The sequence below is a fragment of the Actinoplanes solisilvae genome (genome assembly GCF_003999975.1).
GTDB classification, from domain to species: Bacteria; Actinomycetota; Actinomycetes; order Mycobacteriales; family Micromonosporaceae; genus Actinoplanes; species Actinoplanes solisilvae.
On record NZ_RJAC01000003.1, the window covers coordinates 402,694 to 518,036 of the forward strand.

84 protein-coding genes, 1 pseudogene, 3 CRISPR repeat arrays and 1 riboswitch (2 of these 89 only partly in view) are annotated in these 115,343 nt (G+C 69.6%); of the genes and pseudogenes, 41 read left to right on the plus strand and 44 right to left on the minus strand.

The window, feature by feature from the left end; translation table 11 throughout:
• The 5 genes from EER30_RS12520 to EER30_RS12540 all read left to right on the plus strand — a co-directional run.
• A protein-coding gene (locus EER30_RS12520) for an acyl-CoA dehydrogenase family protein (RefSeq protein WP_127500559.1) crosses the window boundary here: on the plus strand, nucleotides 1-288 show its final stretch. Its footprint begins 771 nt before the window's first position; 288 of the gene's 1,059 nt are visible here — the last part of the coding sequence; its start codon lies beyond the left edge, outside the window; its stop codon occupies nucleotides 286-288.
• A gap of 69 nt (nucleotides 289-357) precedes the next feature.
• Nucleotides 358-1,176: a basic amino acid ABC transporter substrate-binding protein gene (locus EER30_RS12525; protein WP_127500560.1), complete on the plus strand. Its 819-nt coding sequence runs from the start codon at nucleotides 358-360 to the stop codon at nucleotides 1,174-1,176.
• Between the two features lie 5 nt (nucleotides 1,177-1,181).
• A complete protein-coding gene (locus EER30_RS12530; protein ID WP_127500561.1) occupies nucleotides 1,182-1,976 on the plus strand; it encodes an amino acid ABC transporter permease in 795 nt (264 codons plus the stop codon).
• A 5-nt stretch (nucleotides 1,977-1,981) separates the two neighbouring features.
• Nucleotides 1,982-2,758, plus strand: coding sequence for an amino acid ABC transporter ATP-binding protein (locus tag EER30_RS12535; protein WP_127500562.1), 777 nt, complete (start codon nucleotides 1,982-1,984; stop codon nucleotides 2,756-2,758).
• 145 nt (nucleotides 2,759-2,903) lie between these two features.
• The gene (locus EER30_RS12540; RefSeq protein ID WP_127500563.1) at nucleotides 2,904-6,239 is read left to right on the plus strand and encodes a 3-keto-alpha-glucoside-1,2-lyase-like domain-containing protein; all 3,336 of its coding nucleotides are present in this window, start codon (nucleotides 2,904-2,906) and stop codon (nucleotides 6,237-6,239) included.
• Between the two features lie 360 nt (nucleotides 6,240-6,599).
• On the opposite strand, the gene EER30_RS12550 is transcribed toward EER30_RS12540, so the two are convergent.
• Nucleotides 6,600-7,841 carry a hypothetical protein gene (locus EER30_RS12550; protein ID WP_127500565.1) on the minus strand — a complete coding sequence of 414 codons (1,242 nt, stop codon included), beginning with the start codon at nucleotides 7,839-7,841 and terminating at the stop codon, nucleotides 6,600-6,602.
• Nucleotides 7,838-8,350, minus strand: coding sequence for a SigE family RNA polymerase sigma factor (locus EER30_RS12555; protein WP_127500566.1), 513 nt, complete (start codon nucleotides 8,348-8,350; stop codon nucleotides 7,838-7,840). The genes EER30_RS12550 and EER30_RS12555 overlap by 4 nt, the downstream gene beginning before the upstream one ends.
• Before the next feature lie 343 nt (nucleotides 8,351-8,693).
• Between EER30_RS12555 and EER30_RS12560 the strand changes: the two genes are divergently transcribed.
• The 4 genes from EER30_RS12560 to EER30_RS12575 all read left to right on the plus strand — a co-directional run bounded on the left by EER30_RS12560 (nucleotide 8,694) and on the right by EER30_RS12575 (nucleotide 13,400).
• On the plus strand, nucleotides 8,694-9,371 hold the full coding sequence (locus EER30_RS12560; RefSeq protein ID WP_127500567.1) for a Crp/Fnr family transcriptional regulator: 678 nt from the start codon (nucleotides 8,694-8,696) through the stop codon (nucleotides 9,369-9,371).
• 64 nt (nucleotides 9,372-9,435) lie between these two features.
• Nucleotides 9,436-10,182 (plus strand): hypothetical protein, encoded by a 747-nt coding sequence (locus tag EER30_RS12565; RefSeq protein ID WP_127500568.1) that lies wholly within the window; start codon nucleotides 9,436-9,438, stop codon nucleotides 10,180-10,182.
• Complete coding sequence (locus EER30_RS12570; protein WP_127500569.1) at nucleotides 10,182-12,329, plus strand: hypothetical protein; 2,148 nt, start codon at nucleotides 10,182-10,184, stop codon at nucleotides 12,327-12,329. Before EER30_RS12565 ends, EER30_RS12570 begins: the two co-directional genes overlap by 1 nt.
• A gap of 3 nt (nucleotides 12,330-12,332) precedes the next feature.
• Nucleotides 12,333-13,400: a hypothetical protein gene (locus EER30_RS12575; protein ID WP_127500570.1), complete on the plus strand. Its 1,068-nt coding sequence runs from the start codon at nucleotides 12,333-12,335 to the stop codon at nucleotides 13,398-13,400.
• On the opposite strand, the gene EER30_RS12580 is transcribed toward EER30_RS12575, so the two are convergent.
• The 7 genes from EER30_RS12580 to EER30_RS48585 are packed head-to-tail and all read right to left on the minus strand — an operon-like array spanning nucleotide 13,393 to nucleotide 19,083.
• A complete protein-coding gene (locus tag EER30_RS12580) occupies nucleotides 13,393-13,899 on the minus strand; it encodes a Pycsar system effector family protein (RefSeq protein WP_127500571.1) in 507 nt (168 codons plus the stop codon). The two genes, EER30_RS12575 and EER30_RS12580, sit on opposite strands and share 8 nt — an antisense overlap.
• Before the next feature lie 42 nt (nucleotides 13,900-13,941).
• A complete protein-coding gene (locus tag EER30_RS12585; protein ID WP_127500572.1) occupies nucleotides 13,942-15,114 on the minus strand; it encodes a cysteine desulfurase-like protein in 1,173 nt (390 codons plus the stop codon).
• A gap of 12 nt (nucleotides 15,115-15,126) precedes the next feature.
• Nucleotides 15,127-16,122, minus strand: coding sequence for a dihydroxyacetone kinase subunit DhaK (gene dhaK / locus EER30_RS12590; RefSeq protein WP_127500573.1), 996 nt, complete (start codon nucleotides 16,120-16,122; stop codon nucleotides 15,127-15,129).
• The gene (gene dhaL / locus EER30_RS12595) at nucleotides 16,119-16,754 is read right to left on the minus strand and encodes a dihydroxyacetone kinase subunit DhaL (protein ID WP_127500574.1); all 636 of its coding nucleotides are present in this window, start codon (nucleotides 16,752-16,754) and stop codon (nucleotides 16,119-16,121) included. The genes dhaK and dhaL overlap by 4 nt, the downstream gene beginning before the upstream one ends.
• Nucleotides 16,751-17,506, minus strand: a complete 756-nt coding sequence (locus tag EER30_RS12600) for an HAD-IA family hydrolase (protein ID WP_127500575.1) — start codon at nucleotides 17,504-17,506, stop codon at nucleotides 16,751-16,753. Before EER30_RS12600 ends, dhaL begins: the two co-directional genes overlap by 4 nt.
• Nucleotides 17,503-18,363, minus strand: coding sequence for a class II fructose-bisphosphate aldolase (locus EER30_RS12605; protein ID WP_127500576.1), 861 nt, complete (start codon nucleotides 18,361-18,363; stop codon nucleotides 17,503-17,505). Before EER30_RS12605 ends, EER30_RS12600 begins: the two co-directional genes overlap by 4 nt.
• A gap of 27 nt (nucleotides 18,364-18,390) precedes the next feature.
• Nucleotides 18,391-19,083 carry a helix-turn-helix transcriptional regulator gene (locus EER30_RS48585; protein ID WP_240669976.1) on the minus strand — a complete coding sequence of 231 codons (693 nt, stop codon included), beginning with the start codon at nucleotides 19,081-19,083 and terminating at the stop codon, nucleotides 18,391-18,393.
• Between the two features lie 295 nt (nucleotides 19,084-19,378).
• On the opposite strand from EER30_RS48585, the gene EER30_RS12615 reads away from it, so the two are divergent.
• Nucleotides 19,379-20,617 carry a PP2C family protein-serine/threonine phosphatase gene (locus tag EER30_RS12615; RefSeq protein WP_127500577.1) on the plus strand — a complete coding sequence of 413 codons (1,239 nt, stop codon included), beginning with the start codon at nucleotides 19,379-19,381 and terminating at the stop codon, nucleotides 20,615-20,617.
• A 30-nt stretch (nucleotides 20,618-20,647) separates the two neighbouring features.
• Here the strand turns inward: EER30_RS12615 and EER30_RS12620 are convergent, their stop codons facing one another.
• Nucleotides 20,648-21,466: a hypothetical protein gene (locus EER30_RS12620; protein ID WP_127500578.1), complete on the minus strand. Its 819-nt coding sequence runs from the start codon at nucleotides 21,464-21,466 to the stop codon at nucleotides 20,648-20,650.
• 81 nt (nucleotides 21,467-21,547) lie between these two features.
• On the opposite strand from EER30_RS12620, the gene EER30_RS12625 reads away from it, so the two are divergent.
• Nucleotides 21,548-22,438, plus strand: a complete 891-nt coding sequence (locus EER30_RS12625) for a LysR family transcriptional regulator (protein WP_127500579.1) — start codon at nucleotides 21,548-21,550, stop codon at nucleotides 22,436-22,438.
• A 54-nt stretch (nucleotides 22,439-22,492) separates the two neighbouring features.
• Here the strand turns inward: EER30_RS12625 and EER30_RS12630 are convergent, their stop codons facing one another.
• The 3 genes from EER30_RS12630 to EER30_RS12640 form a co-directional block, all read right to left on the minus strand.
• The gene (locus EER30_RS12630; protein ID WP_127500580.1) at nucleotides 22,493-23,884 is read right to left on the minus strand and encodes a S28 family serine protease; all 1,392 of its coding nucleotides are present in this window, start codon (nucleotides 23,882-23,884) and stop codon (nucleotides 22,493-22,495) included.
• A gap of 9 nt (nucleotides 23,885-23,893) precedes the next feature.
• Nucleotides 23,894-24,256: a DUF488 domain-containing protein gene (locus tag EER30_RS12635; RefSeq protein ID WP_127500581.1), complete on the minus strand. Its 363-nt coding sequence runs from the start codon at nucleotides 24,254-24,256 to the stop codon at nucleotides 23,894-23,896.
• Nucleotides 24,257-24,410: 154 nt separating this feature from the next.
• Entirely contained in the window at nucleotides 24,411-24,614 is a 204-nt protein-coding gene (locus EER30_RS12640; protein ID WP_127500582.1) for a cold-shock protein, read from the minus strand.
• Between the two features lie 2,342 nt (nucleotides 24,615-26,956).
• Here EER30_RS12640 and EER30_RS12650 point away from each other — a divergent pair.
• The 5 genes from EER30_RS12650 (at nucleotide 26,957) to EER30_RS12670 (ending at nucleotide 35,171) form a co-directional block, all read left to right on the plus strand.
• Nucleotides 26,957-28,021, plus strand: coding sequence for a multicopper oxidase domain-containing protein (locus EER30_RS12650; RefSeq protein WP_127500584.1), 1,065 nt, complete (start codon nucleotides 26,957-26,959; stop codon nucleotides 28,019-28,021).
• Complete coding sequence (locus EER30_RS12655) at nucleotides 28,018-31,935, plus strand: ThuA domain-containing protein (RefSeq protein WP_127500585.1); 3,918 nt, start codon at nucleotides 28,018-28,020, stop codon at nucleotides 31,933-31,935. The genes EER30_RS12650 and EER30_RS12655 overlap by 4 nt, the downstream gene beginning before the upstream one ends.
• Nucleotides 31,932-33,470, plus strand: coding sequence for an OmpL47-type beta-barrel domain-containing protein (locus tag EER30_RS12660; RefSeq protein WP_240669977.1), 1,539 nt, complete (start codon nucleotides 31,932-31,934; stop codon nucleotides 33,468-33,470). Before EER30_RS12655 ends, EER30_RS12660 begins: the two co-directional genes overlap by 4 nt.
• A gap of 26 nt (nucleotides 33,471-33,496) precedes the next feature.
• A complete protein-coding gene (locus EER30_RS12665; RefSeq protein ID WP_127500586.1) occupies nucleotides 33,497-34,474 on the plus strand; it encodes a hypothetical protein in 978 nt (325 codons plus the stop codon).
• A gap of 259 nt (nucleotides 34,475-34,733) precedes the next feature.
• Nucleotides 34,734-35,171, plus strand: a complete 438-nt coding sequence (locus EER30_RS12670) for a winged helix-turn-helix domain-containing protein (protein WP_240669978.1) — start codon at nucleotides 34,734-34,736, stop codon at nucleotides 35,169-35,171.
• 88 nt (nucleotides 35,172-35,259) lie between these two features.
• On the opposite strand, the gene EER30_RS12675 is transcribed toward EER30_RS12670, so the two are convergent.
• Entirely contained in the window at nucleotides 35,260-39,591 is a 4,332-nt protein-coding gene (locus EER30_RS12675) for a S8 family serine peptidase (RefSeq protein ID WP_240669979.1), read from the minus strand.
• A gap of 327 nt (nucleotides 39,592-39,918) precedes the next feature.
• On the opposite strand from EER30_RS12675, the gene EER30_RS47025 reads away from it, so the two are divergent.
• The gene (locus EER30_RS47025) at nucleotides 39,919-40,578 is read left to right on the plus strand and encodes a DUF4232 domain-containing protein (RefSeq protein ID WP_164842302.1); all 660 of its coding nucleotides are present in this window, start codon (nucleotides 39,919-39,921) and stop codon (nucleotides 40,576-40,578) included.
• A 173-nt stretch (nucleotides 40,579-40,751) separates the two neighbouring features.
• Here EER30_RS47025 and EER30_RS12690 read toward each other — a convergent pair whose 3' ends face one another.
• A complete protein-coding gene (locus EER30_RS12690; RefSeq protein ID WP_127500591.1) occupies nucleotides 40,752-40,937 on the minus strand; it encodes a hypothetical protein in 186 nt (61 codons plus the stop codon).
• A gap of 75 nt (nucleotides 40,938-41,012) precedes the next feature.
• Entirely contained in the window at nucleotides 41,013-41,216 is a 204-nt protein-coding gene (locus tag EER30_RS12695) for a cold-shock protein (RefSeq protein WP_127500592.1), read from the minus strand.
• A gap of 609 nt (nucleotides 41,217-41,825) precedes the next feature.
• Between EER30_RS12695 and EER30_RS12700 the strand changes: the two genes are divergently transcribed.
• Nucleotides 41,826-42,464 carry a hypothetical protein gene (locus tag EER30_RS12700; RefSeq protein WP_127500593.1) on the plus strand — a complete coding sequence of 213 codons (639 nt, stop codon included), beginning with the start codon at nucleotides 41,826-41,828 and terminating at the stop codon, nucleotides 42,462-42,464.
• A gap of 203 nt (nucleotides 42,465-42,667) precedes the next feature.
• Nucleotides 42,668-43,219 carry a GNAT family N-acetyltransferase gene (locus EER30_RS12705; protein WP_205650207.1) on the plus strand — a complete coding sequence of 184 codons (552 nt, stop codon included), beginning with the start codon at nucleotides 42,668-42,670 and terminating at the stop codon, nucleotides 43,217-43,219.
• On the opposite strand, the gene EER30_RS12710 is transcribed toward EER30_RS12705, so the two are convergent.
• The 5 genes from EER30_RS12710 to EER30_RS12730 are packed head-to-tail and all read right to left on the minus strand — an operon-like array spanning nucleotide 43,216 to nucleotide 50,705.
• Nucleotides 43,216-43,551, minus strand: coding sequence for a hypothetical protein (locus EER30_RS12710; RefSeq protein WP_127500594.1), 336 nt, complete (start codon nucleotides 43,549-43,551; stop codon nucleotides 43,216-43,218). The two genes, EER30_RS12705 and EER30_RS12710, sit on opposite strands and share 4 nt — an antisense overlap.
• Entirely contained in the window at nucleotides 43,544-45,295 is a 1,752-nt protein-coding gene (locus tag EER30_RS12715) for an AbeC-like domain-containing protein (protein ID WP_127500595.1), read from the minus strand. The genes EER30_RS12710 and EER30_RS12715 overlap by 8 nt, the downstream gene beginning before the upstream one ends.
• Nucleotides 45,296-45,355: 60 nt before the next feature.
• The gene (locus tag EER30_RS12720) at nucleotides 45,356-48,064 is read right to left on the minus strand and encodes a DUF6493 family protein (protein WP_127500596.1); all 2,709 of its coding nucleotides are present in this window, start codon (nucleotides 48,062-48,064) and stop codon (nucleotides 45,356-45,358) included.
• Nucleotides 48,061-49,413, minus strand: a complete 1,353-nt coding sequence (locus tag EER30_RS12725) for an SWIM zinc finger family protein (protein WP_127500597.1) — start codon at nucleotides 49,411-49,413, stop codon at nucleotides 48,061-48,063. Before EER30_RS12725 ends, EER30_RS12720 begins: the two co-directional genes overlap by 4 nt.
• A 56-nt stretch (nucleotides 49,414-49,469) precedes the next feature.
• Nucleotides 49,470-50,705 (minus strand): serpin family protein, encoded by a 1,236-nt coding sequence (locus EER30_RS12730; RefSeq protein ID WP_164842303.1) that lies wholly within the window; start codon nucleotides 50,703-50,705, stop codon nucleotides 49,470-49,472.
• Between the two features lie 112 nt (nucleotides 50,706-50,817).
• A riboswitch (cyclic di-AMP (ydaO/yuaA leader) is annotated at nucleotides 50,818-50,993 on the plus strand.
• Between the two features lie 2 nt (nucleotides 50,994-50,995).
• Here EER30_RS12730 and EER30_RS12735 point away from each other — a divergent pair.
• A complete protein-coding gene (locus EER30_RS12735; RefSeq protein WP_127500599.1) occupies nucleotides 50,996-51,337 on the plus strand; it encodes a transglycosylase family protein in 342 nt (113 codons plus the stop codon).
• A 54-nt stretch (nucleotides 51,338-51,391) separates the two neighbouring features.
• Here the strand turns inward: EER30_RS12735 and EER30_RS12740 are convergent, their stop codons facing one another.
• Nucleotides 51,392-52,819: a WGR domain-containing protein gene (locus EER30_RS12740; protein WP_127500600.1), complete on the minus strand. Its 1,428-nt coding sequence runs from the start codon at nucleotides 52,817-52,819 to the stop codon at nucleotides 51,392-51,394.
• Between the two features lie 166 nt (nucleotides 52,820-52,985).
• Between EER30_RS12740 and EER30_RS12745 the strand changes: the two genes are divergently transcribed.
• From EER30_RS12745 to EER30_RS12755, 3 genes are read left to right on the plus strand one after another with little or no spacing between them, the layout of a single operon-like run.
• Entirely contained in the window at nucleotides 52,986-54,725 is a 1,740-nt protein-coding gene (locus EER30_RS12745; RefSeq protein WP_127500601.1) for a DUF4331 domain-containing protein, read from the plus strand.
• 44 nt (nucleotides 54,726-54,769) lie between these two features.
• Entirely contained in the window at nucleotides 54,770-56,071 is a 1,302-nt protein-coding gene (locus EER30_RS12750; RefSeq protein ID WP_127500602.1) for a tetratricopeptide repeat protein, read from the plus strand.
• Nucleotides 56,068-57,978: an urease accessory protein UreH domain-containing protein gene (locus EER30_RS12755; RefSeq protein WP_127500603.1), complete on the plus strand. Its 1,911-nt coding sequence runs from the start codon at nucleotides 56,068-56,070 to the stop codon at nucleotides 57,976-57,978. Before EER30_RS12750 ends, EER30_RS12755 begins: the two co-directional genes overlap by 4 nt.
• Nucleotides 57,979-58,079: 101 nt before the next feature.
• Here EER30_RS12755 and EER30_RS12760 read toward each other — a convergent pair whose 3' ends face one another.
• A complete protein-coding gene (locus tag EER30_RS12760; protein ID WP_127500604.1) occupies nucleotides 58,080-58,976 on the minus strand; it encodes a sulfotransferase domain-containing protein in 897 nt (298 codons plus the stop codon).
• 357 nt (nucleotides 58,977-59,333) lie between these two features.
• Here EER30_RS12760 and EER30_RS12765 point away from each other — a divergent pair, with 357 nt between their 5' ends.
• From EER30_RS12765 to EER30_RS12775, 3 genes are all read left to right on the plus strand, one after another.
• Nucleotides 59,334-60,365 (plus strand): flavin-containing monooxygenase, encoded by a 1,032-nt coding sequence (locus tag EER30_RS12765; RefSeq protein ID WP_127500605.1) that lies wholly within the window; start codon nucleotides 59,334-59,336, stop codon nucleotides 60,363-60,365.
• Between the two features lie 56 nt (nucleotides 60,366-60,421).
• On the plus strand, nucleotides 60,422-61,144 hold the full coding sequence (locus tag EER30_RS12770) for a TetR/AcrR family transcriptional regulator (RefSeq protein ID WP_240669980.1): 723 nt from the start codon (nucleotides 60,422-60,424) through the stop codon (nucleotides 61,142-61,144).
• A 183-nt stretch (nucleotides 61,145-61,327) separates the two neighbouring features.
• A complete protein-coding gene (locus tag EER30_RS12775) occupies nucleotides 61,328-62,836 on the plus strand; it encodes a GMC family oxidoreductase (RefSeq protein ID WP_127500607.1) in 1,509 nt (502 codons plus the stop codon).
• A 9-nt stretch (nucleotides 62,837-62,845) separates the two neighbouring features.
• On the opposite strand, the gene EER30_RS12780 is transcribed toward EER30_RS12775, so the two are convergent.
• Together EER30_RS12780 and pepN are read right to left on the minus strand one after the other, a co-directional pair.
• Nucleotides 62,846-63,493 (minus strand): DUF4232 domain-containing protein, encoded by a 648-nt coding sequence (locus tag EER30_RS12780; RefSeq protein ID WP_127500608.1) that lies wholly within the window; start codon nucleotides 63,491-63,493, stop codon nucleotides 62,846-62,848.
• A 16-nt stretch (nucleotides 63,494-63,509) separates the two neighbouring features.
• Nucleotides 63,510-65,933 carry an aminopeptidase N gene (pepN, locus tag EER30_RS12785; RefSeq protein ID WP_127500609.1) on the minus strand — a complete coding sequence of 808 codons (2,424 nt, stop codon included), beginning with the start codon at nucleotides 65,931-65,933 and terminating at the stop codon, nucleotides 63,510-63,512.
• Between the two features lie 134 nt (nucleotides 65,934-66,067).
• On the opposite strand from pepN, the gene EER30_RS12790 reads away from it, so the two are divergent.
• Together EER30_RS12790 and EER30_RS12795 are read left to right on the plus strand one after the other, a co-directional pair.
• Nucleotides 66,068-66,304: a ribbon-helix-helix protein, CopG family gene (locus tag EER30_RS12790; RefSeq protein WP_127500610.1), complete on the plus strand. Its 237-nt coding sequence runs from the start codon at nucleotides 66,068-66,070 to the stop codon at nucleotides 66,302-66,304.
• On the plus strand, nucleotides 66,301-66,717 hold the full coding sequence (locus tag EER30_RS12795; protein ID WP_127500611.1) for a type II toxin-antitoxin system VapC family toxin: 417 nt from the start codon (nucleotides 66,301-66,303) through the stop codon (nucleotides 66,715-66,717). Before EER30_RS12790 ends, EER30_RS12795 begins: the two co-directional genes overlap by 4 nt.
• Nucleotides 66,718-66,779: 62 nt before the next feature.
• Here EER30_RS12795 and EER30_RS12800 read toward each other — a convergent pair whose 3' ends face one another.
• Nucleotides 66,780-68,639 (minus strand): alpha-galactosidase D, encoded by a 1,860-nt coding sequence (locus tag EER30_RS12800; RefSeq protein ID WP_205650208.1) that lies wholly within the window; start codon nucleotides 68,637-68,639, stop codon nucleotides 66,780-66,782.
• 12 nt (nucleotides 68,640-68,651) lie between these two features.
• Nucleotides 68,652-69,806 (minus strand): ROK family transcriptional regulator, encoded by a 1,155-nt coding sequence (locus EER30_RS12805; RefSeq protein ID WP_240669981.1) that lies wholly within the window; start codon nucleotides 69,804-69,806, stop codon nucleotides 68,652-68,654.
• 121 nt (nucleotides 69,807-69,927) lie between these two features.
• Here EER30_RS12805 and EER30_RS12810 point away from each other — a divergent pair, with 121 nt between their 5' ends.
• From EER30_RS12810 to EER30_RS12845, 8 genes are all read left to right on the plus strand, one after another.
• Nucleotides 69,928-71,997 (plus strand): alpha-galactosidase, encoded by a 2,070-nt coding sequence (locus tag EER30_RS12810; protein ID WP_127500612.1) that lies wholly within the window; start codon nucleotides 69,928-69,930, stop codon nucleotides 71,995-71,997.
• Complete coding sequence (locus EER30_RS12815) at nucleotides 71,994-73,253, plus strand: ABC transporter substrate-binding protein (protein WP_127500613.1); 1,260 nt, start codon at nucleotides 71,994-71,996, stop codon at nucleotides 73,251-73,253. The genes EER30_RS12810 and EER30_RS12815 overlap by 4 nt, the downstream gene beginning before the upstream one ends.
• Before the next feature lie 2 nt (nucleotides 73,254-73,255).
• Complete coding sequence (locus EER30_RS12820; RefSeq protein ID WP_127500614.1) at nucleotides 73,256-74,143, plus strand: carbohydrate ABC transporter permease; 888 nt, start codon at nucleotides 73,256-73,258, stop codon at nucleotides 74,141-74,143.
• A 38-nt stretch (nucleotides 74,144-74,181) separates the two neighbouring features.
• The gene (locus EER30_RS12825) at nucleotides 74,182-74,991 is read left to right on the plus strand and encodes a carbohydrate ABC transporter permease (RefSeq protein WP_127500731.1); all 810 of its coding nucleotides are present in this window, start codon (nucleotides 74,182-74,184) and stop codon (nucleotides 74,989-74,991) included.
• A 31-nt stretch (nucleotides 74,992-75,022) separates the two neighbouring features.
• Nucleotides 75,023-75,976 carry an acetylxylan esterase gene (locus tag EER30_RS12830; protein WP_127500615.1) on the plus strand — a complete coding sequence of 318 codons (954 nt, stop codon included), beginning with the start codon at nucleotides 75,023-75,025 and terminating at the stop codon, nucleotides 75,974-75,976.
• A 246-nt stretch (nucleotides 75,977-76,222) separates the two neighbouring features.
• Nucleotides 76,223-76,816 (plus strand): GyrI-like domain-containing protein, encoded by a 594-nt coding sequence (locus EER30_RS12835; RefSeq protein WP_127500616.1) that lies wholly within the window; start codon nucleotides 76,223-76,225, stop codon nucleotides 76,814-76,816.
• A 7-nt stretch (nucleotides 76,817-76,823) separates the two neighbouring features.
• Nucleotides 76,824-77,906 (plus strand): hypothetical protein, encoded by a 1,083-nt coding sequence (locus EER30_RS12840; protein ID WP_127500617.1) that lies wholly within the window; start codon nucleotides 76,824-76,826, stop codon nucleotides 77,904-77,906.
• Between the two features lie 181 nt (nucleotides 77,907-78,087).
• The gene (locus EER30_RS12845; RefSeq protein WP_127500618.1) at nucleotides 78,088-78,489 is read left to right on the plus strand and encodes a hypothetical protein; all 402 of its coding nucleotides are present in this window, start codon (nucleotides 78,088-78,090) and stop codon (nucleotides 78,487-78,489) included.
• A gap of 111 nt (nucleotides 78,490-78,600) precedes the next feature.
• Here EER30_RS12845 and EER30_RS12850 read toward each other — a convergent pair whose 3' ends face one another.
• Nucleotides 78,601-80,838, minus strand: coding sequence for an ATP-binding protein (locus EER30_RS12850; protein WP_164842304.1), 2,238 nt, complete (start codon nucleotides 80,836-80,838; stop codon nucleotides 78,601-78,603).
• A gap of 100 nt (nucleotides 80,839-80,938) precedes the next feature.
• Here EER30_RS12850 and EER30_RS12855 point away from each other — a divergent pair, with 100 nt between their 5' ends.
• Nucleotides 80,939-82,717: an MDR family MFS transporter gene (locus tag EER30_RS12855; protein ID WP_127500620.1), complete on the plus strand. Its 1,779-nt coding sequence runs from the start codon at nucleotides 80,939-80,941 to the stop codon at nucleotides 82,715-82,717.
• A gap of 1,024 nt (nucleotides 82,718-83,741) precedes the next feature.
• A CRISPR array of direct repeats spans nucleotides 83,742-87,552; the repeat unit is 28 nt; unit sequence GGACCATCCCCGCGTGCGCGGGGAGCAG.
• A gap of 266 nt (nucleotides 87,553-87,818) precedes the next feature.
• Here EER30_RS12855 and cas2e read toward each other — a convergent pair.
• The 9 genes from cas2e to EER30_RS12900 are packed head-to-tail and all read right to left on the minus strand — an operon-like array spanning nucleotide 87,819 to nucleotide 98,957.
• Nucleotides 87,819-88,175, minus strand: coding sequence for a type I-E CRISPR-associated endoribonuclease Cas2e (gene cas2e, locus EER30_RS12860; RefSeq protein WP_127500621.1), 357 nt, complete (start codon nucleotides 88,173-88,175; stop codon nucleotides 87,819-87,821).
• On the minus strand, nucleotides 88,175-89,113 hold the full coding sequence (cas1e, locus tag EER30_RS12865; protein WP_127500622.1) for a type I-E CRISPR-associated endonuclease Cas1e: 939 nt from the start codon (nucleotides 89,111-89,113) through the stop codon (nucleotides 88,175-88,177). Before cas1e ends, cas2e begins: the two co-directional genes overlap by 1 nt.
• Nucleotides 89,110-89,793, minus strand: a complete 684-nt coding sequence (cas6e, locus tag EER30_RS12870) for a type I-E CRISPR-associated protein Cas6/Cse3/CasE (RefSeq protein ID WP_127500623.1) — start codon at nucleotides 89,791-89,793, stop codon at nucleotides 89,110-89,112. Before cas6e ends, cas1e begins: the two co-directional genes overlap by 4 nt.
• A gap of 2 nt (nucleotides 89,794-89,795) precedes the next feature.
• Nucleotides 89,796-90,506, minus strand: coding sequence for a type I-E CRISPR-associated protein Cas5/CasD (gene cas5e / locus EER30_RS12875; RefSeq protein WP_127500624.1), 711 nt, complete (start codon nucleotides 90,504-90,506; stop codon nucleotides 89,796-89,798).
• Complete coding sequence (cas7e, locus tag EER30_RS12880; RefSeq protein WP_127500625.1) at nucleotides 90,503-91,627, minus strand: type I-E CRISPR-associated protein Cas7/Cse4/CasC; 1,125 nt, start codon at nucleotides 91,625-91,627, stop codon at nucleotides 90,503-90,505. The genes cas5e and cas7e overlap by 4 nt, the downstream gene beginning before the upstream one ends.
• Nucleotides 91,624-92,286 (minus strand): type I-E CRISPR-associated protein Cse2/CasB, encoded by a 663-nt coding sequence (gene casB, locus EER30_RS12885; protein WP_127500626.1) that lies wholly within the window; start codon nucleotides 92,284-92,286, stop codon nucleotides 91,624-91,626. Before casB ends, cas7e begins: the two co-directional genes overlap by 4 nt.
• Complete coding sequence (gene casA, locus EER30_RS12890; protein ID WP_240669982.1) at nucleotides 92,283-94,124, minus strand: type I-E CRISPR-associated protein Cse1/CasA; 1,842 nt, start codon at nucleotides 94,122-94,124, stop codon at nucleotides 92,283-92,285. The genes casB and casA overlap by 4 nt, the downstream gene beginning before the upstream one ends.
• On the minus strand, nucleotides 94,093-96,933 hold the full coding sequence (cas3, locus tag EER30_RS12895) for a CRISPR-associated helicase Cas3' (protein ID WP_127500627.1): 2,841 nt from the start codon (nucleotides 96,931-96,933) through the stop codon (nucleotides 94,093-94,095). Before cas3 ends, casA begins: the two co-directional genes overlap by 32 nt.
• A complete protein-coding gene (locus tag EER30_RS12900; protein WP_164842305.1) occupies nucleotides 96,930-98,957 on the minus strand; it encodes a UvrD-helicase domain-containing protein in 2,028 nt (675 codons plus the stop codon). Before EER30_RS12900 ends, cas3 begins: the two co-directional genes overlap by 4 nt.
• Before the next feature lie 313 nt (nucleotides 98,958-99,270).
• On the opposite strand from EER30_RS12900, the gene EER30_RS12905 reads away from it, so the two are divergent.
• Complete coding sequence (locus EER30_RS12905) at nucleotides 99,271-100,521, plus strand: serine/threonine-protein kinase (protein WP_240669983.1); 1,251 nt, start codon at nucleotides 99,271-99,273, stop codon at nucleotides 100,519-100,521.
• Here the strand turns inward: EER30_RS12905 and EER30_RS12910 are convergent.
• Entirely contained in the window at nucleotides 100,487-101,032 is a 546-nt protein-coding gene (locus EER30_RS12910; protein ID WP_205650209.1) for a hypothetical protein, read from the minus strand. The two genes, EER30_RS12905 and EER30_RS12910, sit on opposite strands and share 35 nt — an antisense overlap.
• A gap of 217 nt (nucleotides 101,033-101,249) precedes the next feature.
• Entirely contained in the window at nucleotides 101,250-101,408 is a 159-nt protein-coding gene (locus EER30_RS47030; protein WP_164842306.1) for a hypothetical protein, read from the minus strand.
• A gap of 86 nt (nucleotides 101,409-101,494) precedes the next feature.
• On the opposite strand from EER30_RS47030, the gene EER30_RS12915 reads away from it, so the two are divergent.
• Entirely contained in the window at nucleotides 101,495-103,549 is a 2,055-nt protein-coding gene (locus tag EER30_RS12915) for an N-6 DNA methylase (RefSeq protein ID WP_127500629.1), read from the plus strand.
• Nucleotides 103,550-103,789: 240 nt separating this feature from the next.
• Nucleotides 103,790-104,611: direct repeats of the CRISPR family, unit length 28 nt; unit sequence CTGCTCCCCGCGCACGCGGGGCTGATCC.
• A gap of 83 nt (nucleotides 104,612-104,694) precedes the next feature.
• A CRISPR array of direct repeats spans nucleotides 104,695-105,638; the repeat unit is 28 nt; unit sequence CTGCTCCCCGCGCACGCGGGGCTGATCC.
• A gap of 949 nt (nucleotides 105,639-106,587) precedes the next feature.
• Here the strand turns inward: EER30_RS12915 and EER30_RS12920 are convergent.
• Both EER30_RS12920 and EER30_RS12925 read right to left on the minus strand, forming a co-directional pair.
• The gene (locus EER30_RS12920) at nucleotides 106,588-107,022 is read right to left on the minus strand and encodes a hypothetical protein (protein WP_127500630.1); all 435 of its coding nucleotides are present in this window, start codon (nucleotides 107,020-107,022) and stop codon (nucleotides 106,588-106,590) included.
• Nucleotides 107,023-107,105: 83 nt separating this feature from the next.
• On the minus strand, nucleotides 107,106-107,543 hold the full coding sequence (locus EER30_RS12925) for a VOC family protein (RefSeq protein ID WP_164842307.1): 438 nt from the start codon (nucleotides 107,541-107,543) through the stop codon (nucleotides 107,106-107,108).
• Nucleotides 107,544-107,679: 136 nt separating this feature from the next.
• Here EER30_RS12925 and EER30_RS12930 point away from each other — a divergent pair.
• Nucleotides 107,680-109,091: pseudogene (locus tag EER30_RS12930) on the plus strand (glycoside hydrolase family 15 protein).
• On the opposite strand, the gene EER30_RS12935 reads toward EER30_RS12930, so the two are convergent.
• From EER30_RS12935 to EER30_RS12945, 3 genes are all read right to left on the minus strand, one after another.
• Nucleotides 109,057-110,847, minus strand: a complete 1,791-nt coding sequence (locus tag EER30_RS12935; protein WP_127500631.1) for a sensor histidine kinase — start codon at nucleotides 110,845-110,847, stop codon at nucleotides 109,057-109,059. The pseudogene EER30_RS12930 and the gene EER30_RS12935 sit on opposite strands and share 35 nt — an antisense overlap.
• A 41-nt stretch (nucleotides 110,848-110,888) precedes the next feature.
• On the minus strand, nucleotides 110,889-111,512 hold the full coding sequence (locus EER30_RS12940) for a DUF1345 domain-containing protein (RefSeq protein ID WP_127500632.1): 624 nt from the start codon (nucleotides 111,510-111,512) through the stop codon (nucleotides 110,889-110,891).
• Nucleotides 111,513-111,617: 105 nt separating this feature from the next.
• Nucleotides 111,618-115,079, minus strand: a complete 3,462-nt coding sequence (locus EER30_RS12945; RefSeq protein ID WP_127500633.1) for a S8 family serine peptidase — start codon at nucleotides 115,077-115,079, stop codon at nucleotides 111,618-111,620.
• Nucleotides 115,080-115,185: 106 nt separating this feature from the next.
• Between EER30_RS12945 and ku the strand changes: the two genes are divergently transcribed.
• Nucleotides 115,186-115,343: the beginning of a non-homologous end joining protein Ku gene (gene ku / locus EER30_RS12950; protein ID WP_127500634.1), read on the plus strand. 790 nt of this gene lie beyond the right edge of the window; the window shows 158 of its 948 coding nt (coding positions 1-158); it begins with the start codon at nucleotides 115,186-115,188; the stop codon falls past the right edge of the window.

Here is a 115,343-nt window from a genome sequence, read left to right on the forward strand (position 1 = left end):
GTCTGGGGCGGCCGTGTCGACCTCCTCCGTGCGCAGGCCTATGCCCTGGCCGATGAGGTCGCCCGCCTCGGCGACGGCGCGCACCGGGTCGACGAGCGGCTCGCCCTGAAGGTCGCCGCCGGTGAGGCGCTCGCCACCCTGACCCGGGCCCTGGTGATCGCTCGTTCCGGCCGGGGCATCTCCGCCGGGGACACCGCCCAGTTCTACGCCCGGTCGGCCCTGTTCTTCATGGTGCAGGGTCAGTCGGTGGACGCCCGCGAGGCACAGCTGAACCGGCTCGCCAAATAATATAGAGCCGAGTGGATTAGCATGTGATCGCCGCGCTGCGGGCGCAGGCTGCGATCCGGGGAGAGACATATGAGAATGACGAATAGACTGGCCGTGCTGGCGGCCGTGACCACGCTGGCGATCGGCGGCGCCGCGGGCTGCGCCAAAGAGGACAAGGGCGGCACCACCGACACCGGCGTGGCCCTGATCAAGTCGGGCTCGCTGACCACCTGCACCCACCTGCCCTACGCGCCGTTCCAGTCGAAGGACTCGTCCGGCAAGGTCGTCGGCTTCGACGTCGCGCTCATCGACCTGGTCGCCACGAAGCTCAGCGTCAAGCAGGAGATCGTGGACACGCCGTTCGAGGGCATCAAGTCGGGCGCCGACCTGAACTCCGGCAAGTGTGACGTGGCCGCGGCCGGCATGACGATCACCGACGAGCGCAAGAAGGTGCTCGACTTCTCCGACCCCTACTTCGACGCCACCCAGGCCCTCGCCACGCAGACCGGCAAAGAGGTCAAGACCCTCGAGGAGCTGGCCGGCAAGCGTCTCGGCGTGCAGGGCGGCACCACCGGTGAGGACTACATCAACACGCAGGTCAAGGAGAAGAGCCTCAAGATCGAGGTGGTCTCCTACAAGGACCTCGCCGCGTTGCAGCAGGCCCTCGCGACCAACCAGGTCGTCGCGGCCGTCAACGACCTGCCGGTCTGGAACGAGTACATCAAGGCCAACCCGGGCAAGGTCGTCGTCGCGGCCGGCTTCGACACCGGTGAGCAGTACGGTTTCGCCGTGAAGAAGGGCAACGCCGAGCTGCTCAAGGCGGTCAACGAGGCCCTCGCGGCGGCCCGCACCGACGGCACGTACGACAAGATCTACGCGGAGTGGATCGGCGCCAAGCCGGCTGCGTGACAAGCGTGAAACTGACTCCTCGCCGCCGGCGACGCCTCGTCCGCGTCGCCGGCTACATCGTTTTCGCCGCGGCGATCCTCGCCGTGGTCGCCGCGGCCGACTGGGGCCGCCTGTCCGACGCGTTCTTCCGCTCCGACGTCGCCGCGAGCATGTTCCCCGAGGCGATCACGATCGCGCTGCGAAACACGATCGTCTACACGTTGCTGGCGTTCGTGTTCGGCCTGACGGTCGGGCTCGGCCTGGCCCTCATGCGGCTGTCGTCGATCCTGCCGTACCGCTGGTTCGCCACGGCGTACATCGAACTGTTCCGCGGCCTGCCCGCCCTGCTCGTGCTCTTCATGGTCGGCTACGGCGTACCGCTGGCCTTCCCCGACCGCGAGATCCCGGGCGGCGTCTACGGTTCGGTCACCGTCGGCCTCGGTCTCACGGCGGCCGCCTACATGGCCGAGACGCTGCGGGCGGGCATCCAGGCCGTCCCCAAGGGCCAGCTCGAAGCAGCCCGTACGCTCGGCATGTCCCACCCGCGGGCGATGGTCTCGATCGTGCTGCCGCAGGCGTTCCGCATCGTGATCCCGCCCCTGACCAACGAGATCATCCTGCTGACCAAGGACACCTCCCTGGTGTACGTCCTCGGCGTGACCACGACGACGATCGAGCTCACCAAGTTCGCCGGCGACACGCTGAACACGCGGGTCAACCCGACCCCGCTGGTGGTGGCCGGTCTGCTCTACCTCGTCATCACGTTGCCGCTGTCGCAGCTCGTACGCGGTCTGGAACGCCGGGCCGGGAGGGAGAAGTGACCGGGATGTCGACCATCGAGATCGGTGCCCTGCACAAGTCGTTCGGCCGGCTGGAGGTGCTGCGCGGCATCGACCTGACCGTCGAGGCGGGCGAGGTCGTCTGCGTCATCGGGCCGTCCGGTTCGGGCAAGTCCACATTGCTGCGTTGCGTGAACCTGCTCGAGGAGCCCAGCGCGGGCTCGATCAGGGTGGCCGGCGTCGAGGTCACCGACCCGGACTGCGACATCGACGCGGTCCGCCGTGGCGTCGGCATGGTGTTCCAGCAGTTCAACCTGTTCGGCCATCTGACCGTACGGGAGAACGTCACCATCGCTCAGCGCCGCGTCCTCAAGCGTGGCCGCGCCGAGGCGAACCGGATCGCGCAGGAGAACCTCGACCGGGTGGGGCTGGCCGACAAGGCCGATTCCTATCCGGCGCAGCTCTCCGGCGGTCAGCAGCAGCGTGTCGCCATCGCCCGCGCCCTCGCGATGGACCCGCAGCTGATGCTCTTCGACGAGCCGACCAGCGCGCTCGACCCCGAGCTGGTCGGCGAGGTCCTCGCGGTCATGCGGGGCCTGGCCGCCGAGGGCATGACGATGCTCGTGGTCACCCACGAGATGGCCTTCGCCCGCGAGGTCGCCTCACGGGTGGTCTTCATGGACGGTGGCGTGATCGTCGAGGCGGGACCGCCCGCGCAGGTCTTCGGCAGCCCGCGCGAGGAGCGTACGCGGGAATTCCTGCACCGCGTGCTGGAACCGACCCGGGTCAGCGAGACCGAGATCGGCGCGCACCTGACGGAGTGACCGCGTGTGCGCCGTCGAAACGGGCGGCGCACACGCGGTAACACAACGTTTACTTTACTTCCGATTGCCTCTAGCGTTTCTACGCATCCCCATGCGTCGATGCCACCCCCAATGCATCGGCGCGGAACCGCGTCTGGAGCGCCGTATGAAGAGATTGGTGCTGCTGTCCGCCGCCGCCCTGGTGGGCGCATTACTCCCCGTCCCCGCCCAAGCCGCCGTACCCCCGCAGATCGCCGGTGTCACGCTGCGCACGTACGACTTGCAGACGAACCGTGACACGATCTGCACGCTCAAGCCCGGCCAGACACCGAACGTCGACAAGCTCATGCCGGTCGTCAACTGGACGACAGCGGCCGACTTCGGCCAGGAGGACCGCTTCCAGTCCGAGGTGATCGGCAACATCAACATCACCACGGCAGGCACGTACGCGTTCCGCCTGACCAGCGATGACGGCTCGCGGCTGCGCATCGACAACAACCTGGTCGTCAACAACGACGGCCTGCACGGCGTCGTGGCCGTCGAGGGCAGCATCAACCTCACGGCCGGCTATCACGCGCTGCTCATCGAGTTCTTCGAGCAGGGCGGCGGCCAGCAGCTCACCCTCGAGTGGCGTCCCCCGGGCGCCTCGGCGTACGCGGTGGTCCCGAACTCGGCGCTGAGCACCGACGACGGCGTCGTGCGCGTGACCGCGCCGGGCCGCAAGGAGTGCGAGGGCGCGGCCGACAGCCCCGGCGACGGCCTGCCGCTGACCGGCGTGCACCCCGGCTACACGCTGACGAACCTGCGCCCGACCGGCTTCCAGCCGCAGGTGTCCGCGATGGACTGGTACCCCGACGGCCGCCTCGCGATCGCGACCTGGGGCGGCAGCGACACCAGCGTGGGCGAGGTCTACGTGCTCAGCGGGGTCACCGGCACCACGTCGCCCAGCCAGGTCACGTACAAGAAGATCGCGACCGGGCTGCGCGAGCCGATGGGTCTGAAGATCGTCGACGGGAAGATCTATGTCTCCCAGAAGCACGAGCTGACCGAGCTCAACGACACCAACGGCGACGGCACGATCGACCAGTACCGGCGGGTCGCCACCTGGCCCTTCGACGGTAACTTCCACGAGTTCGCGTTCGGCCTGCTCTACCAGGACGGCTTCTTCTACCTGAACCTGTCCGTGTCGATCAATCTCGGCGGCGCGACGACCGAACCGCAGGGCTCGCCGAACCGCGGCACCACCCTCAAGATCAACCGTACGACCGGCGCCGTGCAATACCTGGCCGGCGGGCTGCGCACCCCCAACGGCATCGGCTACGGCCCCGAGGGCACCATGTTCGTCACCGACAACCAGGGCGGCTGGCTGCCCGCGTCCAAACTGGTGCAGATCCAGCAGGACCGGTTCTTCGGCCACTACACCAACCCGGACGGCCCGTTCGACTCGCAGCCGGTCACCCAGCCCGTGCTGTGGCTGCCGCAGAACGAGATCGCCAACTCGCCGAGCACCCCGATCATGCTCAACAGCGGCCCGTACGCCGGTCAGATGCTCTTCGGCGACGTCACGTACGGCGGCATCCAGCGCGCGTACCTCGAAAAGATCAACGGCCAGTACCAGGGCGCGGTCTTCCGGCTCACCCAGGGCCTCGAGATGGGTGTGCTGCGGCTCAACCAGGGCCCGGACGGCGCGCTCTACGTCGGCGGGCTCGGCGCGGGCGGCAACTGGGGCCAGGAGGGCAAGCTCACCTACGGCCTGCAGAAGCTGACCCCCAACAGCACCAGCGTCTTCGACATCAAGGCCATGCGGGCGATCGCCGACGGGTTCGAGCTCGAATACACCCAGCCGGTGTCGGCCGCGACCGCCGCCAACTACAAGGCAACCCAGTGGCGGTACGTATCCACGCCGCAGTACGGCGGCCCGAAGGTCGACGAGGAGGCCCTGCAGGTCACGTCGGCCACGCTGTCGTCCGACCGGCTCAAGGTGACCCTCAAGCTGGCCGGGCTCAAGCCGGGACGGGTGGTCCACGTGCGGTCGGCCCGGCCCTTCACCTCGACCTCGGGCAGCTCGCTGTGGAGCACCGAGGCCTGGTACACGCTGAACAGCCTGGCCGACGGCACGACGCTGCGCAGCGACCGGGTCGAGGCCGAGAACTCGGGGCTCAGCGGCAGCGCGGGCGTGGCGACCGACCACACCGGCTACACCGGTTCCGGATTCGTGGCCGGCTACGGCTCGGTCGGTGCGGCGACCACCTTCACGGTGAACGTTCCGTCCGCGGGGTCGTACCCGGTCTCTCTGCGTTTCAGCAACGGGCCGAACCCGTCGGCGGGAGCGAAGACGGTCAGCCTCTATGTCAACGGGACCAAGCTGCGGCAGATCAGCCTGGCCGACACCGGCAACTGGGACACGTGGGCCGACAAGGTCGAGACGGTCACCCTGCGGGCCGGCGGCAACACCATCGCCTACAAAGTGGACACCGGTGACGTCGGGCACGTGAACCTCGACAGCCTGACGGTCGGCGGCACGGCGGCCCCGGTGGCGAAGACCGGCACGATCACCGGCCTCGGCGGCAAGTGCCTCGACGTCGACAATGCCAACACCGCCGACAAATCGAAGATTCAGCTCTGGACCTGCAACAACTCGACCGCGCAGAGCTGGACCCGCGACGGCAACACGCTGCGGGCCCTCGGCAAGTGCCTCGACATCGACAACGGGGGCACCACCGACGGTACGAAAGTGCAGCTTTACACCTGCAACAACAGCGCGGCCCAGGTGTGGCAACCCCAGGCCAACGGGTCGCTGCTGAACCCGCAGTCGGGCAAGGTGCTCGACGTCGCCGGCGGCGCGACCGCGGACGGCACACAGGTACAGATCTGGACGTGGTCCGATGTCGCGCAGCGACGCTGGACCCACAACGGCACCAGCCGAGTCAACCTGTTCAACGGCGGCACCCTGAACGCCTTCCAGAACGGCAGCGGGGGAGCGGTCACCTGGCCGGTCTCGGGCGGGTCGGCCGAGGTGCTCGGCGGCGACATCCGTACCAAGCAGACGTTCGGCGACTTCAAGCTGCACGTCGAGTTCCAGATCCCGACCCTGCCGGCCGACGTGACCGGGCAGCAGCGGGGCAACAGCGGGATCTACCTGCAGGACCGGTACGAACTGCAGGTGCTCGACTCGTTCGGCAAGGCGACCCCGGCCATGGACGACGCCGGCGCGATCTATCTGAAGCGGGCGCCGTCAGTGAACGCCGCGACCGCCCCCGAGACGTGGCAGACGTACGACGTCACGTTCCGGGCGGCCCGCTTCAGCGGCACCACGAAGACCGAGAACGCCCGCGTCACCGTCGTGTGGAACGGGCAGACCGTGCACAACAACATCGAGATCGATGGACCGACGGGTGCGGGCGCGGCTGAGTCGGCCGCCAACCTGCCGATCCGCCTGCAGGACCACGGCGACCCCGGCGCCAACGTCCGCTACCGCAACATTTGGATCGAACCGGCGTAAGCCGAGCGGTTGCCCTGCCCCCTCGTTGTGCGTTAGCGCGGGGCAGGGCAACTTCGCCTCGGCACCGACAAATACCCGCCGTTCAGTCTGGGCGAGGAGCCCGACCATCTCGCCCAGCTTCAGCCCGGACCGCTGGCTGCTGCGGGTCGCCCCCTACGCCGCCCTGATGACCGACGCCCACCCGCCGTTCCGTCTGGACACCGGCGGTGAGGATTCGTCCACGGCCATGATCGCCCACCCAAGCTGATCATGTCCCGGCCGGGGGTGCGGCACGGCGACCGGATCATCAGAGCCGCCCCACCCGGCTGGACCACGGCCGACACCGTAGGCCTGCGGGGTCTGCTCGACCGGACCCGCTGATCAGCTACACGTCCACCGCAGGGGACGGTTGGCGACCGGCTCGGCGTCCGTGGTGTCGGTGGTGTAACCGGCGCCCGACTTACCGTCGGCGCTGAAGGCCGACACCACGTACTCGGTCATGCCCTTGTATTTGGGCAGTTGGACGACCTCTTCGCCGCTGACGACGACGGGGGCGTACCCGTTGGTGGTCCCCAGCACCCACCCGTTGGCCGCGCCGATCGCCGGCGGGAAGAGCTCGATCGGGAGCCGCTCGTATTTCCCGGTGGCGATGCGGTAACGGAACGACTCGAACGAGCGCGAGCCGTCGCCGCCGTCGCGTATGCCGCGCCCGAGGACCACACCGTCGATGATCGACTCGGGCCAGAAGTGGGTGGCCTTCGAGCCGTCCTTGAAGGTGGGCGGCGGCATCAGGCGGCCCGAGCCGTCGGGCAGCCAGAGGTAGCCGGTGCCCTCCTTGCCTGTGCGCTGCACGGTGCCGGCGATCGTGCCGTCCTCGGCGATCGCTCCCGCGTCACCGCCTATGAAGCCCGCCGGGAGCGGCAGTTTGACCGGGGCGGCGGTGAGCGACGGCCAACGGGTGGGGACCCCGCCGAAATGCGGCTCGCCCAGGGTGCCGGCGATGACACCCTTGTCGTTGACGGCGGCCGCGACCGCCCGGCCGCCCTTGAGCCGCGTGGTCGTCTCGGCCGTGGAGGCGTACGCCTGCTGTCGGTCGCCGTCGAAGCTGGTGCCGACGGCGAGGCCGGCCGAGTTGATGTCCTCGAACGACGCGTCGGCGCCCGGCATCGCGGGGCGCGGCTGCAGGACGCCGTCCTTCCACAGCACCGTGTGCACCTTGCGGCCCGGCGGGTAGACGCGGCCGGCGAGGTAGCGGCCGGTCGGGTCGCCCGAGGTGACCAGGGCCTTCGTGATGTCCCCGGTCGGCAGCAGGGCGACCCGGCAGCCGGTGGGTGTCTTGACCGGCTCCGATGATCGACTCGCTACGGGGGTCGCGGCCGGAACCGGAACCGGGGCCGTCTCGCGCATGGCCGACACCGCCGCGGTGCCGCCGCCGGCCGCGATCGCGGTCACCGCGGCCAGCCCGACCCCGGCCGACCAGCGGCGGGCCCGGCGCCGGCGGCGTCCCTCGACCATGGTGCGCGCCACGTCGACGGTCGACGGAGCGGGGGGTTCATCGGGTAGCTGTCGCAGTATCCGCACGATGCGGTCCTCCTCGGTCATGTCGCGGTACTCCTGGGTCATGATCGGTCCGGGACGGTGAGGGCGGTCTGGTCGAACGTCTGACGCAGCCGGTCGAGGCCGTGGGAGCACTGGCTCTTCACGGTCCCCGGCGAGCAGCCGAGAATCTGGGCGACCTCGTTGACCGGCAGGTCGAATAGGTATCGCAGCACCACGACGGCCCGCTGCCGCGGCGGCAACGTCAACAGGGCCGTACGGATCACCGACCGATCCTCGGCCCGGTCGGTCGCGGGCCCGGCCGCCCGCTCGGGCAGCCAGTCGAGCAGCGCGACCTTCCACCAGCCGCGGCGGCGCTCGTCCAGGAAGACCCGGACCAGCATGGTGTGCACGTACGCGTCCAGGTTCTCCACCTGGGTGATCCCCGGCCACCGGCTGTAGAGCTTCGTCAGCGTCTCCTGCACGACGTCATCAGCCGCGTGCGAGTCACCGCAGAACAGATATGCCGCCCGCCGCAGCCCCGCGATCCGGCCCTCCACATAGGCCAGATACTCGCTGTCGGTCCTTCTCGGCATCCGCCGCCCGCCCCCTGTCACCGTCACTGCGTATCCGACGGTATTCCGGGGCGATCGGTTGGGTCGTCGCATACGACATTTCTGACGGACTTCGGGCCAGGTCGAGACCGTTTCCGAAGCGTCTCTGACGGTGCGTGGTCGAAGGCGCCTCTGTGCAGGCGTCCAGGTGATGCGTTGCCGTCCCTACCTGGACGTTTCTAGGTAGATGCTATCTACCTAGATGGAATCTACATAACTCAGAGTGTAGAATGACCGCTGTCGGAAGCGGATCTCCGCGGGTTCCTGCCGACGGGCGCCTGATGCGTCACGTAGTCATGTGGACACTCATCGCTATATTCGGAACGTGAAAGGCCTGACGCGATCGGTGTTCCCCGCCAATCTCCGGCACCGCATGACGGAACTACTGCCGGGAGGCCGAGTCGTTGCCTTCGAGCCGCGCGCCAAGATATTCGGCGAGGGGGATGCCTCCGATCACGTCGCGATTCTGCTCGGCGGCGTCGTCAAGATAACCGTTTCGTCATCGACCGGTCGTGAGGCGCTCCTCGGCCTGCGAGGCAAGGGCGAGATCGTCGGGGAGTTGGCCGCCCTCTACGGCAGCCCGCGATCGGCCACGGTCCGTGCGCTCAACACGGTGTCCGCCCGGCTGGTTCCCGCCTCGATGTTCCGGGAGCGGCTACGAGCCGATCCTGATGCGCTGTTCGCGGTGCTCGAAGCCGTCATCGGGCGACTGCGCGAGTCGGACCGGCGCCGGCTCGAATTCACCGGCTTTGACGTTCTGGAACGGGTTTCGATGCTGCTGGGAGAGCTCGCTTACACACACGGCGTTCCGGCGGACGGCACGACGGTCGCCATCGGCCTGCGCCTGTCGCAGGAGGAGATCGCGGGAGCCACCGGGGCCTCGCGCGAGGCCGTGGCCAAGGCGCTCAAGCTGCTGCGGGACCGGAAGCTGGTGGCCACAGCCCGGCAGCGCATCGTCGTTCTCAACAGGGACGCTTTGATGCCCGAGCCCAACCGGTATTAATCCACAGACGGGCCGACCGCTTCCAGGATAGACACACCTCAGTGTCCGTCCGAGGGGGTCTGCCATGGCTGAGCCGCATCACTTCTCCATCGTCGTGCTCGACATCGAAGGGTCCGGTGCCCTGTCGGGGCCGGAGAAGGAGAGAGCCCGGGCCGACCTCTACGCGATGATCGGTGAAGCCTTGCGCCGAGCTGGAATCGATGACGCCGCCGTGCGCCAAGAGGATCGGGGCGACGGCATTTATCTTCTTGTCGACTCCAGAGTCTCGAAGCGGCGGCTGCTCGACCCGCTCGTCCCGACCATCGATGACGCACTGCGCCAACGCACTATGGGTGACATTCCGCTCCGGTTGCGGTTAGTCCTCCACCATGGCGAAGCTGTCATCGACAAGCGCGGATCCAGCGGGCCGGCGGTGGACGAGGCCTTTGCCATGCTTGACGCCAACGAGGTCAAGGCAGCGCTCGCGTTTGCCCCGCGTGGTCGTATGGCCGTGATCGTGCCGGACGATCTCTACCGGGGCATTGTGATGGGCCACGAACAGCCGAATCCTGATTTGTTCCGCATGCGCCGGCTGGAGAACAAGCGCGGGCGGATCAAGGTATGGCTCACCGTGACCGGGGCGCCGGCACAGCCTGGAAGCGATCGCCGGGAGCCGGCTCCAGGGAAGCCGTCCGACGCCGTTCCGGTCATGAATGTGCACCAGGGCGACAACAACCGAGTCAGGAAGAACACCGGCGTTGTCGGCACGACCAACACGCAGGGTGGCAACTTCACCGTCGCCCGCAAGATCTCTGGACGAGGTGACGGCTGATGTCCGTGCAGGCCGAGGCGGCGCCCTCGGCCGAGGATGCGCCGCCCGTATCCACGGACGAAAAACCCCAGAGGGCGAAGCCGGAGCAAGGAACCCTGCAGCCGGGGACAGGGGCCGGCGAGACGGCGGAGGCCGACAAGCCCGCCGACGCCGAGCTGATCAAGACGGAGGCGGTCACCAACGCCGGCCGCACCGACGCGGAGCGACGGGCGCTGGAATCCGCCCTGATCACCTTCGGGCTGCCGACCAACCAGCAGATCAACATCTTGGGGCGCCAGGACGCGGTCGCCGCCCAGGACCGGCGGCCACAATCGGCGCACACACTTGCCAGGGTCCGTGCATCCTTCGTCTTTCCGGAGGACTACACCGCCGCTCGCGAAAGACTGCTCGACTCGCACCTCTTGTTCCTCAGCGGGCGTGCCGGCTCCGGTCGTGAACACCTGGCCCTGCATCTGCTCGACGCTCTCTGCGACGGCCAGGTCGATCACCTGGTAGGCGGCCGCGTCGACGATTGCGACCCGGAGTCCCTGGTCCAGGACGCTGGATACCTTTGGACGGGCCTCGGCACCTCCATCGAGCTGTCCCGGATCGAACAACTCGTCGAGGCATTGCGAACCACCGACGCAAAGATGATCGTCGTCTGGCCGCACCGAGGTGACCTGCCGTTCCAGCTCGAGGACCATCGTCTGACCATCGACAATCCGCCCGACCAGCGTGAGATTCTCAACCGTCATCTGCGGGGCGACGACGACGCCGATCACCCCGACGTGGCGAAGCTGTTCGCCGAGCCGGAGGTCCTCCGCGCGGTGGCACAGCTCGGAGGGGTGGGCGACGCGGCCGCGCTCGGCCGGGCATTGCGAGATTTCTTGGCTGGGCGATGTGCTCTGCCGGACGCGCTGAGCAAGGCGGCGTCGGAGACGGCGAGCTGGTTCGTTCAGCTTCCCGAGCGGGAGGACAAAGCGTTCGCCCTCGCCCTGTCCGCTCTCGACGGGATGTCGATGCCGGTGGTGGTGGCCGCTGCTCGTCGGATGGACGAGATCATCCAGGAGACCGAGGACCCGGAACACCGATCATCGATCCGAACCTGGGCGCGGCCGACGCGAAGGTTGCTGGCCGCCGTCGACGCCGAATGTCGTCGCGGCGAGGTTGTGAAGTCGTACGGCAAGATCCCGGCAACCGTGGTCGCGTCGAACCGGAACGAGTACCCCAGGTCGATGCTCTCGACGCTCTGGCACGAGTTTCCTTACTTCCAACAGGTCTACCTCGACTGGGTGGAAGAACTCGTTCGAGGCCCCGATCCCGATGTGCGGGAGCGAGCCGCCATCGCGACGAGCCTCTTGGCGGTCGACGATTTCGAGTTCATCCGCAGCCGAGTGCTCGACGGCTGGGCCGACGGCAAGCAGCGCGAGGTGCGTCGCGCGTCCGCTACCGCTCTGCGGGTTCCAGCGACGAACGAGTCGCTGAGAGAGGTGGTGTGGGGTCTGCTCGAGAACTGGGCGACCGTGAAAGAAGATGACCGCCGGGACAGGAGCAGGCTGCAGCTCACCGCCGCGGTCGCCCTGGGTGGTCCGGTCGGTGCCACGGACTGCGATCGTGCCCTCGACATCATCACCAGACGCTTTCTGGAGTACAAGCCCGGCCGCTATCCGCTGTGGGGTGCGGTTGTCGTCGCCGTCGTCGAACTCTTCGGTGACGGGAGTTCACAGCAGAGTGGCACGGTGCTCGACCGGCTGGTGGCCTGGGCCGTCGACGACCGGACCGGGCCCCGCGAGGTGGCCGTCGGTGCCATGCTCGCCATCGCCAGCCAGCCATCGACGGCCGGGCCGGCCGACGGCACTCGGTCGGTGCCGCTGCTGCGGGCTGTCGCAACCAATCCTGACAATCTCGAAGCAGCGGCTCTGCTTCTTCGGCTCGCCATCAACGACGGGATAAAGATCATCTCGGAGGAAGCCGTCGCGGTCCTGTCACGGATTGCCGACAACGTGCGGGGCGAGGACGAGGCCGTGCTTGAGCGCCTGGTCGAGGCCATCCCGCGAACCGCTCGTGATGTTCGCACCCTGCGCTACGAATTCCGCCTCCGGGCCAGGGAGGACTCGCACCTACCGATCTTCGATCGTCTGATCGCACTACTGCGAAGGCAGGCGTGACCCATGACCAGCACCGAGATCCTCAACCCCATTCGAGGCAGGCGCTCGCTGCCTGTCTTCGCGGGCTACACCCATCACCCGGTCGACGGTCATTCGGCCATGGTCTATCTGGCGGCCGAGGCGTTGGGGAGACCGATCGTGCAGCCCCCGTCGCTGAAGGAGAGATGGCGGCAGCGGTACTGGCAGTACGAGATCGACACGGCTCGCCACTGGACGGCCCTCAGTCTCGCACTGCCCGCTGAGGAAGAAGCCTTTCTCTTCAAGGTGTGGGTAAGCCTGACGTGGCAGGTCGTGGACCCGGTGGAGGTGGCGCGCGTCGGTCTGGACGACGCCCGGCCGATCATCTGGGGTCTGCTCGACCAGCAACTCCGGCTGATCAGCCGTCGGTACGGCATCGAGAAATCGGGTGAGGCCGAAGAAGAGATGGCCCACCTGCTCGACATGAAGCTCGGTGACATCGGGTACGGGCTCCGGCTGGGATTCGTCTCGGTCAACGTGCGCCTCGACGAGGCGGCCGAACGCTACATCGCCACGCGGGTCGAGTCCCGGCGCGCCCGGCTTCTCGCCGGCGACGACCACGACCTGGAGACGCTCCACAGGCAGTACACCGACAAGATCGCTCAGATGAAGGGCGCCACCGAGCGTGCGGAAATGGAACACACCGCCGAGATTCAGCGGATGCGCGACGAACAGGAGAAGAAGGCGGCCGCGATCGAGCTGGAACACAAGCGGCAGCGTCTGAGCTTCTACGAGGGCGCCCTGCACAACGGCGGGCACAGCCTCGTTCTGCTGCACCTGATCGAGCATCCCCACGACGTGCAGCCCGTCCTCAAGATGCTGGAGGACGGCCAGCGGGAGGTTTATGACCGCACCCGCGCCGTCCTACAGAGCATGTTCGACAACAACATGATGAACGCCGCCGACGCCGAGCCCATGGTCGAGATCGTCCTTGAACAATTGCGGTCGTTCTTCAATATGCGACCGCAGTCGATGACGGTGTCGAGAGAGAAGACGAGCGAGGTCTTGACGGCGAAAAAGGAAACCGACACGACCCGGATCGACGTCACCTGAGCCAGGTCGTCACGGCGAGCCAGATCAGCACGATCGCCTGGGTGCAGATCGTGCTGATCATGGCGCGGTGCAGCCACCGGAACTTGACCACGGCGATCGCGGCGAGGTCGCCGGCCTGCCGCCAGACGTCCTCACGCTGTGTCACCGGCTGCGGCAACGTCGACACCTCGGCCCAGTCCATCGCGGCCAGCGAGGGGAAAGCTATCCGGTTCGGTCTCCGCGCCGATCGGACGCCCCTCAGCCTCGGCGCCTGGCCCACGGCTAGGAGAGCGGCCGAGACCAGGGTCGCGCACAGGCAGACGCTGAGGAGAGCGTTCGGCAGCAGGCCCACCGCATCCCCGCGACGACCGGCCAGCACTGTCACTCCTAACGCGAGAACGGCCGCCAGGGCCGCTGCCTTGGTGTCGGCGTACCGGATCGCATGGTTGATCTCGGTGATCGCGTGCATGCCGACGGTGAGGTCCTGTCGTGCGGCCTCGACGTCCCGCTGTTTCCTCATGGATTCAGGGGATCAGTCGGCGCACGGGGCGTCTGTGTACTCCTACACGTTCCGATCGAGGGCTTCCAAGAGGCGCGTCACGTCGGCTTCGGTGTTGTAGTGGTAGAGGCTGGCCCGCACGGCGCCGCCGGTGGTGCGCAGGCCTGCGGCCTCGAAGAACTCGGCTGCGTAGTAGTCGCCGTGGGAGACGCAGATGCCCTGGGCGCCCAGCAGCTGGGCGGTCTCGGCGGGGGACTGGCCCGTGACGCGGAAGGAGACCGTGGGGCAGCTTCCGGCGGGAGCCGGAAGAACCGTCACCGTGCCGAGGGCGGCCAGGCCCTTCAGCAGCTGGTCGAGCAGGCGATCCTCGTGGGCGGCGGCCGCGGCCATGCCGGCCAGCAGACGAGTACAGCGGTCACCCTCGACCGGGCTCAAAGTCGCCAGGTAGTCGACCGCCGCCGTGATGCCGGCCAGGAGCTCGAAGCTCAGCGTGCCGTACTCGAAGCGGTCGGGAACGCCGGCCGGCGAGGGGATCAGCTTCGGCGGGTGCAGCGGTTCCAGTACCGTCGGCGACGCGATCAGGGCCGCGTAGTGCGGGCCCGACCACTTGTAGGCGCTGGTCACGTAGAAGTCGGCACCCAGGGCGGCCACGTCGACCGGCCGGTGGGCGGTGTAGTGCACGCCGTCGACGTAGACGAGCGCCCCCACCGCGTGCGCGAGGTCGGCGATCGCGCGGACGTCCGGCACCGTGCCGATGGCGTTGCTGGCCGCGGTCACCGCCACCACGCGGGTGCGGGGGCCGATGATCGAGGCGTACTGCGCCACGGGCAGCGCGCCGGTGGTCAGATCAACGTCGGCCCACCGTACGGTGGCGCCCGTCTGGACCCAGGGCCGGACGTTGGAGTCGTGGTCGAGCCGCGACACCACCACCTCGTCGTCCGGGGTCAGGGCCAGCGCCCGCGAGACGAGATAGGTCAGGGCGGTCGCGCTCGGCCCGAACACCACGCCGTCCGGATCGCCGCCCACCAGATCAGCGACCGCGGACCGGGCCGCCGCGACCAGAGCGCCCGAGCGCTGGGCCGGGACGTGCGCGGTGCCGCGGTTCGACACGGCGGTGCCCATCGCCCCGGCGATCGCGGCGATCACCGGGGCGGCGGGCTGGGTGCCTCCGGCCCCGTCGAGGTGGACGAACCCCTCAGCGAGGGCCGGGTAGTCGTTGCGAACATCGAGGATCATGCAGCAAGGGAATCAGAAGACGCGGACGGCCGCCTCGGCGGGCGCGTTGAGCAGGCCCTCGATCTCGTCGTCGAGCCGCACCAGGGTCAGCGACGCGCCGGCCATGTCGAGCGACGTGCAGTATTCGTTGACGTAGCTGCGCCCGACCGTGATCCCGCGATCGGCCAGCCGCTGATGGGCGCGCCGGTAGAGGATGTAGAGCTCGCTGATCGGTGTTCCGCCCAGCCCGTTGATCATGAGGGCGACCCGGTCACCGGACGAGTAGGGCAGATCAGTCACGACGGCGTCGAGCATGTCGTCGACGATCGCGTCGGCTTCCTTGAGCTTGCGCCGTTCGCGGCCGGGTTCGCCGTGGATGCCGACGCCGAACTCGATCTCGTCGCCGCCCAGCTCGAACAGCGGCGATCCTTTGGCGGGCGGCGTGCAGGCGGTCAGAGCGACCCCCATCGTACGGGTGACGTCGTTGACCTTCTTGCCGATGCGGATCACCTCGTCGAGCTCGGCGCCCTGCTCGGACGCGGCCCCGACCGCCTTGATGACGAAGAAGTTGCCCGCCACGCCGCGCCGCCCGACGGTGTAGGTCGAGTCCTGCACCGCGACGTCGTCGTTGATGGTCAAGATCTCAGCCCGTACGCCGTCCGCCTCGGCCATCTCCTTGCCCATGTCGAACGCCATGCGGTCACCGGTGTAGTTGTTCACCAGCAGCAGCACGCCCTTGGGTGAGGACAGCAGCTTCGCGGTCTCGTAGACGTAGTCCATCGGCGGTGCGGCGAACACGTCGCCGGGGCAGGCCGCGTCGAGCATGCCCTTGCCGACCGCCATCACGTGGGCCGGTTCGTGCCCGGAGCCGGAGCCCTGCACGATCGACACCTTGTTCTCGTTGGGTGCGTCGGCCCGCATGATCAGGTTGTAGGCGGGCACATATCGCAGCGAGTCGGGGTTGGCCAGCGCGACGCCTTCGAGCATCTCGGCCACGTAGTTCTTGGGGTCGTTGACGAACTTCTTCACGTCGGCTCTCCTTGCTTCTGCCAGGTCTCGCTGATCCGTTCGACGAGCACCGCCACCGCCATCGCGCCGGCGTCGACCGAGCCGCGGCTGCGCTCGCCCGTGTAGGCCGCCCGGCCCCGCTTGGCCACCATCGCGGCCGTCGCGTCGGCCGCTTCCCGCGTCGCGACCGCGGCCGCTCGCAACGCCTCGTCCGTGCCGTTCGTCAGGTTGGACTCGAGGGCGTCGGTCAGCGGCACCAACGCGTCGAGCAACGTCTTGTCCCCGACGTCCGACTGCCCGCGTGCTTTGATGCCCTCGACGGCCGCCCGCAGCATGGCGACCACCTGCTCGCCGTCGAGCGTCGTGGCCGAGCCGGCGGCGGCCCCGGCCCGCAGGAACGCGGTGCCCCAGATCGGCCCGGAGGTCCCGCCGATCCGCGACGCGATCGTCATGCCGCTGCGCTTGAGGAAGGTGCCCGGGTCGGTGCGGTCCAGGTCGTCCCAGCCCTCGAGGAGCTTCTCGAACCCGCGCGCCAGCGAATAGCCGAAGTCGCCGTCGCCGACCACGGAGTCGAGGTCGCCGAAGTATTTCTCGTTCTCGATGCACGTCTCGGCGATGGTGCGTACGACGAACTCGGTCTTCTGCATGCTCATGGGAGACAGGCCTCCAGGTCGTCGAGCGTCAGGTAGGCCCCGGGGTGCGCCCGCCCGCGGTTCGCCAGCACCTCGATGGGCGGCCGCCCGGGGTCGCCCAGCCCCGAGACGACCAGCACCGCCTCGCTGAAGTCCTCGCCCCGGGTGTAGCCGTTCACCGTCACCAGGCAGTTCAGCCCGGCGCTGGTCGCGGCGAGCAGCCCGTTGCGCGAGTCCTCGACGACCAGCGTCGTGGCCGGGTCGAGGCCCAGGGTCGAGACCGTGAGCTGATAGATGGCCGGGTCGGGTTTCTTGGCCGGCACCACGTCGCCGGCGAAGACCGGGATGTCGGCCGCCGCCGCTCCCACCGCGTTCTCGAGCACTGCCCGCACCGACGCCTCGGCCGACGTCGACGCGACCGCCACCGTCCACCCGTCGGCCAACGCGGCGTGGATGACCCGCGAGATGCCCGGCCGGGTCGGGATCTTCCCGTCGGCGACGAGCTGCTTGAAGGCCGCCGTCTTCGCCTTGTGCCAGGTCAGCAGCATTTCCGTACGATCCCCCGGCCCGGCCGCCGCGGCAAAGGCCGGATCGTCGAAAAGACTGGCCATCCGTTCCTTGCCACCGCCGATGGCGAGCTTCTTCCCGTACTCCTCCGCGCTCCAGTGCACCGGCAGCCCGAAGCGCTCGAACGTGGCGTTGAACGCGGGCAGGTGGCCGTACCGCTCGGTGTCGGCCAGCACGCCGTCGCAGTCGAAGACGAGCGCGCTCACCAGGCCCGTCCCGACCCGCCGAAGAGCCGGATGTGCCGCCGGGCCATCTCGAGCACGGCCGTGCGCTGGTGGCGGAAGAGCGACGGCGGATCCCACTTGCCGCGCTCGGCCGTCTCGCGCAGGAACTCGAGGCCCGACTGCATGAAGGTCTCCTTGAGCGCCGTCGAGATGTTGACCTTGGCGCAGCCGCGGGCGATGAGGTCGGTGAACTGCTCGTCGGAGAGCCCGGTGCCGCCGTGCAGCGCCATCGGGATCCCGGTCGCGGCGACCAGGTCGCTGATCCGCTGGGCGTCGAGCACGGGCGTCCGCTTGTACTGCCCGTGCGCGTTGCCGATGGCCGGGGCGAAACAGTCGACCCCCGTACGCTCGATGAAGTCGACGGCCACCTCGAGGCTCTGCACGGGGGCCGCCTCGTCCGAACCGAGATCGTCCTCGACGCCCTGAATGCCCTCGATCTCCCCCTCGACGTGCGCGCCGACCTTGCGCGCCTCGGCCACCACCTCGGTCGTCTGCCGCAGGTTCTCGGCCACGTCGAGCTCGTGCGCGTCGAACAGCACCGAGTTCCAGCCGCCGTCCAGGCAGTCGGCGATGACGCTCCGATCGGGACAGTGGTCGAGGTGCAGCGTGACCGGCACCGACGCGTCGTGGGCCAGGGCCTGCACGATCGCGAACAGCTGCGGGCGGCCGTACTGCTTGACGGTCTTGACGCTCGTCTGCAGGATGACCGGCGCCCGTTCCTCGGCGGCGGCCGCGACCACCGCCTCGATGGTCAGGTCATTGATGATGTTGAAGGCGGCGACCCCGTACCGGTCGGCGAGCGCGCGGTCGAGGAGCTCCTTCATGGCGACGATGGGCACGAGGGTCAGTCAAGTCGATACCCTCCGTCACCGGTATGGGGGAATCCACCCGTTGTCCAGGGCGGTCACCACAGCCGCGGTCCGCCGGGCGGTTCCGGTTTTCCGCAGGATCGCGGCGACATGCTTCTCGACCGTCTTCGGCGAAAGCACCAGCCGGGCGGCGATCTCCCGGTCGGTCAGCCCCTCGCGCAGCAGGGCCAGCACCTCTGCTTCCCGCGGCGAGAAAGGCACAGGCGCCGTCGCGTGCGGGAAATCGGGCCGGACAATCGCCACGGCGGCGGACTGGGCCAGCACCTCGAGCGCGTCGACCACCCGTTCCGAGAAGCCGTCGGCCGTCGGGGCGAAGACGACCGTCACCGCGATCACGTCACCGCGCCACCAGATCGGTACGGCCACGGCAGCACCCCGGCTCGCCGGATCGGCCCCCGACAGGTGCCCCGCGCGCAGCCGCCCGTAGTCGGGGATGACCACCGGCCGCCGCCGCCCGAACGCCCGTCCGGTCGCTCCCTCGTCGAGCGGGAACCGCTGCCCGAGCCGGCAGGACGCGCCGACCTCGGCCGCCTTCAGATAGTGCCCGCGGGCCGCGTCGACCAGCGAGATCGTGCCGGCGGTCGACCCGGCGAGCCGCCCGCTGTGCCGCAACAGCCGGCGCAGCACGGGCGCCAGCGGCGGTTCGCCGTGCACGTCGGCGACCGCCCGCCGGGGACCCTGACCGGGCATACCGCAAAATCTATGTTTGCCGACCGCGTGAATCAATAAGCCAGGCCAGGGCACCTTGGGCTGGAGTGGCCGGCCCCGGTCTTCGCCGAGGGCCGGCCGGGCCTCGGGGCCGAGACAGAACCACCGGACGTCCGGCGCGTCCCGATCGGTCGCGCCCGGCGGCAGGGCGTCGAGCGCGGCGAGCCTCGCAGCGGCCCGATCGAGAACGGGGCGGGTTTCTGTGATGCTCGCCCGGCGATGGTGTTCCCGGGGCTCTCGGGCCGCATGCTTGGTCGGTCGAGGGGAGGGGACCCGCATGAGCACTTCGGAAGCACTGCGGCAACTACTGCTTCAGTCGCACCACGCCCGTCCGGAGGACCTGCCCGAGATGGTCATGGCGGCCGCCGGCCTGATCGGCGCCGACACGATGATCATCTACCTGGTGGATCACCAGCAGCGGCAGTTGTTGCCTCTGCCCGGTGGCACGGCCCCGCACCGCGAGACGATCAGCGTCGAGGGGACTCTCGCCGGCCGCGCGTACACCCTGGTGACCCCCGTCTCGGGCGAGCCGGACGACGGCGTGCGGTGGTGGCTGCCTCTGCTCAACGGCAGCGAGCGCATGGGGGTGCTCGAGGTGGTCTCGTCCCGGCCGCTGGATGAGCAGGCCGTCGACCATTGCGTCTCGGTGTCGTCCCTGCTGGCCGAGCTGCTCGTCACCCGCAGCCTCTACAGCGACACGATCGAACTGGTCCGCCGCCGCGAGCCGATGCGGCTGGCCGCCGAGATGCTGCGCGCCCAGCTGCCCCCGCTGTCCTTCTCCACCGGGCACCTGATGATCAGCGGCATTCTGGAGCCGTGCTACGACGTCGGCGGCGACGCCTTCGACTATGCCGTCAACGGCGAGACAGCCCACCTGGCGCTCTTCGACGCCGCCGGGCACGGCTCCGCCGGCGGGATGCGCGCGGTCATGCTGGCCTCGCTCGCGCTGGCGTCGTACCGCAACGCCCGTCGTGGCCGGATGGACCTGGTCGACACCTATCACCACATCGACCAGGCAGTTCGCGCCCACGACCGCTACGGCATGATCACAGCGGTGCTGGCCGAGATCGACCAGCGCACCGGCGTTCTGCAGGTCATCTCCGCGGGCCACCCCAGCGGCATCGTGATCCGGCAGGGCCGGGTGGCCAAGGTGCTGCCCACCCCGACCGCGCTGCCGGTGACCCTGGGCGACACGCGTCCGCCGGTGGTCGTGGAGGAGGCCCTCGAACCGGGCGACCGGCTGCTGCTCTACACCGATGGGATCATCGAGGCCCGCTCGGCGCAAGGGGAGCAGTTCGGCATCGAGCGGCTGATCGACTTCGCCCTCAAGGCGGTGGCCGACCAGTTGCCGGCGCCCGAGACGGCCCGGCGGCTGGTGCACGCGATCCTCGACTATCAGGACGACCGGCTGCAGGACGACGCCACCATCCTGCTCGCCGACTGGCGCAGCCCCGCCCCGGCCCGCTCGGACACCGAACTGATCACGCCGCCCAGCGACCACCTGCTCGAACCGTGACCGGCACCGTGTGTTCCGTGCCGGCCCGGCTCACAGATCGAGGGCGTACGCCGCCATGTCCCGCAGCGCCCCGCCGGTGACCAGCGACCCGTCCCACACCGACGTGAGCCGGTCGATCGAACCGTTCGCGCCCAGCTCGAGCGCCGTCACGCCGCGCGCGGCCTCGGTGGTGGACTGCCACTCGTAGCCACCGCCGAGGTCACCGCCGACGATGTGCCTGACCTGGGCGGACGGGCCGTACGGCAGGGAGGCGGCGGCGCGGCCGAGGTAACGGCCGATCGCGGCCCGCCCGCGCACCGTCGTACGCAGGGTGAGGTCCTCGACGACGGCGTCGGGGGAGAAGAGCGTCTCCACCGGGTCTGCGTGCAGGTGGGCCACCACGTCGTCGACCCGCGTGGGACGGCGTACGGGCAGGTCGGCGTAGAGATCCGGGAACTGCGCTGAGGGCGTACGCATGGCATTGACCTTGTCGGCGCCGAAGTTGCGCCCGTCCCAATAGTCGATCCAGCGCACGATGCGGCCGTCGTCGGCGAAGTCGATCGGCGCGATCGCCCGGATCTCGCCGCCGAACAGCTCCGGCGTGTCGGTCATGAAGACGATCGCGCTGGTCGCGTCGCCGATCACCCGGGTCGGGTAGGACAGCGCCTCGGCCGGCCAGTTCGGCATGTACTCGTCCCACACGTCGTAGAGGGACTGGCTCGACGGCCAGCTCCACCCGAGCGTCGCGTCGGCGTAGAAGACCCGGTCGGGGTGGAAGAATGCGTGGGTCTCGGCGACCAGGTGGGCGCTCTTGGCGGTGAACAGGCGGCGGAAGAGGTCGTGGGTCTCCGCGGTGGCGTAGTCGGTCATGCCACCACTCTGGGCCGGCCAGAAGAGCTCCGATACAGCAGGAATTGCTCGACCCCATCTCCGCGAGAGATAGTTGTCGGCATGGAACTGCGTCAGCTCCGGCACTTCATCGCGCTCGCCGAGGAGCAGAGCTTCACCCGGGCCGCCACCCGCCTGCTGATCGTGCAGTCGGGCCTGTCGTCGTCGATCCGCGGGCTCGAGCGCGAGGTCGGGGCGCCGCTGGTCCGCCGGGGCAGCCGGCCGCTGGCGCTCACCGCGGAGGGCAAGGCTTTCCTGCCCGCGGCACGCCGGGCTGTCCACGCGGCCGAGGACGCGCTGAAGGCCGTACAGGATGTGTCGTCGGTCGTCTCGGGAACCCTGACCGTCGGCATGGCCCAGACGTCGGGCACGGGCTGCCCGTTCCTCGAGTGGCTGGGCGAGTTCGGGCGGGCCCACCCCGGGCTCGACATCACCGTCGAGCAGCTATCCGACGCGCAGATGCTCGACCGGCTGGCCGTGGCCGAGCTCGACTGCGCCCTGACGTCATCGCCGGTGCGGCCCGAGGCGTTCGACGCCTACCCGCTGGCCGAGACGTTGCTCGCCGTGGCCGTCCCGGCCGGTCATCGTCTCGCCGCTCAGGCCACGATCACGCCGGCCGACCTCGCGGGCGAACGCTTCGTCGAGATGCGCTCCGGCGCGGGCACGCGAATCCAGACGGACGCCCTCTTCGCCGAACACCACGTCGACCGTCACATCGCCGGCACCGCCAACGAGTGGTCGGTGCTCGTCGACCTGGTCGCCGCCGGTGTGGGCCTGGGTCTGGTGCCCGAGGGCCTGACCAGCGACGCCGTGGTCTTCCGCCCGCTGGCCGGCGCGAGCGTCACCCAGCAGTGGAACCTGGTTCTGCCGTCGCCGGACGACCAGACCCCCGCCGCCCGCAAACTGGCCCAGCACATGCTGTCCCGCCAGATCTCGCACGAGCGGGCCGCCTGACCGGCGCCGGGGGCGGCCGATCTGCCCTGCGCACGGGCCGCCCCCGGCCAAACGTCACCGGTGGTGGCGGTTCTCCAGCATGTCGTCGAAGGGCAGGGGAGCGGTGCGCAGCGCGTCGGCGGCCGGGGCGGTCGCCGAGAGTCCGGCCCAGCGACGCAGCGTGGCCGTCGCCTCGGCCGACTCGGTCGGAGTCAGACGCGCGATGTTCGCGCCGTGGTTGGCGCCCGGCGCCACGTAGAGGTGCGAGTCGCGGCGGCTAGGGGCGAACCGTTCGGCGCCCCACGGGTCGTTCTCGCCGTAGATGAACAGCATTCGCTCGGCGGCCGTGCGCACCCACAGGTCGACGTCGATCATCGGGATCGGGTTGTGCCGGACGCGCAGCTCCTTCGGCAACGCCGACAGGGCCGTGTAAAGCCCCGGGTGTTTGCGCAGCCCGCGCAGGTGCTCGAACTTCAGGCTGGGCCAGCCGAGCTGAGCGGCGGCCTGGTAGTAGTACGGCCAGTAGTATTCGAGCCCCTGGTCGGTGTAGAACGACCACGAGGCGACCGCGTCGATCCAGTCGTAGAGCTGCTCGTCGGTGGCGTCGGCCGCGGGCACTCCGGCGCAGTCGGCGGTCGACAGGTACTGCCAGAACGCCCACACGGTGTCGAGCACGGTCATTTCGAACGCCCGGTCGGCGGTCCCGAGCGTACGGCCGAAGGTCCACCCGTTCTCGGCCGCGTCCGCCTGCAGCAGAGGCACCAGCCGGTCCCGCCGCTTCAGAGCCTCTTTCTGTACGCCGTCCAGCGCGCGCCGGCAGGCCGCGTCACCCACGGTCACGAAGAACCGGTCGTACGCCTGATCCAGGTCGTTGATCTTGTCGTTGGGCGCCACGTAGGCCACGACCCCGTCGACGTCGCGCGGATAGAACCGGCGGTGATAGACCGACGTCATGCCGCCCTTGCTGCCACCCGTCTGGATCCACTTCGCCGAGTAGATCGACTTGAGCGCCCGTACGATCCGGTGCTCGTCGGTCGCCTCCTGCCAGATGGTCAGGTCCGACCAGTCCGCGGGACTCGGCCGCGACGGCGTGAAGAATCGATGCTCAACCGACACCTGATTTCCGTCGAGCAGCCGGGTGGGTTCAGTGCGCGACGGCCCGGGGTTGGCCGGCAGGCCGTACCCACTGGTCGACAGCACCACGGGAGCGTTCACGTCCCGGTGCAGCAGGGTGAGACGCTGCTCGTAGGAGCCGCCGCCAGGATGCCGGTGATCGGCCGGTTGACGGTAGGTGAGCACGAAGAACCGGTAACCGGCGGGTTCGCTCTGCGAGACGATGGTCAGCCCGGGGATGGCCCGGAGCCGATCGGCCAGGTCGACGGCCGCTTGCTGGCGCGCGGACGCCACGGTGGGAAAGGCCAGCAGGGCCAGTACGGACACGAGTACGGTCAGGACGCGACTTCGCATTGACCGATGCTAATGGTTTGCGGCCAGTTTTTCGGCCAGCACCTTCGCCTCGCTGATGGCGGGATCCTTGCTGGCCGTCAACAGCAGCAGCGGCCGCTCGCGACCGAGTTCCCTCAGATGCGCGTACGCCTCGGCCTGCTCGCCGGCGGCCAGCTCGGCCAGATAGCGCCGCCGGAACTCGGGGAACCGCTCCGGCACATGGTCGTACCATTTGCGCAGTTCAGGGGTGGGGGCGACCTGCTTGCACCACTCGTCGAGCGCGGCCCGCTCCTTGCTGACCCCGCGCGGCCACAGGCGGTCGACCAGCACACGGGCAGCGCCGGCGTCTTCCTCGGCCGGCTCGTCGTAGATGCGGGCGATGCGAACGTCCATCACCCCATCATGCAGCGACGACCCGCCGCCCGGGCACCGTGTGAAAAGGAGACGGCCGGTCACCCCGGGAGATCACGCTGATGTGCGGATCTCAACCATGGGCGAACCGGCCGCCACCAAGCCCGGCCACCTGACGGCGGCCGGGCAGTTCGGGTCAGAGCGGGCGGATGTTCTCCGCCTGCGGGCCCTTGGCGCCCTGGGCCACGTCGAACTCGACACGCTGGTTCTCGTCGAGGCTGCGGTAGCCCGACGTCGCGATCGCCGAGAAGTGGGCGAACACGTCAGCGCCGCCGTCGTCCGGCGTGATGAACCCAAAACCCTTGTCGCTGTTGAACCACTTGACGACACCGGTAGTCACGATTTTTCTCCTTGCCGACTGTGAACCGCCGCACCGTGCGACGGCTCATGTCGCCGTGTTGATCCCCGGTGTGAAAAACCGAAACTGCCGACGAAAACAAAAAACGCCTGCCGGGCCGAGATGCCCGTCAGGCGTCGAAACGTCTCAGGAAATCAAAACTGCAACGGGGCTAGCCTAGCACGGTGAGTGCGCCCACAGTCACGACCCTCCCGCCCCTCGGCGCGCCGATCCAACTCCCGCCGCCATGACCTGCTGAAGCGGCCGTTCGGCAGGTGCTCACTCCGGCGTGTCGGCCCCCAGCCGACCAGACCGCACACGGCTCACGACGAACTGCCGCCCCGCGTCGGCGGTCGCCAGTCGTCGTGGTCGACCCGATCGCGCCGCTCGTGGCGATCTGTTGACGCGGGGCGGCGGTCGCCAGTCGTCGGTGGTCGGCCTGATCGCGTTGCTCGTGGCGATCTATTGATGCGCGTCGGCGATGAACCATCTGCCCGCGGGTCGACCTGCGTGGCGAGCGAAGCCACGCCGGCCGCCCCTCCCCGAGGAATCTTCGTTTCTGTTCGTCTCTACGGGACACGCCGTTTCTGCCAACCGGCCGACCTACCTCTGCTCGACGTATCGACTTTGCCGGACATATCGGGCTGAGGCGTCGGGCGGGCGACGGCGCCGTTCTTGTTGATCGCATGTCGGCTTTCCTATTTCCAGGGATTCGGGCCCTTGTCTGCTTGGGCGACCAGCTCATCCTGGCTGTAGGGGTCTCAATCGGCTTCCATGTGCCTGTATCCAGGATCTCGCATTGATCATGGATGGGAGGGGCCTGATTTCCTGACGTTGAGGCCTGAGCCTGCGTGGCCATCCCGCAACCGCTCTCCCGAAGCCGAGCCCTCTCCAGGGGCCGCCGACGATCTCTCGGTCTCGTCGAGCCGCAACGCGCGGGCTCGGCATCCGCGGCGAACGTTGCTCCGGTCAGCGGCGCGGGAGTGAACGATGCCCAAGCTTGACTCGCATGTCCGGCATGGACAGTTGGATGGGACCGCGAGGCAAGAGTCCAAACCGATTCAGCAATTCATGCACTCGCCTGCGATGCACTGGCCTGCGATGCACTGGCCTGCGATGCACTGGCCTGCGATGCACTGGCCTGCGATGCACTGGCCTGCGGTGCACTGGCCTGCGGTGCACTGGCCTGCGGTGCACTGGCCTGCGATGCACTGGAAGGCAGCCCCGGGCAGGGGAGCTCGGCGAGGGCCTGCGCGTTCGGGTCCGCCGCGTTCGGGTCCGCCGCGTCCGGGTCCACCGTGTCTGGGCCTATCGCGTCTGGGCCTATCGCGCGCCGGGCCTATCGCGCGCCGGGCCTATCGCGCGCCGGCACACCCGTGCCCCGCGCGCCGCTTGGCTCGCCCGTCGGCCGCCTGGCCCAATCGCCGCGCCTGTTCTGCCTTGACGCTCGACGGCCCGCTCTTGATTGCACGGCCCCGGCAAGCAAGCCATCGAGTTTTGTATATATAGAAGTAAGACAGTGGACTCTGCCTCGGGCCGGGAGGAGACTGCGGGGGTCGCCTGGTGTGGGGAGCTCTCATGGCGCGGGTGCGCGGCGTTGCGCAGCGGCTCAAACGTGAGCCGGCGCTGCATGCCGCGCCGCGCCCGCTGCTCCCGTCGGCAGGGGATGTTTCCCGCTGTCGGGCTCGGCGCCCGGTTGGCGACTTCGAGCCGAGCGTGCGTCGGCCGGCCAGGGCGCTCGGCCCGCAGTGCTCGACCCTGGTCGTTCTGTCCGTGGGGCTCGGCTCGCCTTGTTCGGCCCGGGTTGTTCTGGCTGTGGGGCTCGGTTCGCCGTGTTCAGCCCCGGTTGTTCCGCCTGTTGGGCTCGGTTCGCCGTGTTCGGTCCGGGTTGTTCTGGCCGTGGGGCTCGGTTCGCCGCGTTCGACTCGCGGCCCTTCGCGCCAGGGTCACCGCTCACGGCGCAGCAACCCGCGTGCCGAGCCGCGTTCGCGAGCGCGGACCTCAGGGCCATATTCCTACCGGCTCAAGCCCCGCAGGGGCCCCTCGCGCGACCGAGCGGCAGTCATCATTGTCGATACTTCCCGGTAACACCAGGGCCTTCCGCAGACCGTCCACTTTCTTCTGGAGGACCTTTACTTTCGTCGATGTGAGTCATAAGTTGCTCACATCAGACCGAAGTTTTGATTTCTCTGAGAAAAGTTCGTAACACACGCACCCGCCGACGGGCGGAGGCGTGGCAGCGCTGTGGCCGACGGGCCCGCGCTCGGGCGGACTCCCGCAACGCACAACCCTGCTCCCGACTCGATGGCGTCTCCGGTTCGCTCCGGTGGCGCCGGAGGACGCGCATGACAGACGACAACGTTGTCAACGGGGAACGGCAAGCCCACCTTCCCCGCCGGAACCTGCTCGCCGCGGCCGGGGTCCTCGGCCTGACCGCCGGCGCGGTCACCGTGGCGACCACGACCAGGTCCGAGCCCGCCCGCGCCGCCGCGGGGGTGACCAAGAAGATCACGATCTACGCCGAGGCGTTGCCGAACAACCAGGTCGGCTACGGCCTGACCCCGGGCGGAGCGACGGTCCCCGGCCCGGTGCTGGAGATGTACGAGGGTGACACGCTCGAGATCACCCTGGTCAACACGACGAACCAGCGGCTCTCCATCCACCCCCACGGTGTCGACTACAGCACCGACTCGGACGGGGCGCCGTTCAACGGCTCGTTCAACAACCCGGGCGAGACCCGCAAGTACATCTGGCGTTCGCACGAGATGACCGCCACGACCGGCCGCCGGTTCACGCCGGGCAGCGCCGGCTACTGGCACTACCACGACCACGCGTTGGGCGGCGACCACGGCACCGGCGGCCTGATCAGGGGCCTGTACGGGGCGCTGATCGTGCGGCGGCGCGGCGACATCCTGCCCGACAAGCAGTTCACCGTGGTCTTCAACGACATGACGATCAACAACAAGGTCGCGCCGAACACGCCCATGTTCGAGGCCAACCTCGGCGAGAAGGTCGAGTGGATCGCGATCGGCCACGGCAACTTCTTCCACACGTTCCACCTGCACGCGCACCGCTGGGCCGACAACCGCACCGGCTATCTCGAGAGCCTGACCGACCCCAGCCAGGTGATCGACAACAAGGACCTGAACCCGGGCAACGCGTTCGGCTTCCAGGTCATCGCCGGTGAGGCCGTCGGTCCGGGCGCGTGGATGTACCACTGCCACGTCCAGGGCCACTCCGACGGCGGGATGGCCGGCGTCTTCCTCGTACGCAACGCCGACGGCACCATGCCGCCCGGCGCCCAGGAGGCGATCGACCGCTTCCAGGGCCACCAGCACGCAGCCGCTCAAAAAGCAGCCCAGAACGCCCAGAACGCGGAGACCCACGCACACGGAGGGACTGGCTCATGAGGCTAAGAAGAGCCGCGGCCATCGCCATGGCCGCGGTACTCGTCACCGGCGCCGCGCCGCCACGGGAGGCGACAGCCGCCCAGCAGGCGGCCGCGCCCGCAGCCCCGGGGGTGCTCGTCTTCTCGGGCGCCGCCGCCGCGCAGCAGGACCCGGTGACCAGGGCGACCCAGACCATCAAGGAACTCGGTACGGCTCAGGGGCTCACCGTCACGGCCAGTTCCGATCCGGCCGTGTTCAGCGCGAGCAGCCTGGCCTCGTACCGTGCCGTGGTCTTTCTCTCGGCCGAGGGCATCACGCTGAGCAGTGCCCAGGAGGCGGCCCTGCAGGCGTACGTGAAGGCCGGCAACGGCTTCCTCGGCATCGGTGACGCGGCCAAGGCGCAGATCGACTCGAACTGGTTCACCGGTCTGATCGGCGCGCGCCCGGCCGGGGCGATCCCGGTCTCCGAGCCGGTGCAGACGGTCACCGCGAACGGCGACAACCCACCGAGCGAGACCAAGGAGAAGCTGACCGACGGCGACTCCAACACCAAGTGGCTGGTGCGCACCAACACCGGCTGGGTGGCCTACCAGCTGGCCGCGCCCAAGACCATCACCGGGTACGCCCTGACGTCGGCCAACGACTTCGACGGGCGCGACCCGAAGGACTGGACGTTGCAGGGTTCGGCCGACGGGCAGGCCTGGACCGACCTCGACCGCCGCACCGGGCAGACGTTCCCGGAGCGGTTCCAGACCAAGCGGTTCGACATCGCGCAGCCCCGCGAGTTCCGGCACTACCGCCTGAACATCACGGCCAACGCCGGTGAGCCGCTGATCCAGCTGGCCGACCTGCGTCTGTTCACCGGCAACGCCGAGCCCCCGCCGCCGCCCGCGGTGAACCAGGCCGTGGTGAACATCCTGGACCGCCAGCACCCGGCGACCGCGGGTCTGCCGTTGAACGTGACCCGTTCGGACCGTTGGTACAACTGGAACACCAACCCGGTCGGTACGGTCCACACGCTCGCCCAGGTCGAGGAGCGTCACTACAACGCCGGCCAGGGCGCGAACGGCCCGTTCCACGCCATCTCCTGGTGCCGTGACTTCGAGGGTGGTCGTTCCTTCTACACCGGCATGGGCCACACCGAGGGCTCGTACGGTGAGGAGGCGTTCCGCAAGCACCTGACCGGCGCGCTCGGCTGGACCAGCGGCATCGTCCGCGGTGACTGCAAGGCCACGATCGCCGCCAACTACAAGGTCGAGCGGCTGACCGCGACCAACAAGACCGGTGAGCTCGACCAGATCGGTGAACCGCACGGCCTGACCGTCACGCCCGACGGCACGGTGTTCTACGTCGGCAAGGCGGCCTGCCCGACCGGCCCGGTGGTCCCGTGGACCGACCCGAACGTGGGCCTCGGCTGCGGCACCATCCACTCGTGGGACCCGGCCACCAAGTCGGTCAAGCTGCTGACCACGTTGAAGGTCATGGGCAACCGCGGCAGCGGCGACGAGCTGCAGAAGAACGAGGAGGGTCTGCTCGGCATCGAGCCCGACCCGAAGTTCGCCGAGAACGGCTGGCTCTACGTCTACTGGATGCCGCACGAGTCGATCGACCGGGACAAGCGGATCGGTTACCGCACCGTCTCGCGGCTGACCTACGACAAGGCCGCCCAGACGATCGACCAGAGCACCCGCAAGGACCTGATCAAGTGGCCGGTGCAGATCCACAGCTGCTGCCACGCCGGTGGTGGCATGGCCTTCGACGACAAGGGCAACCTGTACGTCGGCTCCGGTGACAGCAACTCGTCGGGCGGCTCCAGCGGCTACTCGGGCAACAACTGGACCCAGGACTACCAGGGTCTGTCGTTCCAGGACGCGCGGCGTACCGCCGGTAACACGAACGACCTGAACGGCAAGATCATCCGTATCCACCCCGAGGCGGACGGCACCTACACGATCCCGCAGGGGAACCTGTTCGCGCCGGGCACCGAGAAGACCCGCCCCGAGATCTACGTGATGGGCGTACGGAACATCGCCCGCCTGCAGATCGACAAGAAGAAGCAGTGGCTGACCGCCGGCTGGGTCGGACCGGACGCCGGTTCGCCGAGCCCGGAGCTGGGCCCGGCCAAGTACGAGACCGCCACGATCATCACCGAGGCGGGCAACCACGGCTGGCCGTACTGCATGGGCAACCGGCAGCCGTACCGCGACCGCAGCAACACGAACGCGCAGACGCTGACCGGTTGGTACGACTGCGACGCGCCGAAGAACGAGTCGCCGCGCAACACGGGTCTGACCGACCTGCCGCCGATCAAGGACAACATGATCTGGTACTCGCCGGACGGCGGCGGCCCGATCTTCCCGAAGCGCGCGGGCAGCGACATCCCGACCTACGTCGCCGCGGACGCCACCTACACGCAGCCCTACCTGCGCGGCGGCGGCCAGGCCATCATGTCGGGCCCGACCTTCCACAAGGATCTGGTCGACCCGAAGAGCACTGTCGCGTGGCCGTCGTACTGGGACAACAAGTGGCTCATCGGTGACCAGTCGAACTCCCAGAACCGCATCGCGGTCACGGTCGACCCGGCCGGCGTGCCGACGCACACCCCGCCGGCGTTCGCCGAGTCGCTGCGGTCGATCATCCCGGCCGGTGGCACCAGCACCACGCTGCAGTCCTGGATGGACGCCAAGTTCGGACCGGACGGCGCGCTCTACATGCTCGACTACGCGGGCGGCTTCTTCAGCCTGCACAGCAACCAGAAGCTGATCCGCATCACCTACCAGGGTGGCGCGGCGACGCCGACGCCGGCCGCGCTCGCGGTGGCCGTGCAGAACAAGCCGCTGACGGTGGCGTTCAACGGGTCCCGCTCGGGCGGCCTGTCGCACAAGTGGACGTTCGGTGACGGGAGCACCTCGACCGAGGCGAACCCGCGTCACACGTACGCCAAGGTCGGGGTCTACAACGCGACGCTGACGGTGGCCTATGCCGGGGGCAAGACCGAGACGGTGCAGGTCGCTGTCACTGCCGGTTGCGAGGTGCCGGACAACGTCACGACCGTACGCCTGGACGCGACCGACACCAAGGTGCCGAACCGCACCGTGGGGCAGGGCTGCACGATCGACGACCTGATCGACGACGAGAGCACCTGGCCGACTCACGACGCGTTCGTCCGGCACGTCACCGACGTCGCCGAGTCGCTGCAGGACGACGACGTGATCAACGGTCGCGAGGCCGGTACCCTGACCCGCTCGGCGGCCTCGTCGCCGATCGGCCGTGAGGGCCACACCGGTTACGAGTCCATCTACAACGGCACGCCGGAGTCGCTCGTCGACTGGGCGCAGGCGCCGACCGGGCAGTTCTCGATCCAGCCGGACGGGTCGCTGCGGCCCAGCGGCGGGCTCGGGATGCTGTACTACACCAAGCCGTTCAAGGACTTCTCGCTCACGCTGCAGTTCCGCGACATCGCGCCGGGCACGGGGCGGGCCAACACCGGGGTCTTCACCCGGTTCCCCGACCCGCGCATCCCGCTCGACCAGCGTCCGGCCGGCAGCTGCGGCACGATCGGCTCGGCTCGCACCTCGCAGGCCTGGGTGGCCATCTACTGCGGTCACGAGATCCAGATCTACGACGGCGAGACGGGTGAACCGCAGAAGACCGGCTCGATCTACAACTTCGACCCGAACCCGATGAGCGCGGCCAACCCCACCGCCAAGAACGTGTGGAACCGGTACGAGGTCCGCGTGGTCGGCCAGCACTACACGATCATCCGCAACGGCGTGGTCATCAACGAGTTCGACAACACCCCCGGCAAGCAGTCCTCGCGCGCCGGTGACCCGCCGACCGACCTGCGGCAGTTCACGGAAGGTTTGATCGGTTTGCAGAACCACGGCGACAACGACCTGGCCGAGTTCCGGGACGTCCGGGTGCGTGCGCTTTGAGAATCCCCGCCTTCATCGGGGCATTGACGCTGCTCGTCGGGGCCCTCGTGGCCCCGGCGGGCGCCGCCCCCGCCGCACCGGCCCCCAAGGCCGCCGCCGCCCAGGTCCTGAACTGGACGGCTGACAACAGCGTCACCGCCTACAAGTCGGCCCCCACCCAGGCGGTGGCCGGCGAGACCACGATCGTCTTCGAGAACAGCGAGGCGACCGGCAACAACACCGGCATGCCGCACACGCTGACCTTCGACACGTCGACCGCGGGCTACAACCACGACGTCTCGCTGAACATCCTGTCCAATCCGTTCGACGCGAACAACGGCCGCAACCAGGCCACCGTCACGCTGACCCCGGGCCGTTACCGCTACTTCTGCTCGATCCCCGGGCACCTCACGATGGTCGGCGAGTTCACCGTCACCGAGGGCGAGCCCACCGAGGACACCACCGCCCCGACGGTGACCGCGCAGGCGGCCGGCACCCGCGACGGCAACGGCAACTACATCGGTACGGCTACCGTCTCGGTCGCCGCGTCCGACAGCGAGTCGGGCGTCGACACCGTCGAGTACGACCTCGACAGCGCTGGATTCCGGGCCTACACCGCACCGTTCGCGGTGACGGCCCTCGGCGCCCACACCGTGCGCTACCGGGCCACCGACAAGTCGGGCAACGTCTCGGCGGTCGGCACGCTGCAGTTCACGGTGGTCGCGCCCGAGCCGGACGAGGACACGACCCCGCCGACGGCGGCCGTGAACCTGGCCGGTGACCGGGACGGCACGGGCAACTACATCGGTACGGTCACCGCGACGCTCACCGCGTCCGACGCCGACTCGGGTGTGGCCCGCATCGAGTACTCGCTCGACGGCGACCCGTACGTGACGTACACGGCCCCGATCGTCGTGCCCGACGCCGGGATGCACATGCTGCACTTCCGGGCGGTCGACAACGCGGGCAACGTGTCGGCCGAGCAGATGTCGCACTTCACGATCGTCGAGCCGCAGGAGCCCGACACCACCCCGCCGACGGTCGAGCTGACCGTGGCCGGCGAGCAGAACGAGAACGACGCGTACGTCGGCCGGGCCACCGTGACCGTCGCGGCGACCGACTCCGAGTCGGCCGTCTCCAAGATCGAGTACGCCCTGGACAGCGGCGCCTGGACGACGTATGCCGCACCGGTCGTCGTGACCGGGCTCGGCGCTCACACCGTACGGGCCCGGGCCACGGACGCGGCCGGCAACACCTCGGCCGCCGAGTCGGTGAGCTTCAACGTGGTCGCCTCGGGCGACGACGGCTGCGAGGTCTCCGACACCCGTCCCACGGTCGTGATCGACGGCGACAACACCGGCGTCCCGAACTCCGACACCGGCGACGGCTGCACCATCAACGACCTGATCGCCGAGCACGGCGACTATCCCGACCACGCCGCCTTCGTCCGGCACGTCGAGAGTGTCACCGCCGCGCTGGTCACCGGCGGCACGCTCACCAAGCGGCAGCAGGGCACGATCGTCCGCGCGGCCGCCCGATCGGACATCGGCTCATGAGAAACCACACCCAAGGGAGAACCGCCATGGCCCGACGGCCCGTCCTTCTTGCCAGCCTCACCGCCGCCGTGACCGCCGCCGCGCTGCTCGGCGCCGCCCCGGCCGCCAATGCCGGGCTGGTCACCCACTGCATCGGCACCGGCGGCGCGGTCACCGTGCCGAACGACCTGTACGTTCCGGCCGGCGAGTCGTGCTCGCTGACCGGGACCATCGTCACCGGCAACGTCAGCGTCGCCGCGGGCGGCAACCTGGTCATCACCGGCGGCAAGCTGGCCGGTGAGGTGCGGGTGGCCGGCAACGGTTACTTCGACGCCTCCGACACCGAGGTCTCCGGCGTGGTCGTGCTGGCCGCGGGCGGCTACGGCGTCTACCTCAAGGACGCCAAGAGCGGTTCGGTCACCGTACGCCCGAAGGGGACGACGACCGTCGACAGCTTCCTGTTCGCCGAGGGCACCGAGATCACCGGCAGCGTCAACGTGCAGGCCGGTGAGGTGCGGCTCGACCGTAACTCGTCGGTCACCGGCAACGTCAGCAGCACCGGCACCTACTACACCGACCTGCACGACTCGTTCGTCGACGGCTCGCTCTCGGTGCTCAACAGCGCCACCGGCAGCGTCGTCTGCGGCAGCTCGGTCAAGGGCAAGGCGACCTGGGCCGGCAACCTCGGCGGGGTGCAGATCGGCCCGAACGGCGGACTCGACTCCTGCGCCTCCGGCGGCTACTTCGGCAAGGACGTCAGCGTCACCAGCACCACGGGCGGCGTCACCGTCGACGACAACATCATCGACGGGGTGCTGACCGCGACCGGCAACACCCCGGTCGCCACGATCGCCGACAACAACCGGATCCGTCGCGGAGTTGTCACCGACCCGGCTGCGGCGGCGGCCCGCTCGGCGGCTCGTGCCGCGGTCACCCCGCGCGGCGACGACGACACCGCCAAGGCCGAGGAGCGGCGCACCGACGCCGTGCAGGAGGCCACCGTGGCGGGACCCGCGGACCTCTGACCCGTTCCGTCGACCGGCCCCGGACCCTTGTGGGTCCGGGGCCGGTCCCCGTTGAGGGGTGTCACACGTGGCGGAGATATGACATGGCGCAAGATCGCCACCGTCCACAATGAGCAATTCACATAGCCTTAGCTCGATGTATCACGGGGGATAACTGTGAAACGGTTAACGAGATCGTGACAAGCCGGATTTATCGTCACCCATCGGTAGCGACAATGCTGTCGGAAGGCGGGGCATGACGGATAGTGCGGTCCCAACGTTGGCCATCGGCATCGCCTCCACGCCGGATGCCCGCAAGAAACTCGCCCAGCTCCTCGGGGGCACCGAGGCTTTTCTCATCGTGTCGACGGCCGACCAGGCCCGGCAGTTCCTCGACGTGGTGGCGCCGCCCGCCGGGCCCAGCGCCACGACACCGTCCGGGCTGCAGATCGACTCCGACCGCCGCGTGCTGCGTTGGCTCGACCGCGAGGTCGACCTGACGCCCCTCGAGCACGACTTCCTGAGCTGCCTGGTCGCGGCGCCCGGCCGCGTGTGGACGTACGAGAAACTGCATCTGGAGGTGTGGGGCAACGAGCACGTCGGGCGGGGCTCCGACATCCACTCGATGGTGCGGCGGGTGCGCGCCAAGCTCGCCCGGCTCGGCGCGGTGGCGACCATCCACGCCATTCGCGGCGTCGGCATCCGGCTCTCCTTCTGACGTTCTCCGGCTGATGCTTTCCGGCTGATGCATTCCGGAAGCGAACCGGCCCGCCTGCGCGATGCAGGCGGGCCGGCGTTCTATCGCGTCAGCAGCGGACCGGGGCGAGAGCGAAGTTCTCGACCTTCGGCTCCGCCGGGTTCACCTTCGAGGTACGGGCCTGGGGCTTCCAGCCGTCCTTGGCGGCGATCAGCGTCAGCGGGTTGTTGCGCTTGTCGAGCCAGTACGCGTACTTGCCCTCGGCGTCCGTGGCGAACGTCAGCGACGACGCCCAGGAGTCGACCTGGACGGTGGCGCCGGCCAGCGGAGCTCCGGTGCCGCCACAGGGAACGCCGGTGACCGTGCCCATCAGCTTCGCCCAGGTCTTCGGGGGCAGAGCGTTGAGCGTGACACCGACGGGAGCCACCGTGTACGGGGTGTTCTCCTTGACGTTGACCGAGCCGGTGTAGGCGCCCGGCTGGTCGACCGAGGCGGTGATGCCGACGGTGACCGTGACCTTCGTGCCCGGCGCGAGCTTGGCCGACGTCTTGTCGAGCGTCATCCAGCTCACGTCACCACCGGCGGCGCACTCCTCCAGACCGGGCAGCACCTCGGCGCCGGTCGTCGGGTTGAAGCCGCCGGAGGAGCCACCGACCTTGTAGAAGCCGCACGCCGCCGCGCCCCGGTACCGGGCCGTGTTGGCGTTCGGCAGAGCGGCCCACGAGTCCGCGGCCGGGTCGTACGCGAAGCCGGCGTTGGTGACCGCGCCGGCCTGCACGCCGCCCACGACGAGCAGCTTGCCGTTCGCCGAGGCGTACGAGCTGGCCCACTGGTCGGCCGGAGCGTCGGCGATCGCGGTCCAGGCACCGGTGCCCGGGTCGAACGCGTAGCTCGACTTCTGCGAGGCCGCACCGTCGTTGCCGCCGGTGCAGTAGAGAACGCCGTCGATGCCGCCGCAGGAGGCGAAGGCGACCGACTTCGGGTAGTCGGCGACGGTCTCCCACGAGTCGCTGCCCGCGTCGTAGCGGACCACGTCGTTGGACATCGGCGTGCAGTTCGCGGTCGTGCAGCCACCGACGGCGTACAGCTTGCCGTCGACGACCGCCACACCGGCCGCGGAGCGCGGCGCCGGGTTGTCCGCCTTGGCGGTCCAGGTGTTCGCGCCCGGGTCGTACGCCCAGGTGTCGGCGGCCGGGCCGGACTCGCCCCAACCACCGCTGGCGATGATCTGGCCGTCGACGACGCCCAGGGTCAGCGCGCTGCGAGCCGCGGGAAGGTCGGCGATCGGCGACCAGGCCTGCGCGACCGGGTCGTAGACGTGGCCGGTCTTGTAGGCCGCGCCGCCGTTGGTGCCGCCGATCGAGTAGACCTTGCCGTCGAGGTTGACGACCCGGTTGTCCATGACGACCGCCGGGTACTCGGCGATGTTGGTCCACGGCTCGGCCAGCGGGCCGTCCTGCGCCGCCGCGATCTTCTTGCTGGAGGCGGCCTTGGCCGCGAAGGACAGCTCCGTCTGCAGTCGCTGCAACGGGGCGCCCTTCGAACCGAGGATCTCGCCCAGGCTCGACTTCGAACCGTCGGCCTTGAGCATGTCGAAGCCGCCCTTGCGCTCACCGAACTCCACGTCGACCGGCTGGGTGCCGGTGTTGGTGACGGTGAACTTCTTGGCCGCGCTGCCGTCGGGCATGCGGATGTCCGCGCTGACCGTGGCCGGGGTGACCTCGAGCCGGCCGGCGCCGAGCGTGAACGCCGCCGAGCTGACCCAGTCCGCCTCGACGTCGACCGTGTCGCTGGCACCGGCGTAGTTGCCGGCCTTGGCGTCGAAGGTGCGCGAGCCGGGCTTGGACAGCAGCCAGAAGAAGCCGTCCGCGAGGGCGGTGTCGTCCGGCGTGGCGACGGTCGTGACCTTCACGGCCGCGTCGTTCTTGTCGGTGACGGTGGCGTTGTTGATGTAGCCGCCGGTGTTGCCGTCCTTGACGTGGCCGATGACCAGGCCGGCGTCGGTCGGCACGCACTCGAGCTGGCCGATAAGCACGTTGTCGACCTTCCACCACCAGGCGAACGAGCCGTCGTAGTAGTGGAACCGCACCTGCACCTGAGACTGGCCGGCGGCCTGCGGGATCGCGACCGTCGTGCGCTTCGGGCCGGGCACGTTGGTGTTCTGCTTCAGAACGTTCGTCCAGGTGGCGCCGCCGTCGACGCTGAGGTCGACGTCGCCGGTCTCCTGGCCGTACTGGCGGTACTCCTGGTCGAAGCGGATCACCGGGGCGTCGATGCCGGTCAGGTCGATGACCGGGCTGACCAGCGAGGTGTCCTGCGTGTTGCCGGAGCCGTAGCCGTCGCTGTCGATGATGGCGAAGTTGCCGTCACCACCGGTGTTGTTGCCGCGCTGCTTCTCGTCGCGGAACGACCAGACCTGGCCCTTGCCGGCGTTGTCGACAACGGTCCACCCGGTCGGCGCGGTCGTGCCGTCGAACGGCTGGAAGTCGCCCTTGGTCGAGTTCTCGTAGCCCGGAGCCGTGGTGCAGTCGTCGGTCGAGACCGGCACGGCCACGTTCTGGGTCACGTTCTTCGAGCCGACCACCACGTCCTTGGTCACCGTCTGGTAGCCCGGGTACTGCGGCGTGAAGGTCAGCTTGTACGTCGCCCCGGCCGGAACCTTGAAGCTGTAGCGGCCGTTCGACGGGGTGGTGTAGTCGGAGACGCCACCCGGGCCGGCGACGGTCACCTTGGCGTAAAGGGGCCAGCCGTGACCGGATCCGTCGGTGACCGCGCCGCCCACCGAGACGGTCGGCACGGCGGCCAGCGCCACGTCGGTCGTCGTGGTCTGGTCGGCGGTGACGGTCACCGCGACCGTCTTGCTGCCATAGCCGTACGCGGCCACGGCGACCTGGTAGTCGCCGGCGGGAAGCCGCGTCGAGTAGGTGCCGTCGGTGCCGGTGACCAGCTGCCGGTCGGCCGCGCCGGTCAGGGTCAGCGTCGCGTTCGCGATCGCCGCACCCGTCGCCGAGTCGGTGACCTTGCCGGCGAGCGTGCCCGAGTCACCGGTCGGCGCCTGCGAGATCAGCTTGAGGGCGTCGAGACGGCCCTCACCGAAGACGTTGTTGTCGTCGGCGCTGCCACCGCACTGCGCGTTCTCGGTGTCGGTCGCCGTGTCGTCGAGCAGCGCGCGGGTCGCGGCCACCTCACCGACGAGCGAGGGCGCGGCCGACCACAGCAGTGCGATCGCCCCGGCCAGGTGCGGCGCGGCCATCGACGTACCGCTGATGCTGTTGTAACCGCCGTTGTTCCAGGACGAGCGCACGTTCAGGCCGGGAGCCGCCACGTTCGGCTTGAGCTCGCCGTTCTGACCGACGCCGCGGGCCGAGAAGTCGGCGATCACGTTGTCGACGCCGTACGCGCCGACCGAGTAGTTGCTGGCCAGAGATCCAGGCGACCCACTCGTCTGGCAGCCCGGGCCGCTGTTGCCGTTGGAGAAGACACCGAAGATGCCGGACGCGGTCCAGGCGTTGGTGACGTCCTCCATGAACGGCTCGTTCGAGGGGCTGATCGTGCCCCACGAGTTGTTGATGATGTTCGGCCGCTTGCTCGCGTCCGGGTTCGCCCCGGTCGTGTCGGTCGGCTCGAGCATCCACTGACCCGACTCCACCAGCGCGGCGTCGGACGGGCAGCAGCCGTTGGCGGTGATCCAGCGGGCGCCCGGCGCGACACCGATCTGGTTCGCCCCGGTCGAGCCGATCATCGTGCCCATCGTGTGGGTGCCGTGGCCGTTGGTGTCACACGGGCCGGCCGAACACGAACCGGCCGCGTCGAACCAGTTGTAGTCGTGAGTGAAGGTGCCGTCGCCGTTGTTGCCACGGTAGGTGCCGACCAGCGCGGGGTGGTCGTACTGCACACCACTGTCGATGCTGGCGATCGTCACGCCCTCACCGGTGATGCCGTACTGCGACCAGACGTCGTCCGCGTTGATGTTCGCGATGCCCCACTCGACCGCGTTCACGGCCTTCTGCTGGGAACCCGCGTCGATCTTGGGGGCCTCGATCTTCGTGGGGGCGTACAGGCCCTCGACCTCGGACCGCTTGGCGATGCTCTCGACCATGGCGGCCGAACCCTTGCTGACCTTGATCGCGTTGGTGGCCCAGAACGTCTGGTAGGTCGCGCCGCCCTTGTCGAGCTCGGCCCGCACGCCCGACTGGCTGCTCGCCGCCGACTTCTTGAGCGCCGCGGCCACCGCCGTACCGCGCTCGTTCCAATCCTTGATCTTGGTTGCCGCGCTCAGGTCGGCCTTGTCACCGAACCTGATCCAGAAATCGCCGCCGCCCCGCTCGGCCATCTGCGCGGCGAGCTCGGGGCGGATCTTGTCCTTGGCCGTGGGGGAGGGGGCGGCCTGAGCGCCGGCCGGGGTCGCGACAAGAGCCGCGCCCGCGACGACGAGCGTCACGCCTGCGCAGAGCAGGGATCTGACCCTGGATCTACGCTGTGGACCTGTTGCCATGCTGTCTCCATTCAAGGCGGATGAGCCCTCGATCCGGCCGTCGCACGGGTTACGTGGGCGGCCTGAACAGCACGCTAAGATCCACAAGTTTCGATATTCAAGCCACGGCGTGAGCAATCCGTGGGCACTTGGTCAGCAGAATGCGTCGCCTCGTTTCCTCCACGCCGCCGGGGGAAGGCGGCCGCCCCGTGACGTTCATCCCTCGGTGTCGTCCTTTGGCGAGGTGATCATGCGGGTAACCATGGGGCGTACGTTTCGCGGCCTGGAGGTTTGATGACTATGCGCTACGCGGTTCTCGGTGTGCTCGGAGTGGGGCTGGCGCTCGCTTCGGGGGCTTGCGGCTCGCCGGCCGCTGCACCCTCGACCGCCCCTTCCGCCACGCCATCCGTTGCCGCGTCGGCCACCACGTCCGCCGCTGCCCCGGCCACCTCGCCTGCCGTTTCCTCGGGGACCCCGCCCGCCGCTTCCTCGGGGACCGGGGGTGCCGTCGTCCGGGTGTGCCGCAACGAGGACGTGGCGGTGACCGTGACGATGCAGGAGGCTTCGGGTACGACACGGCGCGGGCTGGTGTCGGTGGAGAACCGCACAAAGCAAGCCTGCCGGGTCGAGGGTCGTGCGGCGATCTCGCTGTCGAACGCGGCGAACGAGACCGTGCCGGTGCCCACGAAAGATGTGAATCAGCCGGGGCGGGCCGTACCGATCACGTTGCCGCCGGGCACCAACGCTTTCGAAGGCATCAAGTGGCAGACCTGCGACAAGGGGTCGTCGTCGTGCCCGGCCGGCAACGGGCTGCGGTTCAACCTGCAGGCGTCGACCGACGGGCCGGCGGCCACGCTGGAGGGCTTCCCGCCCGGGCTGGACAGCGACATCACGATGGCGTCGCTGCAGGTGGGGACATTGCAGCCGAGCACCCAGGGGGTCGTGGCCTGGTAAGCGGGCTGTGCCCGGCCGCGCGTGCGGAACACGCCGCCGGGCACTGGGTCACGAACTGACGCCCACGGCTCGGGCATCCTCAGCTGAGGCCCGCTTCTGCGCGAGGCCTCAGTCTGCGCGACGCCTTAGTTTGCTGGGCGCCTCAGTTCTGCTGGGCGCCTCAGTGCTGCGCCTCAGTTCTGCTCGGCGTCGACCTCGGGCTCGGCCAGCTCGGCCAGGTCGAGATGGAGGGTCGACAGGAGGCCGCCGTGCCGCGTGGTGTCGATGCGGTCGGGCAGCTCGCGGTCGACGAAGTCGGCTCGAACGGACTGACCTCGCTCCCGCAGTACGGTCAGAACCCGTTCCTTCAAAATAATCATGATCTGCTCTCTCGAGTCTCGGGGTGAAACGCGTGCGGCGGCCCGCCGAACCGGCAGGCCGCCTCGCGGAGACCGTCAGAGCGGACGGATGTTGGCCGCCTGCAAACCCTTCGGTCCCTGAGTGACGTCGAACTCGACCCGCTGGTTCTCTTCCAGGTTGCGGAACCCGTTCGCGTCGATCGCGGTGTGATGGGCGAAGACATCGGCTCCGCCGTCGTCCTGGGCGATGAAACCGAAGCCTTTTTCGCCGTTGAACCATTTGACAGTTCCGGAAGCCATGGATCCCCCTCGAAAGCCGGGACGCCGCGATCTGCGGCATCTCGTGCCGCTTTGCCGACCGTCGCACCAACGAAGAGGGAAAAAATAAAGCACCCGAAGGATCAGATACCCATCAGGCGCCCACGACGTCTACGGAGACCAAAGCTGCTGCTCCGGCGAGCCTACCACGATCGGATGTGATCGAACCGTGACGTTGGGTGTCGAGGTTGTGCATTCTCCGCACCTGTCCTGGTCGCCGCGAGCGTCGACGGTTTGATCGCCGAGCCCCACCTTCGGCCGTCACTTATCGCTCTTACGGGCGTACCCGGGGTGAACGTGTATCGATAAGGTTGCCGGATGGTGTGTCCCACCTGCGGCCTCGACAACGATCCCCGCGCCGCGGCCTGCGCCCGGTGCAACACTTCGCTGAGCACCGCCCCGCCGCCTCCCGGCGCTTACGGTTTTCAGCCGCCGCCACGGGAGGAACCGCCCGGCCCTCCGCATCTTCAACCACCGCCTTCCACAAGTGAGGGCTTCCAGCCGCCACCTCCCGGCAGCCCGGGTTTTCCACAGCCACCGCCTCAGGGCTACCGGCCGCCGCGGCGAAAACTGCTTCCGATCGTCGCCGGAGTGTCGGTCGTCGTGCTGATCCTGCTGGTCGTCGGCCTGGTGGTCTATCGAGACAGGACTCCGGAGCCGGCCGCGATCGAGGCGCCCCAGGCAACGACAGCGACGACCGGTCCGGCGACGCCCACGACTGACCCGGCAACCCCTACGACCGACCCGACCACGACGCCCGCGGAGCCGACCGTCACCGCCGATCCGCGTCAGCAGGCGGGGGTCATCGACGCCGTACTGGCCCGCAGCGGCGCCAGTCGCGACAAGCTCAACAGCGCGATCGAGCGGATCGGCGGCTGCCGCGACCTGGCCGGCGCCCTCGCCGACATGCGTGAGGTCGGCGACGAACGCAACGCCCAACTGACCGAGGTGCGAGCGGCCGAGCTGTCCGCCGTGCCGAACGGCGAGACCATCCGATCCACACTGGCCGCCGCGCTGCAACACTCTCTCGACGCCGACGTGGCCTACGTCCAGTGGGCCGAGCCGACAGTCTCCGCCGGTTGCGCGAACAACGCCGCTCGCCGCTCCGCCTACGCCCGCGGCCAGGCCGCCTCCGGCCGCGCGGGCACAGCCAAAGAAGCCTTCCTGGCCCAGTGGAACCCGGTGGCCACCGGCCTGGGCCTGCCGGCACGCACTCGCCAGCGCATCTGAGCAAGCATGCGTCGACTGAGGAAGCGTGCGGCGGCTGAGGAGCATGCGTCGACTGAGGAGCATGCGTCGACTGAGGAGCATGCGTCGACTGAGGAAGCGTGTGGCGGCTGAGAAGCATGCGTCGACTGAGGAAGCATGCGGCGGCTGACGAAGCATGCGGCGGCTGACGAAGCATGCGGCGACCGGGGTTGATCTTTGCTGGGGTGGCTGCTTGGCTGGCCGGCATGACCGAGCTCGGACCCGTCGCCTGGCCGCCCGCGCCGATCCGGACCGAGCGGCTGTTGCTTCGCGCGTCCGAGCCCCGCGACCGTCCCGCGTTTGTCGAGCTGCTGGCCTCGCCCGAGGTGAACACCTATCTCGGCGGCCCCCGCCCGCGGGCCGACCTCGAACGCGAACTGCCCGCCGTACCCGAGCAATGGCCCGGCAGTTTCGTCGTCGAACTCGACGGGGCGATGATCGGCCACGTCCTGCTGCGGCGCCCGCCCGAGCGGCAGCGGCCGGCGGCCGTGGGACGGGCGGACTTGGGCTACCTGTTCCTGCCGGAGGCGTGGGGCTCCGGATATGCCACCGAGGCCTGCGCGGCCGCGCTCGACTGGTTCGACCGCGCCCTCCCAGGCGAGCCGACCGTCCTGTTCACCCAGTCGGCCAACGTCGCCTCGATGCGGCTCGCCGCCAAGCTCGGGTTCGCCGAGGTGGAGCGGTTCGAGGCCTGGGGCGCCGAACAGTGGCTCGGCCTTCGATCACCGACGCCCTAGAACGGCCACTGGGTCGCGACGATGGCGCCGATCGCGGCGGCCGCTTCCACGACCGTACGGGTGCTGCCGGCCGACTCGGCCAGTTGACGCAGGCGCGTCTGCACCCGGCCGCGGGCCTCCGGCGTCCCCGATTCGATCTCGCCTTCGATGGCGGTGACGGCCGGACCGGCGTACGCCTGGTCGGGGTGCTGGGCGCGGATCGTGGCCAGCAGGTCGCGCACCTGATCGGCCGGCGCGGCGTAGTTGTTCTGGGTGTTGCTGTTCTCGCCGCCGAAGTTCTGGATGCCGCCGTTGAAGTTCAGGTTGCCGAAGTTCATCTGTGGGTCAGGCACGGGTTCCTCCTCCGGTCGCGCGCGGGGCGGCGTTGTTCTGGACGTTGGTGTTGCGGCCACCGAAGCTCTGCTGGCCGCCGTGGAAGGTGGCGTTGCCGATCGACACGGTGGTGACCGCGTTGCGCAGCTCGGTGGTGTCGACGCCCTGCTCGTCGAGGTAGTCGAGGACGGCCTCGGTGACGGCCCGGTCGAGCAGTTTGATGTATTTCTCGCCGTCGAGGATCTGCAGGAACTTCACCGTCGGACGCTGCGAGGCCAGCTCGCGGACGCTGAAATGAGCGCCGTAGTCGTAGTAGCGGAACTCGTCGGCGCGCCGCGTGGAACGCGCCATCCGTCCGGGCAGCCGCATCGTGTCCCAGCCGAGGCGTACGAGGTGGGCCGGCGCTTGAAGGGTGTCGCGGAGGAAATCGCTCAACGTGTGCAGGGCCGCGCGGGTCGGGATGTTCTCGGGGCGCAGGTTGTCGACGAGCTGGTAGAGCGGGTGTACCTGCGGCATGACCGTGCACACGAACTCGGTGTAGAGCATGCCGCCCTCGACGGCCAGGTGGATGAAGGCGGTGACGCCGATCCCGGAGTCCTGCGCGGGCAGCACGAGCCGGCCGTCGGGCGTGCGGATCTCCTTGCCGTTCGCCGGGACGACAGCGCGCAGGTAGTGGCGCAGGCCTCCCTGAGGGCTGAGCATGATCGCCGCGATGGTCTCGGGGGAGGCGAGCGTGCGCGGGGTGCGGGTCTGCGGGTCGATCAGCGGATCGTCGTTGCGGCGGTTGCCGTCGGCGGCCACATAGGGGACGACGTAGATGTTGGGGATGCGCTCGCCCTCGGTCAGGCTCTCGTCGCGCAACCTCACAACAGCCTGGTGTACGCGCTGGTTGAGCGCTGCCGTGTCGAGGGTGACCCGGCCGCCGCCGTCGGCCGAGCGCAGCGACGTCGCGAACGACCAGCTGTGCTCGACCCAGCCCGCACCGGCGAACGGGTCGACGTCCTGCACGCAGATGTTGCCGCGCTGCATCGCCGCGACGACTCCCAGCCGCCATTCGACGCGCGGGTTGGTGCTGCGCGGGGCGACGGGCGCGATGCCGGGGGCCAGCTCGGTGGTGAGGATCGCGTACGCGTGGCGGCGGGACAGGAACAGCGTCAGGAACGTGGCCACCGCCAGCGCGATCGGGGCCAGCAGCACGACCGTCTGCACCCCGCTGGCGAACACGGTGCTCAGGTCGCGCGACGACGAGCCGTAGTCGTCGAACGGGTCGCTGCTCGACGAGAGCCCGATCGACCCGAGCAGGCTCGCGAACAGGAACTGGAACAGCAGGTAGCCCACAAAGCAGGTCGCTACCGCGCCGATCGCCGCCAGCCCGGCCAGCCGCACCGGCCGGGGCAGCTCGCGAACGGCGGACGACCGCAACCCGACCACGGCGGCGCAGAGAACCAGCCACATGATCGTCACGACCGGGTTGGCGCACAGCCCGGCGACCAGCAGCCCGGTGACGATCGCGTAGCGGATCAGCAGCAGCCGCCGGGCCCGCAGGCAGTGCCGCACGACCGGGTCGAGATCGAACCCGTACGACGGCGGCACCGCCTTGCGCTCCGACTCGACCACCTCGCGGATCACCGCGTTGGCGAACTCGGCGTCCAGATAGGGCGCGCCGCAAAGCTGCCGCGTCGTGTCGTTGAGCGTGGACGCCGCCGTGTAGGACGGCATGCTCAGCAGGGGCTCGGCGTATTGGCGCTGATGCGGGTAGCCCATCCCGGGAAGATATCGGCACCCATGAGTGCCGCGACACCCCCTGGAAGGAGGATGGCGAGGTCATGACATCAGCACCGCCTGAAGTCGTCGCGCTTCCTGCAGCAGACGGGTGCTGCCCTTGCGCGCGGCCACCTCGGACAATCCGGGGATCTCGTCGCGCGCGCCGACGGCGGCCGCCGCCCGGCAGGCGAGCTGCATCAGATCGGGCAGGCCGCGCGGCGCGTGCGCCAGCAACCGGGGGACGGCTGCGACCAAGGTCGCCCAGACGGCCATCGCGGCGCCGGCGTTGAGGGCGTCGGCCAGGGACGGAACGGCGCGGCCCAGCTTGATCAGGCCCGGACCGGCCAGATCGGCGAGGTCACGACCGACCGCGGTGGAGAAGAGCTCGACGGCGCCCGGGTCACAGCCGTCGGGGGCGAACGGCTCGGACTCGGCGGCCAGGGCCAGGAACAGGTCAACGGCGGCGGCGCGGTCGGATTCCTGGCGGGCCGCCAGCGCGTAGGCCAGGCCCAGCGATATCGCGGGCCCGACCGGGCCATCGCAGTCGGCCAGCACCGGAAGCAGGGACGCATCGCCGTCGAGGTCCTGATCGGCCAGGGACGCCAGGTTGGGCAAGAGCCACGCGGCGCTGACCTCGCGGTGGTGGGGGAGCGTCGCGGCGAGAACATCGGGGCTCACGTGCCAAGCCGCCGGGTAGTGGCTCATCACGGGCCCCCGGGACAGACTCAGCAGCGGTTCCACGACGGACAGGAGCCCCGGTCGGCTGGGTGTCAGCGTGACCACGATCCGGCCGATCTTGGGCTCTGACCCGAGGCTCGGCTTCAGCACGCTGCTGGTGTCCCAGTATCGGCGGGGGTTCTGGCCGGCCTTCTGTTCGCGCCTGGCGCTAACGGGGTCGGGCAGGCCGCCGCCGGCCAGCCAATCGGCCAGGCGCCGCCCGGCCGGCGAGGTCAGGCCCTCGGCCACCGCCGGGCTTGTGCCGCGCGGCAGCCGCAGCAGGGCCTGTTCGAAGTCGAACCACGCCGGCTCCCACCCCTCGGCCTCGGCGCGGCGCAGCCGTTCGACCAGCACCGCGGCGTCGAGGTTGCCGTTGACGTGGGTCGGCGTCGCCATCAGCGCCGGCACCGGGTTCTCGCTCTCGACCGCGATCTCGGCGAGGCGCAGCGTCAGGAGCCGGGTGGGGTCGCTCTCCAGATTCAGCGGCTGCGTGCCACGGATCATGTCGACCAGGCGCAACCAGGTCACCTCGCCGAGCTTCTCTTCGGGAACGGACGGCTCGAGGACCCGGCGGATCGCTGCCCCGAGCGCGTGCTCGCGCGGCCGCCACCGCTCGTTGGAGAAGGTGTAGCTGGAATATTGGTCGTATGCCTCGGCGAGGGCGGTCTTGTCGGCGGCGAAGCGCAGCTCGACCAGTCCGGCCAGGATGCGTTCCCAGCCCACGGCCGTCTGCTCGTGCATCGCCAGGATGGCGAGTTCTTCGGCCAGTTCGGCGAGGCTGCCCATCGGCGGCGGCATCGTCGCGGGCCCGGCCGACGGCGTGAGTGCCGCCTCGAAGACCGGCATCGGCTCGGCGGCGCCGAACGTCTTCGCGGCGCGGGCCGGCAGGTCGCCGCCGAGAACCGCCGCGGCCTCGCGCAGCCGGGCGAGCGCGTCGGCATCGAGCCGCGCGGACTGCCGCTCGATGATGGTCAGCGCCCGGTCCTGCAGGTCGAGAGCGGGGTGGTCGAAGGCCGCCGCGATCGTCTCGAGCACCTCGCCGGTCCGGTCGGTCTCGCGCCGGGCGACCTTGTCGAGCCAGGAGAGCTGTGTCTTGACGAGGGTCTTCTCCTTGCGGACCAGGGTGGCGCGGCTCGTGTCCAGGAGAGTGTCGAGTTCGAGACGGCCCGCGTCGTCGACGGTCCGCAGGGCCCGCTGGGCCAGGCCGGCGACCGGTGACGGCGAGCCGGGCAGCAGGCCCGCGTAGTCGAGGGCGTGGCCGGTCAGCTCGTCAAGATCGGGCGCGAGCTCGTCGTGCAGTGCGGTGAACGGGCGCAGTGCCACCGGCCGGTCGTCGCGAACGAGCCGGTCGACGGTCGCGGTGAGGATCGTCTTGCGGTCGAGGCGACCCTCGGTGACGAGCCGCGCGACGGCCTCGGGGAAGGCCAGGCGGTCGACGTAGCGTTGCGTGGCGAAGTCCCAGGTGGACATGTCGAGCTCGGAGCCGATGCCGTCGATCTCGAACAACGCGGGCAGAAGCACGTCGAGGTGCGGGCTGTCTCGCAGCTGGTCGATGAGCGGGACGCTGTTGCGCAGGCCGAACTCGCGCAGCCAGCCGCGCACCACGCCCTCGATGGGCGGCGCGGGGGTGCCCGACTCGGTCAGCAGGGTCGCCACGAGCAGCCAGCCCCGCGACCATGAGTCGTTCACCCGCAGCTTGCCGGCCAGTCGCAGCGCGAGGTCACCCAGCCAGGGCAGGTCGCGGGCGCGGACGACCCGGACGATGTGGGCCATCGGGAGGCGGCCCCATTTCTCGCGCATGTCGCGGCGGCTGAGCAGGGCGGTCGCCTTGGCCGCGGACGGCGCGGTGCCGAGCATCGCGAGGCCGTAGACGATCGCCGGGTCGCGCTGCGACTGCCACCAGGTCTCGGGCTTCAGGGTGCGGAACTGCTCGGCCAGCTCTTTGCCGACGGCGAGGCGCTGTTCCTCGGTGGCCTTGAGGAGCATCGTGGTGACGGTGTCGATGTCTTCACTGCGGGACGCCTTGTCGATCGCCTGCCAGGTGAGGCTCATGCGAGCACCTCCACGGCCTCGGCCTCGACCCCGGCGGTGACCATGCGGACGGCGAGAGCGTGTTTGCACGGCCCTCGCTCGCCGCGATGTTTCGCCCACCACGGGCAGGTGCACGAGGTGGCCTCGCGCACACGGTAGGTCTGGTCGCCGCTGCGCACCACCGCGATCTCACCCTCGACCGTCACCGCTCCCGACTCGGCCAGCGCCCGCGCCCCGACGAGACGAGGGTTCATGCGGTCGACAGCGGCGGCGTCATAGGGCAGCGTGCGGTGGAAGTGCCCCGCCTCGGCCACGTCGTAGCCCACCCGCCCGGCCGTGCCGAGCTGGGTCAGCGCGTCCCGCACCCGCGCGGCCGGCAGCCCCGAAGCGGTGGCGAGCGCGTCGACGTCGATCGTCGCGGATTTTTGAGAAAGCTCAGCCCACGAGAGCAGCGCGCTGACCAGCTCGGCGTCGTCGGCCACCTCGTCGGCCGCGAGCGCTTCGAGCACCGCGCCCTCACCCGAGAACCCGCGGTGCGGCTCGGGCGACAGGGTCAGCGACAGTCGCATCGCCGGGCTGCTCAGCTCCCACGTGGACGCGACCGGACCCGACCCGGCCGCGACGGCCGGGCCATAGACGCGAAGGCGGGTGGCGTACCGAAGGAAGGGTTTGAAGGCGACCAGGCGGCCGGCGCCGGGCAGGCAGATCGCGCCGGGCACGGGACGCGACGTGATGCGCAGGCCGCGACCGGCGGGCAGCGCCCAGACCACCGAGCGGTCACCGGCCGAGAGGCGGGTGAGCAGGGCCCGCGCCTCGGTGATGCCGAGTTCGGCGCGCGGGTCGAAGCCGGAGGTGAGCACCTGGGCCTCGGCGAAGCCGCGCAGCCAGCGGGTGGGCAGCGGCACCTTGCGTTCGACGATCGGGCCGTCGAAGGTCGTGACGGTCAGGTCGTCGGGGCCGACGGCGAGGTGCATCGGGTCGGCCTGGCCGATGCGCGAGAGTGCCCGCTGCAGGGGCAGGTTGACGTCGACGTTGGTGGTGCCGTGGGCGACGATCTCGCCGTCGATGCCGGAGGGCAGCACGTCGAGGCGGGCGTAGACGCCGCAGCAGCCCGAGAAGGATTCGAACCGCAGCCGGTCGGACCCGGCCGTGACCACCGGGTCGAGACTTGCCGGTGAGACGGGGCGGAAGTAGCGGGTGCGCGCGACCTCGGCCACCGCCAGCAGCCCTGACGCGGCGGCGGCCGGCGCGGTCAGGAAACCGGTGAAGAACCGCGGATTGTCGGCCGGGCCCCCCGAGGTCTGCAGGGTGAGCCCGGCGTCGGGAGCCAGGGACGAGGAACCGAGATAGGCGTAGGCCGCGTTCGACATGGCGCAGAAGATAGAGGAGCCCTACGACAGTTTCCTGTCCTTCATGTACAGCCAGGTCAGCGCGGGTCGGTCACGCCGCCGAGGAAGAGGATCGTGCCGGTCTCTCGGTCGGAGACGGTGAACAGGAACGGACGATCGACGCGGAACTCGACCGGGCTCGCCAGCGCCGAGACGGCCATCACGCCACCCGTGACTGCCGCGGCCTCGGTTCCCCGTTCATCGACCCTGATGTACGTCTTGTGGGCGACCTTCGTCAGAACGGGAGCTTCCGGTGAGATCGGGCGGAAATCCGCGTTGTTCGCGAAAGCGCTGACCAGGCCGAGACGTTGCAGCGGCTCGTTCAGCGTGCCCGACCAGCGCAGCTCGAAGCGGGGCAGGGCGAGCACGTCGACCGGGATCGGCGTGAGGGCGGCCACGGCGGCACGCCACTCGGCGGCGTCGAACCGGCCGGTCAGGTCGACCCCGGCGTCCGGGAGGACGATCTCCATGCCGTACCGGCCGGTCTCGCCGTAGGGCAGCCGCAGCATCTGGTAGCCGTCGCGCCGGGCGTGGGCGAACGACTCGCCGCTCAGGTGCATGGTGGGGACGTCGATCGTGCCGCCGGGCGCGGCGAACGGCGCCGGCCGGGTGTGTGCCTTCTCGAACTTGGTCGTCCATTCGCCGAGGAAATAAACCGTATTGAGCAGTACGAGCACGGCCTGCGGATCGGGCAGTCCGAGTTCGCGGGCAATGCCGTCGATGCGGTCATTTGTCTGCTCGGCGACCCACGCGTCGATCTTCCGCGCGGTCTCGGGCGAGCCGAGGTCGGCGTGTTCGAGGGTGGCGCCGAACGTGCCGCGGACGAAGCTCAGGTACTCCTCCTCGAGCGGCCCGCCGCTGTAGAGCGCGTTCGCGACCGAAAGTTCCACCTCGTCGGTGTCGGCCAGCGCCCGCAGCAGGCCGCCGACGCGCGGATCCTGTCCCTCGCGCAGGCCCAGCACCCGGGCCATCTCGGCGGCCGTGTCGCCCTGGGCCCCGGCCGAGATCATCGCCAGCAGGACGGCCACCGACAGCGGCGAGATGATCGTCGTGCGGTCGTCCTCGGAAACCTCGCTGAGCAGGTCGAACGCGAACTTGTTGACCGCCTGGGCGACGTCCGTGGCAGCGGCGGGCGTGAGATCGTGGACCAGTTTCGCGTCGATGCGGGCGGCGTCGCCGGGCGGTGCCGAACGGCCACAGCCGGCGGTGATCAGCAGGGCGACGGCGAGCAGGGCGACGGCGGGAAAACGCAGCACGTAGGCTTCGACGAGCAATGACCAGCGATGGTTCCCGAACGTGAGAACAAAGTCACGTTTCGCTTTCTGAACTTGGCCGACAAGGGCGAACGCTGGATAACGTCGGCCAGTCCGCGATCGTGGACGCCCCGGGCGGCCAACGCCGAATCCCTGCCACCGCCCGGTGGGAATCTACCCAAGGCATGGAGCGGGGGACCCACTAGTTCCTCGGCGCACTGCTGTGCGCCTCGGGGTGAAGCCGCGCACGCGGCCGGGCAGCCCAGCCCGAACCCGACAGCTCACCTCGCAGGCGTGGAGGCGGATTCACCATGTCCAAAATCAGTATGAAGGCACGTGTCGCTCTCGGTCTGACGGCCATCGGTGTCACCGGCGCGGTGGGCCTGCTCGGCCCGGCCTCCCCGGCCCAGGCGGCCAGCGTGAACTGGGACCGGATCGCCAAGTGCGAGTCGGGCGGCAACTGGAAGATCAACACTGGTAACGGCTACTACGGCGGGCTGCAGTTCAGCGCCAGCACGTGGAAGGCGTACGGCGGCAAGAAGTACGGCTCGAACGCCCACAAGGCGACCAAGGCCGAGCAGATCAAGATCGCTGAGAAGGTGCTCAAGGGGCAGGGCATCGGCGCCTGGCCGACCTGCGGAAAAAAGGGCTGATTCGTCGGGTGATCCGGCCCTACCACCCCACGGGGTAGGGCCGGATCATGCCGGTCACAGCAGGCGGCGCACCTCGCCGTACGCCCGGTAGAACCCACCCCGGGCCGACTCGCGGATGCCGGTGACCACATAGCGGCTGCCGCGCTCGCGGATGCCCTTGGGGAACTGCACCTGCCAGTCGGAGTGGTAGCCCGACGAGACCACCCGGATGCGCAGGCGTCCGCCCTCTTCGACGCACTCGACGACCACGCCGTCGGCCACGTCGTGGACGACCTCGACCGTCGTGGACGGAGCCACCGCGGGCATGCGCGGCGGCGCCTTGACGTCGACCGGCTGGGGGATCGTGCCGGCGACGGCCGACCGGATCGCCGCCTCGCTCGCGTCGATGCAGGCCAGCGAGCCGTCGGTGGTGACGATGTAGAGCTTTTCGTCGTGGTACTGCATCGAGTAGGCCGAGCCGCAGCCGGTCGACAGCTTCCACAGACGCGTGCCGGTCTGGTCGAAGCAGTAGATCGACGAGCTGCTGTCACCGGCGAAGACGTAGCGGCCGTCCCTGGAGGCGGCGCACGAGAAGACCGAGGCGTCGCAGTCGTACCTCTGCCGGGCCGAGCCGTTCTTGCCGAGCTCGACGACCTGGCGCCGCGCGGTTCCCGCGTAGAGACTGTCGCCCTCCTGCCAGCCGAACAGCACCGGACCGCCCGTGCCGGAGTTCCACTGCTCGCGGCCCGTGCGCCAGTCGTAACTGGTGACGCCGTTCGAGTGGCCGTGGTGCACCGACTCGGTGTCGCAGCGGACCATCCACGCCGAGACGCCCCGGCCCTGGCGGCGCCACAGGAACTCGTCCTCGTGGTCGATCGCGGCGATGCCCCCGCCCGAGTCGGAGACGCCCAGCACGCCGTCGTGGATGTCGAGCCAGTAGATGTCGATCTCGGGCGCGATCGTGTAGGCCAGGCGTGGCACCTTGCCCGACAGGTCGTAGACGTTGCCGTCGTCGCAGCCCGCGTAGATCCAGTCGTCGTCGGCGACCAGGCACTTCACGCCGTCGGGCAGGCGGAACTGTTGAAGCACCTCGGCGCCGTGGCTCAGCGTGGTGATCAGGCCGCTCTCGTTGCCGACCATGCAGACGTCGTCGTCGACGAAGATGCCGAACGCGGGGCTGCCCGACTTGTAGCGCCACAGCATCGGCGCGCGGGTGGTGGCCGTCGACCGGGTGCTGACGATCTGGCGGCGCGAGACCGAGCGCTTCTGCCGGCCGCCCGGGACGGCGGGAGCGTAGCCCTTGCGGACCTTCTCCCCGATCTTCTTGGCCGCCTCGGCCTGGGCCTTGTCGGTGGTCGTGTAGGAGGACTGCTTGACCTGGCCGTGGTCGCCGATGCGTCCGTAGCGGACGGTCAGGTCGGTGCCGTCGACCGTCACCTCGTAGAACTTGTGGGCGCTCCCGGAGTCTTCGGACAGCTCGAGGTATGTGGTGTCGGCAGGCATCCTTCAGTCCCTTCGCGCGGCGGCGTTTCGATGGCGCAGAAGGTAGCGGAGGCGTACGACAGTTTTTCGAACGGGCAGGTCGGTGCCCAAACGTGCCAACCCATAGGTCTGACCCAACCACGGCCGTCGCCGAGCCGAACTCCTCCCGACACAAAGGGGAGGGCAGATGATCAATCAGTTGAAGCGGCGGCGTGGGGCCGTCGCGGCGGCCGGGGCCGTCGTGCTGGTGGCGTCGCTGGCCGGGCTCGGGCCCGGGGCTTCGGTGGCGTCGAGCCACCGCGAGGCGCCGCTCATCGCGAGCGATCCGGCCGCGGACAACACCGATCTGTACGCGTTCGTCAGCCCGGACCGCCCGGGTTACGTCACGATGATCGCGAACTGGATCCCGTTCGAGGAGCCCGACGGAGGGCCCAACTTCTACCCGTTCGCGACCGACGCGGCATACCGGATCAACGTGGACAGTGACGGGGACGCCAAGCCGGACGCCGTCTTCCGCTGGACCTTCAAGAACGTCGACAAGCGCGGCAACAACACGTTCCTCTACAACAACGGGCCGGTCACCTCCTTCGACGACGAGAACCTGCTGTTCAAGCAGACCTACACGCTCGAGTCGTCGTTCAACGGCGAGCCCTTCAAGACCCGCATCAGCGACGCGCCGGTGGCGCCCTCGCGGATCGGGGCGGCCTCGATGCCCGACTACTCCAAGCTCCGCGACCAGGCCTCGGTGCAGCTCAAGGGCGGCTGGAAGCTGTTCGCGGGCCAGGCCGACGACCCGTTCTTCCTCGACCTGCGCGTGTTCGACCTGCTCTACGGCGGCGACCTGAGCGAGACCGGCACCGACACGCTGGCCGGCTACAACGTCAACACCATCGCGATCCAGGTGCCGTTCAAGGACGTGGCGCTGGGCGGCGACGCCAAGCGCAACCCGGTGATCGGCGTGTGGAGCACGACCGAGCGCAGCAAGTTCCGCGTCTCCGACGGTCCGTCGAGAGGCGACCGGGTGCAGGTCTCGCGGCTGGGCAACCCGCTGGTCAACGAGGTCGTCGTGCCGGCCGGGCTGAAGGACGCCTTCAACTCGATCTCGCCCGACAAGGACGCCGGCATCCCGGCCGTGGTCAAGCGGGTCACCGACCCCGAACTGCCGAAACTGATCGAGAAGATCTACGGCGTGAAGGCGCCGGCGACCCCGCGCAACGACCTGGTCGAGATCTTCCTGACCGGCATCACCACCAAGGCGAACGGTCCCATCAAGGCCGACCTGAACTCGCAGCTCAACAACGCCGACGTCAAGGCGAGCAAGTTCCGGCCGTCGGAGATGCTGCGGCTGAACCTGTCGGTGCCGGTCACGGGCGACCCGGAGCGGCTCGGCGTGCTCGCCGGTGACCTGCAAGGGTTCCCGAACGGGCGGCGGCTGACCGACGACGCGGTCGACATCGCGGTGCAGGCGGTCGAGGGCGCGGCGCAGACCGGCAAACTGGTCGACGCGCTGGCGGCCGGCGACAAGGTCGATGCCAACGACAACGCCTTCGGCGACACCTTCCCGTACGTGGCCCTGCCGAACCAGGGCGCGGTCAACGCGGGGCGCGGCACGGGTGCGGCGCCGGCTCCGAAAACGTCCGTCGGTGCTGACAACGGCACCGACACGGGTGGTGCAGCCGTCGAAGAGGGCTCGAGCGGCTCGAGCGGCTCGGGCACCGGCTCTGGCTCTGGCTCTGGCTCCGAGCAGGCGCCCGACCTCGAGCCGGCGTCGGCGAACGGCATGCTCAGCAACGGATCCGCGGTCATCTTCGGAGTCGGCAGCCTCGGGGCGCTCCTCACGATGCTGGCCGTCTGGTGGCTGATGCGCCGGCGCAAGCGGGCGGCGGCGAGCACGACCTATCCGAACGAGCCGACGATCCGCTTCTGATCCGAGAGCGGCGGCCGGTCACGGTCGCCCGGAAGGAAACCACCATGCGTCGTTCACTCCGTGCGGTCGTGACCGTGTCGGTCGCCGCTCTCACCCTGTTCACCATCGGCGCGGTCGCCGGCCTGCGCGACGAGCCCGCCACGAAGCCGCAATCGATTATCGAGCCCATGCGGACCGATGGCCTCGCCCAGCGCATCGAGCGCGCCCAGCAACGCCTGCGCACGCTTCCCGGCGACTACAGAACCTGGGCGGCGCTCGGTCTGGCCTATGTGGAGCAGGCCCGCACCACCGCCGATCCGAGCCGATACCCACTTGCCGAGACGGCGCTGAAACGCTCGCTCAAGGTGCGCGACAACCCCGACGCGCTGACCGGTCTGGGTGCTCTGGCCAACGCTCGCCACGACTTCACGGCGGCCCGCGACTTCGCCCGCAAGGCCATCCAGGTCAACCCCTTCGACGCGTACGCCCATGGCGTGCTCGCCGACGCCGAGACCCAGCTGGGCCGGGCAGCCGAGGCGACCGCCGCGATCCAGCGCATGCTCGACCTGAGGCCGGGCCTGGCCGCGTACGCCCGGGGCTCTTATGACCTGGAACAACGCGGGCGCCTGGCCGAGGCCGAGAACCTGATGCGGCAGGCCCTCGAGGCGGCGGTCGACCCGGCCGACGTCGCGTTCTGCCGCAACCAGCTCGGTGACCTGGCCTGGATGCGCGGCGACCTGGCCGGCGCGACCAGGGAATACGCGGCGGGCCTGGCCGCGGACCCCGCCTCCACGACGCTGCTGCGCGGACGGGCCCGGGTCGCCGCCGCCACCGGGCAGATCGCCGAGGCCGTCACCGACGCGGCCACCGTCGCCGCGCGCACCCCAACCCCCGACACCCTTCTCGAGTACGCCGAACTGCTGCGGCTCGCGGGACGTCGCGCCGACGCGGACCGCCAGCTGGAACTGGCCGGCGCCGCCCATCGGATCTTCATCGCCAACGGTGGCCGCGACGATCTGACCGGCGCGCAGCTGGCCCTCGCCCGCGGTGACTCGGCCGAAGCCGTGACCGCCGCGCAGACCGAATGGCGGCGACGGCCGTTCGCCGAGGTCGCCGACGTGCTCGGACGCGCGCTGCACGCGGCCGGTCGCGACAGCGAAGCCCTGGTTCACACGCGTAATGCGGTGGCGATCAGCCCTTACAACGCGACTTACGTCTTTCATCACGCACAAGTCCTGCTGGCCCTCGGTGACCGCGCTGGGGCTCGTGCCGCTCTGGTGAAGGTGCGCGACCTGAACCCGTACTTCTCGCCCGTCGACGGCCCGATCGCCGCCCGGGCCCTGGCCGAGCTGGAGGCTCACCCGTGAAACGCCTGCTCGTCGTGGCCGCGCTGGCCGCCGCCGGTTTCGCCGCCCTGCCCGCCGCGCCCGCCGCCGCCCACCCGCTGGGCAACTTCTCGGTCAGCACCCACGCGGGCCTGACCCTGCACCCCGACCGCGTCGACGCGCTGGCCGTGGCCGACCTGGCCGAACTGCCGACCCTGCAGGACACGCCCCCGACCTGCGACGAGATCGCCTCCGCGCTGCGGGTGACGGTGGGCGGAGCCGCGACGCGCTGGACGGTGAAGGACACTTCCCTGACGTACGCGGCCGGAGCCGCCGGCCTGCGCACCACCCGGCTTGAATGCCGCCTGTCAGCGCCGATAACGCTCGACGGCGCGACCCGTGTCGACGTGGCGAACACCTTCCGGGCCGACCGAATCGGCTGGCACGAACTGGTGGCGGCCGGTTCGGGCGTGAGCCTGGACGGATCTTCGCTGCCCACGACGAGCCCGACCAGCGAGCTGCGCTCCTATCCCACCGACCCGCTGACGTCTCCCGCCGATGTGCGGTCCGCGTCGTTCACGGCAAGCCCCGGGGAGCGCGCGGCAGCCGCTGGCACGGGGCCAGCCGTTGCATTGCCGGGCGCGGCTGCATCGGCGGGCGTGGCTGCATCGGCGGGCGTGGCTGCATCGCCGGGCGTGGCTGCATCGCCGGGCGTGGCTGCATCGCCGGGCGCGGCCGCATCGCCCAGCGGCATGCGACCCACGGAGCCGGGCGTGAGTGCCGCCCAATCGACTATCGATCGGCCGACCGGTCTGCTCGCGGGCGCCGAACGCACCCTCGACAATCTGATCGGCGGCGACCGCCTAACGCCGCTGGTGGGCCTGCTGGCCGTGCTGCTCGCGCTGGTGCTCGGCGCGGCCCACGCGGCCCTGCCCGGTCACGGCAAGACGGTGATGGCCGCCTACCTGGCCGGCAGCCGGGGCCGCCCCCGGGACGCCGTCCTGGTCGGAGCCACCGTCACCTTCACCCACACCGCAGGGGTGATCGCACTGGGCCTACTCCTGACCACCGTTTCCGGCATCGCCGGCGAAACAGTCCTCGGCTGGCTGGGCCTGGCCAGCGGCGTCCTGGTCGTCGTGGTCGGCATCGTCGCCCTGACCTCAGCTCTTCGCCGCTACCGCTCAGCCCGCAACCTCGTCCCGGGATCCCCGGACAGTTCAGCGCATCCCCACAGCGACGCGGCGACCCGTGTCCACGGCAACCGTCTGATTTCCGCACACAGCGGTGCTCCATCGCTTATCGATAGCGACGCTGCCCCATCGCCTATCGATAGCGATGCCCCGATCCTCGTCCACAGCGGCAGCGCATCGCTTATCGATAGCGGAAAGCCGCCCCACAGCCAAGGGCGCGGCGGGGTCCACAGCCATGAGCGCGGCGGGGTCCACAGCCATGAGCACGGCGTGAGCCACAGCCATGAGCACGGCGTGAGCCACAGCCATGAGCACGGCGTGAGCCACAGCCATGAGCACGGCGTGAGCCACCGCCACGAGCACGGCGTGAGCCACCGCCACGACACGGGCCACGCCCACGCGCATGACGGGAGTCACGGCCACCACCACACCCATGATCACGGGCCGGGTAAGTGGGGGCTGGCCGGGCTGGGAGTCGCCGGAGGGCTTGTGCCCAGCCCGTCGGCGTTGATCGTTCTGCTCGGGGCGGCCGCGCTCGGCCGTACCGTGTTCGGGGTTCTGCTGGTGCTTGCCTACGGGCTGGGAATGGCGGCCACGCTCACCGCCGCCGGCCTGCTGCTCGTGCGGCTGCGCCATCGGATCGACGGGCGCTGGAGCCTTGCGCGGCGCTGGCAGGCGATCTCGCCGCCGGCCACCGCCGCGCTGATCATCGTTGTCGGATTGGGCCTCGCCGGCCGCGCTCTGGCCGGCTTCGCCTGATCGGCTCGGCCCGACGGCTCGGCCCGACGGCTCGGCCCGACGGTTTGGCACGGCCTGACCGCTTGGCACGGCCCGACGGCACGGCCCGACGGCCGGCTTGGTTACTCGGGCTGCGTGTCGGGGACGGTTGTTCGGGCGGATGACCTGTAGGCCGGGTAGCCCAGCCGTTCCACCAGGTCGCCCGTGGCCTCGGCGAAGGCCTCGTAGATGTCGTCGTCGAAGTGGTTCTGCCAGTCGCCGGCCTGGCCCTTGCGGTAGTGGGAGACCTTGCCCGTGCCCTGGCGATCGTTCATCTTCGCGAAGCTGTAGCGGTCGAGCAGTTGGGCCAGGTCGTCCGGTGGCAGCTCGATGCCGCAGTGGCGCAGCAACTCGTCGGTTTCGGACGCCTGCCGCTCGCCGGTCAGGTCTTCGTAGCGGACCAGCCGCACCGACTCGCTGGGCGGCGCCTCCACCCACGAGCGGATCGCCCCGAACCTGTTCTTCCTGGCCAGGTCGCCGATGAGCCACAGCATGCCCTCTTTGCGCGGCATGTCCTGCAGCACCCGGCGCACCTCGAGCACGTCGCCCATCGGCCCGTGCGAATTCTTTGTCGAGAAATAGCTCGATACGACCATGTCGCGCGGATCGCGCATCACGAAGAATGCTCGGTACTTCTCCGGTTTGGGCATCGTGTCGAACCGTTTACGGGGGAAGAACAACGACAGGGCGATACGGTTCGGCGGGCACACGCGCGGGTGTTTCCAGCCGTAGAAGCGGGGATCATAGGTCAGCAGGCCGCAGTGACGGTAGACGATGGGATCGCTGAACACCGCCTTGATCCACTGACTGGCGGTCTTGCGCACCGCGCAGTGATATATGTTCTCGAACTCGCTTTTCCGCGCCACCGGCACGGTGAGCCGTACCCTGGCGTTATATGCCTCGAGCATGGAGCGGCGAGCGAGAACCCGTACGGATTCCGGCGCGTTCTGTTTGGCGAACATGACAGCGCTGTTGAACATCGTCGAGCCCGTGTCCTTTACTACGAAATCGCGGGAGACGCTTCATGACAGGTGGAGTTTTGTTCGGAGCTTCCGCGAATCACGCGGCGCGAAGACGGCCGATCGGGGGAAATGGATCTTGCGTTGCTTCGCGTGCACGGACTTTACAACAAATACGATCAAGTTTGTGAAATCAGCCGCTGAGAGCTTCCTGAGTGTGGCGCTGCGCGCTTGGTCACAGGGCTGATCGGCGGGCGTCCGGGCACGTCGTGCAGGGCATGACTACGCACATCCCCGGCCCGAGCCCGCTGACCCTCGAGGTGCCCGTCGCGTTCGCGAAGGCCGTGCCGCAGCTCGTCGCCACCCCGCAGTCGTAAGTTGCGGGTCGACACCGTCGTGGTGGGTGGCGGCGCCGCGGGCCTGGCCGCCGCCTGGCACCTGCGCGCCCGGAACCGCCGTTTCGTCGTTCTGGAGGCGAGCCGCCCCGGATCCGTCTGGCGCCGCCGCTACGACAGCCTCCGCCTGTTCACGCCCGCCCGGTTCTGTGCCCTGCCGGGCCTGCCGTTCCCTCTGCCGCCCGGCGAGCATCCCGGCAAGGACGAGATGGCTGCCTACCTGACCCATTACGTACGCCACCACGACCTCCCGCTGCGCGCCGGCGTGACCGTCGTCCAGCACCGCTACGCCGCCACCCGGCACCGTCTGACGACGACCGCCGGCGACGAGTACGAAGCGGACCGCTTGATCGTCGCCACCGGCGCCCTGCGTACGCCGGTGGTGCCGTCCTTCGCGGCGTCGCTGGACCCGGCTGTCCGCCAGCTCCATTCGGCCGGTTACCGACGTCCGTCCGACGTGCCGCCCGGCCCGGTTCTCGTGGTCGGCGCGGGCCCCGCGGGCGCCGACATCGCCCTCGACCTCGTCGGCGACCACGAGGTGTGGCTGGCCGGCCCTCGCACCGGTCATGTGCCGCTGCGGGTCGTGCGCAGCCGGCTGATCCGGCGCCTCGGCTACACCCGCCGCGTGCCGCCGGGCCTGGCCGGCCGCCTGATCCGCGACCGGGTCGTCCATCACGGCAGCCCTCTGATCTGGCAGACCGAGGCCATGCTGCGCCAGGCCGGCATCCACCGCGTCGCCCGAGTGGCCGGGGTCCGCGACGGCCGGCCCGAACTGGACGACGGCCGCCTGCTCGACGCCGCCACGGTCGTCTGGTGCACCGGCATGCGCCCCGACCACCGCTGGCTCGACCCGCGGGCGCTCACCCCGAACGGCCGGCCCGCCCACCGCCGCGGCATCTCGACCACCGTCCCCGGTCTCGGCTTCGTGGGCTTGCCGCTGCAGAACACGTTCGGCTCCGGCTTCCTGGCCGGCATGGACGGCGACGCCGCGTACGTGGTCGGCCGCCAGTCATGAGCCGCGCCGGAAGCGTCGTGCGGAGGTGACGAGGATCGGTTGTTATGGTCCGGGGCGTGGCGACCGACGAGCGGCAGGCGACCCGGGAACGGATCATCCGGGCGGCGCGGGACCTGCTGGGCGAGTCCGGGCGGGACGCGGTGACGACCCGCTCGGTGAGCGCCGCGGCCGGGGTGCAGCCGCCGACGATCTATCGGCTGTTCGGGGACAAGGATGGGCTGCTCGACGCGGTGGCCCTCTACGGGCTGATGCCCTATCTGTCGCAGAAGAGCGCGCTGGGCGCGACCGCCGATCCGGTGGCCGACCTGGCTCGGGCCTGGGATCTGCACATCGAGTTCGGCTTCACCGATCCGGCGGGCTATGTGCTGGCCTTCGGCGAGCCGCGCCCGGGGCGGGCGGCCGTCGCCCGCGACGAGGCGATCGCGCGTCTGACCGTCCTGATCGAACGGGTCGCCGCCGCCGGCCGCCTGCGCACGAGCGTCGAACGAGCGACCGCGATCATGCACGCCGCCGGGGTCGGCACGGTCCTGACGCAGCTGGTGATCCCACCCGGCCGGCGCGACCCCGGAGTGCCGCCGGCGATGTGGGCCACCGTGCGCTCCGAGATCATCGCCGTCCCGGCGCCGGAGCCGAAGGTCGCGGACCCCGACGCGCTGGCCCGCCATGCGAGCGCGCTGCGGCAGGCCCTGCCCGCCGAAGGCAGCGGCCCGCTTACCCCGGCCGAGCGCGCCCTGCTGACCGAGTGGCTGGGGCGCCTGGCCGACTCCGCGGCGGGCTGATCGAGGCGAGGCGGGCCGGCGTGAGCCAGGTGACGTCGGTGAAGCGGGCCTTTCAACGCATGCTTGAGGGGGCCGGTTCATCGGCGTGACGTTCTCGACGAAGAGCTGGCAACGCCACTACCGGGGGATATCTTTGTTATCGCTTGGACGTTTCCGTTGGAAACGTTTTTCCGGGGAGGCGATATGGACAACTACGACGTGGTGATCGTCGGGGGTGGCACGGCCGGATCGGTGCTGGCTTCGCGGTTGAGCGAGCAGCCCTCGCTGCGTGTTCTGCTGCTCGAGGCCGGGCCGGCCGACCCCCTGCCCGCGATGGCCGACCCGCCCGCCTGGCCCAGCCTGGTCAGGGGCCCGGCCAACTGGGGCGAGCTCACCGTTCCCCAAGGGCCGCCGGGGGCGGTCACCCCGCTGCCGCGCGGCAAGGGCCTCGGCGGCGGCTCGTCGATCAACGCGATGCTCTTCACCCGCGGACACCGGTCCGGCTATCAGCGCTGGACCGACGCCGGCGCCAAGGACTGGGGCTTCTTCGATCTGCTGCCCTACTTCAAGCGGTCCGAGAACGCCCCCGGACGCGACCCCGTGCTGCGCGGCCGCGGCGGTCCGCTGACCGTGGCACCCTCCGACCCGCTCAACCCGGTGCTCGCGGCCGCTCTCGAGGCGGCCGTCGAAGCCGGTGAGCGGCGGGCCGGCGACATCAGCAGCGGGGTCGAGGAGGGGTTCGGCCCGGTCGACGTGAACATCGTCGGCGGGCAGCGGCAGAGCGCGGCCGACGCCTACCTGCGCCCGGTGCGCGACCGCAAGAACCTCGCCGTGGTCACCGACGCCCTCGTCCACCGGTTGCGCGTCGACAACCAGAAGGTCACCGGCGTCGACTACAGCGTCGGCTCCGAGGTGATCTGCGTGTCGGCCGGCGAGGTCGTCGTCGCCGCCGGAGCGATCGGATCGCCCCAGCTGCTCATGCTCTCGGGCATCGGCCCCGCCGACCACCTGCGCGCCCACGGAATCGAGGTCGTCGCCGACCTGCCCGGCGTCGGCGCCGGGTTGCAGGACCACCCGGTCGCCAACGTCATCTACCGCTCGTCGCAGCCGGTGCCGACGCCGCGCCACAACCACGGCGAGGTGGTCGGCCTGGTCCGCAGCCGCGACGGTCTGCCCGGACCCGACCTGCAGCTCATCTTCGTCGACCTCCCCCGCCCGGTGAACGGCTTCCAGGCCCCCGACCAGGGCTACAGCATCGGTGTCTCGGTGATGGCCCCGCACAGCCGCGGCACCGTACGGCTGGCCGACGCCGTGCCCGGTTCCGCCCCGCTGATCGACCCCAACTACTACGACGACGTACGGGATCTCGACGCGGTGGTGGCCGGTCTGCGCTTGGCCCGCACGATCGGACGGCAGGACGCCCTCGCCCCGTGGCGTGACTCCGAGGTCATCCCCGGTCCGGCCAGCGACGACGAGCTCGAGCTGCGCGACTATGCCCGCCGGGCGGTCGCCTCCTACTGTCACCCGGCCGGCACCCTGGCGATGGGCGACGGCGACTCGGCGGTCGTCGACCCGCTGTTGCGCCTGCGGGGCATCGAGGGCGTACGCGTCGCCGACGCCTCGGTCATGCCGGCGATCACGGCCGGCAACACCAACGCCACCGTGTACGCCATCGCCGAGCGCGCCGCCGAGTTCATCCTCGGCGAGGACTGACCACGGGCCTCAGAACCAGGCGCTGGCCTCGAGTCGCCGGGTGTTGCCGAGATCCAGGGGATGTTCCTGCATGGTGACGATCTGACGCGGCTTACCCGGGGCGACGGCTACCGCCAGCGACGTTCCGGTGTCCGACCCGCCGTCGACATCCGTGACGGTGTTGCGCCAGGACAACATGGTCGTCGCACCTTCGCCCGGTTTCAGCACGAGACGCCGGGCCGGCTCGGTGTAATGCACGCTGGCCACGACGGCGACCTTCAGTGGATGACCGTCCTCGTCGAGCACGACGATGTCCGGCCGCCCCTTCACCTCGTACGGCTTGTTGCCGCAGTTCCGGATTTTCAGCGCCAGCTCCCGGTAGCCCGACGCCGCGCCCCCGTCTCCCACGGTGATCTGTGCCCCGATCAGCGCGCACGCGGACGCCGCTTCGACCGCCGCCGGAGCCGTGGGACCGGCCGAGGTGGGTGTGGGCGCCGCGGCCGGGACGCTGGGCGTGGCGGTAGGTGGGAGCCCGCTGTTGTCCCGCCACGGCTTCGTGCACGAGGCCACCAGCGGGACCACCAGCAGAACGAGCAACCGCCGCCGCAGAACCACGTCGGCGATCATGCCGTACGTCCGCCGGCGCCACCCGAGCAGGCGTACCCGGCGGTTGATCATGGTGGGGAGGCGGCGCCTAGCTCGAACGGGCCAGCAGCATGCGGCGCAGCAGGTCGGCACGTTCGAGGACCGTCTGGCGGATCACCGGCACGGCGTCGGTGACCGCCTTCTCGGCCCGCCCGGGGAAGTCGGCGCCGATGCCGAACCGCGGCAGCAGCCGCCCCGAGTAGACCATCGACGGCACCATGCCACCCCGGCCGAGGCTGGGCAGCAGCGCCAGGTATTTATCGGCGTAGCCGGCCAGCAGCGCGTCCTGCCCGGGCCGCCAGAACGCCGTCGTCACCTCGCGCATCGCGCCGATCGGCACCGACCGGTCGACCGCGACCGCCTGCCAGATCGCCGCCTTCTCCGACGCGTCGGGCCGGGCCGCCCGCACCGCGAAAGCGTGGAACGAGGCGTCCGGGTCGGGGTCGCGGGCCAGCAGCGCCTCGACCTCGGCGGAGGTCTCGCCGCCCAGTTCGGCCTTGCGTACCAGGCAACGCCACTGCAGGTCGGCGTCGTCGCCGGCGCTCTCCTGCAGGGAGGCCACCGCGTCGAGGTCGGCCGCCGTACGGATCATGCCGCGCAGCGCCACCTGACGGCGGGCAGGCGAGGCGGCGGCGAGCCGCGAACACGTCGAGAAGACCTTCGCCATCAGGTGAGGCCGATCGGCGTCGCTCGCCCAGAACTCGGCCGCGTCGCCGGCCAGCCGCAGGTAGGGCTCGATCACCGTCTCGGCCGTCTCGACGGCCAGCACCGAGGCCAGGCATCGCACCGCCTCGGCCGGCGTCGCCTCCCCGTTGGTCAGCATGTCCCACACCGTGGCGACCGCGACCCCGCGCGAGACCGGCGTCGGCAGCGCGCCCGCCTCGCTGATCAGCGTCTCGCGGTCGGACGCCGACGGCCGCACGGTCGCGAACGTGAGGTCGTCGTCGTTGACCAGGTAGAAGTCGGCAGCCGGCAGCGAGACCGGCGTCGTGGCGCCCCGCACGTCGACCCGCTCGACCGCCGTGCGGACCAGGCCTGACGGCGTACGGGAATAGGCCCCGACGGCCATGACCTGAGGACGCGGAGGTCCGGCGGGGCCGTGACCGGTCAGGGTCAGGCCGGCGAACGTGAACCGGTCGACCCCGGCCGTCTCGAGCCAGCCGGCGCGCCACGCGTTCAGGTCGCGGCCCGACTCGGCCGCCTGCGCGTCGATCAGGTCCTGCAGGGTCGTGTTGCCCCACGCGTGCCGGGCGAAGTAGCGCTTCATGCCGGCGACGAAGTTCTCCTCACCGACGTACGTCTTGAGCTGGTTGAGCACCGCCGCGCCCTTGGGATAGGTGATCGCGTCGAAGGTGGAGGCGGCCTCGGCGACGTCGGGCACGGGCTGGCGGATCGGGTGGGACACCGGGCCCTGGTCGGCCAGATAGGCGTCGAGCTTCTCGCTCGCGAGCAGCCCGACCCACGCGTCGGTGTGGACCGTGGCCCGCTCGGCCGCCCAGTAGCAGGCGAACTCGGCGAACGCCTCGTTCAGCCACAGGTCGTCCCACCAGCGCATGGTCACGAGGTTGCCGAACCACATGTGCGCCATCTCGTGCAGCAGCACCGCGGCGAAGGACTCCTGTTCGGCCGCGGTCGGGGCCGAGCGGCGCAGGAACCCGTCGTCCCAGGTCACGCAGCCCCAGTTCTCCATCGCGCCGCCGAATTCGGGCATGAACACCTGGTCGTACTTGGCCTGCGGGAACGGCAGCCCGAACACCTCGCCGAAGAACCGCAGTCCCTGCGCGGTGACGGTGAACAGGGTCTCGGCGTCCCGGTCGAGCAGCGGGGCCAGCGAGCGGCGGCAGAAAAGGCCCAGGTCGTAGCCGTCGACCTCGCGGCGGATCTCGTGCAGCGGGCCGGCGTTGACGACAGTGTTGTAGGTCGACAGCGTCGGTGTGTCGGGGAAAACCCACCGGCGTACGCCGTTCAGGTCTTCGACCGCGGGATCGGCGCTGTTCGAGGTCACCAGCCAGGCCGCCGGGGCGGTGACCGTGAACGCGTGCGGGGCCTTGAGGTCGGGCTGGTCGAAGCAGGCGAACAGGTAGCGCGCCTCGTCGGGCTCGAAAGTCGTCCAGACGTACACCTCGCCGTCGGCCGGGTCGACCGACTTGTGCACGCCGGGGCCGTCGCTGGTGTCGGCCTGCACGCTCTCGACGCGCAGCACGTTGTGCTCGGCCAGCCCGTCCAGGGCGATGCGGCCGTCGACCGGCGCGGGCAGGTCAACCCCGTTGAGGGTGGCCGAGACGACCGGCGCCGCGCAGTCGACGAACGTCGACGAGCCGGGCGAGTCGCAGCTGAACGTGACGGTCGACACGCAGACCACGGCGGAGCCGGTGGGCAGGTCGGTGAGGTCGATCGAGATGTCGTAGCGATCGATGGTGAGCAGCGCGGTCCGCTGCTCGGCTTCGACCTGGGTCAGGCTCCGCGGGCTCATGCGCTTGATCGTAGGGGCCCGTCCCTCGAATCGCGCCCCGGTTATTTCCGACGTACTGCGCGGGGTAGCAGTCGAACATATGTTCGCTCTGGACTGTAGTGGCGATGTCTTACGAATCGTCTTACACTTGCATCATGGCTGACACCGTTACGATCCGCACCGACGCGGACACCGAGCATGCGCTGGACGTGCTGACTCGCGACGGCACCAATCGCTCAGAGGCGATCCGCCAGGCCTTGCTGGAAGCAGCGGTCCGTCGCGAACGCCTGGCCGAACTGAAACGCGCCTTCTTGCGCCGTCCCATGCCCGCACCGGATGGGATCAACCTTGCCGACGACATCGCACGCGAGCGCGAAGGTTACGCACAGTGATCTATCTGGATTCGGCAGCCGCGGTCAAGCTGGTCCACGACGAAGCCGATACCAGTGCCCTGCGGGACTACCTCGACGAGCGCTCCACGATCGAGTGGGTCAGCTCCAGTCTCGTCGAGATTGAGACGTACCGAGCGCTGGTGCGTGCCACCGCTCCTGGCGACATGCCCACGGTCATCAACCAGTTCCATGCGCTGCTCGATCTCATCGTCCGGGTCGAGATCGACTCCGGGATTCGTATCCTCGCCCAGACGGTCACCCCGCCAACCGTACGCAGCCTCGATGCCATCCACCTGGCGACCGGGCTGCGCCTCCAACAACAGAGTCGTCTGACCTCATTCGTTACCTACGACAAACGACTGGCGGAGGCTGCCTCGGCGGCGGGGCTGACCGTGGACATGCCGACCGTCTGACAATGTCAGACGGAAGCGGCGCCCCATCCGGGACGCCGCTTCCGTTTTGACGGAGAGGAAAGTCAGCGGGCGACCTCGATGCGGTCGATGTCGGGGGAGTAGACCGGGGTGCTGCTGTCGATCTCGATGGTGTTCTTGCCGGCCTTGAGCGGCAGCGACACGGTCGCCGTGGCGGGGCGGTCCCAGCCGCCGCTGGAGAAGAACGCGGTGGTCTGCGCGTTCTGGCCGTTGGCCGAGATGAGGGCCGAGCGCGGGTCGCCGCTGACGTAGCGGACGTTGACCTGGTATGTGCCCGCCTTCGGCACGGTCACGTCGCGGAACTGCACCGCGCCGCCGTTGTAGAGGTTGCCCACCTTCTTGCCGCCCGCACACAGCGAGCAGTCAGCAACCGCGGCACCGTTGGCGACTGTGGCGTTCTCCGCCTCGTAGACGGTGACCCCGGGGTTCGACGATCGCGGCGTCACCCGGAACAGCTCCGCCCCGTGCGACGGAATCGTGGCCGAGATGCCGCCGTCGCGTACGCCGAGGTTCTTGCCCGCCCACAGGTCGCGTACGTCGGCCTTGCCGCTGAACCCGAAGCTCGCCCACGAGGCGTCGACCGTGGCCGGGAACGAGCCCATGTTGAACAGCGCCACCGTGTAGGAACCGTCGTGATTGCGCAGACCCCACACCTGCGAGGTGCCCGACGGCGTCACCGGCCGGCCCGCGATGCCCTGCTGGTCGAGTGCGATCACCTCGCGGTTGGTGAGCAGCTTCAGCCCGTACGCGTCGAGTTCGGTCAGATCGTCACCCGTGTAGAGCGGTGCCGCCGCCACAGCCCAGAGCGTCATGTACGCCTTGCGCTCGGCGTCGGTCAGGCCGTCCATCTCGCCGTTGCCGACGTCGAGCGCGTCCAGGTCGTTCCAGCCGCCCGGACCGGCCCACGGCTGCCACGCGGCCGCGTCGTCCCAGCGCACCTTGACCGAGTTGTTCCAGGTCACCAGCGTGGTGCAGTAGCACTCGACGTCGGTGTCGATGCGCCAGCCGTTGCTGTTGGCCTTCCAGTCGGCGGCGTAGTCGCGGTCGAGCGACCACGAGACGAGGAACCGGATCGGGCGCCCGGTCTTGTCGAGCGCGGCCCGCCACGCCTTGACGTCCTCGCGGTTGTCGTAGTTCGTGCCGCTCTTGAACGAGCCCGGCCCGACGCCGTCGAGCTTGAGGAAGTCGAAACCCCAGGACGCGATGAGTGCGGCTTGCGAGTCGATGTACTTCGACGCGCACGGCTTCGAGAAGTCAATCTTGTACGAGCTGTCCCAGCCGTTGGTCGTGCGCAGGTCGGAGTACACGATGTCGCCCGTGGTGCAGCCGGGCGCGTCCGCGATCGGCGTCGTCCCCGAACCGTACGCGCTGAGGTTGAGCCCGACGGCGAGGTAGATGCCCGCCTTGAGGCCCTTGCCGTGGATGTAGTCGGCGACGTATTTCATGCCGTGCGGGAAGCGCACCGGGTCGGCCAGTTCGCGGGCGTTGCCGTCGTAGGTGATCGAGTCCCACGACTTGAGGCCGCGCGACCATCCGGCGTCGATGTTGATGTATTCGTAGCCGGCCGGCTTGAGCTTGCTCGACAGGGCGTCGACCTGCTTGAGCAGGTTGGCCTCGGTGAGCCAGCTGCCGAGGCCGTCGGGGTTGACCTCGGGGCGGTTCAGGGTCTGCAGGCTCCAGCTCGACCAGCCCATCAGCGGCTTGTCCGCGAGTCCCGGCGCGGCCGCGGCCATGGCCTGCGCGCGCTGCGTGGGGGACGGATCACGGGTGACCGTGCCAGGACTCGCGGATGTGGGGGCGGGTTTGGGCTTGGGGCCGTCGGCGAGCGCGGGGGCGGCGCCGAGGGTGAGGACGAGTCCGGCGCCGAACAGTGCGGCGGCGACGGACCGGGGGACGGACCTCAAGAGGTGAACCTCCTACAAGGGGATCAACCGGTTCTGAATACTCGCGGCGGCGGCACCGCGAGCCCACTCCTCGAAGGGGAGCGGCCGGATGGACAGGGGACAGTCGGCGGCGGCCCCGAAGGCCTGCCGCTCGAACGCCGCCCGGATGTGTGGTTCGAACAGGTCGTACGCGGCCAGGCCCTCGCCGGAGACGACGATGCGGGCCGGTCCGACCAGGTTGGCGACGGCCGCGATGGCCAGGCCGATCGCCTCGCCGGCCCGGGCGAAGACCGCCGCGACCCCGGCGTCACCCTGACGGGCCAGGGCGTACGACTCCTCGGCGGTGACCTCTCGCCCGGTGACCGCGCGGACGGCGGCCACTATCGGCTCGGTGCCGGCGATCGCCTCGACGCAGCCGCGGGCGCCGCAGTGGCACTCGGGCCCGGAAGCGTCGACGCTGAGGTGGCCGATCTCGCCGGCCACCCCGTGCGCCCCGGTGACCGGCCGCCCGTTGACGACCAGTCCGCAGCCGATGCCGGACCCGACCGTGACCAGGGCGAACGACTCGGCCCCGGCGCCCTCGCCGAACCAGTGCTCGGCGGTCGTCAGAGCTTTGACGTCGTTCTCGACCGTGACGGTCAGCCCGGTCGCGTTGGCGGCCAGCCGGGCCAGTTCGACGTTGTGCCACTGCAGGAACGGCGAGTAGCGCACCAGCCCGCTCGCCCGGTCGACGTCGCCCGAGACGGCCAGGCCCAGGCGACGGGTGCGGTCGCGGAAGCGCTCGTCGAGCAGGCCGTCGACCAGGGTGGCGATCTCGTCGAGCACGTCGATGACGGCGGCGCTGCGCAGCGGCCGGTGGGCGACCGCCCGGACCTGCGCGGTCAGGTCGCAGACGACCCCTATGAGCTCGTCGGCGGTGAGCTTGACGCCGACGAAGAACTCCCGGTCGGGGTGGACCGTCAGGGGACTGGCCGGGCGGCCGGCGCCGGGGCCGGATCGCTCGGTCGCGTCCATCTCGGTCAGATAGCCGGCGTCGATGAGCGGCCGCGCCGCCTTGGTCACCGCCGCGCTGGAGAACCCCAGCCGGCGGGCCAGGCTCACCCTGCTCTGTGGACCCGCGGTCACCAGGGCGGTCAGGATCGCCGCCGCGGCGGGGGACGCGGCGAGGGCGGCGTCGTCATCAATCACGTCCCGAAAACTAGGATCAATAATTAACTTCGTCAAGTATTGATTTTCGCGGATGATCGCTCCTACGCTCACCGGCACGTCATCGCCCCGACATCGGCGTGTAACAGCGAGGACCCCACGAATGCCAGTCGTCTTCGCCCCCGAGCACCACCTTTGGCTGCTCAGCGGGCCATCCACCAGCTACGCCCTCCGTCTCGACGGCGGCGGCGTGCGCCACGTGCACTGGGGAGCGCCGCTCACCCTCGAGGCCGCGACAGCGTTGTCCGAGCCCGTTCCCGACCCGGCCGCCAGCAGCTTCGAGCAGGGAACGGGTGAGGCCGAGCTGCGGGTCGAGGGCGGCGCCCAGTTCGGCCCGTCCTCGCTGCTGGTGCGCTTCGCCGACGGCACCAGCGCGATCGAATGGGTCTACGAAGGACACAAGATCGACGGCGAGCACCTGAGCGTGCGCCTGGCCGACCGGCACTACCCGCTCGCCGTCACCCTGCACTACCGGCTCGCCGGAGACGTCCTCGAACGCTGGACCGACGTCACCAACCGGGGGAGCGAGCCGATCACCCTCCTGCGCTGCGACTCCGCCGCGTGGACCCTGCCGGCCCGCGCCGAGCACCGGCTCAGCCACCTGGTCGGCGCGTGGGTCAGCGAGTCGCGGCTGCGCCGGGCTCCGCTGCCGGTGGCCGAGACCGTGCTGACCAGCCGCCGTGGCGTGACCAGCCACCACGCGAGCCCCTGGCTGGCCCTCGACGACGGCACGGCCGGCGAGGACCACGGCGAGGTGTTCAGCGCCGCGCTGGCGTGGAGCGGGAGCTGGCGGATCACGCTGCACCGCGACCCCGGCGGCCGCACGGGCTTCACCGGCGGCTTCGGCCACGAGGGACTGACCTGGACCCTCGGCGCGGGCGAGACCCTGTCGACGCCCGTGTTCGCGGGGACGTGGTCGAGCGAGGGCTTCGGCGGCGTCTCGCGCGTCTGGCACTCGTACGTGCGCCTGAGGGTCTTGACCCACCCGGACGAGGACCGCCCGGTGCTCTACAACTCGTGGGAGGCCACCGGGTTCGACGTCGAGGAGGCCGGGCAGATGGCCCTGGCCGCGCGGGCCGCCGACCTCGGGGTCGAACTGTTCGTGATGGACGACGGCTGGTTCGGCGCCCGCACCGGCGAGCACGCGGGCCTCGGCGACTGGACGCCCAACCCGAAACGGTTCCCGGACGGGCTGCGCCCGCTCGCGGCCGAGGTGCGCCGGCTCGGCATGCGATTCGGGCTGTGGATCGAACCCGAGAGCGTCAACGCCGACAGCGACCTCTACCGCGAACACCCCGACTGGGTGGTGCACCAGCCGAACCGCCGCCGCACCGAGCTGCGCAGCCAGATGGTGCTCGACCTGGCCCGGCCCGAGGTCGCCGCGTGGACGCACGCCTGGCTCGACAAGCTCGTCGGGGATCTCGACCTCGACTACCTGAAGTGGGACTTCAACCGGGCCCTGACCGAAGCCGCCCCCGACTCGGTGTTCCTCGACCACACGCGGGCCGTCTACGGCATCATGGACCGGCTGCGCGCCGACCACCCCGGGCTGCGCATCGAGGCCTGCGCCGGCGGCGGCGGGCGGGCCGACCTGGGCATCCTGCGCCGCACCGACCAGATCTGGCCCAGCGACAACACCGACCCGGTCGACCGGCTCGGCATCCAGCACGGCTTCAGCCAGCTGTTCCCGGCCCAGGTCATGAGCGCCTGGGTGACCGACAACCCGAACGTCACCACCGCGCGCTCGACGCCGTTGCGGTTCCGCTTCCATATGGCGATGGCCGGGGCGCTCGGCCTCGGCGGTGACCTCACCACCTGGACACCCGATGAGCTGACCGAGGCGGCCGCCCTGGTCGCCGCGTACAAGGACGTGCGGCCCGTCATCCAGCACGGCGACGCTCACCGGCTCACCGGCGCGGGCACGCTCACCGGCGTCCACTACGTCTGGGCCGACGAGCACGTGGTCCTCGCCTGGTGCCCGTCGCGCGCCTACGGCCACGACCCGGGTCCGCTGCGGCTGACCGCGGTGAAGCCCGGCGTCCTCTACCGAGACCTCGATTCCGGAACCACCTACCCCGGGGAGGTCCTGCTCGGCCGGGGCCTGCCCCTCACCCTCCCGTCCGGTGACCATGCCAGCGCGCTGGTCCGGCTTTCCCCCGTGGAGCAGTCATGACGCAGTCCCGCCGTACCGTCCTCAAGGGCGCCGCCGCTCTCGGCGCGATCCCGATCCTCGCCGCCTGCACCGGCGGCGACCCGGCTTCCTCATCCGACGGCAAGGCCACTTCGCTCGGCTCCGGCCTCGCCGACGCGGTGCCGAAGTCGGGCATCCAGGCCATGGTCGACGGCTTCCAGACCAGCAGCGGCGACACCGTACGCCTCAATGTCATGCCGCGCGACCAGCTCGTCAACAACATCAGCACCTACCTGCAGGCCAACCCGGAAGACGTCATCACCTGGTTCGCCGGCTACCGCATGCGGTTCTACGCCGACAAGGGCCTGCTCGCCCCGATCGACGACGTGTGGGAGAAGATCGGCGCGAACTTCGGCACCGGCCTGGCCGCGGCCTCGTCGCACGAGGGCAAGAAATACCTCGTGCCGAACTACAACTACCCGTGGGTCGTCTTCTACCGCAAGAGCGTCTTCCAGCAGCACGGCTACCAGGTGCCGAAGACCTTCGACGCGCTCGTCGCCCTGTGCGCCCAGATGAAGAAGGACGGGCTCAGCCCGATCGCGTTCGGCGGCAAGGACGGCTGGCCCGCGATGGGCACGTTCGACTACCTGAACATGCGCACCAACGGCTACCAGTTCCACGTCGACCTGTGCGCCCACAAGGAATCGTGGGACTCGCCGAAGGTCAAGGCGGTCTTCGACAACTGGAAGGCGCTGCTGCCCTACCAGGACACCGCCGCCCTCGGCCAGAGCTGGCAGCAGGCGGCGAAGAACCTGGCCAACAAGAAGAGCGGCCTGTACGTCATCGGCACCTTCCTGCTGCAGGAGATCACCGACAAATCCGTCGTCGACGACCTCGACTTCTTCCCGTTCCCCGAGATCGCCGTCGAGGGCACCGAAGCCGTCGAGGCCCCGATCGACGGATTCGTGATGTCCAAGCGGGCCGAGAAGAACAAGGCGGCCAAGGACTTCCTCGCCTACCTGGGCACCCCCGCCGCCCAGGATGCGTACGCGGCCAAGGACCCCTCGAATCTGCAGACCGCCGCCGGTGCGAACACGTCGAGCTTCTCGCCGATCCAGAAGAAGGCGGCCGAGCTCATCGCCGCGTCGAAGAACGTCAGCCAGTTCTTCGACCGTGACGCGCTGCCGGCCATGGCCAGCAACGTGATGATCCCGGCACTGCAGGGCTTCGTGAAGGACGGCACCATCGACACGCGCGGTCTCGAAGCTCAGGCCAAGACGCTGTACGCCTCGGCGTAGTCATGTCCAAGCTCCGCCTGTCCCGTTCCGACCGGGTCGTGCTCGCCGTCATGGTGGGTGTGCCGACCCTCGTCCAGGCCGTGCTGGTCTGGATCCCCACGCTGCTCTCGATCGGGCTGTCCTTCACCCGCTGGAACGGTCTCGCCGTCTCCGACATCGAACCGGCCGGGCTCAGCAACTACCGGTTCGCCGTCGAGGACTACCCGCCGTTCTGGCCGGCCGTCGCCCACAACGTGATCTGGCTGGCCTTCCTCGCGCTGATCGCCACCCCGCTCGGGGTGGCGCTCGCCGTCGTGCTCGACCAGAACATCCGCGGCAGCCGCATCTACCAGAGCATCTTCTTCACCCCGGTGATGCTCTCGCTCGTGCTGGTCGGCATCATCTGGCAGCTCGTCTACGCCCGCGACGACGGCCTGCTCAACAACGTGCTCGGCACGGCCGGCACCCCCGGCGCGGTCGACTGGTTCGGCGACCCCGACGTGAACCTGTGGGCCGCGCTGGTCGCGACGGCCTGGCGGCACGCGGGCTACATCATGGTGCTCTACCTGGCCGGGCTCAAGGGCCTCGACCCGACCCTGCGCGAGGCCGCGGCGATCGACGGCGCCAACGGCCGGCAGACCCTGTTCCGCGTGGTCTTCCCGGCGATGAAACAGATCAACGTGCTGGTCGTGGTCATCACGTTCATCGAGGCGCTGCGCGCGTTCGACATCGCGTACGTCATCAACCGCGGCACGAACGGCCTGGAGCTGCTGAGCATCCTCGTCATCCAGAACCTCGTCGGCGAGGGGCAGGTCATCGGCGTGGGCTCGGCGCTGGCCGTGCTGCTGCTGGTGGTCTCGCTCGTGCCGATCGTCATCTACCTCGTGCGTACGTTCCGGAGGGCCTCTTGAGACGGCCACGTTATGGGACCCATCTGTTCCTGCTTTTCATGGCCGCCCTGTGGCTCGCGCCGCTGCTGTGGACCCTGTACACGGCGCTGCGACCCAAGGCCGTGACCGACAAGTACGGATATTGGAGTCTGCGCGGCCCGCTGAACCTCGACAACTTCAGCACCGCATGGACCCAGGGCCAGCTCCCCACGTACTTCGTGAACTCGATCTACATCACGGTCCCGGCGGTGCTGCTGACCCTGGCGCTCGCGGCCATGATGGCGTTCGCGGTCAGCCGCTTCACCTGGAAGTTCAACATCACGCTGCTGATCCTGTTCACGGCGGGCAACATGCTGCCGCCGCAGGTGCTCGCCGCGCCGCTGTTCGAAATGTTCAAACACACCCCACTGCCCTATTCACTGAGTACGTCGGGGTCGCTGCTGGACACGTACTACGCGGTGATCGCGGTCGAGGTCGCCTTCCAGCTCGGATTCTGCACATTCGTACTGTCGAACTACATGAAGACGCTGCCCGTCGAACTCACCGAGGCGGCGCTCGTGGACGGGGCCGGGGTGTGGCGGCAGTTCCGCCAGATCATCCTGCCGCTCACCCGGCCCGCCCTCGCCGCCCTCGGCACCCTGCAGGTCATCTGGCTCTACAACGACTTCTTCTGGCCGCTGCTGTTCCTGCAGACCGGCGACCGGCTGCCCATCACCACCGGCGTCAACGCGCTGCAGGGCCAGTTCATCCAGAACTACAACCTGATCGCCGCGGGCGCCACCATCACCGTCATCCCCGCGCTTATCGTCTACCTCGCGCTGCAGCGGCACTTCGTGGCCGGACTGACGCTCGGCGCCAACAAGGGATAGCCGTCCCTCCGAAGAATTGCGAGACCGTTCGATGGCACAGTTCGACCTTCCCGTCTCCTCCCTGCAGTCTTACGCTCCGGACGTCCAACGGCCCGACGACTTCGACGCCTTCTGGCAGGGCACGCTCGACGACGCCGCCGGCTACGACCTGGCCCCGAGCTTCGAGCCGGTCGACGTACTGCTCCCCGGCGTCAACGTCTACGACGTGCGCTGGTCCGGCTACGGCGGCTCGCGCGTCGCCGGCTGGTTCCTCACCCCGGCCCACAGCACCGGCCCCCGGCCCACCATCATCCAGTTCATCGGGTACGGCGGAGGGCGCGGACGCCCCCACGAGTGGCTGCTCTACCCCGCGGCCGGCTACAACGTGCTGGTCATGGACTCGCGCGGCCAGGGCGACGGCGACACCCCCGACCTGCCCGGCGTCGGCCCGCAGCACGTCGGCCTGCTCACCCGCGGCGTGCTCGACCCGCACGACTACTACTACCGCCGCCTGTTCACCGACGCCGTACGCGCCGTCGACGCGGCCCTGACCCGGCCCGAGACCGACCCGGCCGCCGTGGTCGTGGCCGGCGCGTCCCAGGGCGGCGCGATCGCCCAGGCCGTGGCGGGTCTGCGCCCGGGGCTGCGCGGCGCCATCATCGACGTGCCGTTCCTGACGTACTTCCGGCGCGCCACCGAGATCACCGACGCCCGGCCGTACCGCGAGCTGTCCGACATGTTCGCCGTCAACCGCGACCGCATCGAGCAGGCGTTCACCACCCTGTCGTACTTCGACGGAGTCCACTTCGCGGCCCGTGCCACCGCACCGGCGCTCTACGCGGTCGGGCTGATGGACGACATCTGCCCGCCGTCGACGGTGTACGCCGCCTACAACCGCTACGGCGGCCCGAAGGAGATCCGCGTGTGGCCCTACAACGGCCACGAGGGCGGCGCGACGATCCAGCAGGTCGAGAACCTGCGCTGGCTGCACACCCTGCTCGGCTGACCCGGTGCCGGCCGGGGCCGGGCCGCTCCCGACCCACCCCGGCCGGTCAGGCGGCCGTCTCACCCCAGTCGCTGAAGTCTTTCCAAGCCATGCCCGTATTGTGCACTTGTCACCCAACGGGTTCTTGCCCGCAGTGGCGCGAAAGGCGCGCTGCGGCCTTTCGTGGCAGGTGGTCGCGAGGGGCGGCGAGGGCGACCGCACCTGCGGTTGAGGACTGTCACGTCGCGTACGTCTGGAGTTTTCGTCGTGGAAAAAGTCGACTTCAAGCGTGCGATCGCCGCCTACCGGGCCAGGGCGGGAGCGTTCGCCGTCGTGGACGTGCCCGAGCTGCGATATCTCATGATCGACGGGCACGGGGACCCCAATGCGGGTGGGTTCGCCGAGGCCACCGCGGCGTTGTACCCGCTGGCCTATCGGTTGAAGTTCGCCAGCAAGAAGACGTTGGGGCGCGACTATGTCGTGATGCCGCTCGAAGGGCTGTGGTGGGCCGAGGACATGCAGACGTTCACGGCGGCGCGGGACAAAACACGCTGGGACTGGACCCTCATGATCATGGTGCCCGACTGGATCGACGCCGGTCTTTTCGAAGATGTCCGCTCGGAGGTCGACGGACATCCCGCGGTTCGCCTGGAGACGCTGGCCGAAGGGCGATGTGTGCAGACGTTGCACATCGGCTCGTACGACGACGAAGGACCGGTTCTCGCCCGCATGCACGAGGAATTCATCGCCGCGCAAGGGCTGCGGATGGTCGGCAAGCACCACGAGATCTACCTCAGTGATGCCCGCAGGACGGCGCCCGAGAAGTTGCGGACGATTCTGCGGCAGCCGGTTGCGGCATGATGTCGGCGTGATCGAGGAGCTGGACGAAGTCAATTGGGCCGCACTGAGCCACGCCTACGGTTCGGCCGACGACGTGCCCGAGATGATTCGCGGACTGCTCGGCGACGAACGCGACGAGGCCTTGGAGGCGCTGTTCTCGAGCATCGCGCATCAGGGAACCCGATATTCGGCGAGTGCCCCGGCCGTGCCGTTCCTGCTGACGCTGGCGGCCGACCCGGCGACCCCGTTCCCGGGTGAGATCGTCGTGCTGCTGCAGTCGCTGGCCACGGGCGGCGACAACCACGACTGGCGGCGCTTCCCGATCGACGCGCTGAGGGCGGCCGGGCCGTCGTCCGCGTTGTCGGCCTACGACGCGGTCGCCGTTGGGCTACCCCGGCTGATCCCGCTGCTCGACGACGCCGACGCCGAGATCGCCGTACCCGTCGCGCAGCTTCTCGCCGCTTTCCCCGAGCACGCCGACCTTCTCGTGCCCGCACTGGCCTCCGTCGCCGCCTCCGACGACGCGCCGATCGCACTCACCACGACGGCGCTGCTGGCCCTGAGCGCCGTTGCGCCGGTCGGCACGTCGACGGTCAGCGAACTGCTGGGCCGACGGCTCAGCGACGAGGACGAGAGCGTGCGGTGGGCCGCGGCGGTGGCCGCCGTCCGGCTACGCGACTCCCGTCTGCTGACGTCAGCGACCGGCGAGCTGCGGCGGTGGGCCACCCGCACGGCCGTCGCCGGCGATCCCTGGTACGGCGTCCGCGAAGAACTCGCCGTCGCCGAGCTGACCGAGGCCGACCCCGCGGGACACGACGATCGCATCCGGCCGATCCTGGCCCGGATGCTCGCCGAGACGCCCTCCTCGAACTGGCACAACCACCTGGTCGCGATCCTCGACCGGGCCGGGCTCCCCACGTCGGCGTGGGTCGACCGCGAACTGCTCCGGTGGGACTACCTCGGCCCCGCCCAGCGCGAGCTCGTCGAGCACCTCTGCGAGCGGCCCGACATCTTCGCCACCGACCGTGTTCTCGCGCCGCTGGTGTGGGCGGGATTGCCGGGCACGCTGGCCGAGCTGCGTGCCTTTGCGGGGCGTCACGCAGTGGGTTGAGCCGGCCCGGATGCGACGTGATCGGTGACCGACATCTTCATAGGAACGGACCGTATCAAATATCAAACCCGGACAGTCTTTGATAGCGAACCGCCGCCGCTACGAACACCCTCGTCGCACAACCGGCCTCAGCCCCGCGCCATGCACGGGCGCGCTGACCTGACCCGCTAGGTTTCGTGTCATGCCCGTGCCTGCCTTGATCCCCATCGTCTACGAACCGGACTACCGGACCGACCGAATCGGCCGTTACAACGATGGTCAGTTCTACGCCAACGGCTGGGACCACCACGCCTACGTGCACCTGTTCAGCCACGACGGGGTCCACCGCGAGTCCCGGGTGGTGCGGGTGCAGCATCGCGACGAGCTGATTCAGCAGGTTGACGAGCTGGTCAACGCTCTGCCGGGCCGCGTCTACGGGGACATCGCGATCCAGCTGTTCCGGACCGAGGCCGACGGCGTCCTGTTCGCCCTGATGGACGTATCTGGCGACCGGGCCGGCGACGGCGGTCACATCGAATGGGTAGAGCTCTACCCCGACCGCCTGGGCTTCGACGAACCCTGGGACGGCACCTACTCCACGTAGCTCGCGGCGCCTGCGGCACGTTTCTCAAGCGCGCGGGTCGACCGTGCGAAGCAAGTTCACCAGGTCGAGGGAGAAGACCTCGTCGACCCGGCGGCGAAGCCGGCGCGGACCTTACGGACCCAGGAGCGTTTCCGCTGCCCTGCCCCACGCCGGCAGACCCTTGCTCGCCGCCAGCGCGACGGCCGTACGGGCGGCTTGGTCGTCACCTCGCAGCTCGGCCAACGCGGTCCAGGCCGGGATCAGCGGCCACGCGGCGCCGACCCGCTCGGCGTCGGCGATGACCGCGCGCAGGTCGTGCTCGGCCTGGTCCGGCCGGTCGAGGCGGTGCCGCAGACGGCCCAGGTAGAGACGCGCGTCCAGCATGGTCAGCGGCATCCGGTCGGGCCGGGCCAGGAACCGCAGGATCCGCTCCTCGAGCCCGTCGAGACGACCCGCGGTCAGGTCGAGGGCGTGCTCGGTCAGCTCGGCCACCGGGCGGATCCGCTCGTACTCGGCCGACACCGGCAGCTCCAGCGCGGCTCGCAGCAGCGCTTCCGCCCGATCCGTACGGCCGGTGTGCAGCGCGCCCTGCGCCCAGTTGAGGCAGGCCCGCACGTGATCGCGCGGCGACGCGGCCAGGCGCGGACCGTTCAGCGCCGCCTGGATCGCCGGCCACGCTTCCGGGTCGTCGAGCTCCAGCCGCAGCGACAACTCGGCGATCTCGACCGCGAGCACCGCCGACGGGTCACCCGACAGGGCCGCGGCGGTGCGAGCCGCCGCGCAGTGCCGCAGGTGGTCGTCGGCGTGCCGGCCGAGCACGGTGTCCGGTGCGGCGAGAATGGCCAACGCCCGCGCCTGCCGGCCGTGGTGGGTCAGGAACGGCACGGCCCGCTCGATCTCCTCGTAGCCCGCGAGGGCCTCACCCTGCTGCCGCAGCATCCGCCCCAGGGCCAGGCCCAGCTCGCCGCGCGCCCCCGGCGGCAGCCCCCGATCGCCGAGAATGCCGCGCAGCACCGGGATCGCCTCGGCCTGGATCACCCCCTCGATCGCCGCCCGCCCCAGCTTGCCGGCCAGCCGGGCCCGCTGCCGCCGGGGCAGCTCCGCATGCTCCATGGTCGCCAGCAGGAACCGGGCCGCCGTGGCATCGTCACCACGCGCAGTGGCCAGGTCGGCCGCCGCCTCCGCGTTACGTACGTGATCGGCGGCGCTGCCCGCCAGCCGGTAGTGGTGGGCGAGCTGGGCGACCGGCCGCGGGAAGCTCTGCTCCAGCACCCGGGCCGTGCGCAGGTGCAGCATCCGCCGCGTGACCTCGGGCAACAGCTCGTAGACGACCTGCCGGGCGAGCGTGTGCCGGAACCGCGGACGACCCTCATGATGATGCAGCAGCCCCGCGTCGACCGCCTGCTCCAGCGCGGCGGCCACGACGTCGGCGGGCAGATCGAGCACGACAGCCAGCGTGCGGGCCTCAGCGACCGGCCCCAGCACCGCCGCCGCCCCGAGAATGTCGCGAGCCGCCTCGTCCAGCGGACCGAGCCGCCACAACAGCACGTCACGCAGCAGCGCCGGAACAGCCACGTCGCCCAGCACGTCCCCGAGAATGTCCGGCCGTTGCCGCAGCCGGTCGATCTCGTGCCGCTCGACCAGCGACCGCACCACCTCCTCAACCAGAAAAGGCACCCCGGCCGTACGGTCATAGAGCTGCTCGACGAACCGGCCGGGCAGGTCGTCACTCTTGAGCAACGTCGCCGCGAGCGCGCCCACCTCAGCCGGCGCGAGCGGCGGAAGGCGTACCTCGGTCGCCGGGACGGGCACCGATTCCCGCGCGGTCATCACCACGCACACCCCGGCCACCGGACGGGTGTGCAGGTGCGCGACCAGCTCGACCGTCGCCGGATCGGCCATCTGCAGGTCCTCGAGCGCGACCACGACCGGGGCGAGCGCCCCCAGCAGCGCGGCCATCGCCTGCAACAGCCGGGCCCGCTCGGCCTGCTGATCGTTCAACGGCGGCGGCACCGGCGGCAGCCGCGCGGCCAGCGACGGCAGATAGGTCGCCAGCACCCCCACCGCCGGATCGAGCCGTTTCGGCAGGTCAAGACCGACGACGCGGTCGGCGACCCGAAGCCCGTCCAGGATCGGGCCCAGCGGCAACGGCTCGCGCAGATCGTCGCAGTGCGCCACCACGACCAGGCCTTTCGCGTGCCCGAGAGCCTCGGCGACCAGGCGGGTCTTGCCCACCCCGGCCTCACCCGTCACCAGCACCGCCGACGGCGGCGCGGCCACCGCGGCACGCAGCACGGCAAGCTCCGCGTCCCGGCCGACGAACGACTCGGCGGTGGCGGCGTGCAGGGCGAAACTGGCCAACGCGAACATGGCGCAATCATCGTCGCGGCGTGTTTCGTGACAGGTGTCGCACGTGACCGTCGTCCCATGACTTGGATTCACCCGACCGCGGTGGGTAGACCCCCCAGCCATGAGCGCCGCCACCACCGCCGCCCCGTCCGGGCTCACCCACCGTCAGGTCCTCCAGGTCCTCGCAGGCCTGATGCTGGGCCTGTTCCTGGCCTCCCTCGACCAGACGATCGTCGCCTCCGCCATCCGCACCATCGGCGACGACCTGCACGGCCTCAGCGCCCAGGCCTGGGTCACCACCGCCTACCTGATCACCTCGACGATCTCGACGCCGCTCTACGGCAAGCTCTCCGACATCTACGGCCGCAAGAAGTTCTTCCTCGCCGCCATCGCGATCTTCGTCGTCGGCTCGGCCGCCAGCAGCTTCGCCGACTCGATGTACCAGCTCGCGGCGTTCCGCGCCTTCCAGGGCCTCGGCGCCGGCGGCCTCTTCTCGCTCGCGCTAGCGATCATCGGCGACATCGTGCCCCCACGCGAACGAGCCCGCTACCAGGGCTACTTCCTGGCCGTCTTCGGCACGTCCAGCGTCATCGGCCCGGTCATCGGCGGCTTCTTCGCCGGCGCCGACAGCATCCTGGGCATCACCGGCTGGCGCTGGGTCTTCCTCGTCAACGTCCCCATCGGCATCGTCGCCCTGATCGTCGTCGCCCGCGTCCTGCGCGTCGACCAGGTGCGCCGCAACCACCGCATCGACTGGTGGGGCGCGGCCTGGCTCTGCGTCGGCCTCGTGCCCCTGCTCATCGTCGCGGAGCAGGGTCGCGTCTGGGGCTGGGGCTCCCCGCGCGTGCTGGGCGCCTTGGCGTTGGGGATCATCGGCCTGATCCTCTTCGTCTGGGCCGAGCGACGCCTGGGGGAGGAGGCACTCATTCCGTTGCGCTTCTTCCGCAACCGTACGTTCAGCCTCACCGCGACCGGCGGCTTCATCGTCGGTCTGGCGATGTTCGGCGGGCTGGCGCTGCTGCCTCTGTACCTGCAGATCGTGCGCGGCGCGACCCCGACCGAATCAGGACTGCAGCTGCTGCCGCTGACGGCGGGTCTGATGGCCGGCTCGATCTTCGCCGGTCAGCTCATCAGTCGTACCGGGCGCTACAAGATCTTCCCGGTCCTCGGCGCCGCCCTGGCCGCGGTGGGCCTCTTCCTGATCCACATGGTCGGCGTCGACACACCCTTCTGGCGTACGGGCATCTTCATGGCGGTCCTGGGCCTCGGACTCGGCCTGATCCTGCAACCGATCACCCTGGCCGTTCAGAACGCCATGTCCCCCCGCGAGATCGGCGTCGCCACGTCCTCGGCCACGTTCTTCCGCCAGATGGGTGCGACCGCGGGCACCGCCCTGTTCCTGTCGCTGCTCTTCGCCACGGTCAGCGGCAACATCGCCAGCCAGCTCCGCAACGCCGGCCCCGCCTTCCAACAGGCCATCTCCAACCCGGCGATCGCCAACGACCCGGCCAACGCGCCGGTCATCGAGGCCCTGCGCACCGGCCAGATGGAAACCGCGGACCTCAACGACACTTCGTTCCTGGAGAAGCTGAATCCGATCCTGGCTCACCCCTTCAAAGCGGGCTTCTCCGATTCGATGGACATGATCTTCCTGATCGCCGCCGGCGTCATGGTCCTCGGTTTGATCATCTTCTTGTTCCTGCCCGAGGTGCCGCTGCGCACGAAAGCCGGCGCGGAAGCACTCGAGGAAGAGGAGCACGCCGCGCCCGGCGCTCAGGAGGCGCTGAAACAGGGCGTGGCCGCCGTCAGCCCCAACCCGGAAGCCGCCGTACCAGACGAACCCGCCCCGGCGTCAACCCCAAACACCGACGGCGCCGGCCGCCACCGCCGCGAACCATGAGGGCGGATAACCCGCTACCCGCTGCGCAGGGCATTCGCACGCGGCCGGGATGCGGAACAGCACGACGAATCACCTCGCGCGAGCGGGGCGCAGGAGAGAACCCTTCCTATCGAACCCCCGCATCTGCGGGGAGCAGGCTGAGCAAGCCCTGCTGCGTAAGGTGCAGGAGGGACCACCCCCCGCGTGCGCGGGGAGCAGCTCCGGGAAGGCGCTGACATGGTCGGCGTCCCAGAACCACCCCCCGCCTGCGCGGGAGCAAGAATTCGAGCGGATTCCGGCTCTGCGTAAGGAAAGACCACCCCCGCGTGCGCGGGGAGCAGGCCGGGGTGCTGGTCATGATCGGGATGACCATGGGACCACCCCCGCGTGCGCGGGGAAGCAGCAGTTGAGGTCGACGTTCGTGACGCCGGCGATCGGACCATTCCCGCGTGCGCGGGGAGCAGAGACTGCTCCGCGCGCTCCACGAGGCTCTCCCGGGACCATCCCCGCGTGCGCGGGGAGCAGCTCCCCGGCACCACGGGCACGGCGGGGCGCAGCGGACCATCGCCGCGTGCGCGGGGAGTAGCTGCCGCCGTGAATGCGCAGTGCCCACCGCGTCGGACCATCCCCGCGTGCGCGGGGAGCAGGGCGTGGTTCCGCATCGCGCGGCGCTGGTCGACGGACCATCCCCGCGTGCGCGGGGAGCAGACCCGCGGCGACACCGGACCAATCCGGCGCTGCGGACCATCCCCGCGTGCGCGGGGAGCAGGGCACCCTGTTCCTCAAGCTGCGGTACGTCGCCGGACCATCCCCGCATGCGCGGGGAGCAGGAACGCGAAGGGTGTGATGTCCGCGAGGGAGCCGGACCATCCCCGCGTGCGCGGGGAGCAGGTCTTTTGCTGCTCGGCCGCGGTCCGCGGCAACGGACCATCCCCGCGTGCGCGGGGAGCAGAACGCTGATCGGCTGTCCGACCGATCCCATTAGGGACCATCCCCGCGTGCGCGGGAGCAGAACTTGCGGGTGATGGCTGCGGCCTTGCCGCCCGGACCATCCCCGCGTGCGCGGGGAGCAGATCAACTCGGTCTACAACGCCAACCGCAACATCGGACCATCCCCGCGCGCGCGGGGAGCAGCCTGACCTGATCACCGGCCACGTGTGGCGTGGGGGACCATCCCCGCGTGCGCGGGGAGCAGGACGATGGCCTTGCGGATGCGTGCGAGCACGGAGGACCATCCCCGCGTGCGCGGGGAGCAGGGTACGCCGCGTTGAGGTCGAACATCACGACCGGGACCATCCCCGCGTGCGCGGGGAGCAGAGGAGGCGCTCGGCTTCGCCGGTGACGGACTGGGGACCATCCCCGCGTGCGCGGGGAGCAGCCAGACGAGTGATGCCTTCATAGTGGGGCCTCCGGACCATCCCCGCGTGCGCGGGGAGCAGACCGGCTTCGACCCGCCGGACTCGTGGGTGACCGGACCATCCCCGCGTGCGCGGGGAGCAGCGGCATACCCGGCAGACCTTCGGGAGGCGCTGCGGACCATCCCCGCGTGCGCGGGGAGCAGCGCCGGTCAGCCACTTTTCGACAGTGGACATGGGGACCATCCCCGCGTGCGCGGGGAGCAGATGACGAGGTCGTTCAGGACCATCGCCATGCCGGGACCATCCCCGCGTGCGCGGGGAGCAGTCACCGGTCGAAGCCTGGCGCGTGGAGCACACGGGACCATCCCCGCGTGCGCGGGGAGCAGTCACCGGTCGAAGCCTGGCGCGTGGAGCACACGGGACCATCCCCGCGTGCACGGGGAGCAGGCTCCGCCGCCCCGGCACCAGCAGCACCGTCATGGATCATCCCCGCGTGCGCGGGGAGCAGTTTCCGAGGCATACCGGACCGACTTCGAATGCAGGACCATCCCCGCGTGCGCCGGGAGCAGCCCAGCAGCTCACCTCCAGCACCGGTTTCCCGAGGACCATCCCCGCGTGCGCGGGGAGCAGCACTCGACGCCGCAGGTGCCGGGACCCTCGCCCGGACCATCCCCGCGTGCGCGGGGAGCAGGAGATCGGCCTGTACGTCGGTCTCCGGTGGGCGGGACCATCCCCGCGTGCGCGGGGAGCAGCCCGAGCCGGTCAGGTCGCCGTACGAGGTCGAGGGACCATCCCCGCGTGCGCGGGGAGCAGCTCAGTGGCGCCGAAGACGTTGATGCGGGTCACGGACCATCCCCGCGTGCGCGGGGAGCAGTTCAGCGCCCGGTTGAGCTGGCCACCGAGCTGCGGACCATCCCCGCGTGCGCGGGGAGCAGCTCACTTCGTGGACGATGCCCCAGCCCAGTTCGGGACCATCCCCGCGTGCGCGGGGAGCAGGCCCGCTCCCCAACAAGTCGGCCTCGACTCCGTGGACCATCCCCGCGTGCGCGGGGAGCAGACGGGCGTCTTCCCGTTCCCGTTCACGCGCGACGGACCATCCCCGCGTGCGCGGGGAGCAGACGGCGTCACCGGTGTAGACCACCGTCACCTCTGGACCATCCCCGCGTGCGCGGGGAGCAGCGCCAGACTCGGCAATGGCGATTGCCGTAGCGGGGACCATCCCCGCGTGCGCGGGGAGCAGTACTACGAGGATCGTGAGGCCTCGGTCGCGGCCGGACCATCCCCGCGTGCGCGGGGAGCAGGTCGTAGCCGCCGGCGGTGGAGGTCATGGTTCCGGACCATCCCCGCGTGCGCGGGGAGCAGACCGGGCCGGTCGCCGCTCGCAGGCCCGGCACCGGACCATCCCCGCGTGCGCGGGGAGCAGTTTGACCGTAGCCCCACCGGTGTAGGTGACCGCGGACCATCCCCGCGTGCGCGGGGAGCAGTGCGTGGCAGAACCGCTCTTCTCCGAGGACCAGGGACCATCCCCGCGTGCGCGGGGAGCAGGTTGAGGTGCGGCCGGTGCACGGCGATCCATGCGGACCATCCCCGCGTGCGCGGGGAGCAGGATCGTCACCTTTCCACCCGGCGGCGGAGGCGAAGGACCATCCCCGCGTGCGCGGGGAGCAGAGCTCGTCGTCGCTGACCGGCCGAGGCACCGATGGACCATCCCCGCGTGCGCGGGGAGCAGGGTGCCTGCATCGTCACCGTCCACTCCAACTAAGGACCATCCCCGCGTGCGCGGGGAGCAGGAACTCGCGTTCACGAGCGAGAGCGACGGCACGGGACCATCCCCGCGTGCGCGGGGAGCAGGAGGCGTGCGCGCTCGGGGCGAACGCGGTCGGCGGACCATCCCCGCGTGCGCGGGGAGCAGCCGCAAGAGGCGCAGCTCATCGAGGCGCGCAAGGGACCATCCCCGCGTGCGCGGGGAGCAGGAGCCGTCAGCGCCACGCATCGCGGCCTGAACCGGACCATCCCCGCGTGCGCGGGGAGCAGCCCACCTTGGGCTCCCAATTCCAATCGGCCCGGGGACCATCCCCGCGTGCGCGGGGAGCAGACCGCAACCGCAGGCGTCGTACGCGCGGGGGTCGGACCATCCCCGCGTGCGCGGGGAGCAGGACTTCCATCAGGACAACCCGGAAGACGAGCTGGGACCATCCCCGCGTGCGCGGGGAGCAGTTCCGGCACGACTCGAAGACCACCTTCCGGCAGGGACCATCCCCGCGTGCGCGGGGAGCAGTACCGCCGGTTCCAGGGCGCGCAGGACGCCGAGGGACCATCCCCGCGTGCGCGGGGAGCAGCGTCAACGACCGGTACGACGCGAACCGGTCCGAGGACCATCCCCGCGTGCGCGGGGAGCAGACCGGCCGTCGGGCAGCAATTCCAAACCATGAAGGACCATCCCCGCGTGCGCGGGGAGCAGTCGCCCTCAACCTCAGAACTGTCGAGCGTGCCCGGACCATCCCCGCGTGCGCGGGGAGCAGATGAGGGCGAGGGGGTGACCGTGCGGGAACCAGGGACCATCCCCGCGTGCGCGGGGAGCAGCTGCGGTTGCGGTCACCAAGATTGCGGTGCCTGGGACCATCCCCGCGTGCGCGGGGAGCAGATGAGTCGACCGTTCTTGCCGGTCGTCTGAACCGGACCATCCCCGCGTGCGCGGGGAGCAGGACGGCCGGCTGTTCGCCGGTCGGTCGTCCTGAGGACCATCCCCGCGTGCGCGGGGAGCAGTCGACGTCACCTCAGCGCTGGCCCACCACATGCGGACCATCCCCGCGTGCGCGGGGAGCAGCGACTGATGGCCGGCAACACCGTCACGCTCGAGGGACCATCCCCGCGTGCGCGGGGAGCAGAACGGACCATCGAGCACGTTCCCGGCGCCCAGCGGACCATCCCCGCGTGCGCGGGGAGCAGTGCATCCCCGCAGACCTGTATCTGGCCGGCGAGGGACCATCCCCGCGTGCGCGGGGAGCAGTCCGCGACCGCACCGGGCATCTATGCCTTGCAGGGACCATCCCCGCGTGCGCGGGGAGCAGTGAAGACCAAGGCCGGGGAGATCCCGGGAAGGCGGACCATCCCCGCGTGCGCGGGGAGCAGTCGGGACCGCAACGATCGGGCTGCCCGCCCTCGGGACCATCCCCGCGTGCGCGGGGAGCAGTCCGACGGGCAAGGCCGCAGCGACATGGACAAGGGACCATCCCCGCGTGCGCGGGGAGCAGACGCTGCACGCCGCCGCGGCGGCGCGTGATGGGGGACCATCCCCGCGTGCGCGGGGAGCAGCACAGGTCGGACGACTGGCCGATCTTCCACATCGGACCATCCCCGCGTGCGCGGGGAGCAGTCCTGTGTCGACAGTTGCTCGCCGCCGAGCGCCGGACCATCCCCGCGTGCGCGGGGAGCAGACCAGAGCGAGGTGGGTGGTGGGGTATTCCTCGGGACCATCCCCGCGTGCGCGGGGAGCAGACTAATTGACCTGCGGCGCTGGAGATCAACTAGCTGGATTTTGTTCACTCGCTCTTGGCGGCTCGGGCGGCGCGGGCAGGCGTCGACGAACCTGGGAGCCCGGGAGGTCTCACCTACTCGATCCGGCCATCGCATATGTGGACAGTAGCTCACGAAATGAAGAGATCAGAACGACGGTTGTCTCCGTCTGTGCGGGAGCGCGCCAGTCCGAATATGGATCTTAGAGCCAACGAGCAGATGCTGATGTTCGAATCCGCTGTTCGGATCTACGCCGGCCTGCCTCGCCCGCCGAAGCGGCGACGTTTGGCCGCCTTGCTCCAGCCGCCTGGGATTGCGGGGTTGAACGGTGTGTCGCTGGGACGGCGAATCAGAGTCACGCCGTCCAGGTCGACCGGCTGCCAATGATGGTCGTGCACCGCGAACGAGAGTCCTTGCTCACCGCGCTTCTGGAAGACCAGGAGTGCGCGGCCGGGCCCGGCCATCTCGGTCACCCGCGCCCAGAGCCGCTCGCGCACGCGCTTGCTGATGTGGCCGACGTACACACCCGCCGAGATCTCCAGCAACCATTGCGTGAGGTGGCCGCGCAGCCCCGGCGGGCAGGCGGTGAGGATGATGACCGTCATCAGAAGTCCACGTCGGCGTAGTTGCGGCCGGCGCTGACCTCGAAGCCACCGTCGTCCCAAAGGCGTACGGAGTCGTCGTCGATCTCGCCGCCGTGTTCGGGCCGGAGCAGCAGCATCCGAATGTCTCGCACACACCTTTCCAACAAAGTGCCATCGTGTACGAGGTCACGCACTCGACGCCGGGTGTCGGTGCTGATGTCGGTGGATCCTCCGGCGATCACGTCGAAGGCCGCCGGAATGGTGACGTCGGCCTTGTAGAGGTCGGCGATGTCGTACACGAATGCTCGCTCGTGACCCGTGTGGACGAACCCGAGGCCGGGCGAGGCTCCGACGGCCACGATGACCGCGTGCACGATCCCGTATAGGCAGGCGTGCGCCGCGGACAGCGCCTGGTTGATCGGGTCACCACCGGCGAAGTCTGTTTTGTCGTACTCGCGCTGGTTCCAGGGCACGCCCGTACGCTTGGCGTGCTCACGGTAAATCCGCCTGACTCGAGCACCCTCCTTGCCCCGCAGTTGTTGCATCGATAGGCCGGCCGTGTCTTCGCCGGGGAAACGCATCGCGTACATCGTGCGGGCCACGCCCAGCCGTCGTTGCCGGTGGCTGACCGCGGCGGCTTGGGCGACCAACAGCCGGCTGGACGAGGCGAGGGAACGACCGTGCGCGTAGTAGCGCACGCCCCGCTCACCCACCCAGACGGCGGTGGCGCCGTGGTCGGCGAGCAGGACGATGGCCTGGTGGGTGATGCTCGTGCCGGGTCCGAGCATCAGCACACCGATCGAGGCGGCCGGGATGTGCACAACACCGCGGTCGTCCGTAGCCGTGATCGCGTTGCTGTCCCGGTGAATGACGCTGCGTTCGAGGTAGAGGAAACTGATGCGGTCCTCGGCCCGGCTCAGATCGGCGATATCGGCGGGCGGGACCCCGGAGGTCTTCACCGCGTGGCCGCTGCACCGTCGGCCGGGGCGAGGGTGAGCAGACCACAGCCGTACGCCTTCGCATGCCCGATCCCATTGACGAGTGCGGCTCGGAAGTCGTCTGCGTTCGTCACTTCCAAAATCCCGTCGTACGTCACCGTGGTGAGCGTGACCCCATGTGTTCCGCGCTTGAATTTCTGGTTCTGGCGCTGGTGCAGACGCAGGTTCGGCCGCCCGTCCCGCTGTGTCGCCACGGCGAAGCCGCAACGAGCCGCTCGGCTGAGCAGCCACTGCTCCTGCTCTTCTTGACGCAGATAGCCGAACCGCTGCGTTTCCTTGGCGTCGGCCGTTTTTCGCCCACTGTGGACGGGGTTGGCGGTGAGCCGGAAAGCCCACCGCTGCCCGGCCTGCAGGGACGCGAGCAGCGGGTCGTACTCGCGGGTCTCCCACGTCGCGGTCGTCGGCCAGCCGGCCTGTTCGACGAGGTGGGTGAGATCCGGACGGCCGGGACTGACCAGGTAGAGGTGGACGGTAGCGGTGGCCGGCGTGTCGAGTCTCCAGAGGGTACGGCTGCCGGGTCGCTCGTAGTCGGCGGGATCCGAGAACCCGGCCCGGACCGCGGCGTGCATTGCCTGCGGCGACGAGAGCAGTTTGCGCGCCCCGCGTCGGGCCGGATTGATCTGGAATCGGGTGAGGAACATGCTCAGCCTCCCAGCAGGCTAAACGGATCGTGGTCGGCTGCGCGGGACGGGTCGGCGAGGTCGTTGACGACGTCCACGTGGCGACGCAGCACTGACCGCCAGGTGTGCTGCCGATGGGCGGGATCGAAGCTGACCGGCTCGTCGGGCTGGGTCTCGGTGTTTTGTTCACCGGGACGCGCGTCGCGAAGGACCTCAAGCCGAACGATGCGGGTATTACGCGCAAATCGATGACGGTAGTGCTTTGCGGCGAGCCATGGCCACGAGTCCAGGGCGTCGTCGAGACCCCCATCGTGTACGCCGAGGCTGACCGGCCCGGCCGGCGGGCACGAACGCCGACCCAGGTACAGCGGGAATCGCGGTCGCCTCACCGCATCGCCGAGGTCATGAATCAGACCCGCCTCGCCGTGAACGGCGGCCAGGAAGATCGCGTCGGACAGATAGAAGCGATAGGTCAGTGGAGCGCTGGACCGCCCGTCGAGGGAACGGGCGGTCTGGAAGTCCCGCAGGATCTGGCCCGGCTGGTCCAGCCGCACCCCGAACTCCAGGCCGAGCAGATCGGTCAGCGGCTCGGTACGGCGCATTCCCTTGGCGGCAGCGAGCATCCCGATGACACCGCTCTTCGTCGGTGCGATTTCGGTGCCGCGCTGAGCGAAGCGGCTCGAAGACCCCCAAGCCTGAAGCGGTCCACCGAGTCTGAGCAGCAGGACGGTCATGCCGGCTGCCCGAGCGCGACGTCGACCCGCTCGGCCACCTCGTCGACCAACTCGTCCAGGGTCACGGCCTTGCCCAGGTCAGCCAGCGCAACGGTCTGCTCACCGACCCGCGTGACCCAGCCCGCCAACGGCTGCTCCCCGTACGCGCTCTCGACCGCAAGTGTGTGCGCGGCCAACACATCCGAGGCCAGCTTGATCCGGCCGACCTCGTTCGTCTCGCGGACCGGCGTCTCGAACGCCCCGACCAGGTTGATCGGTTGGGTGTCACGAAGCCGTACGACGATCGCGTCGGGCAGCGTGCGGTGAGCGAAGGTGTTCTGCTTGCCGGTGGGCATGCTGCGGGCGAACGCGGTCAGGAACGCCTTGACCGCGGCCCGGGTTGCGGGCGCAGAGCCGAGCGTCTCGTGCAGGGCGTTCACGTCGACGGTGGCGTACCGGTAAAGGGTGGAGGAGTTGAACTCGATGGTGCCGATCATTCCGGCACCGGTCTCGGCCACGTCCTCCTTCCGGTCGTCGACCGCCGTGAAGTAGTCGAACTCGTTGTCGACCGCGTGCACGCTGATGGCGTGGGCGACCTGGCAGGCCGCGTCGACGTTGATGTCGCTCATGTCGGCGAGCATCCGCCCGAACATCGCGATGTCCACGGACTGGTCGCGATTCGCCAGCGCCTTGAACCTTGCCTTGTCCAGCGCGACTCCGGTGCTGGCGGCTTCCAGCGCAGCGCCGGCGAGGTTGTCGATCTGCCGGTGGCTGAGGAACAACAGGTAGCCGGATTCGACGTTCTTCGCCTCGGTCTTCTTCTTGTCCACCTTGGCGAGGCCGGCGGCCACGAAGACTTCGGCGGCCATGGCCGAGGCGGTCTCGTCGGACAGGCTCGGGTCGAGGACTTTGATGCGTTCCGCGAGGGACTCGCCGACGCGCTTCGTCCTCTCGCCGAGCTCGGAGTGGTCGAGCAGACCCTCGAACGCCAGCCGGATGGCCCGCTTCCACGCCTGGCTGGAGACGCGAGCCCGGCGCACCCCTCCGTACACGGCGGTCTTAGGGGAGCCGGTGTCGTCACGGTTGAGGTTGCTCGGCGGGACCGTGTGCAGGGCATAGACATCGATGATGGCGCGGTTCATGCTGGCGTCTCCTCAGAAGTGTCGGCGTTGTCGGAGTCGGTCGTCGCTCGGGGACGACTGCGGAAGAACTCCCGTCCCCAGATCGCCTGTACGTGCTGCCGACCGTCGGGGCGGCGCAGAGTGCACAGATCCTCGGCGAGCAGGCCGTAGTCGAGCGGGATCTGGTGCCCGCGCAGCATCGTGATCAGCCCGCGCAGATGGTAGATGCTCTCCTGGTAGGTGCTGGCGGTGCCGAGAGCTGCGAACCTTCGGCGTACGCCATCCGGCCCGTTCGACACGTGGACGAGATCGGCCACGGCACGGCCGAGACCGCGGCCGTCGATGTGCATCCGTTCCGGGCGCGACTGCTGGTGCAGCGCGTAGAGGCTCACCGCGTCGTGCACGGCGTGTTCCTGATCGGTTGCCGGGTCGATCTGCCGTGTGTCGAGCAGGTCATCCGGTACGTACAGATATTCCTCAAGGGTGTAGTCAGTGCCGGGATCGCGGCCGATGACGCGACGCAACCGGGCGAGGGCGCTGACCGCCGCGGGGTCGGGAGAATCGCGTTGTAACCGGGCCTGCAACCGGCCGACGGTGGCGGCGACGTGGTTACCGAGCGCGCTGTGCCGTGTCCGTCGTGGCGTGCTGCGAACCGGTGAACCGGCTTCGATCGTCGTCATGCTGGTACCTCCTGGTTCTCGTTCGAGTCGTTTGCCAAGGTCAGCGCCTTGGCGAGGTCACGCCGGAACCACGCCTCGGCTTGGAAACTGGAGTAGTGGATCTCCCGTCCGTTGCGGTCGAGCTTGGTCCGGCCGACCCAGGCCACAGGACCGGACGCCTCGACCAGCTCACGACCGATCCGGTGCACGACGCGACGTACGCCGCGTTGCCACGCGGTGCGTTCGGTTGAGGGATCGCTTTCCGGGCCCAGCCGGGCGAGCCAGTTCCGAAACACCTGATCCAGTACGGCGTACGCCTGCTCGGCTGCGCGGTCGGCCTCGCCGCTGTCGTCGGAGCCACCCGCAGCGCGAACGAGGTTGGTCGCGAGCCCTCGCAGTGCTCGGACCGCCGCTTCGGCATCGGCGGCTGCATCCACCGCGGCGGTCCGCAGCGGCGAGTCCTCGACCAACAGCAACACGTTCATGGTCAGGGTGTCGGAAAAGACCTCATCGATCACCGCCTGCTGGGTGCCGTAGGCGACGCTGACCGCTCGCGGCCGAACCTGGAAGTCCTGACCGATATTGCCGTCGCGGGTCAGCCGGGCGAGCCATTGCAGCACCATCGCGGATTGCCGCTGCGGCGGCTCACTCGTGGACGGCGTCGGCGGGGGGAGCAGGGTCTGCAATCCACGCCACAGGGCCCGAGTGTGATCGTGCGGCCGGGGCAGGTAGATCGGAGTTCGCTTCTGCTCCTTCTCGCGTGGTGCGCTCCGTCCCCAGACGCTCATCGGCTCCGTCAGGTGGCGGTCCTGCCAGTCCAGCCGGTCACCGATCGCGATCATCGCGCCGGTGATGCCGTTCAGATCACCGAACAATCTGATCCGGCGGGACTGCCAGGTGTAGAGACTGAGCAGACCGTACGGACCACGCGTCGTTTCGGATTCCTCGGCGGCGGTCTGCGCTTCGCGTTCCCAAACCGGCACGTCCCGTTCGTCGGCCCGTTGCCAGTTCGGGGCGAACGGCACGAGGTTGAGAAGCAGCGTCTCTCGCAGCGTGGCGCCTTCGAGATAGACACCACCGAGATTGCCGAGCGTGCCGACCCCGATCGAATAGCCTTTGCCCTTCTTCACCCGAGAATCGCCGACCGCCCCGGTCTTGATGCCCGCAGGATCGAACGCCTGGCAGTGCACCAGCCATCGGGCGGCTTCAGCGGGCGAGATCGACTCCATCCCGTTGCCAGCTCGAGTGGTAAGGAACGGCATGCCATTCGGCACGTCCGCAATGAGCCGCTCCAACCCGTACGTGTTGTCTTTTTCGGCGCGTAGATCAGCGACCTGGTAGAACGGTTGCTTCGGATGCAGCAGGTCGAACCGGTCCTGGAACTCGTCCAGATAATCGCCGAGGTCCTTCAACGGAAGCCCGCGGTCTCGCCACAGCGTTTGCCATGCCGCCTCGCCAGGTGGTCCGCCAGTGCTGCGGTGCAGAATCGCCAAAGCCAACCGGAGAAGTGCGAACGTCTGGGTAGGGAGTTCACACGCGATCGCGCGTATGTCGCCGGCCTGCTCGAACAGCCCGCGCAGCGACACCTCGCGGCTCTTCCCCGAGGCGTCTAGCACTGGTATCCAGGCCTCGTTTGTCAGCGTGAACCCGTTTGGGTTACTCACCGTTGCCAAGGCTTCAACCCTCCACTTAGTGTCCTCCTCCAAGGAGGACGAGGACATCAGGCAATCAAGAACACTGGCAATGGCCCGGCCACCACTTCCCTCTTTCGAGGGATGATCCGCAAGATCACTGTTCATGGTCACGTTCCCCGCGTCAGGCGGGGTTTCATCCATTTCGTACAGATCGGAGACCTTCATGGGATTCGTAGTTCAGTTCGAAAGAGGCGATTCGCGTTTGACCGTTTCGGTCGATGACGAGGACCAGCTCGCCAGCCAGCCACGGGCTGTCCTGCCAGGCGCTGACGTCGACATTCCTCTCCAACTCGTCGATGACGTCGTCGATGACATCGGGGGCCGTCATCGAGCGGGGGAGAGGCAGAGTGCAACGGGCGATCTGCCGCGCGAGCCGCCAATCGGGGGCGCTCGAGGTGGGCACGACGACCCCGCCTCCGTCGATCCAGGGCGGAACGACCAAACCGTCCTCGGTTCGGACCAGTAGCAGGACTTCCAAGGTCTCGCCGTCGGTATCGCGGACGTGCCCGCGGGCCTGCTGGTCGTTCGCGTCACCGACGCCGCCGGAGAGCCAGCCGATCAGTGGCACCCCGGGCTCGGCAACGCCGGCCAGCCGGAAACCGTCGGCTTTCAGCTCCTTGGCGGCGAACGCCTCGCGTTGTTTCGCCTCGGCCGCGGCCAGCGCCGTTTGCCACGCGGACGGCCCGACCTCCGCATCGCCGTACGCCCTATGGGTCAGCGCGGCGATGTCGGCCGGTAGCCGCAACGGCGCTCCATCCAGATGAGGCAGCAGGACGGCCGCGCTGCGTAACAACATGGCCGGCTGGTAGACCCGACGCGACCCGGCAACGGGTTTGGGCGGCTCCTGACCCCAATCGGCACCGGTGATCCAGCAGGTCGGCGTGGACACAGCGGCCGGACGCCCATCACGCGGGTGCCGGTGCAGTCGACCGATTCGCTGCAGCACGAGGTCGACGGGCGCGAGATCGGTGACAAGCAGGTCGAAGTCGATGTCGAGTGACTGCTCGGCGACCTGGCTCGCGACGACGACGTGCCGCTGCGGCCGCTTGCCGCTGCCCGGCGGCCCGAACGTCTCGGCCAGCCAGCGGTCCTTCGCGGCCCGGTCCACCGCCATGAACCGCGAGTGCGCCACCGACACAGGCAAGTCCGTGCCCAATGCCGTACGCAGGTCTTCCGCTGTTTGTTGGACGCGGGCAACGGTGTTCCGGATGATCAGGGCGCATCCACCGTCCCGCAATTGATTGCGAATCAGGCCGATGAGTGCAGCCGGGTCGTCGTCGAGACGGCGGAGCCTTACCTCGACGCCGCGTCCGGATTCGTCGCACGTGGTCGTGACAGGCCCGCGCCCCTCGGACGAGGTGGTGATCAGCGGATAGCGCAGGTCGGCGCGCACCTCGGCGTACGGATCGACTTTGGGCTTGCGTCGGTCCCGCCAGGTGAGCGGGGCGGGCGGTCCGAGCCGGCCATTGTCGTACGCGGCCAGCAGTTCGGCCCGCCGGCCCGCTGGCAGGGTCGCCGAGAGCACGACGACCGGCACGCCATAGGCGGCCAGCCACTCCAGGGCCCGGTCGAGGAAGCGCCCCATGTAGATGTCGTAGGCGTGGGCCTCGTCGATGACGACGACCTTCCCGGCCAGGCCGAGGTGGCGCAGCACCAGGTGTTTGCCGCGCAAGGCGGCGAACAGCAGTTGGTCGATGGTGCCGACGATGAAGCTGGACAGCAGCGTTCGTTTCGACCCGGCCAGCCAAGTGTGCACGCCGGCCGCGACACCGCCGTCGTCCTCGGCGATCGCGCTCGGCAGCGACGTGGTGCGCAGACGGTCGTACTCAGGATTGAGAGCCGCCTTGCCGTGCGCGAGTCGCACGTCGCGGTCTCCCCGGCCGACCTGGGCGTCGGGCAGCCGGCGCAACCACGACAGCATCCGGCCGAACATGGCGTCACTGGTCGCGCGGGTGGGCAGCGCGAGGTAGCAACCGGAGGCACCGGTGCGGCGGGCGAGGATCTCCACGGCCGCCAGGGCAGCTTCGGTCTTCCCTTCACCCATGGCCGCCTCGACGATGATCATTCCGGGTGCCGGCATGGTGGCGGCCAGCTCGGCGACGACCTGCTGCACCGGGCGGGGTTCCGCACCGGAGGGCAGGACGAAGCGAGCGGCGAACAGCTCAGGAACGCCCGTCGGGGGCTGGGCCGGAATCCACGGGATCGGAAGGTCGACCTCGTCCCAGCCGCCACGGAGCCGGTCCTCGTTCGACGCGTCGAGAAGGTACGGGAAGTACTTCTCGTTGCTGGCGATCCAGTCGGCGACGATAACGAGCCCGGTGAGGGCAGCCTGGGCCGGTTGCGACAAGGGCACATCGGCCCAGCCCTTGAGCCGGTCGCCGGCGCTGGACCGCTCGGTCATCCAGAGCAGTAGCTCGCGCTGGACTTGTTGCCACGCCTCGTTACCGAGCAGGTACCGATGGCAGAGGATCCCCTTCAGCACCTCGTCGGTAGGTGGTATGCCGTGGTGCCCGCCGACGACCACGGCGTACGCGTGTGGATCCGCCCAGTCCTGGTCGCGCAGCCAGTCGGCGAGCACGATGTGCCCGGCCACGTCGTGGCGGGCCAGCCGACGTTCGGCGCAGATCCGCTCGTGGTCGAAGCCGAGCCCTCGGTCACGCATGCGCTCGACCAGGGAGGCGGTCTGACCCCGGAAGGACGCTTGGACGGCGAACGCCGGAGTTGCCTTGCCGATGTCGTGCACCCCGGCCAACCAGACCGCGAGCGTACGGCCGCTGACGTCCCCACCGGGCAACTCGTCCGCGATGAGGCGGCGTACGGCCGGGCTCAGCCAGTGATCCCACAGACGACCGGCTACGTCGGCGGAGTCCGCTAGATGCCGCCACAGCGGAAGCCAACCGACCGCGGACACACCCGTACGGTCGGTCTTGCCCCAGACAGAACGAGCCGCGTCGCTCAGACCGGTCGTGCTCATGTCAGCGCCGGCAAGAGCTCGCTGGGACGGCCGCTGTGGGACAGGTACAGCACGTCCCGGGCCCGGGTGAGCGCGACGAACAGCAGGCAGCGTTCGCGCTGAAGGTCCTGCCGGTGGGCGTGGGGATCGTCGGCCGCCGAGGTCACCGCGTTGGCCGCAGGCAGCACTCCCAGATCCAAGCCGACCACGGCCAGGCACCGGAACTCGAGCCCTTTCATGCCGTGCATCGTCGCGACCCGTACGCCGTCGGTGCCTTGCCCGTCGTCGGCGACCGGGATGTAGGCGCCCGACAGCGTGCTCGTGATGGCCCTGACAAGCTTTCCCGTACGGGCGGCGACGCCGATGGAGTGCGGTTCGACACCCTGTTCCAGCCATGTGCCGACCCGCTCGATCAGCGCCTCGAACTCGTCGTCCCGGGTGGAGTGCGTGGTCAGCTGTGGCGCGCCACCGCGGGTGATCGACCGATATCCGGTCAGGGTTTCCTCGGCGTCGTCCAATCCGAGTACGGCGTCCGAGTCGAGAACCTTCACCGACAGATTCAGGATCTCGTGGGTGGTTCGGTAGTTCACGGTCAGGCGCCGGGTCCGGCCCCGCACGGCGATTCCGAGCCGGCTGAGAGAGACCTGACTGTCGTAGATGCGCTGGTACGGGTCGGCGAGCAGGAACATGTCGTTGTCCCCGGGCGGCACGAGCGCACGCAGCAGCCGCCATTGCGCCGGATGCAGGTCTTGCCCCTCGTCCACGATGACGTGCCGGTAAGGGCCCGGCGTACGGCTCGCGATGGTGGCCGCGTCGTCGGCGAGCTGGGTGTGGGTCCGTTTGCGCAGCTTGGCCAGCTTGCCGACCACGCCGTTGATCGCGGTCCAGACCTGGTCACGCTGGGCCGCCCGCAACCCGGCCCCTCGGCCCTTGCGCGGGGCGTCCCGGTAGGCCTCGGCGCTGGTCAATTGCTGGGCCAGGATCACCTGTTCCCACTCGCGCTTGAGGAACGCGGCGCTGGTCGTGGTGATGACGCCGGCGCGATTCACGACCGCGGGGCCAGTCCTGGCGGCCTGCTCCCAGAGCGGGTCGGTCACCTCATCGGAGGCGATGGCGACCTTCTTCCCGCTCTGCGTGACGATCTGGTGCGCCAGTTTGTCGACGCCGATCACATCGATCCGACGCAGGATCTCCGGATCGTTGTCGAGGAGCCGCAACTGCCTGGCCAGAGCATCGGCGAGAGATCGGGTGTACGTGGTCAGCAGCACCTTCGATCCGTCGTCGGGCAGCCGCCGGGCGAGGAAGACGGCTCGGTGCAGACCGGTGACGGTCTTGCCGGTCCCGGCGCTTCCGGTGATCAAGGTCGGTCCCGTGTAGGTGTGCCGATTGGCGACGTCACGCTGGGTGGGGTGAAGGAAGGTGCGCCACACATCGAAGGGGTGGTCGAGGATGGCGTGCAGTTCCACCGGGCCGGAGACGAACGCGATCCGCTCGGGGGTGCGGTGAGCGGCCGCGAGCAGGTCGCCCGTGTCCACATCATCGACGATTCGTTCAGCCAGCTCCGCCCAGACTTCCTGAACGGACATGCCGCTGGCGAGGCCGCTGAGGACATCGAACTGGACCTGGGGGAGCAGGGCGGCCAGGCTCTCGAGCTGCCTGTCGGCGCTGATCACGCGTAGCAACGGCATCAGGTCCTTGTCCACGCCCAGCCGCTTGAGGTCCGCGGTCGAGACGTGGTCGAACAGGCCGCTCGTGTTCGGCGCTGCCGGAGCCGCGTCGGCGAACTCCTCGAGGCCTACCTGATTCCGCACCTCCAAAACGCCGAGCACCTGGTTGACCGTGAAGCGCCGGCTCGTCGCGAAGGCGTTCGCGTCGTCGTGGGGCAACACGTTGAGCAGCGCGTATCGCTGTTCGCCGAGGGCGAGCACCACGCCGCGGTAGAACCGGTCGATGCGGATCGTGCGGATGTTGGGGTCCCGCGCGCCGGTGAGTTTCTCCAGATGCAGACCGGCATGGGTGTGTTCGGCGAACTTGTCGATCGTCACGAGCACCGCATGCTGAACCGGCCGTTGCAGCTTGGCAAAGGCAGGCAGAAACCCTCGGTCGATGGCCAACTCGGCCATACACCCTCCCCGATCGATGTGCACAGTCGGCCGATACGCGGCGATGTGCGTCCGCTCGGCCAGGATCGGGCGACACGTGCTGTGCGGCACCCTGTCACCCCGAGTGCCGAACACCATTGCACAGTGGATACTCGTACGGCAATCTGTGAAGTGTGTTTTCAAACTTTTGGCCGTTTAGTTGGCATCGACCGGCGGAGGCCCCCGGCCGGCCGGAGTGCATCGTTAGGGTGAGCTCGTGGTAGCAGGCAGGCACCTCAAAGATCGATATCTGGTCGATCGGAACCCGCTGGCTCACCGGGGAATGGGCGAGGTCTGGCCCGCGCAGGACACCGTGCTCAAACGCCGGGTGATCGTCAAGCTCGTCGATTCATCCCTGATGGACGCCGAGTTGGCGAAGAGGTTCCAGCGTGAGGCGCTGCTGACCGCGCGCCTCGTGCACCCAGGCGTACCTGCCGTCTACGACTTCGGTCAGCACGAGGGCCGTTTCTATCTGGTCATGCAGCGGATCAAGGGGCCTGCCCTGTCCGATTTGATCGAGGAGCATGACCCTCTACCGGTCGCCTGGGCGGCCTCGATCGGCGCACAGATCTGTAGCGTGCTGATCGCGGCCCGGCAGATCGGCCTGGTCCACCGGGACATCAAGCCCAGCAACGCGATTCTCGAGCCGAGCGGTGCGGTGAAGGTGCTCGACTTCGGCCTGGCCGTCATACACGGGGACGACCGCTTCTCCCGGATCACGCAGAGCGGAGACAGCCTCGGGACCGCCGGCTACATGGCGCCCGAGCAGATCGAGGGTGGTCCCACCGATCATCGCACCGACCTTTACGGGCTCGGCGCGACCCTCTTTGACCTGCTCACCGGCCAGCCGCCCTTCGGCGGCTCGACGCCGACGCTCACGATGCAACTCCAGATGCAGGGCTCACCGCCACGGCCGGCCAAGCTGCGTGCGGAGATCCCGGCTGAGTTGGACGACCTGGTTCAGGCGCTGATGGCGCGGCACCCGCAGGACCGCCCGGCCAGCGCGGCCGAGGCGTACGAGGTGTTGGCGCCTCTCGTTCGAGACCTGCCGCCGATTCCCGGAGTGGTCAGCAGCCAGCCGGATGCGGCGCGTGCGTACGCGGCAGTGGTCGGGCAAGTGCCGACGCAGCACGTTGTGTACGCGAGCGCGGAGCCGGAAGAGCCGGCGAGGCGAGCCGAAATGCTGGCCGCCACCGGGAATCTGCGGGCTGCCGCACACCAATGGCGGCAGCTCGCGGAACTCCGTGCGATGGAGCATGGTGACGGGGACGCGGCAGCTGTCGAATATCGGCTTCGCGCCATTCGTGTTCATGTCGACATCGGTGAGCCCAGTCGTGCCCTGCGCCAGCTGCGCGATCTGTTGGAGGACCGCATCCGCGCGGACGGGCCGGAGCATCCTTCTGTTTCAGTGGTGCAGCAGGAGATTGCCCGTTTCAGCGAAAACGGGCGCCTCCGACCGCCCAGCTGAGCCGGCCCGAGGCGGATCTGGCGAACTGTGCCGTACGCGGATCGCTGAACACGGCCGGCAAAAGCGCAGCCTTCTGTTCGGCGAACCGCTCACCTCGGTGGTGGAAAAGCATCGCGCAGTTCTGACCTCGCGTCTCGGTGGTCAGAGCCCGGCGGGCCAGGGGCGAATACATTGCGCTGTGCTTCAGCCAGGCGGCCTCCTCCCCGTGGCCGTCGAAGCCTTGGCCGATCGACCCGTGGCCGAACGCGTCGTGCACGGCACGAAACATGTCGTTCTCGGCCGCGGTGAGATACGGGTGCGGGTTGTCGGTGGCGGCCGTGGCGAACACCTTCAGCTTGCGCTGGGCCAGGTCGTCGATCATGGCCGCCGCGTCGGCGTACGGGTCGGCGTCCATGACTCGTACGGCGATGCCGAGCCCACCGAAGTGGGCGGGGCCTACGAGAAACTCGTATTGCCGCACTGTCTCCCGGCGGAACGCGGCGTACGCGGCGACGGCGTGGCGATCATGCACCGGTGCCGCCACATAGGCGGCCGCGATCGCTGCTCCAAGTGCTGAGTCGAGGCGTACCTGGCCGTAGTCGGCAGCCGGGATCCAGTCATGGCAACCCCACCGCAGCGCGCCATCGACCAGGTGCGCGACCGGTGAGAGCGGTCGAGTTGTCGTCGGTGTGGATGAAACCAATCGGGTTCATGATCCTCCTCAGGATTGTCGGTACCGGGGGTGAAGATCAGTGAGACGAGGAATCCGGCTTGCGGTCGTTCATGGAATCCGCCGCGCGCTGCTCCTCTCGGATCGCTACGCCGAGTCGCCGGATCTCCGAGACCCGACGGTCCTGGTGGATCTTGGCGAACTTGCCGATCGCCGTGCTGTGCCCGCGCCTGGACATGCCTGCCTCCGCTCTGGAATGGACTCGTCGAGCAATGTACCCGTGAACCCAGTTCACAAGCTAGTGCGTTGTGCTAGCGTTCTGCCGTGAACTTGAGGCGAGGCCCAACCCTGACCGCGAGCGGCATCGCACGGCTGGCCAATGTCGGCAGACCAGCGGTGAGCAACTGGCGCCGTCGCTACGCCGACTTCCCGCAACCGGTGGCCGGGACCCCGGGCAGTCCTCAGTTCGACGCGCAGGCGGTCGAGGAATGGCTGCGCGGCCAGGGCAAGCTGCACCAAGCAAGCCTTGAGCAGCTGGCCTGGCGGCACATCGAGAACTATCAGCCCGCGGCCCAGATCGAGGACGCCCTGATCGCCTCCGGTGCGTATCTGTTGATCGGCGGTGGCCATGGCGTCCCGGTGACCCCGAAGCGGTTGCTCGCCCAACTTCGTACGCTCGACCGAGGTCTGGCCGAGGTCCTGAGCTCCGCGCTCCCGCAACAGTGGACGGCGCAGCTAGCGACCGTGCTGGAAACGGTCGACCAGCTCGGGCGGGAGAAGGACCCCGAGGTCGCCTTCGAATACCTGCACAACCAGTACGTCAATTCCGCGCAGTCGATGTCCGGCCTCGCCAATACGCCGGACATCGTCGCCGATCTGCTCCTGGCACTCGCCGGGTCCGGGGCGGTCACATTCGATTTCACCACCGGCACCGGTTCGATCCTCAGGTCGGCCGCCGTACGGGACGGTGTTCCCACCCGCTGCTACGGCCAAGAGATCAAACCGCAGTACGCGTTGATCGCCCTCCTGCGACTGTGGTTCGTGCACCTCCGCGCTCTACGCTCCGGCCGGCCGTCGTCCCCGCCGGTCCTGCACGTCGGCGACAGCCTGCTCGCCGACGCGTTCCCCGACCTGAGAGCCGACGTCGTCGTCGCGAACTTCCCGTTCGGCATCCACGACTGGGGCCACGACCAGCTTGCCTACGACTCCCGCTGGGTCTATGGGCTGCCACCACGAACCGAGCCGGAACTCGCCTGGGTGCAGCACGCGCTGGCTCACCTCCGCGTCGGCGGCACGTCAGCGGTGCTCATGCCGCCAGCCGCCGCCCTGCGACCGGCCGGACGACGTATCCGCGCCGAGCTTGTCCGTGCGGGCACGCTGCGCGCGGTCATTGCCCTGCCGCCCGGGCTGATGCCCCCGAGCGGCATCAGCCTGCACATCTGGGTGCTCACCCAGCCGGATCCCGAACGGGAGGTCAGTGATCGCCTGCTGTTCGTAGACACCACGGCGATGCCACGGGACAGCCCGTTGGTCGAGCCCGTCCTCGAAGCCTGGCGCAGCTACCTGTCCGATCACGAGGGCAGCGACTCCAGATTCCACCGCGTCATCCCCGCCATTCAGGTGCTCGACGGCCAGGTAGACCTGACGCCGTGGCGATATCTACCGCAGTCGGACCAACCGAACATCGATCCCGACCAGACTCTCGAGAAGGTCGCGAGGTTCGGAGAGCTCGTCGAGCAGACCCGAACCAGCCTCCCCGCCGTCCAGGCTGCACCAGCAACCTCCCCGGTACGGGTCACTCGCGCGAGCCTGGCCGACCTGATTCGCTCAGGCAGCGTCGTGGTGCAGCAGCGCGCCGTTTCCCGAACCAGCACGGACGCGCAGTTACTGGGAAACACGGTGCTGACCGCCCCTGACGTTCTCGCCGACCGGCCCGCCAGCGGAACTGCCAGCCCAGCAGCGGACGCGCCACGGGTCGAGCCCGGAGACATCCTCGTCCCTGCGACCGGCAACGAGATCGTCGCCCGGGTGGCGACGGCCGAGCAGGTAGGAGCGGAACTCGGGCCTGGGCTCCAACTCGTACGCGTCGACAGCGCCCAATTCGATCCCTGGTTCGTGGCCGGTGTGCTGTCCCGCCCTGAGAACGTACGGCTGGCCGGCCGCGCTTCCAGCACCAGCACCGGCACGCGCCGCATCGACGTCAAACGGCTCGCCATCCCAGTGCTCCCGTACGACCAACAGTGCCGTCACGGCCAGGCGTTCCGCCAGCTCACCGAGTTCCACGCAAGACTGCGCGACCTAGCCGAAACCGGAGAAGACCTAGCCCGCGAACTTAACGACGGCCTGATCCGAGGATCCCTGACCACAGCGGCGGAGTGATAGGAAGACCAAGCTTGTTGAGCGTCAAACCAACGTGCTCCAGCCGAACCAGGCGCGGTCTCAAAGAGACCGCGAACGCCGCGCCGCACGTCGACACCTGATCGATTGGACCGGTGGGAGGATCGAGAATGCGAAATATCTCGGGTGGACCACCGGGACAGCCAGGCCCATCAAGACACCCAGCCAAACCAAGTGAACAAAATCTGCACAGTTGATCTCCGGAGCCCCAGGTCAATTAGTCTGCTCCCCGCGCACGCGGGGCTGATCCCGGTGACGGAACCGTACCGCGGGCGGTCGATGGCTGCTCCCCGCGCACGCGGGGCTGATCCCAACAGCTCGATCGTGATGGGCGCCGAGGGGATCTGCTCCCCGCGCACGCGGGGCTGATCCTGCACTCCGACGGCGGTGTGCCCGCGCTGCGGCCTGCTCCCCGCGCACGCGGGGCTGATCCTCCGACCAGGCCGAGAAGTTCCCGGCAGCATCCCTGCTCCCCGCGCACGCGGGGCTGATCCCTCGATGGTGTTATCCGCGGCCTCATGGACCTCCTGCTCCCCGCGCACGCGGGGCTGATCCGATGCTCACCGACGCCGGGATCCTGCTGCCCGACTGCTCCCCGCGCACGCGGGGCTGATCCGGACCCCATGACCACCGCCGAGGAGACCCCCACCTGCTCCCCGCGCACGCGGGGCTGATCCCGTGAGGACCATGTCGTGCACGTCAGCGCTCTCCTGCTCCCCGCGCACGCGGGGCTGATCCGACGTGGGCGGAGTTGGCGCCCACGCTCGGCACCTGCTCCCCGCGCACGCGGGGCTGATCCCATGATCCGGGCCCGGCAACCGAACATCGACCACTGCTCCCCGCGCACGCGGGGCTGATCCCACGCACCCGCCCTGCTGCTTGTCGTCGACGTCCTGCTCCCCGCGCACGCGGGGCTGATCCGGTGCTCTACGCGGGAGGCAGCCGCACCGTCGTCTGCTCCCCGCGCACGCGGGGCTGATCCCCGTCGCATCACCGCACGAAGGACATAGACGTGCTGCTCCCCGCGCACGCGGGGCTGATCCGCAAGGCCGCTACCTCTACCCCACGTTGGGGAACGCACGCGGGGCTGATCCGGTAGACGTCCTGGTCACGAAATACACGCAGACCTGCTCCCCGCGCACGCGGGGCTGATCCGCCGAGAAGTGGCAGAAGACCTCCGGCCCGAACCTGCTCCCCGCGCACGCGGGGCTGATCCACAGCACGGCGTGAATGACCAGCCAGCCGACCACTGCTCCCCGCGCACGCGGGGCTGATCCCAACACGATCGGGAAGCTGTCGTGGACGGTGCCCTGCTCCCCGCGCACGCGGGGCTGATCCCCCGCGCCCGTTGGAGACGTTCACCCAGACCGACTGCTCCCCGCGCACGCGGGGCTGATCCGGATGCTCCTCGGGTCGAGAATCAGCGGGACCCCTGCTCCCCGCGCACGCGGGGCTGATCCCGACTGGCTGGCGAAGCCGGAGAACCGCAAGAACTGCTCCCCGCGCACGCGGGGCTGATCCGGGTTTTCAGATCCGGCCCCCGAAGGAGGGGGACTGCTCCCCGCGCACGCGGGGCTGATCCCATGTCCGTGAAGCCGTACCCGCCACGGGCGAACTGCTCCCCGCGCACGCGGGGCTGATCCGTTCCAGCGCTTCGTTCCCCAATGCGTGTAGCCCTGCTCCCCGCGCACGCGGGGCTGATCCCGACGGACCGCTGGCCGGGCGGACCGTGCCGCACTGCTCCCCGCGCACGCGGGGATGATCCGGTGTCGGCCAGCATGACGTCGTCGAGGCGCATCTGCTCCCCGCGCACGCGGGGATGATCCTGAAGACCCACTGGTCACCGCGGCACGAGACCTCTGCTCCCCGCGCACGCGGGGATGATCCGGCTTCCTGGCCGAATTTCCAGCCGGCGAAGTCCTGCTCCCCGCGCACGCGGGGATGATCCCCAGGCCCGGGCTTCCTGCGCAGCGATCCTGGCCTGCTCTCCGCGCACGCGGGGATGATCCTGCGCGCCAGACACCGTTATCTGTGACTCCGTACTGCTCCCCGCGCACGCGGGGATGATCCCTTCTGTGTCTCGACCTTGTTCAGACCGAGCCTCTGCTCCCCCGCGCACGCGGGGTTGATCTGATGGCCTTGGTCTGGTCCTGGGTGGGGAACATCTGCTCCCCGCGCACGCGGGGATGATCCCGGGTCGTTTCGCCAGAGACAGAGACAGAGACACTGCTCCCCGCGCACGCGGGGATGATCCCCATGCCCGGTTAGTCTCGATACCCTTCGTCTTCTGCTCCCCGCGCACGCGGGGATGATCCGGCCACGAAAAGTCAACGGCGGCGGAAGACGGCCTGCTCAGCGCACGCGGGGATGATCCGGTGGTGCCGTCCGCACCCACCCACTCAAAGAACTGCTCCCCGTGCACGGGGATGATCCGTACCGCTACAACTCACGCGGGCAGATCGTCATCTGCCCCCGCTTACGTGGGGATGATCCGTGGCACGGCAGTGGCCGCGATCGACTGGATCTGTTCCCCGCGCACGTGGGGATGATCCAGCCGACCTGGCCGAGACCAAGGACTGGGTCGACTGCTCCCCGTGCACGCGGGATGATCCCACGTCGGCCCAAGTCGGTCGCGGGCTAGGATCGCGGCTGCTCCCCGCGCATGCGGGGATGATCCTTGGTTCTACCTGCACGAGAACTGCACCGCGCCCTGCTCCCCGCGTGCGCGGGGATGATCCCATCGCTAGGAAGGCGGCCTGGGTCGGTGCGGGCTGCTCCCCGCTTATGGGGATGGTTCCGGCCATTCAACGGGCGCCCAGGCTGGCTCAGACTTGCTTCCTGCTCGCGCGGGGATGATCCGATCGCAATCAACGGTGCGGACGGGCCGGCACCTGCTCCTCGCATGCGGGGGTGAGCCGTACATTTGCACGCTCGAGGACAACCTGAACACCTGCTCCCCACCTTGGTGGGGTTAGCCGTGCGGCGGCGCCGCCGTCCGGGTGACTGGCTACTGCTCCTGGTCAGGAACAGCGCTTTTGCACCGGGGAGAGCCATTCGGTCAATGTCGGGCCGACGGTCTTGTCGACGTCAGCCGGGGTCTTTATCGCGGCGAAGAACGCCGCGTCGGCCGACCTCGCCTGCATGGTCTCGGCTGACTTCTGGCCGGCTTGCACCAGTTCGGCGTCGGCGCTGGTGGCCGTGGCCTCTTTGACGGCAGTGGCGAAGGTGGCCAGAGACTTCTGGGCCGCTGGCAACGCCTTGCGGTCGGCGACGTAGGCCGTCAGGGACTCGGCGAACGGGCCCATGTTCTTCTCGTATGCGCGCCCGAGCACCTCGCACGTCGTCTTGACAGCGGCCAGTGCCGTAGGGGCCGGGGCCCCGGTCGGGGTGTCGAGCACGCCGCAGGCGTTCAGCAGGAAAGCGCCAGCGGAAAGGGCGAGTAAGGCGCGGCGCACAGGGCACCCCCAGGCGTGAGGAAGGGTCGGTGGGAACGCTCCCACCGACCCTGCACCCTACGGAACACAGCGACGATTGTCGATCAGTCGCGGTTGGGGAGGCGGGTGGTGATCTCCTGGAGGAGCCAGCCGTTGCCGTCCGGGTCGGTGAACGAGGCGTAGCTGCTGTAGGTGCGCCGGTCGGGGTCGGGGCCTGCCTGGCGGGTGCTGTGGTCAACGCCGCGCAGGCCGTGCCAGATCTCGGCCTTGACGCCCTTGTCGAGCAGTTCGGCGGTGGCCGCCTCGATGTCGTCGACGATCAGCATCAGGTCCTGGGCCGAGCCGGGGGTGGCCGACGTCAGGCCGGTGCCGAACTGGATCGACGCCTTCGACCCGGGCGGGGTCAGCTGCACGATCCGCAGGTTGTCGTTGATCGGGAAGTCGGCGTCCAGGCGCCAGCCCAGACCCTCGTAGAAAGACTTGGCCCGGTCGACGTCGGACACGGGCAGGACGGTGACCTCGAAGCGGAACGAAATTGTCATGAGAACAATCTGCCTCCGCCAGGCCCGGCGCCGCCCCAGGGAAAGGCCCTGGTGCACACCCCGGGCCACCGGGCATTCACCACGCCAGGGATCAACCCGGGCGTGACGGAGCGTCGACCGGATCACACTGGGAGGTATGAGCACCGTCCCGATCGCCGAGCACGCGCTGCTGTCCGACTGCCACTCCGCCGTCCTGGTCACGACGGCCGGGTCGGTCGACTGGCTGAGTTTTCCGCGCTTCGACAGTCCCTCGGTCTTCGGGCGTCTGCTGGATGACGACGCGGGTCACTGGTCGATCCGGCCCGTCGGCGCGGGCCGCTCACAAAGGCGCTACCGAGACCGTACGCTCGTCCTGGAAACGGAATGGCGCACCGAAACCGGCACGATCCGGGTCACTGACGCTCTCGCCCTGGGCGCCGGCAATCGCGGGCACGCCCTCGGCGTCGGCTCCCCGCACCTGCTCATGCGCGAGATCACCGGCGTCGACGGCGAGGTCGAGGTCGACATCTGTTACCGCCCCCGCCCCGAGTACGGCATCCTCACGCCCCTGCTCGCGCACGTCGACGGCGGCGTCACCGCGCGCGGCGACGCCGAGTGGCTGGTGCTGACCACCCCCGTACACCTGGATCTTGACGGTTCGACCGCGCGGGCTCGGACGAAAGTGACAAAAAATCAAACGCTGACGTTCGCCCTGCACCGCTCGACGCTCGAGGAGCACCCCGCGCACGTCTGGGCTCAAGAACAGCTCACCGCCCGCCTGGCCGACACGGTCGAGGGCTGGCGTTCCTGGTCCGAGCTGCACCAGACCTACGACGGACCCTGGCGCGACCTCGTCCATCACAGCGGTCGCGTGTTGCAGGCGCTCACTTTCCGGCCCAGCGGCGCGATCGTCGCCGCCGCCACAACCTCACTTCCCGAGCGTACGGGCGGCGAGCGCAACTGGGACTACAGGTACTCGTGGGTGCGCGACGCGAGCTTCACGATGGAGGCCCTGTGGGTCGCCGCATGCCCGGACGAGGCCGGCGACTTCTTCGCGTTCATGACGACGGCAGCGGCGGCGGCGATCGGCCCCGACACCCCGCTGCAGATCATGTTCGGCGTCGGCGGCGAGCACGACCTGACCGAGCGGGTCCTTCCTCACTTGAGAGGGTGGCGGGGCATTCGTCCCGTCCGGGTCGGCAACGGTGCGTGGACCCAGCAGCAGATCGATGTGTACGGGGAGTTGCTCGCGGCCGCTCACCGTCTGTTGAAAAAGACCTGACCGACGAGCGTGGCCTGGTCTACCGCTACCGCGCTGACGACGGCCTGGCCGGCGACGAGGGCACGTTCCTGCTGTGCACGTTCTGGCTGGCCCAGGCCCTGGCGCTCGCGGGTCAGGGGCACCGAGCAAGGGAGGTCTTCGAGCTGGCCGCCGGTTATCTCAACGACGTCGGTCTGCTGGCCGAGGAGATCGACCCGCGTACGGGCGAGATGCTGGGCAACTTCCCCCAGGCGTTCAGCCACATCGGCCTGGTCAACGCAGCGTGGGCGATTTCTCAGCGCCGGTGATCGAAGCAACGGGAACGGTGAACCAGAAGACGCTGCCGCCGCCCGGGTTGTCCTCGATGCCGACGTGCCCGTGGTGGCGTTCGACGATGCGGTGCACGATCGCCAGCCCGAGACCCGTGCCGGGAAAGTTCTCGCTGCCCCCGACGCGGGTGAACGCGTCGAACACGGCCGCGCGGTCCTGTTCGGGGATGCCGATGCCGTTGTCGGCGACCTCGCAGCGCCACCCGTCGTCGTCGGGCCGGCAGCCGACCCGTACGCGGGGCTCGCGGTCGGGCGGCGTGTACTTGATGGCGTTGCCGATGAGGTTGTCGAAGACCTGGCGCAGCAGGGTCGGGTCGCCGTAGACGGTCGGCAGGTGCCCGACCTCGACCTTCCCGGCCCGGTCGCGGGCGATGTCCTCGGCCAGGCGGCGCAGGTCGACCGGCACGTGGGCCATCGGCCGGTTCTCGGCGGTGGCGTAGTCGAGCAGGTCGTCGATGAGCACCCGCATCTGGTCGGCCCCGGTGCGCAGCCGGGCCAGGAAGTCGCGCTGGGTGCTGTCGAGCCGCTCGTAGGCCTCCTCGTGCAGGAAGTCGGCGTAGCCCATGATGCGGGCCAGGGGGCTGCGCAGGTCGTGGGCGACGACCCCGGCGAAGCCGACGAGCTCGGTCTCGCGCTGCCGCAGCCGGTGCTCGACCTCCTCGCGGCGTTCGATGTCGTGGCGCAGGGCGGCGGTGGCCTCGTCGACCCGGCGCAGCGCCCGGTTGCGCGAGGTGGTGACGGTGGCGGTGAGCGCGACGAGCAGGACGGTCAGCACGCCCCCGATCAGCCATGCGACCCGGTCGAGGCCCCGGTCGGTGCCGGCCAGCAGTTCCTCGGTGGCGTGCACGCGCAGGTCCCAGAAGCGCTGCGCGACCACGACGGTGGTTTCGGCGGCGCCGAGGTCGGTGTCCAGCGCGGCGGGCGGGCGCCAGGTGGCCATCGGGATGGGGTCGCCCGAGACGGTGTCGAGCAGGGTGACGGCGACGGCTTCACCGGCCGCGGTGGCGACCGCCTCGCGCAGGAAGTCGCCGCCGCGGGTGCCGAGGACCAGCCAGCCCCGGAACCGGCCCAGGTCGGTGGCGGCGGGCGAGGTGGAGAACACCGGGGCGACGAACACGAACGACAACTGGCGGCGGTCGGCGGGCAGGCCGGCGTCCTTGAGCAGGCGGTAGGTGCGGCTGACGGTCACCCGGCGGTTTCGTTCGGCCAGGTCCATCGCCTCGACTGCCTCGACCGAGGCGGACATGTCGAGCCCGGGCGCCGAGCCGGTGTCGTCCAAAGTCTTGTTCAGTACGACGAACCGGTGCGGGCCGGTGCCGGTGGGGTGCAGCTCGAGGCTGGTGGAGCCGCGCTCGCGCCACTCCCTCTGCAGGCCGGCGATCCGCGCGGTGGGGGCGGGCACGACGAAGACCAGCCCGGTGGCCCCGGGCAGGCGCGCCCGGTCGACGGCGGCGGTGATCGCGGTGAACTCGCCGGTCTCGAGCCGCGACTGGGCGCCGACGGCGGCGGCCAGGTCGGTCAGCGAGTTCGCGTACCGGTTCACCTCGGTGGTGATGGCCTGGGCGACCATCGCGGTGCGCTGGGTCAGGGCGCGGGCCAGGCGGTCCTGTTCGACCCGGTGCAGGGTCAGCGCCGCGAGCGTGGTGCCGGCCAGCCCGGTGAGGGCGACCAGCACCAGCGCCAGCACGGAACGCCGCGCCCCGACCCACCGGGTACGGCGGGCGTCTGGGGTCACATTTGCGACGGTACGCCGGAAGTGCCCGTCCGCGCAGGTCGTCAGCCGGTGATGACGCTGACCGCGATACCGACGGTGGCCGTGTTGTAGACGAACGACAGGATCGAGTGGGCCAGGATCTGCCGCCGGATCGCGGTCGTCTGCGTCTCGACGTCGCTGACCGAGAACGTCGTGCCGAGAGTGAACGAGAAGTACGCGAACTCGACGAAGCTGGGGTTGTCGATGTTCGGGAACGCCAGCGGGCGCGCGTCGGGCTCGGCCGCGTAGAAGGACTTGGCGTACCGCTCGGCGTAGCCGAAGTGCAGGATGGCCCACGCCAGCAGCACGGCCGGGAGGCCGACGAGCTTCGCGAACGCCTGCTGGTCGCCCTCCTCGATCACGATCAGCAGGCCGGCGGTGATGCCGACGATGCTGGTGAAGATGGTGAAGGCCAGGCCGGCCTTGCCGCCGAGGCCCCGGGTGAGCCACTCGGTGCGCTCGGTCGAGCGGCCGCTGCGCCGCAGTCGCAGCACCCGCACGATGATGTAGAGAATCGCGATCAGGTCCCAGGCGAGGATCGCGAGCAGCTGCTCGTCCCCGTCGGTGAAGAAGAAGATCACGGCGCCGAGCACGATGAGCAGTGCCTCGACCGAGCGTGAGAAGAACAGGGTTGCCTTGCTGGTCATTGTTTTCCTTCGATGATCAACCGTTGGTGCCGCAACTACAACGGCGAAAATCGACGATGGTTCATGGCCGGGCGAGCAGGTCACGCCCACCCGCCCGGCCCTGGCTCAGCGAACCGGGAAGGCTCTGATCACGGTCTGCTTGACGGTGTTACCGGCCGAGTCAGAGGCGGTCGTACGGATCGAGACGTACGCGGCGCCGCGCGGCGGGTTCGCCGTCCGGGCCACCCAGTGCTTGCCGTCGTCGTACGAGACCTCGACGCGGGCCGCGCCCAGCCGGCCGGCCCCGTCGGCGTCGGTCAGATGCACCGGCGTCACCGCCGTACGGTCGTACCGGAGCTGGATCAGCGGAAGCACCGGCGTGCCGGCCGCCGAACGGAACCCCCACTCGGTCTCGGTGCGCGTCGACAGCGGCCCGTCCTGCTCGGTGCGCACCACGACGCGATAGGGCAGCCTGGCCGCCGAGCCCGCGGTCACCGTCGCGTACGTGTTCTCGGCCCGGCCCAGCAGCGTCGAGCCCTGGTAGACCTCGGTCGTCTGGCTCTGCGACCCCTGGGCGAACCCGACGTGATCGGCGGTCCCGAACCCGGGCACGTCCACCGTGAACGTGTTCCCGTCGCGCGACGGGTGGCGATAGTTGTTGTTCAGGTAGGGCCGCGTGATCGGCGCGAAGAACACCTCCCGCGCGGCCGCACCAGGCCGGTACGCCTGACGCACGCCGATCTCGAAGGTCAGCCCCGACACGTACGCCTCCTGGCCCCAGCGGTACGGCCCGCCGGTGCTCACGAAGTCGACGCGGTGCTGCGGCAGCGGCCGGCTGCTGAGCCCGCCGATGCCCCACCGGTCGTTGTAGGCCGGGTAGTCGAACCGGAACTCGCCCCCGTCCGACGGCCGCGGCTGGGTGAAGTCGACCGGGATCCGGGCCAGCGCGCCCGCCTCCTCGGTCAGGTCGGCCGGGATGCGGTCCTCGTAGGTCTGCACCAGGTCGTAGACGAAGTCGCTGGTCGTGGCGGCCGCGACGGTCAGCGTGACCCGCCCGCGGCGCAGCTCGGCCAGCAGTCGCTCACCCTCGTCCTTCGAGACCAGCGCCACCTCGATCGGGGTGCGAGCCCCCCACGACGGTCCATAGTCGCGCAGCGTACGCCCGGGGGTGTCGTTGACGACCAGCAGCAGCTTGACGCCCGCCTCGGCGGCGGCCGCGGCCTGCTCCCCGTCCAGGGTCTCCTGGGTGTGCCGCACGACCGCGACCTTGCCCTTGGCGCCCGCGAAGCCGTTCGTGGCATCGACCGCCGTCAGCCGGTGGGTGCCGTCCGGCAGACGCGTCGTGCCGCCCTGACGCACCAGGTCGTCGAAGGTGTGATCGCCCGACGTGACGCTCAGTTCCGGGGTCTCCTTGCGCCACCGCGCGGTCAGGTGGAAGTCGCCGCTGGTCACGCGCTCGGGCGCGGGCTGCGCCCAGAAGCTGTCGTAGACCACCCCGGCCTCCCAGAACGTCCGCCAGAAGCTCTCGCCGCCCAGGGAACGGAAGTAGTCCAGGCGGGCGTACGAGTCGGTGGTGGCGCGGGGCACGGAGGTCGAGATCCGGCGGACCTTCGACGCGTCGAGCACGACAGTGGTGTCGCCGCGCAGCCGTACCTCGGGGTCGCCGATCAGGGCCATGCCCAGCGACATCGGCCCGTGCGCGCCCTGCACCTCGACGAACGACAGCACCGAGTAGTGGCCCTCGGGCAGCAGCAGCTTCTCGTCGCCGCTGGTCGGCACGAACATCGGCTCGGAGCTGCCCTCCGGCCCCATCAGCTCGACCAGTCCGCCCATCGGCTTGCCGTCCTGGCCGCGCAGCTTGAGCGTCATCCAGTGGAAAGGCCGCACCGGCCCGGTCGCGACAGAGCTGCGAGCGACCGTACGACCGGTGGAGTCACTCGCCGTGACAATGCCGGCCTGGTTCGTGGTGCTGTCGCGGTAGGTGACGGTCACGTTCACGCTGCCGTGCGCCTTCGCCGTGACCTTGTTCGCCGACAGGGTGACGAAACCCGGCCCGGCCAGGCTCAGAACCACGTCCTTGTCGCCCGCGTTCGTGTAGGTGATCGTCTTCGCGCCCGCGCTGACCGCGCCGGTGGCGATGACGCTCGCAGCCGTCGCCGCAGCCGCGTCGAGCCGCCCGGTCCCGCCGTCCCACGGCGTCAGGTGCGGGGTCGGAGTCGACGAGCTGACCAGGGCGTCCTTGACCTGCCGGCCGGTCCAGCCCGGGTGCGCGGCCAGCACCAGCGCGGCCGCGCCCGCCACGTGCGGCGTGGCCATCGAGGTGCCGCTCATCGTCGTGTACATGCCGTCGCCCTCGACCAGCTGCGAACGGGCGGCGAGCACGTCCACGCCGGGCGCGGTGATCTCGGGCTTGAGACCCTGGTCGCCCAGGCGCGGGCCACGGCTGGAGAAGTAGGCGAGCTGGTCGTCGCGGTCCACGGCGCCGACCGTGAGCGCCTCGTCGGCCGCGCCCGGAGCGCCGATCGTCGACGTCCCGCCCGCGTTGCCCGCCGCCACGACGAACAGCGCGCCGGTCTGCTCGGAGAGCCGGTCGACGGCCTCGCTCAGCGGATCGGTGCCGTCGGTCGGGTTCGCGTTGCCGAGGCTCATGTTGATGACCTTCGCGCCGCGCTCGACGGCGGCCCACTGCATGCCGGCGATGACCCACGAGTCCTGGCCCGAGCCGTCGTCGCCGAGCACCTTGCCGATGTCGAGCCGGGCGCCGGGGGCGACACCGCGCTCGGCGCCGCTCGACGCCGCGCCGGTCCCGGCGATCGTCGAGGCGACGTGCGTACCGTGGCCGGCCCGGTCGAGGACGTCGGAACCGGGGACGAAGCTGGCGCTGCCGTTGATGCGCCCGGCCAGATCGGGGTGGCCGGTGTCAGCGCCGGTGTCGAGCACGGCCACCGTGACCCCGGTGCCGGTGTTGCCGGCCGCCCATACCTTGGGCGCGCCGATCTGGGTGGTCGTGTCGGCCAGCGACGCCCGCACCCGGCCGTCGAGCCAGATCTTCTCGACGCCGCCGTCAGAGCGCTTCGCGGTCTTCTGTTGCCCGGCGACGCCGGCCCAGAAGCTCGCGGCCTGGTCGCGGTCCTGCTCCAGCGCGGCGCCACCGATGGCCGGCAGATCGCGTACCCGGGTCGAGCCGGTCGGCGCGGCCTTCCGCGCCGCGGCGCCGTCGGCGTAGCGGACGATCAGCGGGAGCACGGGGGAGTGCGCGTCGTCGTAGCCGTCGGCCACCAGTTGCGAGACGTTGAACAGGTCGCGGTCGAGCAGTCCCGACGCGACATGAGGCAGCGCGCTGAGCGGGTAGACGTACAGGCCCGACTTCGTCTCGACGACGCGTACGGCCGCGGGCTTTCCATCGGCGGTGGCGGTGCTGACCGTCGTGCCGCGAACGGTGACGACATCACCCGTGATCAGAGTGACGGTGGTTCTGTTCTCCTGCGGGCCGGGTGCAGGCGCGGCGTGGGCGGGTGACGCCACCGCGGGGAACAACAGGACGGCGGCCGCGGTGGCGGTCACCGCCCGGCGAGCAGAGTGGTGCATCGAGGATCCTCGCTCTTTCGTCGGAGTGGCGGGGACCCTACGCGTTCATGATCACCAATGGGTTACGCGGTTGCTTATTGTCGGGCGGAGCGGGTAACCACAGGACATGGCTCGACCGATCTGGACCGGCGCGATCACCTTCGGCCTCGTCTCGGTGCCGGTGGCGATGTACTCCGCCACCCACGACCACGACGTGGGCTTCCACCAGTTCGAGAAGGGCACCTCCGACCGCATCCGGTACCGGCGCGTCAACGAGCGCACCGG

Coding starts and splice junctions, on each gene's coding strand:
- EER30_RS12855 (WP_127500620.1), top strand. CDS start 80,939: ATGAGCGCCGCCACCACCGCCGCCCCGTCCGGGCTCACCCACCGTCAG.
- EER30_RS12635 (WP_127500581.1), bottom strand. CDS start 24,256: ATGGACGTTCGCATCGCCCGCATCTACGACGAGCCGGCCGAGGAAGAC.
- EER30_RS12580 (WP_127500571.1), bottom strand. CDS start 13,899: ATGAGGAAACAGCGGGACGTCGAGGCCGCACGACAGGACCTCACCGTC.
- EER30_RS12665 (WP_127500586.1), top strand. CDS start 33,497: ATGGCCCGACGGCCCGTCCTTCTTGCCAGCCTCACCGCCGCCGTGACC.
- EER30_RS12725 (WP_127500597.1), bottom strand. CDS start 49,413: ATGTCGAACGCGGCCTACGCCTATCTCGGTTCCTCGTCCCTGGCTCCC.
- EER30_RS12535 (WP_127500562.1), top strand. CDS start 1,982: ATGTCGACCATCGAGATCGGTGCCCTGCACAAGTCGTTCGGCCGGCTG.
- EER30_RS12940 (WP_127500632.1), bottom strand. CDS start 111,512: ATGACCAGCAAGGCAACCCTGTTCTTCTCACGCTCGGTCGAGGCACTG.
- casB (WP_127500626.1), bottom strand. CDS start 92,286: ATGACGACGATCGAAGCCGGTTCACCGGTTCGCAGCACGCCACGACGG.
- cas7e (WP_127500625.1), bottom strand. CDS start 91,627: ATGAACCGCGCCATCATCGATGTCTATGCCCTGCACACGGTCCCGCCG.
- EER30_RS12650 (WP_127500584.1), top strand. CDS start 26,957: ATGACAGACGACAACGTTGTCAACGGGGAACGGCAAGCCCACCTTCCC.
- EER30_RS12750 (WP_127500602.1), top strand. CDS start 54,770: ATGCGTCGTTCACTCCGTGCGGTCGTGACCGTGTCGGTCGCCGCTCTC.
- EER30_RS12925 (WP_164842307.1), bottom strand. CDS start 107,543: ATGACAATTTCGTTCCGCTTCGAGGTCACCGTCCTGCCCGTGTCCGAC.
- EER30_RS12555 (WP_127500566.1), bottom strand. CDS start 8,350: ATGCCGAGAAGGACCGACAGCGAGTATCTGGCCTATGTGGAGGGCCGG.
- EER30_RS47030 (WP_164842306.1), bottom strand. CDS start 101,408: ATGTCCAGGCGCGGGCACAGCACGGCGATCGGCAAGTTCGCCAAGATC.
- EER30_RS12565 (WP_127500568.1), top strand. CDS start 9,436: ATGGCTGAGCCGCATCACTTCTCCATCGTCGTGCTCGACATCGAAGGG.
- EER30_RS12780 (WP_127500608.1), bottom strand. CDS start 63,493: ATGATCAACCGCCGGGTACGCCTGCTCGGGTGGCGCCGGCGGACGTAC.
- EER30_RS12715 (WP_127500595.1), bottom strand. CDS start 45,295: ATGGGCTACCCGCATCAGCGCCAATACGCCGAGCCCCTGCTGAGCATG.
- EER30_RS12525 (WP_127500560.1), top strand. CDS start 358: ATGAGAATGACGAATAGACTGGCCGTGCTGGCGGCCGTGACCACGCTG.
- EER30_RS12625 (WP_127500579.1), top strand. CDS start 21,548: ATGGAACTGCGTCAGCTCCGGCACTTCATCGCGCTCGCCGAGGAGCAG.
- EER30_RS12695 (WP_127500592.1), bottom strand. CDS start 41,216: ATGGCTTCCGGAACTGTCAAATGGTTCAACGGCGAAAAAGGCTTCGGT.
- EER30_RS48585 (WP_240669976.1), bottom strand. CDS start 19,083: ATGCCCGGTCAGGGTCCCCGGCGGGCGGTCGCCGACGTGCACGGCGAA.
- EER30_RS12745 (WP_127500601.1), top strand. CDS start 52,986: ATGATCAATCAGTTGAAGCGGCGGCGTGGGGCCGTCGCGGCGGCCGGG.
- EER30_RS12740 (WP_127500600.1), bottom strand. CDS start 52,819: ATGCCTGCCGACACCACATACCTCGAGCTGTCCGAAGACTCCGGGAGC.
- EER30_RS12945 (WP_127500633.1), bottom strand. CDS start 115,079: ATGCACCACTCTGCTCGCCGGGCGGTGACCGCCACCGCGGCCGCCGTC.
- EER30_RS12775 (WP_127500607.1), top strand. CDS start 61,328: ATGGACAACTACGACGTGGTGATCGTCGGGGGTGGCACGGCCGGATCG.
- EER30_RS12575 (WP_127500570.1), top strand. CDS start 12,333: ATGACCAGCACCGAGATCCTCAACCCCATTCGAGGCAGGCGCTCGCTG.
- EER30_RS12845 (WP_127500618.1), top strand. CDS start 78,088: ATGCCCGTGCCTGCCTTGATCCCCATCGTCTACGAACCGGACTACCGG.
- EER30_RS47025 (WP_164842302.1), top strand. CDS start 39,919: ATGACTATGCGCTACGCGGTTCTCGGTGTGCTCGGAGTGGGGCTGGCG.
- EER30_RS12690 (WP_127500591.1), bottom strand. CDS start 40,937: ATGATTATTTTGAAGGAACGGGTTCTGACCGTACTGCGGGAGCGAGGT.
- EER30_RS12720 (WP_127500596.1), bottom strand. CDS start 48,064: ATGAGCCTCACCTGGCAGGCGATCGACAAGGCGTCCCGCAGTGAAGAC.
- EER30_RS12830 (WP_127500615.1), top strand. CDS start 75,023: ATGGCACAGTTCGACCTTCCCGTCTCCTCCCTGCAGTCTTACGCTCCG.
- EER30_RS12815 (WP_127500613.1), top strand. CDS start 71,994: ATGACGCAGTCCCGCCGTACCGTCCTCAAGGGCGCCGCCGCTCTCGGC.
- EER30_RS12810 (WP_127500612.1), top strand. CDS start 69,928: ATGCCAGTCGTCTTCGCCCCCGAGCACCACCTTTGGCTGCTCAGCGGG.
- cas5e (WP_127500624.1), bottom strand. CDS start 90,506: ATGACCGTCCTGCTGCTCAGACTCGGTGGACCGCTTCAGGCTTGGGGG.
- EER30_RS12850 (WP_164842304.1), bottom strand. CDS start 80,838: ATGTTCGCGTTGGCCAGTTTCGCCCTGCACGCCGCCACCGCCGAGTCG.
- EER30_RS12735 (WP_127500599.1), top strand. CDS start 50,996: ATGTCCAAAATCAGTATGAAGGCACGTGTCGCTCTCGGTCTGACGGCC.
- EER30_RS12825 (WP_127500731.1), top strand. CDS start 74,182: ATGGCCGCCCTGTGGCTCGCGCCGCTGCTGTGGACCCTGTACACGGCG.
- EER30_RS12820 (WP_127500614.1), top strand. CDS start 73,256: ATGTCCAAGCTCCGCCTGTCCCGTTCCGACCGGGTCGTGCTCGCCGTC.
- pepN (WP_127500609.1), bottom strand. CDS start 65,933: ATGAGCCCGCGGAGCCTGACCCAGGTCGAAGCCGAGCAGCGGACCGCG.
- EER30_RS12620 (WP_127500578.1), bottom strand. CDS start 21,466: ATGACCGACTACGCCACCGCGGAGACCCACGACCTCTTCCGCCGCCTG.
- EER30_RS12550 (WP_127500565.1), bottom strand. CDS start 7,841: ATGACCCAGGAGTACCGCGACATGACCGAGGAGGACCGCATCGTGCGG.
- EER30_RS12540 (WP_127500563.1), top strand. CDS start 2,904: ATGAAGAGATTGGTGCTGCTGTCCGCCGCCGCCCTGGTGGGCGCATTA.
- EER30_RS12760 (WP_127500604.1), bottom strand. CDS start 58,976: ATGTTCAACAGCGCTGTCATGTTCGCCAAACAGAACGCGCCGGAATCC.
- EER30_RS12615 (WP_127500577.1), top strand. CDS start 19,379: ATGAGCACTTCGGAAGCACTGCGGCAACTACTGCTTCAGTCGCACCAC.
- EER30_RS12790 (WP_127500610.1), top strand. CDS start 66,068: ATGGCTGACACCGTTACGATCCGCACCGACGCGGACACCGAGCATGCG.
- EER30_RS12630 (WP_127500580.1), bottom strand. CDS start 23,884: ATGCGAAGTCGCGTCCTGACCGTACTCGTGTCCGTACTGGCCCTGCTG.
- dhaL (WP_127500574.1), bottom strand. CDS start 16,754: ATGAGCATGCAGAAGACCGAGTTCGTCGTACGCACCATCGCCGAGACG.
- cas3 (WP_127500627.1), bottom strand. CDS start 96,933: ATGAGCACGACCGGTCTGAGCGACGCGGCTCGTTCTGTCTGGGGCAAG.
- cas2e (WP_127500621.1), bottom strand. CDS start 88,175: ATGACGGTCATCATCCTCACCGCCTGCCCGCCGGGGCTGCGCGGCCAC.
- EER30_RS12655 (WP_127500585.1), top strand. CDS start 28,018: ATGAGGCTAAGAAGAGCCGCGGCCATCGCCATGGCCGCGGTACTCGTC.
- EER30_RS12585 (WP_127500572.1), bottom strand. CDS start 15,114: ATGATCCTCGATGTTCGCAACGACTACCCGGCCCTCGCTGAGGGGTTC.
- casA (WP_240669982.1), bottom strand. CDS start 94,124: ATGAAGGTCTCCGATCTGTACGAAATGGATGAAACCCCGCCTGACGCG.
- EER30_RS12570 (WP_127500569.1), top strand. CDS start 10,182: ATGTCCGTGCAGGCCGAGGCGGCGCCCTCGGCCGAGGATGCGCCGCCC.
- cas6e (WP_127500623.1), bottom strand. CDS start 89,793: ATGTTCCTCACCCGATTCCAGATCAATCCGGCCCGACGCGGGGCGCGC.